Origin of the sequence: Pseudovibrio sp. Tun.PSC04-5.I4 (assembly GCF_900104145.1) — a bacterium.
GTDB lineage: Bacteria > Pseudomonadota > Alphaproteobacteria > Rhizobiales > Stappiaceae > Pseudovibrio.
The window spans coordinates 2723187-2838529 of the sequence record NZ_FNLB01000006.1; the positions used below are offsets into that span (position 1 = coordinate 2723187).

General features: G+C 50.0%; 108 protein-coding genes, 1 other RNA gene and 1 riboswitch (2 of these 110 cut by a window edge). Of the genes, 52 read left to right on the plus strand and 57 right to left on the minus strand.

Annotation, left to right across the window (positions count from 1 at the left end; genetic code table 11):
- Positions 1 to 595: the 3' end of an NTP transferase domain-containing protein gene (locus BLS62_RS17950; RefSeq protein WP_093183486.1), read on the plus strand. The gene continues 1034 nt to the left of window position 1, outside the view; only the last 595 of its 1629 coding nucleotides appear in the window; the start codon falls outside the window, past its left edge; its stop codon occupies positions 593 to 595.
- Positions 596 to 976: 381 nt separating this feature from the next.
- Positions 977 to 1192 carry a hypothetical protein gene (locus BLS62_RS17955; protein ID WP_093183488.1) on the plus strand — a complete coding sequence of 72 codons (216 nt, stop codon included), beginning with the start codon at positions 977 to 979 and terminating at the stop codon, positions 1190 to 1192.
- A gap of 132 nt (positions 1193 to 1324) precedes the next feature.
- On the opposite strand, the gene BLS62_RS17960 is transcribed toward BLS62_RS17955, so the two are convergent.
- The 6 genes from BLS62_RS17960 to BLS62_RS17985 form a co-directional block, all read right to left on the minus strand.
- Positions 1325 to 1732: a F0F1 ATP synthase subunit epsilon gene (locus tag BLS62_RS17960; protein ID WP_093183490.1), complete on the minus strand. Its 408-nt coding sequence runs from the start codon at positions 1730 to 1732 to the stop codon at positions 1325 to 1327.
- A gap of 79 nt (positions 1733 to 1811) precedes the next feature.
- Positions 1812 to 3236, minus strand: a complete 1425-nt coding sequence (gene atpD, locus BLS62_RS17965; protein WP_093183493.1) for a F0F1 ATP synthase subunit beta — start codon at positions 3234 to 3236, stop codon at positions 1812 to 1814.
- A gap of 25 nt (positions 3237 to 3261) precedes the next feature.
- Positions 3262 to 4149: a F0F1 ATP synthase subunit gamma gene (locus BLS62_RS17970; RefSeq protein WP_093183495.1), complete on the minus strand. Its 888-nt coding sequence runs from the start codon at positions 4147 to 4149 to the stop codon at positions 3262 to 3264.
- A 33-nt stretch (positions 4150 to 4182) separates the two neighbouring features.
- Positions 4183 to 5712: a F0F1 ATP synthase subunit alpha gene (gene atpA, locus BLS62_RS17975; protein ID WP_093183497.1), complete on the minus strand. Its 1530-nt coding sequence runs from the start codon at positions 5710 to 5712 to the stop codon at positions 4183 to 4185.
- Entirely contained in the window at positions 5712 to 6296 is a 585-nt protein-coding gene (locus tag BLS62_RS17980; protein WP_093183499.1) for a F0F1 ATP synthase subunit delta, read from the minus strand. The genes atpA and BLS62_RS17980 overlap by 1 nt, the downstream gene beginning before the upstream one ends.
- Before the next feature lie 189 nt (positions 6297 to 6485).
- Positions 6486 to 8699, minus strand: coding sequence for a primosomal protein N' (locus BLS62_RS17985; RefSeq protein WP_200798603.1), 2214 nt, complete (start codon positions 8697 to 8699; stop codon positions 6486 to 6488).
- 144 nt (positions 8700 to 8843) lie between these two features.
- Between BLS62_RS17985 and fsa the strand changes: the two genes are divergently transcribed.
- The 8 genes from fsa to BLS62_RS18025 all read left to right on the plus strand — a co-directional run bounded on the left by fsa (position 8844) and on the right by BLS62_RS18025 (position 15701).
- Entirely contained in the window at positions 8844 to 9497 is a 654-nt protein-coding gene (gene fsa, locus BLS62_RS17990; RefSeq protein WP_093183501.1) for a fructose-6-phosphate aldolase, read from the plus strand.
- Positions 9498 to 9729: 232 nt separating this feature from the next.
- Positions 9730 to 10464 carry an endonuclease gene (locus tag BLS62_RS17995; RefSeq protein WP_093183503.1) on the plus strand — a complete coding sequence of 245 codons (735 nt, stop codon included), beginning with the start codon at positions 9730 to 9732 and terminating at the stop codon, positions 10462 to 10464.
- 82 nt (positions 10465 to 10546) lie between these two features.
- On the plus strand, positions 10547 to 11632 hold the full coding sequence (locus tag BLS62_RS18000; RefSeq protein ID WP_093183505.1) for a phospholipase D-like domain-containing protein: 1086 nt from the start codon (positions 10547 to 10549) through the stop codon (positions 11630 to 11632).
- Between the two features lie 81 nt (positions 11633 to 11713).
- Positions 11714 to 12673 (plus strand): tyrosine recombinase XerC, encoded by a 960-nt coding sequence (locus BLS62_RS18005; RefSeq protein ID WP_093183507.1) that lies wholly within the window; start codon positions 11714 to 11716, stop codon positions 12671 to 12673.
- 59 nt (positions 12674 to 12732) lie between these two features.
- Positions 12733 to 12837: riboswitch (TPP riboswitch) on the plus strand.
- Between the two features lie 72 nt (positions 12838 to 12909).
- On the plus strand, positions 12910 to 13722 hold the full coding sequence (gene thiM, locus BLS62_RS18010) for a hydroxyethylthiazole kinase (RefSeq protein ID WP_093183509.1): 813 nt from the start codon (positions 12910 to 12912) through the stop codon (positions 13720 to 13722).
- Positions 13706 to 14347, plus strand: coding sequence for a thiamine phosphate synthase (thiE, locus tag BLS62_RS18015; RefSeq protein WP_093183511.1), 642 nt, complete (start codon positions 13706 to 13708; stop codon positions 14345 to 14347). Before thiM ends, thiE begins: the two co-directional genes overlap by 17 nt.
- A gap of 79 nt (positions 14348 to 14426) precedes the next feature.
- Positions 14427 to 14861 carry a hypothetical protein gene (locus BLS62_RS18020; RefSeq protein WP_208990940.1) on the plus strand — a complete coding sequence of 145 codons (435 nt, stop codon included), beginning with the start codon at positions 14427 to 14429 and terminating at the stop codon, positions 14859 to 14861.
- Positions 14862 to 14921: 60 nt separating this feature from the next.
- Positions 14922 to 15701: a glycosyltransferase family 25 protein gene (locus BLS62_RS18025; protein ID WP_093183515.1), complete on the plus strand. Its 780-nt coding sequence runs from the start codon at positions 14922 to 14924 to the stop codon at positions 15699 to 15701.
- Between the two features lie 54 nt (positions 15702 to 15755).
- Here BLS62_RS18025 and lpdA read toward each other — a convergent pair whose 3' ends face one another.
- The 9 genes from lpdA to BLS62_RS18070 all read right to left on the minus strand — a co-directional run bounded on the left by lpdA (position 15756) and on the right by BLS62_RS18070 (position 27931).
- Positions 15756 to 17159 (minus strand): dihydrolipoyl dehydrogenase, encoded by a 1404-nt coding sequence (gene lpdA, locus BLS62_RS18030; RefSeq protein ID WP_093183517.1) that lies wholly within the window; start codon positions 17157 to 17159, stop codon positions 15756 to 15758.
- A 103-nt stretch (positions 17160 to 17262) separates the two neighbouring features.
- Positions 17263 to 18771: a 2-oxoglutarate dehydrogenase complex dihydrolipoyllysine-residue succinyltransferase gene (gene odhB / locus BLS62_RS18035; RefSeq protein WP_093183519.1), complete on the minus strand. Its 1509-nt coding sequence runs from the start codon at positions 18769 to 18771 to the stop codon at positions 17263 to 17265.
- Between the two features lie 66 nt (positions 18772 to 18837).
- On the minus strand, positions 18838 to 21807 hold the full coding sequence (locus BLS62_RS18040; RefSeq protein ID WP_093183521.1) for a 2-oxoglutarate dehydrogenase E1 component: 2970 nt from the start codon (positions 21805 to 21807) through the stop codon (positions 18838 to 18840).
- Between the two features lie 181 nt (positions 21808 to 21988).
- Positions 21989 to 22912 carry a succinate--CoA ligase subunit alpha gene (sucD, locus tag BLS62_RS18045; protein ID WP_093183523.1) on the minus strand — a complete coding sequence of 308 codons (924 nt, stop codon included), beginning with the start codon at positions 22910 to 22912 and terminating at the stop codon, positions 21989 to 21991.
- Complete coding sequence (sucC, locus tag BLS62_RS18050) at positions 22912 to 24111, minus strand: ADP-forming succinate--CoA ligase subunit beta (RefSeq protein ID WP_093183525.1); 1200 nt, start codon at positions 24109 to 24111, stop codon at positions 22912 to 22914. Before sucC ends, sucD begins: the two co-directional genes overlap by 1 nt.
- Positions 24112 to 24204: 93 nt before the next feature.
- Positions 24205 to 25167: a malate dehydrogenase gene (mdh, locus tag BLS62_RS18055; RefSeq protein WP_093183527.1), complete on the minus strand. Its 963-nt coding sequence runs from the start codon at positions 25165 to 25167 to the stop codon at positions 24205 to 24207.
- A 194-nt stretch (positions 25168 to 25361) separates the two neighbouring features.
- Complete coding sequence (gene zapE / locus BLS62_RS18060; RefSeq protein ID WP_093183529.1) at positions 25362 to 26513, minus strand: cell division protein ZapE; 1152 nt, start codon at positions 26511 to 26513, stop codon at positions 25362 to 25364.
- Positions 26514 to 26747: 234 nt separating this feature from the next.
- On the minus strand, positions 26748 to 27287 hold the full coding sequence (locus tag BLS62_RS18065; protein ID WP_093183531.1) for an AprI/Inh family metalloprotease inhibitor: 540 nt from the start codon (positions 27285 to 27287) through the stop codon (positions 26748 to 26750).
- Between the two features lie 185 nt (positions 27288 to 27472).
- Positions 27473 to 27931 carry an arsenate-mycothiol transferase ArsC gene (locus BLS62_RS18070; RefSeq protein WP_093183533.1) on the minus strand — a complete coding sequence of 153 codons (459 nt, stop codon included), beginning with the start codon at positions 27929 to 27931 and terminating at the stop codon, positions 27473 to 27475.
- A gap of 265 nt (positions 27932 to 28196) precedes the next feature.
- Between BLS62_RS18070 and BLS62_RS18075 the strand changes: the two genes are divergently transcribed.
- Positions 28197 to 28574 (plus strand): MAPEG family protein, encoded by a 378-nt coding sequence (locus BLS62_RS18075; RefSeq protein ID WP_093183534.1) that lies wholly within the window; start codon positions 28197 to 28199, stop codon positions 28572 to 28574.
- 145 nt (positions 28575 to 28719) lie between these two features.
- Here BLS62_RS18075 and BLS62_RS18080 read toward each other — a convergent pair whose 3' ends face one another.
- Together BLS62_RS18080 and BLS62_RS18085 are read right to left on the minus strand one after the other, a co-directional pair.
- Complete coding sequence (locus tag BLS62_RS18080) at positions 28720 to 29544, minus strand: DNA polymerase beta superfamily protein (RefSeq protein ID WP_093183536.1); 825 nt, start codon at positions 29542 to 29544, stop codon at positions 28720 to 28722.
- A gap of 145 nt (positions 29545 to 29689) precedes the next feature.
- Entirely contained in the window at positions 29690 to 30040 is a 351-nt protein-coding gene (locus BLS62_RS18085; RefSeq protein WP_093183538.1) for a carboxymuconolactone decarboxylase family protein, read from the minus strand.
- A 207-nt stretch (positions 30041 to 30247) separates the two neighbouring features.
- Between BLS62_RS18085 and BLS62_RS18090 the strand changes: the two genes are divergently transcribed.
- Both BLS62_RS18090 and BLS62_RS18095 read left to right on the plus strand, forming a co-directional pair.
- A complete protein-coding gene (locus BLS62_RS18090) occupies positions 30248 to 30847 on the plus strand; it encodes a TetR/AcrR family transcriptional regulator (RefSeq protein ID WP_093183540.1) in 600 nt (199 codons plus the stop codon).
- A gap of 267 nt (positions 30848 to 31114) precedes the next feature.
- Positions 31115 to 31780 (plus strand): outer membrane protein, encoded by a 666-nt coding sequence (locus BLS62_RS18095; protein WP_208990941.1) that lies wholly within the window; start codon positions 31115 to 31117, stop codon positions 31778 to 31780.
- A gap of 79 nt (positions 31781 to 31859) precedes the next feature.
- Here the strand turns inward: BLS62_RS18095 and BLS62_RS18100 are convergent, their stop codons facing one another.
- From BLS62_RS18100 to nudC, 8 genes are all read right to left on the minus strand, one after another.
- The gene (locus BLS62_RS18100) at positions 31860 to 32642 is read right to left on the minus strand and encodes a succinate dehydrogenase iron-sulfur subunit (RefSeq protein ID WP_093183544.1); all 783 of its coding nucleotides are present in this window, start codon (positions 32640 to 32642) and stop codon (positions 31860 to 31862) included.
- A gap of 24 nt (positions 32643 to 32666) precedes the next feature.
- Positions 32667 to 34532, minus strand: a complete 1866-nt coding sequence (sdhA, locus tag BLS62_RS18105; RefSeq protein ID WP_093183546.1) for a succinate dehydrogenase flavoprotein subunit — start codon at positions 34530 to 34532, stop codon at positions 32667 to 32669.
- 5 nt (positions 34533 to 34537) lie between these two features.
- Entirely contained in the window at positions 34538 to 34921 is a 384-nt protein-coding gene (gene sdhD, locus BLS62_RS18110) for a succinate dehydrogenase, hydrophobic membrane anchor protein (RefSeq protein ID WP_093183549.1), read from the minus strand.
- A 10-nt stretch (positions 34922 to 34931) separates the two neighbouring features.
- The gene (sdhC, locus tag BLS62_RS18115; RefSeq protein WP_093183552.1) at positions 34932 to 35330 is read right to left on the minus strand and encodes a succinate dehydrogenase, cytochrome b556 subunit; all 399 of its coding nucleotides are present in this window, start codon (positions 35328 to 35330) and stop codon (positions 34932 to 34934) included.
- A gap of 603 nt (positions 35331 to 35933) precedes the next feature.
- On the minus strand, positions 35934 to 36413 hold the full coding sequence (locus BLS62_RS18120; protein ID WP_093183555.1) for a GNAT family N-acetyltransferase: 480 nt from the start codon (positions 36411 to 36413) through the stop codon (positions 35934 to 35936).
- A gap of 43 nt (positions 36414 to 36456) precedes the next feature.
- The gene (locus tag BLS62_RS18125; protein ID WP_093189156.1) at positions 36457 to 37131 is read right to left on the minus strand and encodes a sulfate transporter family protein; all 675 of its coding nucleotides are present in this window, start codon (positions 37129 to 37131) and stop codon (positions 36457 to 36459) included.
- A gap of 94 nt (positions 37132 to 37225) precedes the next feature.
- On the minus strand, positions 37226 to 37840 hold the full coding sequence (locus tag BLS62_RS18130; protein ID WP_093183557.1) for a histidine phosphatase family protein: 615 nt from the start codon (positions 37838 to 37840) through the stop codon (positions 37226 to 37228).
- 62 nt (positions 37841 to 37902) lie between these two features.
- A complete protein-coding gene (gene nudC, locus BLS62_RS18135) occupies positions 37903 to 38868 on the minus strand; it encodes an NAD(+) diphosphatase (protein WP_093183560.1) in 966 nt (321 codons plus the stop codon).
- A 192-nt stretch (positions 38869 to 39060) separates the two neighbouring features.
- On the opposite strand from nudC, the gene ffs reads away from it, so the two are divergent.
- The 7 genes from ffs (at position 39061) to BLS62_RS31755 (ending at position 44059) form a co-directional block, all read left to right on the plus strand.
- Positions 39061 to 39159, plus strand: an RNA gene (ffs, locus tag BLS62_RS18140) — signal recognition particle sRNA small type.
- A 102-nt stretch (positions 39160 to 39261) separates the two neighbouring features.
- Positions 39262 to 41133, plus strand: a complete 1872-nt coding sequence (locus BLS62_RS18145; protein WP_093183563.1) for a DNA polymerase III subunit gamma/tau — start codon at positions 39262 to 39264, stop codon at positions 41131 to 41133.
- Between the two features lie 78 nt (positions 41134 to 41211).
- Entirely contained in the window at positions 41212 to 41532 is a 321-nt protein-coding gene (locus tag BLS62_RS18150) for a YbaB/EbfC family nucleoid-associated protein (RefSeq protein ID WP_093183567.1), read from the plus strand.
- Positions 41533 to 41717: 185 nt separating this feature from the next.
- Positions 41718 to 42329 carry a recombination mediator RecR gene (gene recR / locus BLS62_RS18155; RefSeq protein WP_093183569.1) on the plus strand — a complete coding sequence of 204 codons (612 nt, stop codon included), beginning with the start codon at positions 41718 to 41720 and terminating at the stop codon, positions 42327 to 42329.
- A gap of 105 nt (positions 42330 to 42434) precedes the next feature.
- Entirely contained in the window at positions 42435 to 42956 is a 522-nt protein-coding gene (locus tag BLS62_RS18160; protein ID WP_093183572.1) for a GNAT family N-acetyltransferase, read from the plus strand.
- A 396-nt stretch (positions 42957 to 43352) separates the two neighbouring features.
- Positions 43353 to 43835, plus strand: coding sequence for a class I SAM-dependent DNA methyltransferase (locus BLS62_RS18170; protein WP_208990942.1), 483 nt, complete (start codon positions 43353 to 43355; stop codon positions 43833 to 43835).
- Positions 43832 to 44059, plus strand: a complete 228-nt coding sequence (locus BLS62_RS31755) for a hypothetical protein (RefSeq protein WP_208990943.1) — start codon at positions 43832 to 43834, stop codon at positions 44057 to 44059. Before BLS62_RS18170 ends, BLS62_RS31755 begins: the two co-directional genes overlap by 4 nt.
- A gap of 186 nt (positions 44060 to 44245) precedes the next feature.
- On the opposite strand, the gene BLS62_RS18175 is transcribed toward BLS62_RS31755, so the two are convergent.
- Entirely contained in the window at positions 44246 to 44713 is a 468-nt protein-coding gene (locus BLS62_RS18175; protein ID WP_093189159.1) for a DUF1499 domain-containing protein, read from the minus strand.
- Between the two features lie 280 nt (positions 44714 to 44993).
- Between BLS62_RS18175 and BLS62_RS18180 the strand changes: the two genes are divergently transcribed.
- Positions 44994 to 45632, plus strand: coding sequence for a septation protein A (locus tag BLS62_RS18180; RefSeq protein ID WP_093183578.1), 639 nt, complete (start codon positions 44994 to 44996; stop codon positions 45630 to 45632).
- Between the two features lie 88 nt (positions 45633 to 45720).
- Here BLS62_RS18180 and BLS62_RS18185 read toward each other — a convergent pair whose 3' ends face one another.
- Positions 45721 to 46266, minus strand: a complete 546-nt coding sequence (locus BLS62_RS18185; RefSeq protein WP_093183581.1) for an ActR/PrrA/RegA family redox response regulator transcription factor — start codon at positions 46264 to 46266, stop codon at positions 45721 to 45723.
- A gap of 130 nt (positions 46267 to 46396) precedes the next feature.
- On the minus strand, positions 46397 to 47758 hold the full coding sequence (locus BLS62_RS18190; protein WP_093183584.1) for an ActS/PrrB/RegB family redox-sensitive histidine kinase: 1362 nt from the start codon (positions 47756 to 47758) through the stop codon (positions 46397 to 46399).
- Between the two features lie 230 nt (positions 47759 to 47988).
- On the opposite strand from BLS62_RS18190, the gene secB reads away from it, so the two are divergent.
- The 5 genes from secB (at position 47989) to rsgA (ending at position 52044) form a co-directional block, all read left to right on the plus strand.
- The gene (secB, locus tag BLS62_RS18195; protein WP_093183587.1) at positions 47989 to 48495 is read left to right on the plus strand and encodes a protein-export chaperone SecB; all 507 of its coding nucleotides are present in this window, start codon (positions 47989 to 47991) and stop codon (positions 48493 to 48495) included.
- Between the two features lie 167 nt (positions 48496 to 48662).
- Positions 48663 to 49109, plus strand: a complete 447-nt coding sequence (locus tag BLS62_RS18200; protein WP_208990944.1) for a hypothetical protein — start codon at positions 48663 to 48665, stop codon at positions 49107 to 49109.
- A gap of 30 nt (positions 49110 to 49139) precedes the next feature.
- Positions 49140 to 49577 (plus strand): hypothetical protein, encoded by a 438-nt coding sequence (locus tag BLS62_RS18205; protein ID WP_093183590.1) that lies wholly within the window; start codon positions 49140 to 49142, stop codon positions 49575 to 49577.
- A gap of 334 nt (positions 49578 to 49911) precedes the next feature.
- On the plus strand, positions 49912 to 50712 hold the full coding sequence (locus tag BLS62_RS18210; RefSeq protein WP_093183593.1) for a protein-L-isoaspartate O-methyltransferase: 801 nt from the start codon (positions 49912 to 49914) through the stop codon (positions 50710 to 50712).
- Between the two features lie 291 nt (positions 50713 to 51003).
- Entirely contained in the window at positions 51004 to 52044 is a 1041-nt protein-coding gene (gene rsgA / locus BLS62_RS18215) for a ribosome small subunit-dependent GTPase A (RefSeq protein WP_093183597.1), read from the plus strand.
- A 501-nt stretch (positions 52045 to 52545) separates the two neighbouring features.
- Here rsgA and BLS62_RS32255 read toward each other — a convergent pair.
- Positions 52546 to 52818: a hypothetical protein gene (locus BLS62_RS32255; protein WP_093183603.1), complete on the minus strand. Its 273-nt coding sequence runs from the start codon at positions 52816 to 52818 to the stop codon at positions 52546 to 52548.
- Positions 52819 to 53342: 524 nt separating this feature from the next.
- On the opposite strand from BLS62_RS32255, the gene BLS62_RS18230 reads away from it, so the two are divergent.
- Positions 53343 to 54713: a hypothetical protein gene (locus BLS62_RS18230; protein ID WP_093183605.1), complete on the plus strand. Its 1371-nt coding sequence runs from the start codon at positions 53343 to 53345 to the stop codon at positions 54711 to 54713.
- Between the two features lie 1147 nt (positions 54714 to 55860).
- On the opposite strand, the gene BLS62_RS18235 is transcribed toward BLS62_RS18230, so the two are convergent.
- Complete coding sequence (locus BLS62_RS18235; protein ID WP_093183607.1) at positions 55861 to 57915, minus strand: methyl-accepting chemotaxis protein; 2055 nt, start codon at positions 57913 to 57915, stop codon at positions 55861 to 55863.
- Between the two features lie 843 nt (positions 57916 to 58758).
- Between BLS62_RS18235 and BLS62_RS18240 the strand changes: the two genes are divergently transcribed.
- Complete coding sequence (locus BLS62_RS18240) at positions 58759 to 59688, plus strand: alpha/beta hydrolase family protein (protein WP_093183609.1); 930 nt, start codon at positions 58759 to 58761, stop codon at positions 59686 to 59688.
- A gap of 93 nt (positions 59689 to 59781) precedes the next feature.
- Here BLS62_RS18240 and BLS62_RS18245 read toward each other — a convergent pair whose 3' ends face one another.
- Both BLS62_RS18245 and pyrF read right to left on the minus strand, forming a co-directional pair.
- Positions 59782 to 60279, minus strand: coding sequence for a type III secretion system chaperone family protein (locus BLS62_RS18245; RefSeq protein ID WP_093183611.1), 498 nt, complete (start codon positions 60277 to 60279; stop codon positions 59782 to 59784).
- Positions 60280 to 60776: 497 nt separating this feature from the next.
- A complete protein-coding gene (pyrF, locus tag BLS62_RS18250; protein ID WP_093183613.1) occupies positions 60777 to 61493 on the minus strand; it encodes an orotidine-5'-phosphate decarboxylase in 717 nt (238 codons plus the stop codon).
- 203 nt (positions 61494 to 61696) lie between these two features.
- Here pyrF and hisB point away from each other — a divergent pair, with 203 nt between their 5' ends.
- From hisB to BLS62_RS18305, 11 genes are all read left to right on the plus strand, one after another.
- Positions 61697 to 62290: an imidazoleglycerol-phosphate dehydratase HisB gene (gene hisB / locus BLS62_RS18255; RefSeq protein ID WP_093183615.1), complete on the plus strand. Its 594-nt coding sequence runs from the start codon at positions 61697 to 61699 to the stop codon at positions 62288 to 62290.
- Between the two features lie 35 nt (positions 62291 to 62325).
- Positions 62326 to 62799, plus strand: a complete 474-nt coding sequence (locus BLS62_RS18260; protein ID WP_093183618.1) for a DUF2628 domain-containing protein — start codon at positions 62326 to 62328, stop codon at positions 62797 to 62799.
- A gap of 13 nt (positions 62800 to 62812) precedes the next feature.
- Complete coding sequence (hisH, locus tag BLS62_RS18265) at positions 62813 to 63466, plus strand: imidazole glycerol phosphate synthase subunit HisH (RefSeq protein WP_093183620.1); 654 nt, start codon at positions 62813 to 62815, stop codon at positions 63464 to 63466.
- Between the two features lie 41 nt (positions 63467 to 63507).
- Positions 63508 to 64251 carry a 1-(5-phosphoribosyl)-5-[(5-phosphoribosylamino)methylideneamino]imidazole-4-carboxamide isomerase gene (gene hisA, locus BLS62_RS18270; protein ID WP_093183622.1) on the plus strand — a complete coding sequence of 248 codons (744 nt, stop codon included), beginning with the start codon at positions 63508 to 63510 and terminating at the stop codon, positions 64249 to 64251.
- Complete coding sequence (hisF, locus tag BLS62_RS18275; RefSeq protein WP_093183624.1) at positions 64248 to 65027, plus strand: imidazole glycerol phosphate synthase subunit HisF; 780 nt, start codon at positions 64248 to 64250, stop codon at positions 65025 to 65027. The genes hisA and hisF overlap by 4 nt, the downstream gene beginning before the upstream one ends.
- 53 nt (positions 65028 to 65080) lie before the next feature.
- Entirely contained in the window at positions 65081 to 65404 is a 324-nt protein-coding gene (locus BLS62_RS18280; protein ID WP_093183627.1) for a phosphoribosyl-ATP diphosphatase, read from the plus strand.
- Between the two features lie 54 nt (positions 65405 to 65458).
- Complete coding sequence (coaA, locus tag BLS62_RS18285) at positions 65459 to 66424, plus strand: type I pantothenate kinase (RefSeq protein WP_093183630.1); 966 nt, start codon at positions 65459 to 65461, stop codon at positions 66422 to 66424.
- 331 nt (positions 66425 to 66755) lie between these two features.
- The gene (locus BLS62_RS18290) at positions 66756 to 67721 is read left to right on the plus strand and encodes a hypothetical protein (protein ID WP_093183633.1); all 966 of its coding nucleotides are present in this window, start codon (positions 66756 to 66758) and stop codon (positions 67719 to 67721) included.
- A 94-nt stretch (positions 67722 to 67815) separates the two neighbouring features.
- On the plus strand, positions 67816 to 68595 hold the full coding sequence (locus BLS62_RS18295; protein ID WP_093183636.1) for a GNAT family N-acetyltransferase: 780 nt from the start codon (positions 67816 to 67818) through the stop codon (positions 68593 to 68595).
- Between the two features lie 150 nt (positions 68596 to 68745).
- Positions 68746 to 69558 (plus strand): class D beta-lactamase, encoded by an 813-nt coding sequence (gene blaOXA / locus BLS62_RS18300; protein ID WP_093183639.1) that lies wholly within the window; start codon positions 68746 to 68748, stop codon positions 69556 to 69558.
- A 414-nt stretch (positions 69559 to 69972) separates the two neighbouring features.
- Positions 69973 to 70275, plus strand: a complete 303-nt coding sequence (locus BLS62_RS18305) for a hypothetical protein (protein WP_093183641.1) — start codon at positions 69973 to 69975, stop codon at positions 70273 to 70275.
- 77 nt (positions 70276 to 70352) lie between these two features.
- On the opposite strand, the gene BLS62_RS18310 is transcribed toward BLS62_RS18305, so the two are convergent.
- Positions 70353 to 75161, minus strand: coding sequence for an NAD-glutamate dehydrogenase (locus tag BLS62_RS18310; protein ID WP_093183644.1), 4809 nt, complete (start codon positions 75159 to 75161; stop codon positions 70353 to 70355).
- Positions 75162 to 75516: 355 nt separating this feature from the next.
- Between BLS62_RS18310 and argC the strand changes: the two genes are divergently transcribed.
- Together argC and leuD are read left to right on the plus strand one after the other, a co-directional pair.
- Complete coding sequence (gene argC, locus BLS62_RS18315) at positions 75517 to 76464, plus strand: N-acetyl-gamma-glutamyl-phosphate reductase (protein WP_200798540.1); 948 nt, start codon at positions 75517 to 75519, stop codon at positions 76462 to 76464.
- A 44-nt stretch (positions 76465 to 76508) separates the two neighbouring features.
- On the plus strand, positions 76509 to 77114 hold the full coding sequence (gene leuD / locus BLS62_RS18320; protein ID WP_093183646.1) for a 3-isopropylmalate dehydratase small subunit: 606 nt from the start codon (positions 76509 to 76511) through the stop codon (positions 77112 to 77114).
- Between the two features lie 72 nt (positions 77115 to 77186).
- Here the strand turns inward: leuD and BLS62_RS18325 are convergent, their stop codons facing one another.
- Positions 77187 to 77810, minus strand: a complete 624-nt coding sequence (locus BLS62_RS18325) for a LysE family translocator (RefSeq protein WP_093183649.1) — start codon at positions 77808 to 77810, stop codon at positions 77187 to 77189.
- A 101-nt stretch (positions 77811 to 77911) separates the two neighbouring features.
- Here BLS62_RS18325 and BLS62_RS18330 point away from each other — a divergent pair, with 101 nt between their 5' ends.
- Positions 77912 to 78370 (plus strand): Lrp/AsnC family transcriptional regulator, encoded by a 459-nt coding sequence (locus BLS62_RS18330; RefSeq protein WP_093183651.1) that lies wholly within the window; start codon positions 77912 to 77914, stop codon positions 78368 to 78370.
- On the opposite strand, the gene BLS62_RS18335 is transcribed toward BLS62_RS18330, so the two are convergent.
- Together BLS62_RS18335 and BLS62_RS18340 are read right to left on the minus strand one after the other, a co-directional pair.
- Positions 78367 to 78774, minus strand: coding sequence for a cyclic nucleotide-binding domain-containing protein (locus BLS62_RS18335; protein ID WP_244283596.1), 408 nt, complete (start codon positions 78772 to 78774; stop codon positions 78367 to 78369). The genes BLS62_RS18330 and BLS62_RS18335 overlap by 4 nt on opposite strands.
- Before the next feature lie 124 nt (positions 78775 to 78898).
- Positions 78899 to 79582, minus strand: a complete 684-nt coding sequence (locus tag BLS62_RS18340; RefSeq protein ID WP_093183656.1) for a response regulator transcription factor — start codon at positions 79580 to 79582, stop codon at positions 78899 to 78901.
- 198 nt (positions 79583 to 79780) lie between these two features.
- Here BLS62_RS18340 and BLS62_RS18345 point away from each other — a divergent pair, with 198 nt between their 5' ends.
- The 7 genes from BLS62_RS18345 to BLS62_RS18375 all read left to right on the plus strand — a co-directional run bounded on the left by BLS62_RS18345 (position 79781) and on the right by BLS62_RS18375 (position 85938).
- A complete protein-coding gene (locus BLS62_RS18345; RefSeq protein ID WP_244283597.1) occupies positions 79781 to 80353 on the plus strand; it encodes a L,D-transpeptidase family protein in 573 nt (190 codons plus the stop codon).
- A 134-nt stretch (positions 80354 to 80487) separates the two neighbouring features.
- Entirely contained in the window at positions 80488 to 81411 is a 924-nt protein-coding gene (dapF, locus tag BLS62_RS18350; protein ID WP_244283598.1) for a diaminopimelate epimerase, read from the plus strand.
- On the plus strand, positions 81408 to 82676 hold the full coding sequence (gene mtaB / locus BLS62_RS18355; RefSeq protein WP_093183658.1) for a tRNA (N(6)-L-threonylcarbamoyladenosine(37)-C(2))-methylthiotransferase MtaB: 1269 nt from the start codon (positions 81408 to 81410) through the stop codon (positions 82674 to 82676). The genes dapF and mtaB overlap by 4 nt, the downstream gene beginning before the upstream one ends.
- A gap of 30 nt (positions 82677 to 82706) precedes the next feature.
- Entirely contained in the window at positions 82707 to 84242 is a 1536-nt protein-coding gene (gene ftsY, locus BLS62_RS18360; RefSeq protein ID WP_093183662.1) for a signal recognition particle-docking protein FtsY, read from the plus strand.
- 84 nt (positions 84243 to 84326) lie between these two features.
- Positions 84327 to 84938: a LysE family translocator gene (locus BLS62_RS18365; protein ID WP_093183665.1), complete on the plus strand. Its 612-nt coding sequence runs from the start codon at positions 84327 to 84329 to the stop codon at positions 84936 to 84938.
- Positions 84939 to 84985: 47 nt separating this feature from the next.
- Complete coding sequence (locus BLS62_RS18370; protein ID WP_093183667.1) at positions 84986 to 85447, plus strand: methyltransferase family protein; 462 nt, start codon at positions 84986 to 84988, stop codon at positions 85445 to 85447.
- 158 nt (positions 85448 to 85605) lie between these two features.
- Positions 85606 to 85938, plus strand: a complete 333-nt coding sequence (locus tag BLS62_RS18375; protein ID WP_093183670.1) for a protein kinase family protein — start codon at positions 85606 to 85608, stop codon at positions 85936 to 85938.
- A gap of 134 nt (positions 85939 to 86072) precedes the next feature.
- Here BLS62_RS18375 and BLS62_RS18380 read toward each other — a convergent pair whose 3' ends face one another.
- From BLS62_RS18380 to BLS62_RS18405, 6 genes are all read right to left on the minus strand, one after another.
- Positions 86073 to 87707: an ABC transporter ATP-binding protein gene (locus BLS62_RS18380; protein ID WP_093183672.1), complete on the minus strand. Its 1635-nt coding sequence runs from the start codon at positions 87705 to 87707 to the stop codon at positions 86073 to 86075.
- Between the two features lie 17 nt (positions 87708 to 87724).
- On the minus strand, positions 87725 to 88909 hold the full coding sequence (locus BLS62_RS18385) for an ABC transporter permease (RefSeq protein WP_093183675.1): 1185 nt from the start codon (positions 88907 to 88909) through the stop codon (positions 87725 to 87727).
- Positions 88910 to 88917: 8 nt separating this feature from the next.
- Positions 88918 to 90027 carry a microcin C ABC transporter permease YejB gene (locus BLS62_RS18390; protein ID WP_093183678.1) on the minus strand — a complete coding sequence of 370 codons (1110 nt, stop codon included), beginning with the start codon at positions 90025 to 90027 and terminating at the stop codon, positions 88918 to 88920.
- Positions 90028 to 90042: 15 nt separating this feature from the next.
- Positions 90043 to 91914, minus strand: a complete 1872-nt coding sequence (locus BLS62_RS18395; RefSeq protein WP_093183681.1) for an ABC transporter substrate-binding protein — start codon at positions 91912 to 91914, stop codon at positions 90043 to 90045.
- Complete coding sequence (locus BLS62_RS18400; protein ID WP_208990948.1) at positions 91914 to 93779, minus strand: extracellular solute-binding protein; 1866 nt, start codon at positions 93777 to 93779, stop codon at positions 91914 to 91916. Before BLS62_RS18400 ends, BLS62_RS18395 begins: the two co-directional genes overlap by 1 nt.
- Positions 93780 to 94057: 278 nt before the next feature.
- The gene (locus tag BLS62_RS18405) at positions 94058 to 94606 is read right to left on the minus strand and encodes a c-type cytochrome (RefSeq protein WP_093183683.1); all 549 of its coding nucleotides are present in this window, start codon (positions 94604 to 94606) and stop codon (positions 94058 to 94060) included.
- Positions 94607 to 95166: 560 nt separating this feature from the next.
- Between BLS62_RS18405 and BLS62_RS18410 the strand changes: the two genes are divergently transcribed.
- Positions 95167 to 96057, plus strand: a complete 891-nt coding sequence (locus tag BLS62_RS18410; RefSeq protein WP_093183686.1) for a prephenate dehydratase — start codon at positions 95167 to 95169, stop codon at positions 96055 to 96057.
- Positions 96058 to 96139: 82 nt separating this feature from the next.
- Complete coding sequence (locus BLS62_RS18415; protein ID WP_093183689.1) at positions 96140 to 97144, plus strand: adenosine kinase; 1005 nt, start codon at positions 96140 to 96142, stop codon at positions 97142 to 97144.
- Between the two features lie 222 nt (positions 97145 to 97366).
- On the opposite strand, the gene BLS62_RS18420 is transcribed toward BLS62_RS18415, so the two are convergent.
- The 5 genes from BLS62_RS18420 to dapB form a co-directional block, all read right to left on the minus strand.
- The gene (locus BLS62_RS18420) at positions 97367 to 97801 is read right to left on the minus strand and encodes a 2,3-bisphosphoglycerate-dependent phosphoglycerate mutase (RefSeq protein WP_208990949.1); all 435 of its coding nucleotides are present in this window, start codon (positions 97799 to 97801) and stop codon (positions 97367 to 97369) included.
- Between the two features lie 102 nt (positions 97802 to 97903).
- The gene (locus BLS62_RS18425; protein ID WP_093183692.1) at positions 97904 to 98455 is read right to left on the minus strand and encodes a pyridoxamine 5'-phosphate oxidase family protein; all 552 of its coding nucleotides are present in this window, start codon (positions 98453 to 98455) and stop codon (positions 97904 to 97906) included.
- A 31-nt stretch (positions 98456 to 98486) separates the two neighbouring features.
- The gene (locus tag BLS62_RS18430) at positions 98487 to 99215 is read right to left on the minus strand and encodes a hypothetical protein (protein ID WP_208990950.1); all 729 of its coding nucleotides are present in this window, start codon (positions 99213 to 99215) and stop codon (positions 98487 to 98489) included.
- Between the two features lie 493 nt (positions 99216 to 99708).
- Positions 99709 to 100332 (minus strand): 2,3-bisphosphoglycerate-dependent phosphoglycerate mutase, encoded by a 624-nt coding sequence (locus BLS62_RS18435; RefSeq protein ID WP_093183698.1) that lies wholly within the window; start codon positions 100330 to 100332, stop codon positions 99709 to 99711.
- 118 nt (positions 100333 to 100450) lie between these two features.
- Positions 100451 to 101266 (minus strand): 4-hydroxy-tetrahydrodipicolinate reductase, encoded by an 816-nt coding sequence (dapB, locus tag BLS62_RS18440; protein WP_093183700.1) that lies wholly within the window; start codon positions 101264 to 101266, stop codon positions 100451 to 100453.
- A gap of 276 nt (positions 101267 to 101542) precedes the next feature.
- Here dapB and BLS62_RS18445 point away from each other — a divergent pair, with 276 nt between their 5' ends.
- Positions 101543 to 102430: a DMT family transporter gene (locus BLS62_RS18445; RefSeq protein WP_093183702.1), complete on the plus strand. Its 888-nt coding sequence runs from the start codon at positions 101543 to 101545 to the stop codon at positions 102428 to 102430.
- A gap of 75 nt (positions 102431 to 102505) precedes the next feature.
- On the opposite strand, the gene pnp is transcribed toward BLS62_RS18445, so the two are convergent.
- From pnp to metK, 10 genes are all read right to left on the minus strand, one after another.
- Positions 102506 to 104644 carry a polyribonucleotide nucleotidyltransferase gene (gene pnp, locus BLS62_RS18450; protein WP_093183705.1) on the minus strand — a complete coding sequence of 713 codons (2139 nt, stop codon included), beginning with the start codon at positions 104642 to 104644 and terminating at the stop codon, positions 102506 to 102508.
- 321 nt (positions 104645 to 104965) lie between these two features.
- The gene (gene rpsO, locus BLS62_RS18455) at positions 104966 to 105235 is read right to left on the minus strand and encodes a 30S ribosomal protein S15 (protein ID WP_093183708.1); all 270 of its coding nucleotides are present in this window, start codon (positions 105233 to 105235) and stop codon (positions 104966 to 104968) included.
- A gap of 355 nt (positions 105236 to 105590) precedes the next feature.
- Positions 105591 to 106568: a tRNA pseudouridine(55) synthase TruB gene (gene truB, locus BLS62_RS18460; RefSeq protein ID WP_093183711.1), complete on the minus strand. Its 978-nt coding sequence runs from the start codon at positions 106566 to 106568 to the stop codon at positions 105591 to 105593.
- Positions 106569 to 106623: 55 nt separating this feature from the next.
- Complete coding sequence (gene rbfA, locus BLS62_RS18465; protein ID WP_093183713.1) at positions 106624 to 107061, minus strand: 30S ribosome-binding factor RbfA; 438 nt, start codon at positions 107059 to 107061, stop codon at positions 106624 to 106626.
- Between the two features lie 106 nt (positions 107062 to 107167).
- Entirely contained in the window at positions 107168 to 110185 is a 3018-nt protein-coding gene (gene infB / locus BLS62_RS18470) for a translation initiation factor IF-2 (RefSeq protein WP_093183717.1), read from the minus strand.
- A 7-nt stretch (positions 110186 to 110192) separates the two neighbouring features.
- Entirely contained in the window at positions 110193 to 110840 is a 648-nt protein-coding gene (locus BLS62_RS18475) for an RNA-binding protein (protein WP_093189174.1), read from the minus strand.
- A 130-nt stretch (positions 110841 to 110970) separates the two neighbouring features.
- Positions 110971 to 112689 carry a transcription termination factor NusA gene (nusA, locus tag BLS62_RS18480; protein ID WP_093183720.1) on the minus strand — a complete coding sequence of 573 codons (1719 nt, stop codon included), beginning with the start codon at positions 112687 to 112689 and terminating at the stop codon, positions 110971 to 110973.
- 117 nt (positions 112690 to 112806) lie between these two features.
- Positions 112807 to 113397, minus strand: a complete 591-nt coding sequence (gene rimP / locus BLS62_RS18485; RefSeq protein ID WP_093183723.1) for a ribosome maturation factor RimP — start codon at positions 113395 to 113397, stop codon at positions 112807 to 112809.
- A gap of 241 nt (positions 113398 to 113638) precedes the next feature.
- Positions 113639 to 114340: a tRNA (guanine(46)-N(7))-methyltransferase TrmB gene (locus tag BLS62_RS18490; protein ID WP_093183726.1), complete on the minus strand. Its 702-nt coding sequence runs from the start codon at positions 114338 to 114340 to the stop codon at positions 113639 to 113641.
- A 66-nt stretch (positions 114341 to 114406) separates the two neighbouring features.
- On the minus strand, positions 114407 to 115343 hold the 3' portion of the coding sequence (gene metK, locus BLS62_RS18495) for a methionine adenosyltransferase (RefSeq protein ID WP_093183729.1). Its footprint extends 248 nt past the window's final position; 937 of the gene's 1185 nt are visible here — the last part of the coding sequence; the start codon falls outside the window, past its right edge; its stop codon occupies positions 114407 to 114409.

Below are 115343 nucleotides of genomic sequence, written 5' to 3' on the forward strand. Positions count from 1 at the left end.
GTTGCTAGCGGCTGGAAACTCATCTCGCATGGGAGATCACAACAAGCTTCTGGCTTTGATTGATGGAAAGCCTGTGGTGCGGCATGTGGCAGAGAATGCGCTGGCGAGCAGGCTCACAGAGCTCATTGTTGTTACTGGCGCTATGGCTTCGCGTATCGAAGAAGTTCTATCCGGGCTGCCTATTCAGTTCTGCCACAACGTCTCTTTTAATGAAGGCATTTCATCTTCAGTAAAGACAGGCATTGAGGCTGTTTCACCGAATGCCAATGCAGCACTCGTTCTGCTGGGCGATATGCCCTTCGTAACCACTGAAGATATTAATCAACTCATTTCCTCTCACAGCACAGAGGACGAGCAGCTCATCGGCATTTCCACCAGCAACGGAAAACGTGGGAACCCTGTTCTCTGGGATCGCGCATTTTTTGAGGACCTGCTTGCGCTTCGAGGCGATATTGGTGGCAAACCTGTCATCCAGCAAAACCCTTCTGTTGTCTACACAGCAGAGCTTGGAGATTCGGCTCGACGTGATTTGGATGACCTAGAAGCACTGCAAATCGCTGGAGGCATATTAGGAAAACACTCCGAAAAGCCATAATTCGCCACAATTGATGAATCAATTTCGCCCTGAACTGTGACTTTTTCATCGAAATTCATATGGTGGTTAACATTGGCGCATACATATTTTTGTTTTTATCCTTTTGATTTTGCTGGTTATTTCAAAATCAGAAAAATATTCCATCCCCAGTTTCTTGCATAAGAATTTTTGCACAGCTAAAAATATCTAGCAATTTGGGAGGGGGAGAGATAATATTTTCCCGTCCGGTAAATTTGTTTGTTCTTTGTGTAACAAAAGAAAATTTCGGTGATCCCATAATCAAAAATGGTTCCAGTGATCAAACGGCGAGCATGATTCACACGCTCCTCCCGCGTGCATGAAAGTTTTGATCTGTTGGTTCCAAAGAACAAGGGTAGGTAGATGAAAGCACCAACTATGCCTAAGACAGGCCAATGTAAGTGGACTGAGGGCGACAGCGGAAGCTACACGTTCCCCTGTCCAAACCTCGCTGAAAATGGCTCCTACTGCGACCATCACCGCAGTATCGTTTATGAAACACCTGAGCAGCGTAAAGCGCGTGCTGAGGAAATGCGCGCTGCCAATGCAGCAGCTAATAAAAAGCGGCTTGCAGCCTAGCCCTTTAGGCTGCATTTCTTCCGGTGTTCGTCCTCCCTTATCGGTTTAGATGAGCCCGCTTTCTGCATCGGCAGAAACAAAAAAGCCTCGGCACTGCCGAGGCTTTTGTTATTCATTGGCATCGAAATGCAATCAGGAAGCTTTGATAGCTGCCTGCAGTTCCTGGAGCTGGGAAAGTACCAGCCGCGCAGCTTGTCGTGCATCTTCGTCCTTGGCATCAGCCACATCTTCACTCGCATCTTGAATCTGCTGTGCGATGTAACTGGCATCAAGATCGGCCATTTGGATCGCCTGTTCCGCCAGAACAGTCATGCCAGACGCGGAAACGTCAGCAAAACCACCCCGCACGAAATACTCGTGCTTGGAACCATCTTCGCTGAGCGCTTTAACAACACCCGGACGCATGGTTGACAAGAACGGCGAGTGACCAGCGCCAACACCAAATTCGCCATCAGTGCCTGGTACGATTACGTCTGTAACCATTGCCGAGATCAGAAGGCGCTCTGGTGAAACCAGCTCAAACTGAAATGCTTCAGCCATTTAGCTCATCCTCTATCCGTTTCCAAGAGTGACACCGGAAGCGTCACCCAAAGAAGTCACCGGTTCATAAGAACCAGGGTTAAGCAGCGTCCGCAGCCAGTTTAGCAGCTTTCTCGACAGCTTGGTCGATAGAACCAACCATATAGAAAGCAGCTTCCGGCAGGTGGTCGTATTCACCAGCAACAAGGCCTTTAAAGCCTTTGATAGTGTCTTCCAATGCTACAAGCTGTCCTGGAGCTCCGGTGAAGACTTCAGCAACAAAGAACGGCTGGGACATGAAGCGCTCGATTTTACGTGCGCGGGTCACGACCAACTTATCTTCTTCAGAAAGTTCATCCATGCCGAGAATGGCGATGATATCCTGAAGTGATTTGTAGCGCTGAAGTATTTCCTGAACAGATGTCGCGACTTCGTAGTGCTCTTCACCGATAATGCGCGGATCAAGAATACGAGAAGAGGAATCCAGCGGATCCACTGCAGGGTAGATGCCCTTTTCGGAGATCGCACGGTTAAGAACCGTGGTTGCATCCAGGTGGGCAAAGGTGGAGGCAGGTGCAGGATCGGTCAAATCATCGGCAGGAACGTAAACGGCCTGAACGGACGTAATGGAACCCTTGGATGTGGTCGTGATCCGCTCCTGCATGTCACCCATGTCGGTGGCAAGTGTAGGTTGGTAACCCACAGCAGAAGGAATACGGCCGAGAAGTGCGGACACTTCAGAACCAGCCTGTGTAAAGCGGAAGATGTTGTCCACGAAGAACAAAACGTCCTGCCCCTGATCACGGAACTGTTCTGCAACAGACAGACCAGTCAAAGCAACACGCAGGCGTGCTCCTGGAGGCTCGTTCATCTGACCAAACACGAGGGAACACTTGGAACCTTCGCCACCGCCTTTTTTGTTCACGCCGGACTCGATCATTTCCCAGTAAAGGTCGTTACCTTCACGAGTACGTTCACCAACACCAGCGAATACAGAGTAACCGCCGTGTGCTTTAGCAACGTTATTGATCAGTTCCTGAATGAGAACGGTTTTACCAACGCCAGCGCCACCGAACAAACCAATTTTACCGCCTTTTGCATAAGGAGCGATAAGGTCGACAACCTTAATACCTGTTACCAGGATTTCGGCTTCGGTTGATTGCTCTGTGAAGGCTGGTGCCAGCTGGTGAATTTCGCGCTTTTCTGTAAACTGGATCGGACCAGCTTCATCAATTGGCTCACCGATCACGTTCATGATGCGGCCCAGTGTGCCATCACCAACTGGAACGGAAATAGCGCCACCAGTATCACGTACATCCTGACCACGAACGAGACCTTCGGACGCGTCCATGCAGATTGTACGTACTGTATTTTCGCCCAGGTGCTGAGCAACTTCGAGAACCAGACGGTTACCGCCGTTGTCAGTTTCCAGAGCGTTCAGAATTGCAGGAAGTTCACCTGGAAAATGAACGTCGACGACAGCGCCGATTACCTGCGTGATCTGTCCGACTTTCGTGTCAGCCATCACTTAAATCCTCGTCTCAACTCGGTCAAAGCGCTTCCGCGCCCGCAATAATTTCAATCAGTTCCGTAGTGATCTGTGCCTGACGCTGACGGTTGTACGTCGTTGTCAGTTTGTCGATCATCTCGCCGGCATTGCGCGATGCGTTGTCCATAGCGGCCATACGCGCGCCCTGCTCGGAGGCACCGTTTTCAAGGATTGCGCTGTAAATCTGAATGCCGATGTTACGTGGCAGAAGAGTCTCAAGGATCTCCTGTTCACCTGGCTCGTATTCATAAAGCGCGTCCTCAGTGGAACCGTCCGCAGCTTTTTCAGCAACTTCAAACTGAGCTGGAATAAGCTGTTTTACAGTCGGAACCTGACTGATTATCGATTCGTACTGCGCGTAAAACAGTGTGCAAACATCGAATTTCTCATCATGGAACATTTCCAAAACAAGATCACCGATTCGCTTTGTGTCACTGAATTCAATAGACTTCAGGCCGCGTAGTTCGATATTCTCTACAATGTACTGACCGTAGCCACGCTTAAGGGCGTCATGCCCTTTCTTACCAACGGTGACGATCTTGATCGACTTACCTTCGGAAAGAAGTTTATCCGCGTGTGCACGTGCCAACCGTGCGATGGACGAGTTAAAACCACCACAGAGGCCACGCTCTGCAGTGCAGACGAGGAGCAGATGTGTCTGATCCCGTCCTGTACCCGTCATCAGCTTCGGCGCATCATCTCGACCTTCGAACCCAGCTGCCAAGTTACCGAGAACAATCCCCATGCGTTGAGCATAGGGACGCCCGGCTTCTGCAGCATCCTGGGCGCGACGCAGTTTCGCCGCGGCCACCATTTTCATGGCCTTGGTGATTTTCTGCGTCGCTTTGACCGAAGCGATGCGGTTTTTTAGGTCCTTGAGGCTCGCCATGGGCGCTCTCGTTCCTTATCCCGTTGCTTCGAATTAACCGAGGGTCTTGACGAAAGCGTTCAGTGCAGTTTTCAGCTTTTCAGTCAAATCGGCGTCGAGTGCTTTCTTCTCCCAGATCGTGGAGAGAAGGTCAGCATGCTCTGCACGCATAAAGCGCAGCAGGCCAGCTTCGAATGTGCGAACTTCACGAACTGGACGATCGTCCAGGTAGCCGTTAACACCAGCGAAGATGACAACAACCTGTTCTTCCGTTTTAAGCGGGGAGAACTGTGGCTGCTTCAGCAATTCAGTCAGGCGTGCACCACGGTTCAGAAGCTTCTGAGTGGTTGCGTCAAGATCAGAACCAAACTGCGCGAACGCAGCCATTTCACGGTACTGAGCCAGCTCACCCTTAACCGGGCCTGCAACCTGCTTCATCGCTTTAACCTGAGCTGAAGAGCCCACGCGAGAAACAGACAGACCAACGTTAACCGCTGGACGAATGCCCTGGAAGAACAGATCAGTTTCAAGGAAGATCTGACCATCGGTGATTGAAATCACGTTGGTCGGAATAAACGCTGAAACGTCGCCGCCCTGAGTTTCGATCACTGGCAGCGCGGTCAGAGAACCGAGGCCGTGATCTTCGTTCAACTTAGCTGAACGCTCGAGCAAACGGGAGTGCAGGTAGAAAACGTCACCTGGGTAAGCTTCACGTCCTGGTGGACGACGAAGGAGCAGAGACATCTGACGGTAAGCAACGGCCTGTTTGGACAGATCATCGTAACCGATCACTGCATGCATTGAGTTGTCACGGAAGAACTCGCCCATTGTGGTACCAGCAAATGGTGCAAGGTACTGCAAAGGAGCAGGATCAGAAGCCGTAGCAGCAACAACGATGGAGTATTCCAGAGCGCCTGCGTCTTCCAGAGCCTTCACGAACTGAGCAACTGTTGAGCGCTTCTGGCCAACTGCAACATAGATGCAGTACAGCTTGTCGTGCTCGTTGTCAGATGCGTGTAGTGACTTCTGGTTGAGGAAGGTGTCGAGGAGAATGGCGGTTTTACCGGTCTGACGGTCACCAATCACCAATTCGCGTTGACCACGTCCGATCGGAATCAAAGCATCGATAGCTTTAAGACCTGTGGACATTGGCTCGTGAACAGACTTACGAGGCAAAATGCCTGGAGCCTTCACGTCTACGCGGCGACGCTCAGTAGCTTCGATCGGACCTTTGCCGTCGATTGGGTTGCCAAGTGGATCGACAACGCGACCCAGCAAACCCTTACCTACTGGAACTTCCACGATGGCGCCGGTACGTTTAACCGTGTCGCCTTCTTTAATGTATCGATCGCTACCAAAGATAACGACACCAACATTGTCTGTTTCCAGGTTCAATGCCATTCCCTGGATACCACCAGGGAATTCAACCATTTCACCTGCCTGGACGTTGTCCAGGCCGTAAACGCGGGCAATGCCGTCGCCTACAGACAAAACTTGACCAACCTCAGAAACTTCGGCTTCTTGGCCGAAATTTTTGATTTGGTCCTTGAGGATAGCGGAAATTTCCGCGGCCCGAATATCCATCAGCCGACCTCTTTCATCGCGAACTTAAGAGAGTTGAGCTTCGTACGCAGTGACGTATCAATCATCCGGCTACCGATCTTTACGATCAGACCACCAAGAATGGATGTGTCCACATTCACTACGATTTTGACGCTCTTGCCCGTAGAGGCATTGAGTGCTTCTTGAAGAGCTGCAACATGTTCAGTAGACAATTCCGTTGCAGAGGTCACCTGAGCGGTAACTTCTCCACGTTTTGCAGCAAGCTGCGCCCGGAAAGCTCTGATCATGCCTGGAACGGCGAAGAGGCGCCGGTTCTTAGCAACCAACTTCACAAAATTTGCGGTAAGGCCAGAAATTCCGACCTTATCCAAAATAGCAGAGATCGCCTTTAATTGAGCGTCTGCACTAAAAACGGGGCTCTTGATAAGACGATCAAGATCAGCGCTCTCGCTTAAGAGCGCTTCAAACTGGTCGAGACCTCTCTCAACTTCTGACGTCGCACCCTGCTCTTCAGCAAGGTCAAGCAACGCAGAAGCATAACGTGAGGCTACACCTGAAATGAGAGATACGTTGTCAGTCACTGGATCCGTGCTCTCCCGCGCCATCAAGATTCTGGCGGCTGGCAAGCCGGGAATCCAAATCCTTGATAAGTCGCGTCTAATTCAATTTGATTGGCACAATCTTTGAAACTGCACCGATAAAGCCGCGCTTCGCATAGCACACGCGTGGCGGGCTTGCAACATAGCGTAGGTATTCCAACGCATACAATAAGACATCAAACTTATTCCGCTAGACTACATGAAACTTTGGGGGTCAACATCGACCTGTACTCGAATACCTCCAGTAGGCTTGGGGGCGATGGACAACCATTTTCTTAGAAAGCCTTGTAAATCAATAGTCCGGGGTGCAATTGCCAATAATCTGAAGCGATATCGGCCCCTCACCTGAGCCATTGCAGCCTCTGCTGGACCAAGCACCTGAACGCCTTCTGAACCAGGACTATTGATTGCCACAGATTTTGAATATTTTTCTGTCAGCACTCGGTCTGGCCCGGAAATAATGAGAGCTGCAAGCCTTCCAAATGGCGGCAAACCGGCATTCTCACGCGACTCGATTTCCGCCGCGTAAAACTCCTCGGGATTTCCAGAGAGCAAAGCCCTGATTACAGGTTGGTCCGGGTTGTAGGTTTGAAGCAAACCGCGGCCTTTTCCATGGATACGACCTGCACGACCTGTCACTTGAGCCAAGAGCTGGAAGGTGCGTTCTGCTGCCCTAGGATCGCCGTTTGCGAGACCCAAATCAGCATCAACCACCCCAACAAGGGTCATTAAGGGAAAGTTATGCCCTTTTGCGACCAGCTGTGTTCCGATAACGATATCAACTTCGCCAGTTTCGACGAGCTTCATCTCCCGATTGATGCGCTCAGTTCCGCCCGGTAAGTCGGAGGACAAAACGAGCACTTTCGCGTCCGGAAATAACGCTGAGGCATCTTCAGCAATTCGCTCCACGCCAGGACCACATGCGACAAGCGAATCCGGCTTGCTACATTCCGGGCATTTATCCGGTATAGGTTGTGAATAGCCGCAATGGTGACAGCATAATTTGCCTCGAAAGCGATGTTCAACAAGCCAAGCTGAGCAATTCTCACAATGGAACCTATGGCCGCATGTTCTGCACAGGGTGAGTGGGGCATAACCCCTACGATTCAAAAAGAGCAGCACTTGCTTGCCGTCAGAGAGTGTTTGCTGGATCTCGTTGACCATGGCTGGCGCGAGCCATTTGCCTCTCTCCGGGCCATCGCAACGCATATCAATGCCTTTAATTATTGGCATTTCTGCGCCGGTTGCCCGTTCTGGAAGGACAATTCGCTGGTATCTTCCCAGCTTTGCGTTGACCTGACTTTCCACAGATGGTGTTGCGCTTGCCAGCACGACCGGGAATCCGGAGATATGTCCTCGAACAACCGCCATATCCCTTGCATTATAAGGAACGCGGTCATCCTGTTTGTAGGCCGTATCGTGCTCTTCATCCACAACCAGCAAACCGAGCCTGTGAAAAGGAAGGAAAAGTGCGGAGCGCGCGCCCACAACGACCTTCACTTCACCATTTGCGACTCCGCGCCATGTTCGTGCACGCCGTTTTGGGGACACCTGTGAATGCCATTCAGCTGGCCGGACACCAAATCGCTGCTCAAACCGCTCCAAAAACTGGCTGGTGAGCGCGATTTCAGGAATGAGAACGAGCGCTTGCTCGTTGTTTTTGAGAGCTTCCGCAACGGCCTCAAAATACACTTCGGTCTTACCGGAGCCGGTTACACCGTCAATCAGGAAGGCTTTGAAGCCTTTGCCGATCCCCTCGCACAGCTGATTCGCGGCGCCTTGCTGAAGCTCAGTCAGCTTTCGGCCGGGCAGTGTCGGGTCAGGATGTGGCAGTGGAGGCGTCGAAGGCAGCATGACCTCTTCCAACACGCCCTGCTTTTTCAAGCCATCAATGACTGAGGAGGATACGCCTGCAACGCCAGCCAAACCGGGACGCGTCCAAGCCATGCCATTACGTACATGTTCCAGTACGCGTTCGCGGGCAGCCGTCATGCGATCAGGCTCTTTACCCTCTCTATAACGAACACCGGACAGCAGCGCTTCCGGTTCCAACCCCTCTTCTGAACGCAAGACCATGCGCAGCACCATCCCGGGCGCGCCAAGTGTCCATGCAGCAACCCAATCAATGTACTTTCTTAAATCATCGGCAATCGGCGGAGAATCGTAAACATGCAGAATGCTTTTAAGTTTTTTCGGATTAACGGCTGTATCTGGCTCGCCATCCCACACAGCACCAATCACTTCTCGTGAGCCTAAGGGGACACGAACAATCGAGCCGGGTCGGACATTCATGCCAGCCGGCACTTTGTATGAATAAGCACTTGCAACCGCTACAGGAACCAGCACAGGTACAATGACCTCAGGTTCGCTCAATCGGGCGTTTGCGAAAAACTCCTGCTGATGTGTCACGAAACTCCAATCCTTATTGAGCGTTACCGGGTTTTGCTCTTGTTGTTTCCATGCACTCTGGGCTAAACACATACCAGAATTCACCCCCCTAAAGCCTCCCAGTACCCAACGAGAGGCTGTTAGGAAATCAGGAGCCTTTTTGGCATGAAATTCTTCGTTGATACAGCTGACACCAACGAAATTAAAGAGCTGGCTGCAACCGGCCTTCTCGATGGTGTTACAACTAACCCATCCCTTATCATGAAATCTGGCCGTCCAATGAAAGAAGTCATCGCAGAAATCTGCGCGCTTGTGGATGGACCGGTTTCTGCTGAGGTTGTTGCAACCGACACCGCCGGTATGCTGAAAGAAGCTGAAGAGCTGGGCGCGATTGCAGACAACATCTGCATCAAACTGCCATTGACCCTTGAAGGTTTGAAAGCTTGTCGCGTTCTTTCCCAAAAAGGCATCCAGACCAATGTGACCCTTTGCTTCTCTGCAAACCAGGCACTTCTGGCTGCTAAAGCTGGCGCAACTTTCATCTCTCCCTTCATTGGCCGTCTGGATGACATCAATGTTGAAGGTATGGATCTCATCGCTGAAATCCGTCAGATCTACGACAACTATGGCTTCAGCACCGAAATTCTTGCTGCATCCATCCGTAGTGCAAACCACGTTAAAGATTGTGCACTTGTCGGTGCTGACGTTGCAACCATTCCACCAGCGACCCTTAAAGGCCTCGTGAAGCATCCATTGACCGAAAAAGGTCTGGAAGTGTTCATGAAGGACTGGGCTGCGACCGGTCAGAGCATCGTTTAAGCTCTTTTCAAATTCGCATTATGTGACGACATCAAGCGCGGACCTTCGGGTCTGCGCTTTTGTTTTACCTGCCTTTTCTCCCCCCAACCGAACCACAGTGCGCAAGGTTCACACCCATTCATTCAGGCAGACTTATCCGGCACAAACTTGTATCCACCGCGTCAAACAGTGTTGGCAGGGAATTATTAACCCTCTCCCGCCAGTTTCTGATGGTGACCTAGAAAGTATCTTCATGCGCAATCTTCTCTTGCTTCCCATTGCCCTTTTCATTGCTATCTGGGCGTCCGGCGTTTCAGCTCAAACGCCAACAAGTTTCTCGCAAGCCAAACGTCTTTTGGAAAAACACATCTATCCATCACAAGATTCCCGCGAGACGTTTTATTGCGGTTGCACTTACAACAGCAAAAAGCAGGTTGATGCTGAGAGCTGCGGATACACACCGCGCAAGAGTGCAAAACGCGGCAAACGCATTGAATGGGAACACATTGTACCAGCCTCCCGTTTTGGCAAGCCCAGAGCTTGTTGGACTGAGGGAAATGCGGCCTGTGTGACGAAGAAGGGCAAGAGCTACAAGGGCCGCCGGTGCTGCTCGAAAGTTGACCCGGACTATAAGCGCATGCAAGCGGACCTGCACAATCTGGTACCAGCTGTTGGTGAGTTAAACGGCGACCGCTCCAATTTCCGCATGGCAGTGATTGCCGGCGAAGAAAGAACCTACGGCGCTTGCGATTTCGAGATAGACCGCAAAAATAAAGTGGCCGAGCCAATGGTTACGACCCGCGGGGATATCGCCCGGATCTATTTTTACATGCAGTCCACTTACGACATGCCGTTGACTGATAATGAAGTAGAGATGTTTACCGATTGGATGAATGAAGATCCTGTCTCGGAAGAAGAGCAACTTCGTGATGCGCGTATTCTGGAGATACAGGGCAACTCAAATACACTGATCTCTGTCGGCTTCTAAACCCCTGCCCTTCCACCCTCATAAACCTGTACGGACAGAATGAATGCTGTGCGGTAACATTGCATGACAGTGGGAGGGTACAATGGCCGTTGAGACAGACAACTTGAAATTCCTCGTGGGACCGAGAGATGTTCTCGGTTCTGCTGCAGACAATCCCCTGGATGATCTTGAAGATGAGATCATCGCGTTTATTGATGCTGCGGAGGCCACTCTCAACATAGCCATTCAAGAAATTGACAATAAACGCATAACCAACGCAATTATCAACGCAAAGCGGCGCGGCGTGCGGGTGCGCGTGGTATCCGAGGCGGATTACTTAAGTGTGGATGAACCTGCTGATGATCCGCATACAAGTGACCCCCGTGTTGAAAACGAGATCAACCGGCAGCTTCATGCAGCTTTGCTGCGCTCTAAGGTTTGGGTTCGAACCGATTTTAACCCACGGATATTCCACCAGAAATTTATCATTCGCGATGGAACGGCTGTGCTTACAGGCTCCACGAACTTCACAGAAACCGGCACACATCGGAACCTGAACCACCTTCTGATTGTCAAAAACGAGGATGTCGCGAAGATCTTTGAGCGGGAATTTCGTGAGATAAAGAAGGGGAGATTTGGCCGTTACAGCGTTGATGAAGGCGAAACTGAGAATACACCCAAGGAAGTGATTGTTGACGACATCCGGGTGAAGGTTTGTTTTGCCCCAGACCATGCGCCGGAGATGGAAGTCACCAAACAGATGACGAAAGCTAAGGAACGCGTGGACTTCGCCATTTTCACCTTCTCCAAAAGCTCCGGCATTGATGATGCCATGTTGCTGTTGATGGAAGCAGGGCGGAAGGTGCGCGGAGCACTAGACGCGCGGCAAGGTGGACAGGATTGGGCGGCGACACGTCCGCTTGCTGATGCGGGTGCGGATCTCCATTTCGTGCGCGGGTCGAGCAAAATAGGCAAGCTGCATCATAAGCTTATGGTGATTGACGATAGTGTCATGATTGTCGGAAGCTTCAACTACACGGGACCTGCAAACCGATTTAACGATGAGAATATCGTGGTTCTGGGAGATTCCACAGTGCCAACAGAGAACCAAAAGCGGTTTGCGCTGGCGGCCCGGCAGGAGATTGACCGGATCATCAATGACCATGGTGAGCAGATCCGGGTTACGTAAATCCAGAATTGCGCTACGCAAATACGTGAATGGTTATTATTTGGTAACCATTCCGCTAGGATTCACCCCTACACTTTCCGCATGGCAAATTCCTTAGATAGCGGCGAAAACCTGCTGATCATCTGCAAACCAGATATCTCAGCAGCGATTGAAGACTGGATTGATCATCTCGGTTCCGAACGGCGATTGGCCGAACGAACACTGGAAGCCTATGAACGCGACATCCGCCAGTTCCTCAAATTCATGACGAGTTATGAAGGGGAACCGGTTGCCATAAAACACCTTGAGTCCTTGAAACCAAACGACTTTCGCGGTTTCCTCGCAACCCGGCGACGGGATGGAGCACAGACACGAACACTGGCGCGCGGACTGGCTGGCATCCGCTCCTTCCTCTCATTTCTAGAGGAGCGCGGCGAGGTAAATGCTGCTGGAGCAAGTGCTGTGCGTACTCCGCGTATTCCACGTAGCTTGCCAAAGCCTATTCCAGTTGAGGAAGCCAAGGCGATCGTCAGCAGTGACCTTTCCTTTGAGGACACGCCTTGGGTGGAAACCCGCAATGCAGCTGTGTTTACAATACTTTACGGGTGTGGATTACGTATTTCTGAGGCACTTTCACTTACTCCGGCATCCGCACCTAAAGGTGGCGATAAGTCCATTCGCATTCGTGGAAAGGGCAACAAAGAGCGGATCGTTCCGGTTCTGCCTATCGTCGTCGAGGCCATCGACGCCTACAAAGAGCAATGTCCCTTTGACCTTTCGGCAAACTCCTCATTATTCCGGGGGGTTAGAGGTGGTCCGTTGAATGCACGGATGATTCAGCTGGCCATGCAGAAGATCCGCGGCGCTCTTGGTTTGCCGGATACAGCAACACCTCATGCTCTGCGCCATTCCTTTGCGACGCATCTGCTTTCTGAGGGCGGAGATTTGCGAAGCATTCAGGAACTGCTGGGCCACGCTAGCCTTTCAACCACGCAAATCTATACGGAAGTGAACAGCGCTCGCCTGCTGGACGCCTACGACAAAGCACATCCTCGTCGTTGATAGTGTAGCTCACGCACGATCACCTGCTTGATCTCATGAGGGAGATCCCCTAGGGTTTGAGACGTGAAACGGGGTGCCTACAGCAGCTATGCTGGGGCTGAGATTATACTCGATGAACCTGATCTGGATAATGCCAGCGAAGGGAGCACTCACAATATGTTCTGGTTCGGTAATCCTAAAGCCGCACAAAGCCTTGGAACAATTGCTCTCTTTCGCCTAACAAGACCGAGGAAAATATGGGTCCTGTCGAAAGCGCTTGCGCAACTCTTTCTGCTATTCGTGAAAACAGTCCACTCGTTCACAATATGACGAATATTGTAGTCGCGAACACCACGGCCAATGCCCTACTTGCACTGGGCGCTTCCCCTGCCATGGTTGATGGACCTGAAGAAGCACCAGAGCTAGCGAGCGTGGCAGGCGCGCTTGTGGTGAATGTGGGAACTGTCACCCCTGCTCAAGCAGAAGCTATGAAGTTGGCAACAGCCGCCGCGCACAAAGCTGGCCGACCTTGGGTGCTGGATCCTGTAGCCGTTGGTGCCCTCACCTTCCGTACAAAACTGGCTATTGAGCTGCTTGAGAACAAGCCTAGTGTTATTCGCGGGAATGCTTCTGAAATCATGGCGTTAGCAGGACAAGGCAGTGGAGGCAAAGGCGTTGATAGCACCGATAGTTCCGATGCGGCACTTGCCAGCGCGAAGAGTTTAGCAAAACACACTGGTGCTGTTGTGGTTGTTTCCGGCCCTATTGATTTCATCACGGATGGCAAGCGGACTGCGCAGGTTGAAAACGGCGATGCCATGATGCCTTATGTCACCGGACTTGGTTGCACGGCTACGGCGCTCACAGGCGCGACTTTAGCAGTTTGCGACGACCCCTTTGATGCAGCTATTCACGCAATGGTTTACCTCGGTGTTGTTGGGGAAATTGCGGCGAAGGAAACGGCTGGTCCCGCAAGCTTGCAACTAGACATCATTAACGGCCTTTACCAATTGAACAACGACATTATTGAAACGACAGCGCGAGTGAAAATGCATGAAGCCGTTGCTTGATCTTTCAGTCTATCTGGTTCTGGGGCCACAAGACTGTCCCGGACAAGACCCCGTTGATGTGGCTGTTGCTTCTGCCAAAAGCGGGGCCACTGTTGTGCAGCTGCGCGATAAGACCGGCACCACGCGTGATCAAATCCAGCTGGCAGAACGGCTGATGGCGGCCCTGAAGCCGCTGAATGTGCCGCTGATCATCAATGATCGTGTTGACGTCGCTCTCGCAGTTGATGCGGATGGTGTACATGTTGGGCAAGACGACATGGATGCAACCAAGGTACGCGAGTTGATAGGCCCGGACAAGTTCCTCGGTTTATCTGTAAGCACTCAGGGTCAGTTAGATTCAGCAAACATTGAAGCCTGTGATTACCTTGGCATTGGCGCTTGCTACCCAACAAACAGCAAGGACGATGCTGCGGATGTTGGAATGCAGAACTTTTGCCACCTATCTGAACAAGCCAAACTCCCTGTTGTGGGCATTGGGGGAATCTCCCTTGCCAATGCAGGTGAAGTTATCGCGAGTGGCTCAGATGGTGTGGCAGTGATTTCAGCAATTTGTGGGGCTTCAGATGTTTCTGAGGCAACGAAAGAACTTAGATCTATCATTGCTTCAGCAAAAGACCTTAGGTGATAGGAAAAAACACGCATTTACTCCTCGCTGAGCCTATCTACATTGATATATGAGAGGACTAGGCGGGGAGCTTTTAGTCATGACACTGAGACAGATAACACTAGCTTGCATGTTACTTGGCGGTTTTGTGCCTTATGCTTCAGTAGCCGAAGCTCAGCAAGCCTGCGAAATTCGAAAATCGGAAATGCTTGAGCTGGGTAATTGGGAGAACCCCAAAGCCGCTCTCAATGAACTGACTTCAGTTGAAGTCGAAGGCTACTGCATTGACGATAAACTTGCAGTGAGAGCCCGAGTTTACACAAGTTGCTCTCCACGAGATTGCAAATGGGGTTGGGCCCCCGGACAATTGAGTTTCAGTGGTGTTTTGACGTTCAGATTTGGCGGTTTTTTCAAAGCACAACATGTTGAACTTCGACCTATGGGGCAGAGAATTCAAGCTTACGTTCGCACTGAAAGCCATGACCCGACAATCCAAACAAAGACACGCAGCTATATTTTAGTGCAGAGTGAATGATATTGTAACCACCGTCTAGTCAGGAAGAGTATTTTCTATTTATGCATGCGTAAATAGAAAATGCCAAACGGTAAGAAAATGCGATTTCGTTATTTTGCAGTAAATCTGGTAGATCACATTGAAAGACGTAATAATATTCTTTCTCAGTGTGAAAAATGGGCTATCCCAATCGAGGTGTTTGAAGCTGTTACTCCTCAAACACTTGATCGCTGCGATTACCAATACGATCCGGACCGTACAATTTCACAAATTGGACGAGGTTTATCCAAATCGGAAATTGCATGCGGAATGAGCCACATCTCACTTTGGCAACGACTCCTTGATGATAACAACTCTGATGCATATGTAATTTTTGAAGATGATATCAGCATCAAAAGCGACATCCCAAAACTGCTTGAGTCTATAGATTTTACCGAAATTGATATGCTCAGGCTTTATGGAGGTCGTGTTGGGAAGAGTATGACGGTACAAACGCTAAATGACCGGCTTTCGATTGTAAAATGTGCACAGGGCCTCACCGGAACTGTCGCATACGTAATCACCAAACGAGCCACAAATAAACTGATCCCCTACTGCAATACCTTTCAAGCGCCTATTGATACGATGTATGACAGATCTTACGATCATGGTGTTCCTATTTACGCAGCTCTCCCCTTTCCCGTTGCTATCGCACAATCCTCAACGCAGACCAACATTTTCAGTTCAACAATTTCTGCAAATATTTCTGAAAAAAAGAGGGAAGTAGAGCCTAGCGTACGACAGCTTATTACTCGCCTGCTTTACAGAACCAAATGGAGCCTGCAAAAGCGATACGCTGAATATAAACTTTTCAGAAACTGAAAAAAGCCGCTTCAGTTTCCTGACGCGGCTTTCTCGTTATACGGAATTTCCAGATTACATATGAATCGGCTTAGAAAATGTTGCCATAGCAGCTTCTTTTACTGCTTCGGACATTGTTGGGTGCGCATGACATGTACGACCCAGATCCTCGGAGGATCCGCCAAATTCCATCAGAACACATGCTTCGTGGATCATCTCCCCAGCGCCGTGGCCGACAATATGAACTCCGAGAACGCGATCTGTGTCCGCATCAGCCAGAACTTTTACGAAACCATCCGTGTGAAGCGTCGCCTTGGCGCGGCCATTCGCTGAGAATGGGAACTTGCCAGACTTGTACTTAACACCAGCAGCTTTCAGTTCTTCTTCAGTTTTGCCAACGCTTGCAACTTCAGGGGATGTGTAAACAACACCTGGGATGACATCGTAGTTGACGTGTCCAGCCTGCCCAGAAAGCATCTCAGCAAGGGCAACGCCTTCATCTTCAGCTTTATGCGCGAGCATAGGACCCACAATCACATCACCAATTGCGTAGACACCGTCTACGTTGGTTTTATAATGCCCATCCGTTTTCACACGGCCACGTTCGTCCAGCTCAACACCCGCTTCAGCAAGACCAAGGCCCTCTGTGTATGGGCGGCGACCAATGGCGACGAGAACAACATCTGCTTCCAGCGTAACAGCAGCAGCTTCACCTGCAGCTGGCTCAACAGTGACTTCAAGTGCACGGCCTTTTTTCTGAACGCCGGTTACTTTGGAAGACAGCTTGAAGGTCAGGCCCTGCTTCTTAAGCATACGCTGGAACTGCTTGGAAACGTCAGCATCCATTGGGCCAAGGATCTTGTCCATGAACTCAACAAAGGTAACCTGAGTACCTAAACGGGCGTAAACTGACCCCAGCTCAAGACCAATCACGCCTGCGCCGACAACAACCATGCGGTTTGGAACTTTTTCCAGCTCAAGCGCACCAGTTGAAGAGACAATTGTTTTTTCGTCGAGTTCTATGCCCGGTAGAGGCATGACATCAGAACCAGTTGCGATAACGATGTTTTTGGTCTCGACGATAGAAGTGGACCCATCTTCGGCCTTAACTTCAACCTTGCCAGCACCAAGAACGCGACCTGTTCCCATATGGGCGTCGATCTTGTTCTTTTTGAAGAGGTAATCGATGCCAGTTACATTGCCGTCGATCACTTTGTCTTTGTGCGCCAGCATTACCTTCCAGTCCACTTTTGGCTTGGAAGTTTTAATGCCGAGGGTTTCAAAGTTGTGATTTGCTTCCTCAAACATTTCTGAGGCGTGTAGCAAGGCTTTGGATGGGATACAGCCGATATTCAGGCAGGTGCCACCATGCGTCTTGCGCTTTTCAACAACAGCAACTTTCATGCCGAGTTGAGCCGCTTTGATCGCACAAACATAACCGCCAGGGCCTGTTCCAATAACAACGAGATCGTAGGACATTTGCAAATCCCTATTTGTAGAAGGGAGAAGGCTGCAACAACCGATTTGTGCGCCAATCTCCACCTAAAGCAAATGTGCCCGGACTGTGCCGGGCACGTTTATATTAAAGGTCCAAAATCAGACGTTGAGGATCTTCAAGGCTCTCTTTAACGCGAACAAGGAACGTCACCGCTTCCTTGCCGTCCACGATACGGTGATCGTAGGACAGGGCCAGATACATCATCGGACGGATTTCCACCTGACCGTTGATTGCAACTGGGCGCTCCTGAATTTTGTGCATGCCGAGGATACCGGACTGCGGTGCATTCAGGATTGGAGAAGACATCAGGGAACCGTAAACACCGCCATTAGAAACGGTAAATGTGCCACCCTGCATATCCGCCATGGAAAGTTTGCCGTCCCGACCCTTACGACCGAGATTGCCGATTTCTTTTTCGATCTCAGCAATAGACATCTGGTCTGCATCGCGAACCACAGGAACCACGAGACCCTTCGGTGTGCCAACAGCAACGCCGATGTGTGCGTAGTTTTTGTAGATAATGTCAGTGCCGTCAATCTCAGCGTTTAAAGTTGGAATTTCTTTAAGAGCATGGGTGATTGCTTTGGTGAAGAAGCCCATGAAGCCAAGCTTTACGCCGTGCTTCTTCTCAAAAATATCCTTGTACTGCTTGCGCAGGTCCATGATCGGCTTCATGTCCACTTCGTTGTAAGTGGTCAGCATAGCCGCTGCGTTCTGTGCATCTTTCAGGCGGCGCGCGATAGTCTGGCGCAGCCTGGTCATGCGAACACGCTCTTCGCGAACTTCGTCAGTTGGAGCCGATACTGCACGAACAGCGACCGGTGCAGCTGCAGGAGCTGGAGTAGCATTCGCGCCCGCAGCAAGTGCTGCAAGAACGTCGCCCTTCAGAACCTGACCGCGTTTGCCGAAGCCGGCAACCTGACCAGCAGACAAGCCTTTCTCAGCCATCATCTTTGCTGCAGACGGAGCTGCTGGCATGTTTGTGCTGGAAACGGCTGGCGCTGGAGCTGCCACTGCAGGCGCAGAAGCTGCAACAGCAGCGCCTTCACCCTTGGCGATTTTACAGAGCAAGTTGCCCGGTTCTACAGTCGCGCCAGTTGCCTGTGCAATTTCAACGACAGTACCGGATACAGGGCTTGGAACTTCCTGCGCAGCTTTATCTGTTTCCAGCTCAACGAGGATTTGGTCAGCTTTAACCGTATCGCCAACTTTAACAGACCATTCGCCAACTTCAGCTTCGGTCACGCTTTCACCAGCTTGCGGAACCAACACTTCAACAGTTTCAACGGCAGCTGCAGGAGCTGCCTTTGCTGTTGGTGCGGCTTTTGCAGCAGGAGCGGATACAGCACCAGCGGCACCTTCCAAGATTGAGCCCAAGAGAGCCCCAACTTCGACAGTTTCGCCTTCTTTAACATCAATGCTGTCCAGTCTGCCGGATACAGACGCAGGCACTTCAACTGTTACCTTATCTGTTTCAAGCTCAACCAGTGGCTCGTCTACATTCACCGCATCGCCCGGCTTCTTAAACCATTGAGCGATTGTTGCTTCGGTTACGGATTCACCCAGTACGGGCACTCGAATTTCCGTCGCCATGTCTCTATCTCTTTTCGTTTCAGGGCCCCTAAAAGGCCTGTCGGACTTCACCTGATTACGATGTATTTACTCGGCGAATGCATCGTCAAGAAATGCTTGTAACTGTGCCAAATGCTTTGACATCAAGCCAGTTGCAGTTGCTGCGGAAGGTGGACGGCCAACGTAACGTGGGCGATGCACTTTTGCATTCACATGCTCCAGAACCCATTCAATGTATTGTTGAATGAAGAACCAGGAGCCCATGTTCTTAGGCTCTTCCTGACACCAGACGACATCTGCATTTTTGAAGCGGCCCATTTCGACGCAAAGTGATTTGGTCGGGAATGGATACAACTGCTCTACACGCAGGATGTAAACATCATTGATGTTTCGTTTTTCACGCTCTTCCAGCAAGTCGTAGTAGACTTTACCGGTACACAGAACAACGCGGCGGATGTCTTCGTCCTTTTTAAGCTCAACAGTCGAACCTGGATTGGTCTGAGCGTCATCATGCAAAAGGCGGTGGAAGCTTTCTTCTGCACTAAAGTCTTCCAGTTTGGACACTGCACGCTTATGGCGCAGCAAAGACTTAGGTGTCATCAGAATGAGTGGCTTACGAATGTCACGTTTCAACTGACGGCGAAGAATATGGTAGTAGTTCGCTGGTGTCGTACAGTTCGCAACCTGCATGTTATCTTCTGCGCACATCTGCAAGAAGCGTTCAAGGCGAGCAGAAGAGTGTTCAGGGCCCTGACCTTCATAGCCATGTGGCAACAGACAAACCAAGCCGGACATGCGAAGCCATTTGCGCTCACCTGAGGAGATGAACTGGTCAAACAACACCTGTGCGCCGTTAGCGAAATCACCAAACTGTGCTTCCCAAACTGTCAACGCGTTTGGTTCTGTCAGCGAGTAACCGTATTCAAAGCCCAACACCGCTTCTTCTGAAAGCATGGAGTTGATGACTTCGTAACGGCCCTGCTTTTCACCAACGTGATTCAGTGGGATGTAGCGTGCTTCGTCTTCCTGATCGTACAGAACAGAATGACGCTGGGAGAACGTACCACGTTCACAATCCTGACCGGACAATCGAATGGCACGACCTTCTTTCAGAAGTGCGCCAAATGCCATGGCCTCACCCATTGCCCAATCGATACCTTCGCCGGTTTCGATCATTTTGGCACGGTTGTTCATGAAGCGTCGGATTGTACGGTGTGCGTTGAAGTCATCCGGCACATTGGTCAACCTTTGACCAAGTTCCTTCAGCTCATCCATAGGAAGACCAGTGGAACCACGGCGTGGCTCGTCGGTTTCCTTGGCGATCTTCATTTTAGCCCAACGACCATCAAGCCAATCAGCTTTGTTTGGCTTGTAAGTCTGGCCGGTCTCGAATTCGCGATCCAGATGCGCGCGCCAATCAGCTTTCGCCTTATCGACGTCCTCAACAGTCATCAAACCTTCTTTGACCAGCTTGTCAGCATAGATCTGAAGGGTTGTCGCATGTTTGCGGATCTTGCGGTACATGATCGGCTGCGTAAAGGCAGGCTCATCACCTTCGTTATGGCCAAAGCGGCGGTAACAGATGATGTCGATAACGACCGGACGTCCGAACTTCTGGCGGTATTCCGTTGCAATCTTAGCCGCGAAAGTAACAGCTTCCGGGTCATCACCATTGGCATGGAAGATCGGAGCTTCAATAACTTTAGCAGCATCAGATGGATACGGTGAAGACCGTGAGAAACGCGGGTTGGTTGTAAAGCCAATCTGGTTGTTGATGATCACATGGATCGAACCACCAGTGCGGTGACCGCGCAGAGCGGACAGACCGAAACATTCAGCAACAACACCCTGCCCCGCAAACGCAGCATCGCCATGGAGAAGCAGTGGCAGAACGTTGTCACGCTCTACTTCTGTTGTTTCTTTCCAAGCAGCGAACTGATCTTGCTTTGCGCGCGCCTTACCCAGAACAACCGGGTTTACGATCTCAAGGTGAGATGGGTTTGCAGTCAAAGACAGGTGAACGTTGTTGTTATCGAATGAACGATCAGAAGAAGCCCCAAGATGGTACTTCACATCACCCGAACCTTCTACATCATCAGGAGCGTAAGACCCGCCCTTGAATTCGTGGAAGATTGCACGGTGTGGTTTACCCATCACCTGAGACAGAACGTTCAGACGGCCACGGTGTGCCATGCCCAGAACGATGTCTTTAACGCCAAGAGCACCACCACGCTTAATGATCTGCTCAAGCGCCGGAATAAGGGCTTCACCACCATCAAGGCCGAAGCGCTTGGTGCCGGTGTACTTAACATCGAGGAACTTCTCAAAACCTTCGGCTTCGACAAGCTTGTTAAGGATGGCTTTTTTACCTTCTGGCGTAAAGGCAACCTGTTTGTCGGGACCTTCGATGCGTTCCTGAAGCCAAGACTTTGCAGCCGGGTCAGAGATATGCATAAATTCCACGCCAAGCGTAGAACAGTAGGTTCGCTTCAGAATTTCCAACATCTCGCGGATGTTGGCGAATTCCATGCCCAACACGTTGTCCAGGAAGATCTTCCGATCCCAGTCCTGCTCGGAGAAGCCATAGGTCGCGGGATGCAACTCTTCGTGGTCACCAGGAACGGCAAGGCGGAGCGGGTCAAGATCAGCGTGCAAATGGCCGCGCATACGGTACGCACGGATCATCATGATCGCGCGAACACTATCGCGGGTCGCTTGCATCACCTGATCTTCGGTCAGCTCAACACCATTTTTCAAGGCATTGGATTTAACTTTTTTGCTGACAACTTGCTCTAATGGCCAATCACCATCGAGTGCAGAAACAAGCTCACCACCTTCGGGAATAGGCCAGTCTGATCGTTTCCAGGATGCTCCACGAGCTTCCTTAATCACATCCTCTGGATTGTCTTGAAGTGATGAAAAGAATTCCCTCCACTCTTGGTCGAGTGAATTGGGATTTTCCTGATATTGAGCATACAGCTCTTCAATATAAGGAGCGTTGGCGCCGTATAGGAACGACGTCAGCGCGAATACTTTGTTCACGTCCTGCTGAGCCATCGTTTTTAAGCGGACTTTTGGTCCGCCCTACTTTCTTTGGGCGGGTGTCAAACACCACGTACCCCTGGGTCCCGCGACTGACAACAAGTCTGGGGACTTACTGCCTCCTAAAGACTGTCGATGAAACCGGTTCACCGACAGTCAAACTAATATGCCCCTAAATAGTGTATGGGGCGTTATCTTATGCGCCTTGCTTTAACTCTTCGAGAAGAGCAACAAGGGTTTTGCCAAGCTTAGCAGGAGATGGAGAAACGCGGATACCCGCAGCTTCCATAGCCAAAATCTTGTCTTCAGCTCCACCTTTACCACCAGAGATCACAGCACCTGCGTGACCCATGGTACGGCCTGGAGGCGCTGTACGTCCCGCAATGAAGCCAACCATTGGCTTTTTGCGGCCCTTAGCAGCCTGCTCCTGCAGCCATTCAGCAGCTTCTTCTTCAGCTGAACCACCGATTTCACCAATCATGATGATAGTTTCGGTTTCATCATCATCCAGGAACATGTCCAGCATATCGATGAATTCGGTGCCTTTTACAGGATCACCACCGATACCAACCGCAGTGGACTGGCCGAGGCCTTCCTGCGTGGTCTGGAAGACGGCTTCATAAGTAAGTGTACCTGAACGGGAAACAATACCTACGGAGCCCTTCTGGAAGATGGAGCCTGGCATGATGCCGATCTTGCACTGTTCAGGTGTCAGAACACCTGGGCAGTTTGGACCGAGAAGACGGCTGTCGGATGCATCGAGGCGAGCTTTAACCTTCACCATGTCTGCAACCGGGATACCCTCGGTGATACAAACGATGAGTGGAATGCCAGCTTCAATCGCTTCGATGATCGCTGCGCCCGCACCTGCCGGTGGGACGTAAACAACAGAAGCGTTTGCACCAGTTGCCGCTTTCGCTTCTTTTACAGATGCGAAGATTGGCAATTCAGCTGCGGATTCCATACCGGAAGACCAGGTCTCGCCACCCTTTTTAGGGTGAACACCAGCAACCATCTGTGTGCCGAAGTAAGCAAGAGCTTGTTCTGTGTGGAATGTACCGGTTTTACCAGTCAGACCCTGAACAATAACTTTGGTGTCTTTATCGACGAGGATAGACATTATCCAGCCTCCTTCACAGCAGCCACAATTTTTTGAGCTGCATCGTCGAGATCGTCAGCAGAAATTACGTTCATGCCGCTTTCTGTGATGATCTTTTTGCCAAGCTCAACGTTGGTGCCTTCTAGGCGAACAACGAGTGGAACCTGAAGACCAACTTCTTTCACAGCAGCCAGAACGCCTTCTGCGATCACATCACAGCGCATGATGCCGCCGAAGATGTTAACCAGAATGCCCTGTACGTTTGGATCGGACGTGATGATCTTAAACGCAGAGGTCACTTTTTCTTTGGTCGCGCCGCCGCCAACATCGAGGAAGTTTGCAGGCTCAGCACCGTACAGCTTGATGATGTCCATTGTGGCCATCGCAAGACCAGCGCCGTTCACCATGCAGCCGATGTTACCGTCAAGAGCAACGTAAGCGAGGTCGTGCTTGGAAGCTTCGATCTCTTTTTCGTCTTCTTCGGTTTTATCGCGCAGAGCAACAATGTCTTCATGGCGGAACAGTGCATTGCCGTCGAAGGATACTTTCGCATCCAGAACGCGCACACGACCATTTTCCATGACGATCAACGGGTTGATTTCGAGAAGCGCCATATCCTTTTCTACAAAAGCTTTGTAGAGGATCGGGAACAGCTTCATGCCATCTTCGCGTGCTGCGCCTTCAAGCTTCAACGTCTCGCAAAGAGTAGATGCTTTCTCGTCGGTCACGCCCTGAAGCGGATCGATTGGCACAGTAAGGATGAGATCAGGCATGTTGTGCGCAACGTCCTCAATATCCATGCCGCCTTCGGTGGATGCTACGAAAGCAACCTGACCACAGGTGCGGTCAACGAGCAGGGAGAGGTACAGTTCGCGGTCGATGTCAGCGCCATCTTCAATGTAAAGGCGGTTTACGACCTTACCAGCATCACTAGTCTGCGCAGTCACCAATGTGTTGCCGAGCATGTCAGCAGCATGGGACTTTACTTCATCCAAGCTGAATGCGAGGCGAACTCCGCCTTTGGCTTCGGGACCAAGTTCTTTGAACTTGCCTTTACCGCGGCCACCAGCGTGGATTTGAGACTTCACAACCCACAACGGGCCTGGAAGGCTTTTTGCAGCAGCTTCAGCTTCATCAGCGGAGAAAATCGCAACACCTTCAGAAACCGGTGCGCCATATTCTTTCAGGACCTGTTTGGCCTGGTATTCGTGTATGTTCATCTGCCCTTCCCATTCTAAGGGGCCCTGCCTGGGCAGGGAGCTAGACTGGCAACTGAAAATATTGCCAGTCTTTCAGACCAAAGCTTGCGTGGCTTACGCCAGTGCAGGCTGGATCTTTTTACAAGCGTCAACGAGGCCGATCACGGATGAAACGGATTTGTCGAACATCGCTTTTTCATCGCTCGTGAGATCGATTTCAATGATACGTTCGATGCCGTTTTCACCAATCACAGTTGGCACACCCAAGTACATGTCTTTTTGACCGTACTGGCCATCAAGGTATGCAGCGCATGGAAGAACGCGCTTTTTATCTTTGAGGTAGCTTTCTGCCATTGCGATAGCTGAGGCAGCTGGTGCGTAAAACGCAGAGCCAGTTTTAAGAAGACCAACGATCTCCGCCCCGCCATCACGTGTACGCTGAACGATCTCTTCAAGACGGTCAGCTGTGAGCCAACCCATTTTCACGAGATCGGTCAGAGGAACACCCGCTACAGTGGAGTAGCGTGTCAGCGGAACCATTGTGTCGCCGTGACCGCCAAGAACGAATGCGGTTACGTCTTCTACAGACACTTTGAATTCTTCTGCGAGGAAGTAGCGGAAACGAGAGCTATCCAGAACGCCTGCCATGCCAACAACTTTGTTTGCTGGAAGACCGGAGAATTTCTGCAGAGCCCAAACCATCGCGTCGAGCGGGTTGGTAATGCAGATCACGAATGCGTCTGGAGCGTGCTTCTTAATACCAGCGCCAACCTGCTCCATAACCTTCAGGTTAATTTCAAGCAGATCGTCACGGCTCATGCCAGGTTTACGAGGAACACCCGCAGTCACGATGACGACATCAGAACCAGCGATGCCTTCATATGTATTTGTGCCTGATAGAGCAGAGTCAAAACCGTCCACTGGTGAAGATTCTGCCAGGTCCAAAGCTTTGCCCTGCGGCATACCTTCAGCGATGTCGAACAGAACGATATCGCCTAGTTCTTTAAGACCAGCAAGGTGGGCAAGTGTGCCACCAATCTGACCAGATCCAATCAAAGCAATCTTGTTGCGCGCCATGAGGAGCTCCTCTTTACGTAACATAGAACCATGATATATGGTGCCTATTTGTCGCAGTGGGTAACGGTTTTGACGCATCTACGCAACCCAATTGAAGCACACAAGCGCGTTATTTTACCGAAAGTGACAATTTTTTAGCGGATTGGATAAGGTCTCAATACGTCATTTCTGAAAAAAACTAATTTTTTTCATTATCACGCATTAGCCCCGCTCATCAAATATTCTTCAGAACGCATTTCGATGAGACGTGACGCTGTACGATCGAACTCAAACGCCTCTGTTCCAGAGGACGCGATGTACAAGTTTTGAGGCTCGGCCTCTGCCTGGATCACCAGGCGAATTTGATTATCGTAGAGTGTATCGATTAGATTGATAAATCGCTTGGCTTCGTTTCTACGCGCCCTATCTAAGGCAGGGACACCCTCAAGGAAAACTGTGTTGAAAGCATGTGCAATGCGCAGATAATCAGAGGATCCAAGCGGAGTGCCGCACAACTCCTGAAATGTGAACCATGCAATATTGCTGCAAGTGCGACTTACAGGTATTTTGCGACCTTTATTTTCCAATTCAACCAGATGGCACTGGAGTCCGTAAGTCATGCCAGACCAGAGTTTTTCCATTCCCTCTAAACTCTTGGACCCAATTGGAGTGAGGTATGTATCTGACCCCGACAGCTTTTCGAGGCGATAATCTATTGGAGCATCGAGATGAAGAACATCAAGTCGTTCATTCAGAGAACGGAGAAATGGAAGAATATGGTTTCTATTCAGTCCGTCCTTATAGAGCTCATCCGGCACGACGTTTGAGGTACAAACAAGAACGACACCTGCATCAAATAATTTGATAAAGAGACGCCCTAACAGCATTGCATCCGCAATGTCGGTCACTGTGAATTCATCAAAGCAAAGCAGGCGGGTGTTTTTTGCTATTTCTTCTGCAATGGGAATGATCGGATCACGGTCTTTGATAACTCCCGCGCTGATTTGCTTGCGTACCACAAATACTCGATCATGGATCTCCTCCATAAACTCATGGAAATGCAAGCGCCGCTTTTGCGGTTCAGGGCTAAGGTCATAAAACAGATCCATAAGCATGGTCTTGCCACGGCCAACAGACCCCCAAACATACAGCCCCTTGATAAACTCCTGCTCCTCCTTGCCCTTCCCGAACAAGCGCCCCAAAAGCCCTTTTTTCTCTTCTGGCTTTTGTTCGGCTAATTTTGCAGTCAGAGTATCAAGGCGCTTTGCCACTTCTATCTGAACCGGATCAGCTTCTAGATCGCCCCGCGCGACCATTGAATTGTATTGAGCAAGGACAGTGGTTGGGGTTGATGCATTCTCAAGCACGGGGTTTTATTCCTCAAACTGGATTCCAACAAAGAAATCGCAAATTCCAATATGCCATATTCGCCCATGGCTTAAAGGAGAGCGCCACCCAGACGCAAGTACTATGAGGAATATAAGTGAAAGCACACCATCACATAAAAGCGAAAATTGCAGTTAGTCTGGTTACATATGCAAAAAGCGCTGCGCCTGTATCCAGCGCAACGCTTTTAATTCTTTTAACTGCCAAGCTGTCTGTTAGCGAGCGAACGAAATAGAGGATCCGCTTGCAGTTTGACCAGCAAAACTGGTTCCAGCGCCTGACAGGGTAGCAACATTGCCACCACCAGCATCTTTCAACACAACCTGATTTCCATTTAGATTCCAAGCAGAAATTTGGGAGAGGCTAGCGTCGTTACACCCGCGGGTGTTTGCACGGTAGCCACCGCTCCATTTCGTCAGCGTCATAAAGAGCTTACAGTTGTCGCCACCGGAAGATACGCTCCAACCGCCAAGCAAGTCAGTTCGGCCAAGCGAACCGCCAGTTGCATTTACGTTTGGAGCAGGCGGTGCGGAAACAACCTGCGAGTTGGCGTTAGCATCCTGCCCATCAACCAAAATTTGATTTTCATAACCAGGTTGACCCGGAATGATTGGCGACAAAGTTTGACCTTCAATAGGAGAAACAGGAGAAGCCGGCAGCGGCGATACATAGCTACGCGTATAAGTCGTTCGCTGGCACGCCATTGTGGAAATTGCAATTACAGAAACAAATGCAATCGTCAAACTACGATTCATAGTGGTGTCATCCCAGCCTTGTGAATTAAGGCGTATTAACCATAAAGATCTTAAGAAGATGCCTCTAAAATGAGGCCGGTGGAAGTTTAGAGCTAAAAAAAAGAAAGTTTCCCACCGAAACCCTCATTTCCTTGGGGTAACATGCCGAAAATCGCAATCATTAGAAAGCAAAGGGCGAAACAAAATCAACAAGCAGTTCGCCAATTTAGAGAATCACTAGAAAAAACTTTTGAAGAAATCGATAAATCTATAGCTTCTTTAATCCTGCTGAATGCATCTGTTGCCTCTTTTATATTTCGCGGCTCCTGTTCATCTGAGCGGGCACCCCAATTCATCCTTGTAGGCTGCCCAGGCCAAATCGGTTGCTTGTCAAGAAGCACACTAGTTTGAAGACTTATTACGAAATCAGGCTGCGGTGCATGCGGCAGCGAAAAAACATTCCAGGACTTGGGATGCAAGCCGCTTTCCTGCAGTGCATTGGCAAAAAGCACCTTCCGTGTGATCGGGCGCATTATCTCTCCCGGCAACGGACCAGCAGAAAATGCTCTCAGGCCTCCCATTGAAGCTTTATTCAAATAGGCCTCTGCTGCGAGGCTAAAAAACGAATTCTCTACGCAAACAAACAGTACATTCGCCATTGTCATAGGAACGCCTCCACTGCAGCGCCGGACGTTGTCCAATCATCGGTGTGCTTCTCATTCCCAGCACCTTTTAGTGCCCTTTTTATTCGGGAGGATGACACTCGAATGAAACGCTAGTGATAATCACAGATGGGTTGGGAATAATACGGGGCTACTGGCTAATCAGCGCAGTCTGGCCAGCTTCAATCTTAAGTGACCGCTGTTCACTTTCAGAATAAGCGCCTGTATAAGAAGCAATGTTTTTCTGCTTTTCTTGGGAGCTTGCACAATGTCTTTTCCTTTATGGACAATTCTGATTGCCGGTCTGATGCCATGGCTTTCAGTTCTTCCTGCCAAAATTTCTCGCAACTATAACAATTCCAAACCGAGGGATCCGGCCTACTGGAAAGAAGGTTTCCGTCTTCGCGCACGCTCAGCCGAAATCAACTCTCACGAGGCCTTCCCTCTTTATGCAGTGTCCGTTCTGATCGCTCTCGCTTATGGAGGGGACCCAGATTGGATCGAAAAATTGTGCGGCCTGTTCATCGCAATGCGCGTTCTGTACATTGCTTGTTACTGGCTTGACCGCGCTTCCCTGCGTTCAGTCGTTTGGTTTATTGGTCTGGTTAGTTCAGTTGCACTCTTCACGTCGCCGGCGTGGTCATAACAGCAACTCGGGACAGTCAATATCCCCGTGATTTCATGGTATTGTGAGACAGGCAAGGACTGGAGACGCACTAAAAATGGCGCAATTCTGCTGTTTCCGTAGTCGTTCGTTACTACGAAATTAACAGTAGCTCTTATAGCTTCCGTCAGTTTTTAGGGGCGACTGCCCATTTGAGGAAAAACCGGTCAGCCTGAGCTGCGGTATCTTGCGTAAATGACCGGCGAGTTCGGGCCATTAGCGCTGGCCCCGCTTCCAGTTCAGATAGAATGAGCTCATTCACGGCACCAGCAGGGCGGACAACATCTTTTATTTGCCCAGCCTCACTGCGCTCAACCAACTCTTCAATTTCGCCGCGCAAGACAGGACGAATAAAGGTTGCTTCTGTAAGGTCGGCAAGTCTTGAAGGTGGAATACCCTGATATCGGTTCTGATTATACCAACGCAGTACAAGTGACGACCGGATCAAATCGTATAATCTTTCCGGCACGATCTCGCCCAGAGCCATGCCGTCAAATCTATGCCGCTGCCTATTCAAACGCTGAAAGTGGTAGAGCGCAAAGCGAACCGGGTCACAATATTCGACCGCGAATGCCAGCATGGATTTGGGAAAGCCCTCATGCCCGGCGTAAGCATCTCTCAATTGAACCCAATCCAACGGCTCAGGATTACCTTTCAGAAGTGCTATCAGTGTTTTTTTGAGATCCCAACCACTAACGCTTGCAGGAACTTTAAAATCTACACCCATCGTATCTTCTGAAGGGAAGAGCGAGAGATAGTACTCGAGAGATTGCGTGTAGATGAACCTGCAATTGGGATAAGCAGCCTCTGATTTTTTAGTGAGGTACAGATGCGAAAGATCGCCCGCGTGCAATACACGCAGATTCTTTTCGTTCTCCAAGTCACGAAAACTCTTTTCAAGCTCAAAAAATGTAGAAGAGCTGTCTGAATTAACTTGCGAAGGCGCACTCACCGAAAATTGCCTAACCTGAAATCTAAGAGGCTTCTCCTCGTTGCACTTACCCTTGAACGCTTTTCAGGGCAAGTGCGGTCGAGCAGTTTGCTCTCTAAGTTTTCCAGAAACGGGAGACTCTGGCACGATGCGCCACACGCTAATATTAGGCTTCTTCGGAAAAAGCGTCGAATGCGCTGAGTGCTTCAGCGGCATACATGAGGGAAGGCCCGCCGCCCATGTAAACAGCCACGCCTAATGCCTCGATAAGTTCCTCGCGTGTTACACCGTACTTTATGCAAGCTTTTGCGTGGTAACCAAGGCAGGCGTCACAACGGGCAGCAACACCAATGGAGAGCGCGATAAGTTCTTTTGCTTTCGCTTCGAGCGCACCTGTACCGATTGCGCTTTTTGCGATTTCACCAAAGCCTTTCATGACACCGGGAATACCAGGGCGTAACTCTGCGATACGGCCATCGGTTTGTTTTAGGAATTCTTGCCAGTTTTCTACAGCCATGCTTCAGCTCCATTATATTAGATATAACTAATATTGACAGAACTTCACCGACAGACAATGACTAAAATCAAACAACCTAAGCTAAGTCCATTAATATCATTCGCGTTTTTACGTAAAACACCTCTTAATGTAACGCCCACGTCATTGTAATTTTCGCTCACCTATGCTTACTGAAGAAACTCTCCTTTTTTCATTCTGGTATTTACAATGTCCATCGCAGAAATTTTGACTGCTAGAGGCCGCGCTGCTGATTTGCTGAGCGCAGCCCGAGCAGCGTTCCTCACTCAAGGCTACAAGAAGACGTCCGTGAGCCAAATTGCTGAGGCCTCAGGCATCTCAATGGCACACATTTACAATTTCTATCCGAGCAAGATCAACCTGGCCTGTGCTGTCGTTGGTGCCGAAGTTGTTAAACTGGTGGCACGGCTGGAAACCGCAACTGACCCGAATGCCAGTGCGTCTGCGCGTCTCAGCAAGTTTATGCTGATGGAATTTGACGAGACCTATCGCCTGCTTGCACTGAACAAAGGCCTTGCAGACTGCTTGCAAGTGGTTGAGAGCAAACGGCCAGATGACTTTGAGGAGCTGTTCCGCCTTGTCCGGCAGCCTATGCATACGATCTTGCATTCCGGCAATCTTGCAGAAGAGTTTGACCTGCGAGAAGTCAATCAGGTTGCTCGCCACATCCATGCAGCAACCATGAAATTCCGTTTTCCGCAGCTTCACAGCCAAGAATCCTATGAACTGCAGCGCAAGGAATGCATTGGCGTAATCAAGCTGGTTTTAAGGGGCGTCGAGCGGCGGTAAAAGGTGGCTAATCAATGGTAAACACCCTGACATGACGTTGACAGTTTCGTAATTTTGCAAGTTCAGCTCCCTCATTATTCATATTTTCTCCTTTTTTTCTGCTATTTATGCCTAGAGCAAAGTCAAAATTTCCTCTGTTAAATCAAGTATTTATAAAGACCGTGGTTCTAGACTAATTTGTATCAAGTTACCTATCACGACCGCGTTTTGGGCCGTGTCATCCTCTTGCGTATTTTGGGGGAACCAATGAGTCGCTTAAGAGTAATAATGTTTTCGGTATTGGGATTGCTCGGCTTCAGCAGCCATTCCTTTGCTATTGAATATCCACCCGGTGTGGAGGCAACTGAACCCTATGAGGTTTATGAGGAGGAAGTTGTCGATGGCCTGATCTCGCCACCAGAGTACGACTGGAATGGTGCCTACCTCGGTGTCCAAGGTGGTTGGGCGCGCCTTCATGGCAGTGACCGCTTCAACAACAGTGGTACAGCCTATAATGGTGGAACCGTTGGATTGTACGGCGGTTACAACTACACCTACCAGAACATCATGATTGGTGTTGAAGGTGAAGGCGCATACTGGGCGTTTGGCGATGTCTCTCGCGATAATATGTCCTTGCGCTCCGATTACTTTGTGGCAGCTAAAGTCCGTGCAGGCCTGACCTACGACTGGTTTATGGCCTATGTGGCAGGTGGTGCCGCAGTTTCAACATTCCGTATTACCAATCCGAATTTTGGACCGGGCTCTGACAGCAACACCATGGTGGGCTATGTTGGAGGTGCGGGCATCGAGATGTTCGTAACGCATAACGTTATTGTGCGACTGGATTACGAACGGATTGTATTCCCCGGCCGCAGCTTCACTGTTGGCAACACACGCTTCAAGGAAGACATTGATAGCGACGCAATTCGGCTCGGCGTTTCCTACAAGTTCTAGGGACAACTCCCCTAAATGAAAAAATCCGCCTCAATTCACTGAGGCGGATTTTTTATTTTGATATCAGTATCTTCGCGCGTTAAACGCGGCGCTCAACCATCATCTTCTTGATCTCAGCAATCGCCTTCGCAGGGTTAAGACCCTTAGGACATGCCTGAGAACAGTTCATAATGGTGTGACAACGGTAGAGACGGAATGGATCTTCAAGATTATCCAGACGCTCACCAGTTGCCTCATCACGGCTGTCGATCAACCAGCGGTATGCCTGCAGAAGAACTGCAGGGCCGAGGTAACGATCACCATTCCACCAGTAACTTGGGCAAGAAGTGGAGCAGCATGCACACAAGATACACTCATAAAGACCATCCAGCTTCTGGCGATCCTCATAGGACTGCAGCCATTCTTTTTCAGGCTCAGGTGTTGTGGTTTTCAGCCAAGGCTCAATAGACCGGTGCTGAGCGTAGAAGCGTGTCAGATCCGGCACGAGATCCTTCACAACAGGCATATGCGGCAGAGGGTAGATCTTGACGATCTCGTGCGAACATTCGTCAGCACCCTTTGTACAAGCCAGTGTGTTGGTTCCGTCGATGTTCATCGCACAGGAACCACAGATGCCCTCACGACAAGAACGACGGAAGGTCAGTGTAGCATCGACCTTGTCCTTGATGTAGATGAGCGCATCCAAAACCATTGGACCACAATTGTCCGCATCAACATAATAAGTGTCGATGCGCGGATTACGACCATCATCGGGAGACCAGCGGTAAACGCGGTACTCACGAGTGTTGGTGGCGCCTTCCGGCTTTGGCCAGACCTTGCCTTCTCCCATCCGGGAGTTTTTTGGCAGTTTGAATTCAGCCATATCGGTTACTCCAGGTTTCGGCGCCTAGTAGACGCGGGCTTTCGGTGCGATTTTCTTCATGTCGATGCCGCCCTGCTCGAAGGTGGTCAACGGCTCAAGAACAACCGGACGGTAGCTCAGCGTCACTTTACCATCCTCAGAGAGGTGGGAAATGGTGTGCTTGCGCCACTCTTCATCATTACGACCGCCGAGAGGACCATCTTTGTAGTCTTCACGAGCGTGCGCACCACGGCTCTCTTTACGGGCTTCAGCGCCGTAAACTGTCGTGATCGCGTTTGCCATAAGGTTTTCAAGCTCAAGCGTTTCGACCAGATCAGAGTTCCAAATCATGGAACTATCCGACACACGGATGTCTTGCATTTCACCCCAGATTGCCGAGATGCGCTGACACCCTTGCTCCAAGCTCTCCTGCGTACGGAACACAGCAGCGTCTTCCTGCATGGTCTTCTGCATCTTCAAGCGCAGTTCTGCAGTTGGGCTTGAGCCCTTGGCAAAACGCAGCTTGTCAAAGCGAGCCATGATCTTCTGGCTGGAGGCGTCGTTTGGCTCTGGAATTTCAGCTTCCCGGTCAACAACCTCGCCAGCGCGGATTGCTGCGGCACGGCCAAACACAACCAAATCGATCAGGGAGTTGGATCCGAGGCGGTTTGCACCGTGAACGGACGCACACCCAGCTTCACCAACAGCCATCAGACCCGGCGCAATCGCATTTGGATCTTCTTTTGTTGGGTTCAGCACTTCACCCCAATAGTTGGTTGGAATACCACCCATATTGTAGTGAACGGTTGGCAGAACCGGAATTGGCTCCTTGGTCAGGTCCACACCTGCGAAGATGCGCGCGCTTTCAGAAATACCTGGAAGACGTTCAGCCAGCAAATCAGGATCGAGATGATCCAGATGCAGGAAGATGTGATCTTTGTTTTTGCCAACACCACGGCCTTCGCGAATTTCCATCGTCATACAACGGGAAACAACATCACGAGAGGCAAGGTCTTTTGCGGACGGTGCATAACGCTCCATGAAGCGCTCACCCTCGGAGTTTACAAGGTAACCACCTTCGCCGCGTGCACCCTCAGTGATCAGACAGCCTGAGCCGTAAATCCCGGTTGGGTGGAACTGAACGAATTCCATATCCTGCAATGGCAAACCTGCACGAGCAACCATGCCGCCGCCATCACCTGTACAGGTGTGCGCAGATGTTGCAGAGAAGAACGCGCGACCGTAACCACCTGTCGCCAGCACAACCATCTTCGCAGAGAAGCGGTGAATTGTGCCGTCATCAAGGTTCCATGCCATAACGCCTTCACACTTACCGTCTTCAGACATGATGAGATCAAGCGCGAAGTACTCAATGAAGAAGTCAGCGTTGTGGCGCAGGGCCTGGCCGTAAAGTGTGTGCAGAATAGCGTGGCCTGTACGGTCAGCTGCTGCACAAGTGCGCTGCACTGGAGGGCCTTCGCCGTAATTCTGCATGTGACCACCGAACGGACGCTGGTAGATTTTTCCTTCTTCCGTCCGAGAGAATGGCACACCGTAGTGCTCCAGCTCATAAACTGCTTTTGGTGCTTCACGAACGAGGTATTCCATCGCATCCGTGTCGCCCAGCCAGTCAGAGCCCTTCACAGTGTCATACATATGCCACTGCCAGCAGTCTGGCGTCATGTTTTTCAGGCTGGCTGCGATACCACCCTGTGCTGCCACTGTGTGCGAGCGGGTTGGAAACACCTTGGAGATACAAGCTGTTTTGAGACCCTGCTCTGCCATGCCGAGCGTTGCCCGAAGGCCAGCACCACCAGCACCAACGACCACAACGTCAAACTTGTGGTCTACAAACTCATAGGCCTTGCCGCTTTGGCTTGGCGCTGTCGAAACACCGGTCTGTTCAACCATCTAGATCAGCCTCCGAAGCTGATTTTAAGCACTGCAACAACGGAAGCGAGTGCGATAATAGAAGCGAAGAAAATGTTACCCATAAGAAGAAGGAACTTGAGGCCTTCTGTGTGGACGTAATCTTCGATGATGACTTGCATGCCCAGCTTCATGTGCAGGCAGCCGACCAGGATCACCAAAAGCATCAAGGTGGAGATGATCGGATTTTGAAGTGCTTCTGTGAAACTCGCATAATCAGCGCCCTGAAGCGCGATAACGAGAATGACAAAGAAGGAAATAAGAAACACATTCGCGACAGCGGTCAAACGCTGACGCCAGAAGTGAGTAGTTCCGTCCTTAGCAGAGCCAAGGCCGGTTACTTTTTTGAGCGGAGTGCGCATATCGGTCATTGCTCTCTCCTTAAGCTACGATGAAGCCGATGATCCAAAGGACCACCGTGAGGGCAACAGAAGCTATGATCGTCGCGCGAGCCATCCAGTTCGCAGCTGACAGGTCAAAGCCATGACCCATATCCCAGATGAAATGACGAAGACCGCCAATCATGTGGTGCACGAGTGCCCAGGTAAAGCCGAAGAGGACCAATCGACCCAGGAAGGAGCCGAACACGTCCATTGCAAATTGATAGGACTCTGGGCCTGCTGCTGCGCAGACGAGCCAGAACGCCATCAAAATCGTTCCAAAATAAAGCGCCGCGCCGGTGACGCGATGAAGAATGGACATCACCATCGTCATGATCGGCTTATAGATCTGAAGATGGGGCGATAATGGCCGATTGGCCTGGGGGTCAGCGTTCGCCATAAATCTCTCTCCCGTCCTTGGTTATAGTTACGTTTACGTAAACGTAACAAAACAAGGCGTTGTATCAGGTTCTAATACCTTCAGTTTAAGAGTGCGTCAAAGCATCCTATGCGACTAAATGCTTTTTCTACTAGGTTTGCCCTTAAAATTGGCCGAAATGATTAGATTTAATGGTGCGAACTTTGTTCATTCCTGCACAAAACAGTAGTCCGAATCCCATCAACAGATAACTTGACTTATATACTCATATTTTATTTACTGAATTTACTATCAATTTTTCAGAAAATCACTTTAAATCAAATTACGTTCACGTAAGTTCTATGTAGCATGTACCAGCTGACGTTACTCTCCCCAATAAGAGCAGAGCAGTTGTGGAGGATTTTCATCTCTCCAGCTACCAACAACGTTCCTAGTGCTTCTCAAAGTTGATCATAAATGAAGGCGGTCACTCTGCGGTGAGCGGCATAGCCGTGAGAGCATCGGTACAATTAGTACGCCGTCGGGCTTGGGACAAGTGACCATTAAAGAGCGTCCGTACCTCCACATATGGATCAGTTCCAGTAAATGTCCGTTTATCCTTCAAATTTTATAGATCAGCGCGGTTTAGAGTGCTTTTTCCATGTATCTGACAGTCTTACCCTTGCCTTCCAACATCGCCTCTCCGACGACTTCAAAGCCTAATGAAGCATGGAATGCGTCGGATACAGGATTGGGTGGATCTGAGTTAACCTCACATACAACACGCTCATAGCCTTGGGCTCTCGCGAACTGAAACAGATCATCGTACAGCTTACGAGCGATGCCTTGGCCTCTGGCTGCTTTGGAGATCACGACACGATCAACGTAGAGGAAGCTAGTGTAGTTGGCACAGAACCATTTGAAATTGATAGAAGAATAATCCCCGCCCTGGTCGTAAGTGACCAAAAGGCCAGCGCTGGTTCCAGCAACTTTCACATAAGTTGCTTTTCTAATGAGGTCAGCAAAACCATCCAGACTAAGAGACGACAATTCAAGTGCATGCTCTTCATTGAGCGCATGCGCCCAAGACAGATCTTCAGCAATAATGCTTCGCAAAGCAGTCACATCTATTTCCTAATGTTATTCCAGTTTGTTGCATTATTATCTTCTAGACGGATAAATTGCGTCGAGTACGGAGAGTTTTAAAGACATGGACCATGAAGATGGTGGCAAAGAGCGGAGTGATTAAGTTAACGATAGGAATTGCCAGAACGAACGCCACAATCAGACCAGCAGCAAACACCGTTCCGCTTTGAGACTTGCGGAAAGCCTTTGCTTCAGCGAGAGGCATAAATCGCATAGCGACGAACTCAAAGTATTCACGGCCCAAGAGGTAGCCATTGACCAGCAAGAAAGCTATCTGGCCAATGCCGGGAATAAAGAACAGCATCAATGCAAAGATATTGGCGATGATCACGATACCAACGAAGCGGAGGGCCGTAATAATGGACTCGCCGAGAGGCAATGATTTGCCTCGCCTCTCAGTCGGGTAGCTTTGCTCTTCCACCAGCTCTGAAATCTGGTCCTGATAGAACGCAACAACCATGGCGGAGACTGGCGCAAGGACAAAACCCAGTCCAATCAACGCACCAATACCAGTTACAATACTGACTGTCGTGTCCTGCCAATCCTGCGGGAGGTCGATGAAATATCCAACGACGCCTTGGATTGCGATCCAAACGACAAGAAGAAGAAGCAGAGTGAGCCCCAATCCCTTGAAAAGGATGCCTCGAAAACTGGGCTCAAAAACCTGAGAAAATGCTTTTATTGCTGTCGATAACATATCTTGTGCCGAATTAATGAAAACAGATGGCACTTAGATAAGCATTTCCCCCTGCTTCAACAAGGGCTGCCTCGTGTTGATACAGGCTCTTCGTTCAGCTCACGAGTGCAACCTCATCAATAAGCTGCCAGTTCAACTGGTCAATTTTCGCAGAGCATGCATCCAAATCCGCAGGATCAAACTGGAACCAGCATCCACCACCGACATTCGGCGGTTGATCAAATTGTCGTTGGATCGCCACGTTTGCCAGATGGCATTTGAGCAAGGTTCCAGCAGCGCCATGACCGGAAAACAACACCGGATCTTCTGCTGGCATGGAACTCAAAACCGCTTTAATCGCAGTGATTACGCGGCTTTGTGCATCGAGGGCACGCTCCCAGCCGCGAACACTGATTGCGGGACGTGAGAAGAAATCGTCCGCGACAAGTTCAAACTCGTCTGGCGGCAAAAAGCCGGTTGAGCTGCGGTCATTTTCATGCAGGTTTGGTGCTGTGGTCAGCTCAACTCCCAAATGGTTTGCAATGATCTGGCCGGTTTCAATCGCCTTCTTCTCTTTACTAGAGATAACGTGCTCAATTTCCAGCAACCAAGGTTGGCGCAGACCTTGTTCCAGCCGAGCCCGTCCTTTATCCGACAAGTCCCAGTGCGGAACTGGTGTTGCCGGATCAATATCGACATTCGGATGGCTCAAATAAATGCAGTAACTCATGACACCTCCCCCGGTGCCATTTGACACCCGTTAGATAACCACTGGCTCTACGCAACCATGGGTCATTTTCCCTCAGTAAATATCTTGATCAAATGATGCGCGATTGAGATGTCAGGGGGACAAATTAATCCTGACTCAGCTTCGCCTTGGAGCATCCTCAGTGTCTCCTCTTTGGTAAACCACTGACAATCCTCCATTTCTTCATAGTCGATATTCAAGTCCGTGGTGAGCGCTTCCCCGTGAAATCCGGCCATAATGTTTGAAGGAAATGGCCATGGTTGGCTGGCGATGTAGGTCACCTTGCCTACCTTTACGCCTGCTTCTTCAAAGACTTCACGACGCACCGCGTCTTCCAACGTCTCACCCGGTTCAACAAATCCAGCCAGCGTTGTGTAGACATTTTCCGCCAAATGGTAGGGACGCCCCATCAGGCATTTATCCCCGTGAGTGATCAACATTATCACCGCTGGATCCGTTCTTGGGAAATGCTGCGCTGAACAGGAGGGACAATCCCGGCGATAACCAGCCTCAGCAAGCTCCGTTGGCTTTCCACATTGAGAGCACATTTTGTGCGACAGATGCCATCTGCCGACTGCAGCAGCTTGAGCCATCATACCGAATACTTTGGAACTCGCTGCGCGCTTCATTGCAATTCCACGCAAACCGTAAGCAGCAAATGGGCCCCGTTTTTCCAGCTCTTCTTCCAGTGTTTCCGCGTCAGTTGAATAGCGCACACCGAAATATGGACGGTCGCTATCTTCTTCATCTAATCCGAGAAAGATGGTTGTTGCGTCCTTGATCCCTAATGTTCCCAAGACCTCAGCTGTATGTTGGACTGGATCGATTTCCTGTTCAATATTGAAAATAAAACTGTCGTTCGCCTGTATCAGAAATCGTGTCTCGGACGCTGCTTTTAAAGACTTAACCCATTCTGTATCCTTACGTTTTTCTCCGCAGCGATTGAGGGTATTTGCAGAGTAACAAAGGGCAGAAGAAGCATCAAATGCCTCAGTGGTTTCGGCCTGCATTTCGAATTCCTTAAACTATAAAATTAATGAGAGTGAAGCCGAGATACCATTGAAATGCAATGACTGGGCGACACTTTCTTCGCTAGAGCTCATGTGAGAAGAGGACTGTTTCACACTCTCGTCCACAGAGACGAGCGGTAGGCGTCAATGAACACTTGCAAAATTTAAACAAACCGCCCATACACCTTTTCGGGAGGTTGGTGGTGGACGAGCCACTCGCCAACTGGGTCAGATCCGGAAGGAAGCAGCCCTAACGAGTCCATGGCACGGGTCATCGTGCCAGCCTCCCACCTATTTTCTCCGCGCCCACACTCGACAAGCGGCCGGTCTTCGTCTTGAATGGCCGGGAATTAGTTTTACCTTGCCTTTGAGTTGGCAGAGGATTTGGGCGATATGGACGGAACAGACCTTCAAAACGAACATCAAGCAGCAAACAGCGCCGAAGCACCCGCTTCTGGCGGCAGTGACGGTGCTTACCGCGTTCTCGCCCGAAAATACCGACCAAGCTCCTTTGATGACCTTTATGGTCAGGAGCCGATGGTCCAGACCCTTCAAAACGCATTCGAGACTGGCCGTATCGCTCATGCATGGATGCTGACGGGTGTTCGCGGTGTTGGTAAAACGACAACAGCGCGTATTCTTGCGCGCGGGTTGAACTACGAAATCCCCGGCGAAATTGATAAGGCTACCATACACTTAGACAAACTCGGCGTTCACTGTAAGGCGATCATGGAAGGTCGTCATGTTGATGTGATCGAGATGGATGCGGCCTCTCATACCGGGATTGACGACATTCGCGAAATTACCGAGGCAGCTCGGTACCGGCCTGCGAGTGCGCGTTATAAAGTGTACATCATTGATGAGGTGCATATGCTCTCCAAATCGGCGTTCAACGGCCTGTTGAAGACGCTGGAGGAGCCGCCTGAGCATGTGAAATTCATCTTCGCGACCACAGAAATCCGCAAGGTTCCCGTAACTGTCCTCTCCCGTTGCCAGCGGTTTGACCTGCGCCGTATTGAGAGCTCTACGCTTGTTTCTCTGCTGCGCGCTATCTCTGGCAAAGAGGGAATAGAAATTTCCGATGAAGCTCTGGCGCTGATTGCCCGCGCGGGTGAAGGCTCTGCACGTGATTGTTTAAGCCTGCTGGATCAAGCTATTGCGCATGGTGCTGGCCGCATTGAAGCGGACGAAGTGCGCCAGATGCTTGGCCTTGCTGACCGCAGCCGTGTGATAGATTTGTTTGAGCATGTGATGCGCGGCGATATTGCCAGCGCACTGGATGAGCTTAAAGCCCAGTATGAAGTGGGTGCCGATCCGGCAGTTGTCCTCTCTGACCTTGCAGACTTTACCCATTTGGTGACGCGCCTAAAGGCTGTGCCTAAATCCGGTGATGAAGCCTCCGTGACTGAGAGTGAGCGATTGAGAGGCCGCGAGTTTGCTGAGAAGCTTTCTATGCGTATTCTTTCTCGCACATGGCAGATATTGCTGAAGGGAATTAATGAGGTGCAGACTGCACCTAAACCCCTAGCCGCTGCTGATATGGTGCTGGTACGGCTCTGTTATGCCTCTGACCTTCCCGACCCTGAGGAAGCATTGAAGCTTTTGAAGTCCGGTAAGTTCTCACCCGCTGGTGGGGGCGCCCCAGCAGGCAACGCCCCGCAAGGTGGTGGCGGGTCACGCGCAAGCGCCGTTTCTGGTGGCGGCGGATCAGTTCCCCAACTGCGTACAGTCGCTGGCGGGCAACCAATGGTCCAAGCGGTTGGTACTCCAGCTCAATCTGCTCCGCAAATGCGCCGCGCTGAAGAAGCACAAGAAAAAATTGCGATCCGATCCTGGCATGAGGTTGCGCAGCTCGCAGCCAAAATGAAGGACATTCCGGTTAAGGTTTCCGTTGAGCGTGCGCTCCGGCTCGTTAACTTTCAGCCTGGCCGCATTGAGGTGCAACCTACCGAGATTGCCACTTCTGATGCCGCAGGTGAGCTTGGCCGAAAACTGACTGAATGGACCGGTCGACGCTGGATTGTTGCGGTTAGCCGAGAGCAAGGTCGACCGACTTTGCATGAAGAAAAAGAAGCCAATCAACGACAGTTGGTTTCTGATGCGCATTCTGATCCGGAAATCGTCAAACTGATCGCTGCTTTTCCTGGCGCGAAGGTTGTTGATGTTCGCATTTTGAAGCAGGAGGAAGATATTCCCCTTGAGATTGCTTCTGATGTCACGGACCTAGATCCCGCAGAATCTATGGATTTCACCGAGGATTTCTAAGGTTTTCATGCTATGAAACCTTAGAGGAATAATGACAGAGCGCTTAATCACGCTCACCTAAGCTAAAGGAGCCAGTCGATGGACTTTCTCAAAATGATGAAGCAAGCCAAGCAGATGCAGGAAAAGATGGGCGACCTTCAGAGTGCAGTCAGCGAGCTTTCAGTTGAAGGTGTTTCAGGCGCAGGCATGATCACCGTTACCTTAAATGGTAAGGGCGAGATGACTGGTTTGAAGATCGATCCATCCCTGATCAAAGCTGATGAATCCGGGGTCCTTGAGGATCTTATCCTCGCTGCGCATAATGATGCGAAAGCCAAAGGCGAAGCACTGGTGCAGGAACGCACTCAAGAGCTGATGTCCGGCATGGGCCTGCCCGCAGGTATGAAACTCCCCATGTGATTTGAGTTGAGGGCCAGCCCACCTGTTGCTTTTAGAGCGCAAACAACTGGTGTTTTGGTCTACCTCCTCCGGAATACTTATTCCCTCTTGCCCGCCGAATTCGGCGGGCATAGTTTATCTGGCATTGCCTGCAAAGCTGATTTGCACAAAGCCCCTTTCCTTCTCGCAGTGAGCATACAAGTCCGATGAGTACACGCAGGGTCGCTGGTCCCGAAATTGAACGCCTCATTCAGTTACTCTCCAAGTTGCCCGGCCTTGGCCCGCGCTCTGCCAGACGTGCTGCCTTGCATCTCATTCAAAAGAAAGATCAATTGTTGATCCCACTTGCTGAGGCGATGGGCGTGGCGGTGGAGCATGTGGGCATTTGTTCCCAGTGTGGTACCGTTGATACCAGTGATCCTTGCACCATCTGCTCTGATCCGCGCAGGGATAGCACCACCATTGTGGTTGTGGAAGATGTCTCTGACTTGTGGGCGCTGGAGCGGGCATCGGCTGTGAGAGCACATTATCATGTCCTCGGCGGAACCCTGTCTCCACTGGATGGAATTGGCCCTGATGACTTGCAAATTTCCAAGCTTGTGGAACGGGTCGAAGGCGGTAACGTGGTTGAGGTTATCCTCGCAGTGAATGCGACCGTTGAAGGGCAAACAACAGCGCACTTCATTACGGACCAGCTGACGCGCTTTGAAAATGTGCAGGTAACACGCCTCGCACACGGTGTGCCGGTTGGAGGGGAACTTGACTACCTTGACGAAGGCACTCTGGCGCTGGCTTTGCGAGCGAGAACAAAGTTTTAGCTGGGTTTAGCCTCGCACATTCTGCGGGCATTACTCCTGATGGCCGCAGAATGTGCGTTGGTTTGAAAGGAACGCATTTTTTCTGCGTTGAACTGGGTATTTGATATGAACAAATCAGCCGCTTCTGAAATTGCCGATTTTTCCGTTCGCAAAACGCAGCGAAACGATGTGAATGAGCTACTGGCACTCCTCAATCAGATTATCGAGATGGGGGGAACAACTGCCATGGAGAAGAAGCTGAACAAGGCTGAGTTCCTTTCCTCGTTTCTTGAGGCAGACATTCTGGAGAGCAGCGTTTGCGCGATTGACCGCGAGACAGGCGAACCGCTTGGCTTTCAGATCGCCAGCCATTACGGAGATATCCCCGCAGACTGGGTTGACATAGGCACCTTTGTAAAGCCCGGCATTCAAACCCGAGGCATTGGCAGCGCACTCTTCAAAGCAACCCTTGCAGCACTTGAGGGTAAGGAGCTGATGGCGATCAACGCAACCATCCGAGCAGACAACACAGGTGGCCTTGCCTACTACAACTCTCGTGGGTTTAAAGACTACAAAGTGTTGACGGATGCCCCATTAGCGGACGGGACGCCGGTAGACCGGATTTGTAAGCGGTATGATTTGGGGTGAGTGCTGATCATCGGCTCTGGCTGGAGCTGGTTTGTGGGTGGACTCGATGAGGCTGGAGCGCTTGGCTCTGGATCCCGGATCAAGTCCGGGAAGACGGCAGTGTTGGTTATCAAGAGCGTTACATCGGCTGATGTCATCCCGCACTTGATGCGGGACCTAGAGCGGAGGGTTCGGCGTTGGTGTGATTTTGGACACTGGCCAACATCTGGAAGGTAATCGCGTAATAATTGGGAATGTTCGCTGCCATTGTTAGTCCAGTCGTCTCATCTCGCAATTGTTGAAGATTTGACTTGAGCCAGCCATAATCGGGACACAGATTTTTCGCGATAGACTTGTAGAAGGCCTTTCTGGCAGCATTGCTGGATGGAAAAGCAGTTTTAAACGCGGAGTGCCTGAATGTCGTCTCGACTGTATGGCGAATTTGCCGAGCAATATGATGAGGCGATCCAGGAGAACATTTACAATGCTCTTTTGGAACGCCCGACCCTGCTGGGTATGCTGCCTCCGCTGCAAGGGCTGAAGGTTCTGGACCTCGGTTGTGGGCCGGGCGTGTACGCGCAGTTTCTCCATGAGCATGGGGCTGATGTAACCTGCATTGATGCCTCTGAGCAGATGCTTGGGTTGGTGAAGGCCAAGTTGGGCGGACATGTGAAGTGCTATACCTCTGACCTCTCCCACGGATTGCCGAAGGATGCGCAGGGGCCGTATGATCTGGTGATCTGCCCGCTCATGATCCATTACATAGAAGATTTGGATACTCTGTTTTCCGACATCGGCAAGGTGTTGAAGCCGGATGGGTTCTTTATTTTTCAACCCATCATCCACTTGTTGATGCGCAGTGCTCGCCCAGTGGTGCCTATTTGCGGCAGGAGTATGTGAGCGAGGATTGGAACACGATTGGGCAGCCAGTGGAGGTGAGTTTCTATCGCCGTCCGCTCTCCATGCTGTTTGGCTGGCTCGCCAATGCCGGGCTGTGCGTTGTGGACCTGCATGAGGGGACGCCTGCCGCTGAGATGAAAGAAAAGTCGCCTGTGCATTACGAAAAACTGACGCGAAATCCGAACTTTATCTTCTTCAAATGCGCGAGACATAGCACCAAGTAGGTTACCTCTTGGATATCTGACAGATACTCGACTCAGTTAGTTGCTAACATTTATGTTAGTCGCAAATTATTACAAGAAATAAGGCGTGTTTTTCGCAGAACCATGCGGTTCCCCGCAATTTCATGTGGGGAATAGCTGAATCATTTCAATCAGGTAATGACTCTGCGACACTCACATTCCTGTTAGCTACCTCGGAGTCAATTTTTTAGTTAAATAGGCGCGTTGAAAGCTATCATAACGCGCTCGGTTGGCACCCCCATCGCTGTAACCTACGCGGGATTGAGAACGGTAGTGAACGAACCCGGCATCCTGATCTATCCAGAATACAACATCATCATTGTAACTCATTTGCGCGCTGGTGAAGACCACATGCAGGTAGGGGCCCTCTGATTTGACCAGCTTGTTTTTGCCCATCTCGTCCAGAGTCTGCTCGATGGCCGCTTTGGTTTCCTCCTGAGTGGCCCGTGCTGGTAAAGGCTCAACATGGCGAGCTGCATCATCGGTTTGTGAGGAAACCGCATTGGGTGAGCTTGGAAGAGGCGTGAATTTGCCGTCCTGAACTCCGACATATGCGGGCACTCGGGCGTTCTGCCAGATCATCTTGGCAGTTACGCCAACAACCAGTGCGACCAGAAGAATTGCAATAACAGCCATTTTGGAAATACCTTTAAATATCATCGTTAATCGCGATCTTGTGTTACTGTAAACAAAAGCTCGTTCTCAGGACAGACCACTCAAACCCTACGGTTTTTCTGAGGCTTAGATCATGAGGTTTGCTGTGATCATATTGTTTCAGGTTACCTCAGAACCCGAGCTTGATCAGGTATAAAACTTGACCAATTCGTAATTTCACTCTTAATTGCCCTTTTAATAGCAAAATTGCTGCTTAAATCTCTCAGGTCGGGAGAAAAGCAACAACAGGAAGCCCTTGCAGATGAATTCAGAACGCTCCACCCAAACAACCGAGCGCCCAACTCCTTCACCGTTTTTGAAGCTGGCCCTCGAGCTTGGTCCATTGGGCGTTTTCTTCATTGCCAATTCCAGAGGCGCACAGCTGGCAGAAATGTTCCCGGCACTTGGTGCCTTGGGACAGCCTATTTTCATCGCCACAGCCGCGTTTATGGTGGCTATAGCGATCTCCCTGACTGTCTCCTACGCCCTCACCCGCCATTTGCCGATTATGCCGATGGTGTCCGGCGTGGTGGTGCTCGTGTTTGGCGCGTTGACCCTGTACTTGCAGGATGAGCTTTTCATCAAGCTGAAGCCAACAATCGTGAATACGTTGTTTGGCTCAATTTTGCTGGGCGGGCTGTTCTTCGGTAAGTCGCTGCTGGGTTATGTGTTTGACGGCGCGTTTAAGCTGGATGCAGAAGGCTGGCGCAAACTGACTATTCGCTGGGGCGTGTTCTTCTTTGTTCTGGCTGTGATCAATGAGATTGTCTGGCGCAATTTCTCAACGGATTTCTGGGTGGACTTTAAGGTGTTTGGCTTTATGCCGATCACCATGATTTTCACGATGTTCCAGTTGCCGTTGATCCAGAAGCACAGCATTGAAGTTAAAGAGAAGAGCTAACAGCTCCTCCGACTACCATCATCCAGACAAAAGTAAAGCGCGGTTTGCAGACCGCGCTTTTGTGTTTTTGCAGGATTGTTTGCAGTGTTTAGCGAGGCGCGCGCTTTGCCAGAATGCGCTGCAGTGTTCTGCGGTGCATGTTAAGGCGACGGGCAGTCTCGGAAACATTGCGGTCACACAGCTCGTAAACGCGCTGAATATGTTCCCAGCGCACCCGATCCGCGGACATTGGGTTTTCTGGGGGCGGCGCTTTCTCGTTCAAACGGCGTGTCAGCGCGGCGAAGATGTCATCTGCATCAGCTGGTTTGGACAGATAATCGATCGCGCCCAGCTTAACGGCTGTGACTGCGGTTGCGATATTGCCGTATCCAGTGAGGATGATTGCGCGGGCATCTGGCTTTTTCATGCGGATGGCTTCAACCACATCCAAACCACTGCCATCTTCCAAACGCATATCGACGACGGCGTAATCCGGAGCCTGAATAGCAACTTTGCTCAGCGCTTCCCTTACACCATCAGCCGTCTCGGTATGAAAACCACGTTTCTGCATCGCTCGTTCCAAGCGCTGCTGAAAGGCGCGGTCATCATCAACGATAAGAAGGCGGCCGAGGGGGGCACTTTCTGTTTCTGTCATTTTTCAGGTCCGGCTATTCTAAGGTATTTTTTGTTACTCTATAATATTTTTCAATTAAGGGAAGTTCCCAAGGACCTTTATAGCCAGATTTCGCTAAAGTATTTTTACTAGGATACCTAGAGATTTACTCTCAAGACTCAGGTATTTGGCTTGCTTGGTCCATCGCGGCACGTGGCCAGCGAATATGCACTAAAGCCCCATGGTCCGGTGTATTCCGATTGTGGAAGTGTACGCGCCCACCTGAGCGTTCCAGCAAAGTTTTAGCGATAAAGAAGCCCAGACCAAGCCCTCCGCCAGATTGAATTGCAGCAGCCTCATCAGAGGAGTAGCCCACCTCTTCAGGGTCTGTAACAATAGGCGCAGAGCGTTTGCTGACATAGGGTTCGCCCATTCTGGCGAATACATCCGGGGCAAAGCCCGGCCCATCGTCAACGATGAAAATTTCTACTGTATTCTCGTCCCACTTGGCTTCAAACAAAACAGTCGACTCAGCAAAATCAACCGCATTCTCCAAAAGATTGCCAAGCCCGTAGCTGATTGCAGGATCACGAACACCAACAGGTTCTGGTCCTTTACCCTGTGAATCGATCTTGATTTGAATGCCCAAACCACGATGCGGCTCGGATACATCTGCCAGAAGCAGCATAATTGGCATGCGCTGGAAAACCTGATCGGTATCACTGGAGAGACTGGTTAGCTTCTTCAGGATATCGCGGCAGCGGGCTGCCTGAGCATACACCAGCTCAGCATCGTCACGCAGTGGGTCGCCCTTCTCGAACTCCGTCGAGAGCTCTTTAGCGGTCAGATAGATTGTGCCCAGCGGCGTGCCAAGTTCATGCGCAGCAGCTGTTGCAAGGCCATCCAGAGCCGACAGGTGTTTCTGGTGAGCCAGAACCATATCACTCGCTGCCAGAGCGTTGGAGAGCTGACGGGCTTCCTCTGCAACGCGCAGAGAATAGGTTGCCATGAAGAACATAGAACACACAAGAGAGAACCAAACACCAGCAAGGTAGAGTGGGGGAAGGTCGATCTGGGTGCCGTCGTACCACGGCAACGGTAGGTGGAAGGTGGTGAGCAAGGTGACGATTGCACCAGCTAACGCGCCTAAAATGATGGTGTTGCGCGCAGAAAGTGCCGTAGCAGACACCACCACTGGTGCAAGAATGAGGAAACAGAACGGATTTCCCAAGCCACCAGTGAGGTAGAACAGACCACCAAGCTGGATAATATCGTAACTCAGTTGGAGCGCCGCTGCATTTTTGGAGACACGCGTGCTGGACGGCCAACGAATTTTGAGGATGACATTGAGCCATGCAGACACAGCCACAAGCACGTAACAGTAGCCAATTGGAAGCGGGAAATTGAGCAGATAGTGCACGACAAGCAGCGAGACAGTTTGCCCAACCACCGCCAACCAGCGCAGGCGCACAAGCGTATCCAGCTTGATCTGCGGGTCCAACAGTCGGGACTGTCCATCCGATGTGCTTATCATTTATTCTCGCTCCAATATATAACAGCGCCCTTCTTAAATCACAGGTGATCCACTTGCCAATGGGTTATATGGCAGAACTATGCTGTTTTGCCGCTGAAATGTTAGCATAGCCTTGAATCCCCTTCTGCGGCATGTTAGCCACCACTTAGTTGCGCAGGTACGACAAACAAACGCTTAAAAGCGCGTATATGTTGTACCAGTGATTTTTATTGCGACACGGGAAAAACGATATGAGTGAAGCCAATACTGCTGGTGAACAGGGCGAAGCAGCTGCCCCAGGCATGAACATCCTTGCCCAGTACATCAAGGATCTGTCTTTCGAAAACCCTAATTCTCCGAAATCTCTTCAGCCTGGCGAACAGCCTAAGTTGGACATCAATGTAAACGTTGGCGCTAACCCAATTGGCGAAGACCAGTTCGAAGTTATTATTACCCTGAACGCAAAAGCTAACACTCCTGAGCAGGTTTTGTTTGCTGTTGAACTCGTTTACGGCGGCGTTTTCCAGATCTCCGGTGTTCCTCAGGAGCATATGCACCCGTTCATTCTTATCGAGTGCCCACGCATGTTGTTCCCGTTTGCACGTAATATCCTTGCAGATACCACACGCAATGGCGGCTTCCCTCCGTTGTTGCTGGATCCAATCGATTTTGCTGCGCTTTACCGCCAGAATCTGGCACAAGCCGCTGCTGCTCAGCAGGCTACTGCTGACGAAAACGGCGAAACAAAGCCAAACTAAGACATCTCAAATTTCCGATTTTAGTCGGTAATTTGCACAAGCCGCGCTGGTCCTCCAGCGCGGTTTTTTGTTTTGCATGCAATTCGATGTTTCGATCTAGGGAGATGTTTATGTTCCCCGCCTAGGATTTCGCCCGAACAGCGACCCTGAACCTTATGAGTTTGAAAATGCGGAACATCATAGCGCCAGCCCTTACTAGCCTTCCTGTCATTTTTGCACTGGCAATGGCACCTTCCAGCGCACTTTCAGAAACCCCTGAGATTGCTGGTCCTCAAGATTGGCACGCTTACAGCTATTCTGCTGAGCAAATCACTGGCAACATTATCCTGGCCCCAGGAACGATAGAAATGGGAGACGCTGGCATTTTACAGATTGAAGGTGTGGAAGGGTATACGCCCAATCTATTCAGCTTTTCCGGAGCTAAATCCCTCAATCTGGCGCAGGGCAAATACTTTTGTGGGGAAGGCGTCAACACTGGTTTTCTTATCATCGACCACTCACAGCCAGACTTTCTCGCGATTGACGTCTTTGGGGGCGACAAGCCACCTGTGGCCGGCAAAAGCGTTGACCTACAAGCAGGGTTCTGTGGTTCCTTTACCTACAACAAGTCCTAGGGCAACCCGTGTACTAGGAGGAATTTGCAGATGAGAGTCTTTGTCTTAGCAAACCTTCTTAGCCTTGCCCTCTTCTCCATCTATGGTTTTTCAGCCCATTCCGGCCCAACGCAAAAAGAAGGTTCGGAAACGTGGGTGGCCTTCAGCAAGACAGCGGAAAGCATCACCGGAAATATCACGATTACTCCGAGTACCATTGAAATGAGTAACGGGAAAACACTGCACATTGAAGCTGTGAAAGGAGATATGCCAAATCTCTATCGCTTCAACGGTGCTGACAAACTGAAGCTCCTCAACAACAACACTCTGTGCGGTGATGGGGTTGATAGCGGTTTCCTTATCCTAGATGACGCTCAACCAGGTTCATTCGAGATTGAGGTCTTTTCCGGCAACACTCCCCCAGAGGCTGGCAAGAGTGCAGAGGACCACCCCGGTTTCTGCGCATCCTATTATTACAGCAAGTCTTAGAGAGATTAGCATCTTCATAAGGGTAATAATTATCGCGGACTTTCCGGATTTCTCGTTCTTATGCCGTTTGTATTCCTGCTGGACCCAGAAAAACTGATTGCATTTTTTCAATCCTTCCCTTGGATAGCTTATGCAATCTACCTCCCGCTCCTAGCGGTATGTTGCCTATCAAATTTGGAAGGCTCTTTCTGCGAAGGAACTTCGGAGTTAGAACCCAACTCGACGTAATGATGTTCCATTAAACTTTGCGTCCTCATTTCAACCGGCCTTCAAGTGCTCTCGAGAGAAGCTAGATTGTCTTATCTCTCCTCCTGAGACGGCTGGTTTTGCTTCAATGTCTGAGAGTGCCTACGCACAAAAAGTTTGCTTTGGTCTGCGCGGTGGCAACAGAGCGCTGCTTATGGATGCCTTCGCCTACGTGCGAAAGGAGGAGTTTCTGTTTCCTCCACCTTGGAACGTGGCCATTACAACACCCGGATATGGACGCAGGGCAGTGCTGCGGGAGGTGAAAGACCTTTATCAGGATATGCTGGTAGAGCTTGTTCGCGAGGACAACATCAACACCGGGCAGCCCTCGCTTTGGGCGTCGGTCTTCAACTGGTCCGGGTTGGACCGTGGCATGAACGTGTTTGAGTCTGGCTCTGGGCTTGGTTACTTTACCGCCATCCTCTCCCATGTGGTGGGAGAGACGGGCCGTGTGTTTTACGAGGAGCCACACCAAAAGCTTCAAACGCAATGTCATGCAAACTTAAAGACGGTTACCAATACCTTTGGGGCCTATCAAGGCGAAGCTCTGGATCGGGTTTACCTGTGTTATGGCACGACAACAGTTCCGACGCGGTTATACCTCAACACCAGGGTTGGCGGACGGATCGTTTTTCCCTTCACCAACGATTGGGGGCATGGTTATTTTCTCGCCCTTGAGAAAACCAAGCATGGCTGCGAATTGCATGTTGGTTTCCCCTGTAGTTTTGTTATCAGTCGCGATTACAAAATTAATGCCTACACGGATAGGCTTGGCGAGCTGCATAACATGATCATCGATAGCGAGATTATTAAGCACACACTTGATGCGAAGGTGCTGGATGTGGCGCGGATGCTCCATCTGACTTTGCGGCCCCAATCGCTGCAGTGAAACAACGGCAAGTGTTGCGCATTTTCTTCACCTCCCTCAAATCTTCCAGTTGCTGAGTTGTCGCAGTGGTTACGCCTTGCCAAACCTTAAAACGCCCTATACGCTCTTAGATGTTGCACAAGAGTGTAACGCCCCGAAACGTAACTGAAGGAGGTGTTTAATGATTGAAATAAAGGTGCCTCAGGCAGGTTCGTTTAACTAGGCTTTTTGCCTTGCCTGCCTGACCCACTTTGGGGTCCGTATGCGTTTGCTACGGAAATCCCTTTGTGATGTTCCATTTTTGGCAGATAAATGTCCTATAAATTAGCTGAGCTGGGTTGGTCCGCTCATTTTATGATGCAGCTTCATTATGATGAACTGCAAACCCTTCGCGTTGCCCGCATTTCTCAGGTTCACCGAACGCAGGTGATCGGGCTTAGCGCTCAAGGCGAAATCTCCCTTCACACACCGAACCACGCTTCCACTGGCGACTACGCTATTGGTGACTGGGTTCTCTATGACGAGCACCTCTTCATCACACGGCTCTTGGATCGACTCACGTTGATTGAACGCCGTGCAGCTGGAGAAGAAGCACGAACGCAGTTGATTGCTGCGAATCTTGATGTTCTGTTTATCGCCACCTCCTGCAACAGCGATTTTAACATCGCACGGTTGGAGCGATATCTCGTGCTGGCTCAGCAAGCGGGTATTCAGCCGGTTATTGTGCTGACGAAGGCTGATCTGGTGGAAGACACCTCCGATTTCGAGCGCGATGTGCAGAAAATTGATGCTCTGTTGCCGGTAATTTCGCTAGATGCGCGTAATCCTGATCAGATCGACCAGATGTTTGACTGGTGGCGCACTGGCCAGACTGCCGCGCTGGTTGGATCTTCCGGTGTTGGCAAATCCACCTTGCTCAACACCCTCACGGGATTTGAGGCCAAAACCTCAGGTATTCGTGAGGATGACGCCAAGGGTCGGCATACGACAACCTCTCGTGCGCTCTACCATGTTGGCAACGGGCGTTGGTTGATGGACACGCCGGGCATGCGAGCGTTACGGCTGTTTGATGTGGCAGATGGTGTTGAAGCTGTGTTTCAGGATCTTGTTGACCTTGCAGAGCAATGTCGTTTTTCTGACTGCAGTCATGACACGGAACCGGGGTGCGCCCTTCAGGCGGCGATCCGAAGCGGTGAACTGGATGCAGACCGTTTGAAACGATGGAAAAAACTGGAACGAGAGGAGCTGTACAACACGGAAAGTGTTGCGCAATCCCGCTCTCGGAATAAGAGCTTTACCAAGATGATCAAACAGGTACAGAGCGGTCACCGACATATGAAGGGCGACTACTAAAAACAGAGGGCTGACCTGCGGGTTATGGCACAGTCCGCAGGTCAGCTTTATGCCCTTGAAGTTTGTTATGTTGAGGCATCTCCAAGGGCCTTGGGAGGTCGCTGTTTAGTCCCGGTGGAGTTGCTACCTGTCCGGGACTTTGACACTTATAATTTTTCCGCAATGCACCGTGCTGCAACCTGTTGTTTGATAGTGCAGCTTGACGTTATTGCTGCTTTTTCTGAGTTTTAACCAAATCCATGAAAAGCGCTGTTCTAAACAAGACAGCGCGCAAAGATTTTTTGGGGTATGGCGATGCAGCCTGCAGCCCTCAATTGGCGTGGCACTTCCATCAATTTTAGCTCGCCCGTTAGCTTTGGGTTTTGTCCAGGGCAAATAAGCCGTACGGGAGTTTAAAAACTGGCCTGCGGATTTTGCGGCCTCCGCAGACCAGCAGAGCACCCACTGAGAGTTGTATCATGGGTTGTTAGAGGCCCACCCTCGGATGCCGATCCCTAAGGATCAATCGAGAGACACAACATTGGTGTTTATCGACAACGGGAGGGCGACCCGCTCGAGTATCCCGCAGGTCTTTTTCAGTGCCTCTAGGCGGTCACATAAAGCGTAGTGCAGAGTGAGCAAAGCGTCCCGATCGCTGCTGTGCTTCATTCTCTCGCTCAGCACAAGTTGCTGAATATATGCGAGATTTTGAAGATCAGAGACAACGACGTTTACTTCGTCAATTTCATTTTGGAGAGTATTTGTGGCGCCACAGGCGCATGCGGAGTCGACCATTTTCAAAGCCTTTCTGACTTGGCTGTTGAAGATCCACTGGACACACGAGCTTTCTAGGGCTCGCTGGCGAGCGGGAGGCTAGAAACCTGAGCCAGACAGGCGAGTTTATTCCCCCCGAAGGAGGTGTTATATTCACCGCCCTCCCGCTCATAGCAAAGGGTTTGCGCCCTTTTGGAAAAAGGCACAAAAAATCCGCTAGCGACGGGAGCGGTTACCGCTGACACAGAGGTTTCTAGGCCTCACCGTGGAGCATGCTGCGTAATGCATGTGGTGTCAATGGGGAGTTGTTGCAAGCACTGCGTGTGTGGTGTGGGGGCACTGTTGGGGAGGACTTTTCTTGCAAAACTCATTTAGTAAGCATTTTACACTAGGAATTTAATGATTCCACTGATTAGGTTAATATATCTCAGTTATATCTGTAAATAGATTAATTAATTCAATCGATTAGATCAATAAAGCGTTTGCAGCGAACTGTATCAATTACTTACTATTAAATTTAAATTTTCTTATAGCATGAGGGCAAGATGTTTAATCCCGCCGATATTTTAGACCCCGAAAAAAAAAGAGCTCGTCTCTTTCCTGTTCTTTCTGAAAACTCCAAGGAAGGAAGAGCTTTATCTATTCTCCTCTCATGCCTCCAAAATATACCTGAGTTCGGGCATGCATTGCTCAACGATATCGGCGTTCGAATTGGTACACGGACAAAGATTGAGACCTACACTGAGGTGGTTTTCCCAACTGCTAAAGGAGAAAGTAAACTAAGGCCAGATGGGCTGATTGTTGTCAAATCTAGCGCCAAGGTTTGGACTGCTCTGGTAGAAGCAAAAATTGGGAATGCAGATTTAGATGTTGCCCAAATTGAAAGCTACATGGACATAGCCAAGGTCAACAAAATTGATGCGGTTATAACCATCTCCAATCAATTCGCCCCGCTTCCTTCTCACCACCCTTTAACAGTTTCAGCTGCGACAAGGAAAAAGGCTGATCTTTACCATTGGTCATGGATGTATGTTCTGACTGAGGCCTCGCTGCTACTCCAAGGTGACCTGATTGATGATCTGGAGCGGAGAATAATCGTCAATGAATTTGTTCGCTTTCTGACACACCCCAGTGCCGGGATAAAAAGCTTCACCCAAATGCCCGCTGCATGGACGACTGTTGTTTCCGCCGTTCAAGCAGGGGGTGCAATTTCTCAAAATTCTGGGGATGCAAAAGAAGTTATTGGAGCATGGCATCAAGAAGCGAGAGACCTAAGCTTGATCTTGAGCCGGCAGCTTGGCCGTGATGTAAACATCAAAACCACAAGAGCTCATGCATTAGACCATCAAGCACGCGTCAAATCAGATCTTCAAACTCTATCAGTTGAAACTCGCTTAGAAACGACGCTCTCAGTTCCTAATGCAGCTGGGCCAGTTAAGATTTGTGCCGACTTGCAAACAAAATCCATCAGCGTCTATATGCGTTTAAAGGCTCCAGAAGACAGACGATCTACGAAGGCGCGTACCAATTGGGTCTTAAGACAATTGCAAGCTGCCGAGCCTGCAAACATACATGTCCGCCATTTTTGGCCGGGCCCTGGAGCTTTTTCTCAATACTCTCTTGCCGATCTTAGGCAAGATCCAAACCTAGCCTTTGAAGAAAAGCCCAACGCTATAGTTTCAAGTTTTGAAGTAGTTATGGTTTGCGATCTGAGTAATAAATTTACGCAACGCAAGAATTTCATCAGTGAGCTAGAAAGAATAGTTCCTGAGTTTTATGAGCAGGTGGGACAAAACCTCAAAGCATGGCAACCACCAGCACCACGCTTGAGAGAAAACAAGACAGAAGCAGATGATGTTAGTCCACAAGCACTTGCTGAGGCGGCTGACAGCGCGGAATTTGAAACTACGGAATGAGGTGATGAACTTCAGTTCGTTTGGAAGAACCTGTTGCAACTCTCTTCTGGGTCTCGGATCTGCGCTTTGCTTGTCCGGGATGACATCAGAAGGAGTGCGGAGGGATGACATTTGGGCGTGTGGTGGTGCTTCAGAGTGTGCGGAGGAGTGTTGAGCTTGATCCATGGCGTCATCCCGCACGTGATGCGGGACCTAGAGTTACAAGTGATTGTCTCTGTGATTTAAGCCAGTATCAGACATGAGGGTTGCTGGGTTGCGTTGAGCTTTTCAAGCAGGTCCAATAATTTGAAATAGCGGTGGTGTTACTATTGAATTCGTAGGTGCCTTTGGCTCTGGGTCCCGGATCTGCGCCTTGCTTGTCCGGGATGACACCGAGGGGGTGCTTCATGTCAGTCCAGAAGTTTTTCGACTGGAATAATGCTTTAGCAAGAATCTCAAAAGTCGTCGTGGTTGCAGCTATCCCGGATCTGCGCTTTGCTTGTCTGGGATGACGTCAGGAGGAGGTGCGGGAGATGGCATTTGGGCGTGTGGCGGTGCTTCAGAGTATGCAGCGACCTGAAACTTTATTCCCCTTGTTTGTACCTGCCTTAATCTTAGGGTGTGCTCACGAATACGGGCAGTGACGGGCCGTCCGTCACTCGTTGTGGGCTGGATGGGGCTGTTGGGAAGAGGTAACGCATCTTTTCAATTGGTCCGGTGAAGCGAACCTTGGGCGAGACCGCATGGCCTGAGGGGTGGGGACCAACCTGTTTGGCGTCTAGCGGTGACAGTTAACCTCTCTTTGCGGTTCGCTGTCATTTCAGGAAACTGAAGAGGCAAGGAAGCCTGTCATGACAAGGAGACTTGTTTTGACACGGGGACTTGTCGTTCGCGTCTTACAGGATAAGGTCGAGTGCTTCATACAAAAGTATCTGGGTGAGGCGTTCAGACGCTGCCGAAGACTCTATTTATAATCAATGCGCAGGCACCGCCTGCTCGCCTTGCCACACCCGTTCCTCGGGTTTTATGCGCAACACTGCCGGGAATGCCCGGCGGTGCTGCTGGTGTTTGAGACATTGAAAGAAGACGGGCTGCGCTCAACCGCCAGAGCTCAGCGGAATCGCCTCATCAGCGAGTTGGAATGGAAAGGGGCCGGAGCCCCTTCCTGTTATGCCGCTTTGATGTCACCTAGGAATTGATCGATTTCTTCGCGGAGACGATCAGCTCCTGAGCGGAGTTCTTCTGAGGCGGTGAGGACTTGTTTTGAGGTTTCACCTGTCTGGTAGGCGGCCTCATTGACCTTGGAGATATTTTCCGTCACCTCTGCCGTACCGTTGGCAACTTCGCTGACATTGGTCGCAATTTCCTGCGTGGCGTATTTCTGCTCGCTGATGGCGGCAGAGACCGCGCTGGCGCGTTCGTCAATCTCACGAATGATCTTGTCGATGTCTTCAATTGCAGCAACAGATCCTTTTGTTGCGCGCTGAATATCACTGATCTCATTTCGGATCTGCTCTGTCGCCTGCGAGGTCTGCTCTGCCAACGACTTCACTTCACTGGCAACAACCGCGAAGCCTTTACCAGCTTCCCCTGCTCTGGCCGCTTCAATGGTCGCATTAAGTGCAAGGAGGTTGGTTTGCTCTGCAATAGCAGTGATGATGCCCACCACATCGCCAACACTTTGGGCTGCCTTTGTTAATTCCGCAGATTCAGAATTTGCGCTCAGGACCTGCTGAACTGCCTCAGAGGCGGCTTTTCTACAATAATCCATCTGATTACCGATTTCCGCAACTGAGCTGTCTAGCTCCTCTGTCGCGGACGCCACTGATTGCACATTCCGGGAGGCTTCTTCTGCGGCAGAGGCAACAACTTTGGACTGACCGCTTGTTCGCTCAGAGATCGCTGACATTTCCCTCGAGGAAACCTGCATGGCCTGCGAGTTTCTCGACATCATTTCTAATGCGTTGGCTGTGGTGTTTTCAAAATCAGAAATGCGTTTTTCGAGGAACTCTGCCCGCTCCCGCTGGGATGTATGTTGCTGGCTTTGTTCATTTTGAAGATCCCGCGCCAAAATCATATTGTCCTGGAACACTGAAACAGCCTTGATCATCTGCCCAACTTCGTTGTTCGCCGGATGCGGCAGTTTAATGCCCAGATTGCCACCTGTCAGCTGTTCCATTGCTTCGATGATTACGTTGAAGGAACGCTGAATTCCTTTAAACAACACAAATGACAGGAGGAACACCAGCAGGAAGGCAACAGCTGCAGTGCCAGCATCAACCATCAGTCGGCTACGTGCTTCGGACTGCAAGTCAGATGTTTGTTTGATCAGGTTGCTCGCGATGGAGTCTTCAATTGTCTTGAGTTGATTGATCTTACGGGTTGCCGTCGCGAACCATTGCGGCGCGGTGACAGCTGCCAGTTCGACTGAACCATCGGTATTAAAGGCAATTTCACGAAATTTGTTCAGCTCTATATTGGCTGGGCCATTTTCAACATCAGTGAATTGTCTAAAGTTTTCCGGTGTGGCGTAGGTTCGGAAAATATTGATGAAGGCACTTTGTTCAACGATCAATTTCTGGAATTTTTGCGTTGCGGCTGGAGAGAAGTTGTTACTGGCAAAACCTGCTGAGCCAACAGCTCGCTCAATCCCTGCGCGCTCTTTTGCTAGTAGGAAAGCCTGATAGCTGACAATACGCTCCACAATACGAGCATTAGGACTCAACATGCTCATGGAACCGATAATGTCGAGCTTCATGGTGTTGAGGTTCGTGTAGTACCGCACCGCCTCATTTACAGACATATTGAGAGCATTAACCTCCGTCCGCACACTTGTAATTTTGCGAAGCTGCTGGTTAATCGCACGTACATTTGACGCAAATTCAGCGCTGTAGGCTGCTGTATCGATTGTATCAACCAGCCTAATGTATTCGGTTCGCGCCTTATCAGTCAGTTTTCGCTGCGCATTCAGGTCGCTGGCGAACTTCGTTCCCTTGCTGGCAAGGAACAGTGCGGTCGCGCCACGCTCTTTTTGCTGCTCATGGACAAGGTTGCCAATTTTGACCGAAAGGTGTGTCAGTTGAGAAAGCGACTCGAGCTGCCGCACCTGCTCAGTATGACCCGCTATAAGCTGCGCAAGGAACACCAGAGCTGCAATACACGGAATGGCAGAGAGCAACAGGATGGAATATACAATTTTTAGTTTAGTCAAATATGAAAACATAGGAATACTTCGTCCGCTATACAATTAACTAGACAATTAGTGATTGTTATTTACGTATAGTTAATTGTGAATCTTTGAATTCAGGTATACCGCGCGCATATTTGACAAAATCAGAGTTATACCTAATCAGAGACTTGAAAACGCGGTGTTAATTCGGAAATCTACTTCATTTTTTTCGCATTGAATTTTTTTGCTTCTTTCATCTAATCTTCGTCATATTTTCAACATTCATTGGTTTTCTCAATGAGATATAGAATATATGCTCCATATTTATTTCTAAATTGAAAAATTTATTAAAATCTCATCACATCTTTTTGCACTGGTAGTTTCACCCAAATAACCTTCGATTTTTTACGTAATCATACCCATTAAATTTGCTTAATCTGTAAGCATCATGCGGATATTTACTAGGGTGCCATGTTTTAAATTGTCTTGGGCGACCATCTAACTGCGACTTTGCTTCGACTCACTGGAGTGATAACAGCAAGGAGGAGGACAGGCAGAATGAAAAACAATCACAGCGCAGTTGATATGCGCGCAGGCCAATCCATTGCTCAGAAGGTACTTCGTAGCTAGAACAAGCCAACTTCTGCTCTGTTTTGATTGGTGAGAAGAAATGTTTCAGCAAGACACGGAGTTGGCGGCACTTGATACGCTAGCCACATTAGAAATTTTGGTGACCAACGTTTAACGAGTTTGCTCTCTAGGCACCTATGAAAGCCCGTCTCATTATCGCCTTATGATTGCAGCAAATTACACCACACCAAATCAACTACTTCCCATTGTAATTTACGGATGGGAGAAAATAGCTGATTATATGCGCAAATTATCATTGGAAGTTTCATGCAGACATATTTGCTTAAGTTCTTTTTAGGTTGCTCTCTTCTTTTCAGTTCTCAGTCCGCTTTTGCTTCGAGCCTTGCTCTGGCTCGAGAGGATGGAAGTGAGATTACTGCCTATCTCACATCGCAAAGTCCTGAGGATGCGACAGACCTGCTGGTTTTAATGCAGGGTTCTGATTGCAATAGCGTGGCGCACAACACGCTCATCAACGAGCAGTTCTCTCAGGTGCTGCCGAAAGCCGATGTCTTGACTGTCGAGAAGTACGGCATCACCTCCGCACTCTCATGGGATCGCACCAATGAGCGGACGGACTGTCCTATTACTTATATTGAGAATGATTCACCCGAGCAACGCGCCTCAGATTATCTCAGGGTGATTGGGCAACTCAAAGAACATGGCACTTATGAGCGAGTGATTTTGCTTGGAGGCAGTGAGGGCGCGGTGGTCGCCAATATGGTCGCGGCGAAGACTGATTTTGTAACAGCCAGCGTTGCCCTAAATGGTGGAGGGCGTAAGTTCCTTGATGATATTTTGCATGACATGAAGTCAAGCGGGATGCCGGAAGAGGCTTACAAAGAAGCTTCTGAAGGAATTAAAGGCTTTGCGCAGCAGGTGGCAACCAGTGAGCCGTTTGAGCTGAACATGAGCGGACACGGTTACAAGTGGTGGAACGCTATGCTGATGTCAGATCAGGTCGAGATACTGGCACAAGTCGAGACGCCTGTTCTTATTGTGCAGGGCGGCATGGACCAGAGTGTTTCGCCTCAAGCCGTTGAAGAGCAGATCGCCAAACTGAAAGGTCTCGGAAAGACGAACATAATGTACCGGTCTTATCCGCAGATGAATCATTCCTTCGAAACACCGAATGGGGACAGCATGGCGAGGGAAGTCATCTTTGACATTCAAAAATGGCTGGCGCAGCTGAAATGATCCGGCAAAGGGCAGTTTTCTGCCCTTTCAATTATTGGGAATGCGACAGGTTCGTTCAATTTAAAGAGAACCCTGATTGTATATCTGAGCGCTTTAATGAAGCGCTAGTTTTGGGAGAGAGGTCTCAGCCGTATTGGTAACACCTTCGCGCTTCATTTTTTTCTCACATTGGCGCAAAGAGGCAGGGGCGAACTTTGGTTTCCAGCACAGAACGATTTCACGGAATTCCTCAATAAACTTTTTGAGCGCAATCCCGTCCAGATCATCAAGCTCAATGCAGGTCACGACAGCTGGGAAGCCAAGAGCAACGCGGATGAATGTGTAGCGGTTTTTTGCAATGTGGTTCTCGTGCAGCATTTGAACCATCAGATGCTGCGGCACTTCATCTTCTTCAGAGAGGTAAGCCATCATCTTGAGACGATCTTCGCACACTCTCAAACGAATTTCGAAGCCTTCAACACAGAGCGTGCATTCACCGTGCCTATCGAAATTCAAAGGCTCCATACCTGTTTCTAACGCAAGTTCATTCAAACGCATATTTACTGGCATATTTTGCAAGACAGACAATCCCACCTGTTCGACTGGTTTCATGAGACATGCTGATGCATGCCGCCTGCGCACCTTTGCTTCCTAAAAGAGCTTAGAACGCTTGTGCTAAGATAAAGTAGGCTAGGCGCGAAAACTGTCTTGAATGAGACACATATGAGCAGATTGTGGGATCTCTGCTGCTAAAACCCGATGGTACTGACCAGCGATAACATATGGTTGAACCTTATTTACCATGGGTCTTCAGCGGGGTAATCGCGGAGATTGTTTAAATGTGACACCTACAACCCGGAGCGATCACGTCCCATGACAACACCGTCATCTCAGGCGGGACAGGTGTTGATAACAGAGGCCCCAATATAGCCGCCTCTTAAAACAGTTTGTCATTATAATGGGTTGCTCAAGTTTCTTTGTCGTTTTGGTTTCATGCGTATTCCCGAAAACCGGAGCCACTTTTCGGGAATACGCTCCTAGCTGAAATCTTGGCTCAAACGAGAGTGTAGGACGTTTGGCAGACCTCAAAATTCAAAGAGTGAACCAACTTAAAGTGCGCTTTCGATTTCAGCGACAATTGCCTCTGCTGCCGCGCGGCGATTTTCTGCAGCATAGATTGGGCGGCCAACAACCAGATAGTCAGATCCTGCCTTAATGGCATCGTATGGTGTCATGACACGGCGCTGGTCTCCTGCTGCGGATCCCTTTGGGCGAACGCCCGGAGTCACAATGCAGAGCTGATCTCCAACTTTTGCCCGCATTGCTTTGGCTTCCAGTGGGGAACATACAATCCCGCCTACGCCAGCCGCCGCTGCATCAACTGCGCGTTGTTCAACCAGATCAGCCGTTGGGCCAACATATCCGGCGTCTTTCAGATCTTGTTCGTCCATAGACGTCAGCACCGTTACGCCCAGCAAACACAGGTCTTTGTTGCCGACTTCTTCCAGAGCGCGAACCGCAGCCCGCATATTTTTTGGGTAGGCATGTAGGGTCATGAATTTCATGCCCATTTTAGCAACGTTTTTCACAGCACTGGTGATGGTGTTGTCGATGTCCAGCAGCTTCACATCTAAAAAGATGGAGTGACCTTCTTTGGCCATCTCTTCAGCAAGCTGGAGGCCACCAGCAAACTGGAGCTGCATGCCAATTTTGTAGGTGCCAACTAGCCCTTGAGTTTCTTTAACAAGCACTCGCGCCTCCTCCACTGTTGGTACATCGAGAGGGAGGATCAGGCGATCAATTGCATTTGCTGGACGGTAAGACATGCGGTGCTCCAAATATCCGGTAGATAAACGGATCAGTTCCTACCAGTTTGTGCCGAGAAATACCAGAGAGAGTGGCAGATCCTAGCTTTTTCATCTTTGGGTATTTGCAGCGATCCCTTAGCCTGTTAAAACGGCGCGTCTATTCCTACCGGCACTGTTGATTTGTGCGGGATCTGGGCTGTTGATTTTTTAAGGGACATACGATGCGTCAGGCCACCATTGCCCGCGGCACAAAAGAAACAACGATCTCTGTTTCCATCAATCTGGATGGCACAGGCAAGTATGACATCAAGACCGGTGTTGGTTTCTTTGACCATATGTTGGAACAACTTTCCCGACATTCGCTCGTGGACATGACCATCCGCGCAGACGGTGATACCCATATTGACGACCACCACACCACCGAGGATGTGGGCATCGCTCTCGGGCAAGCGTTTAAAGAAGCGCTTGGCGATATGAGCGGCATTACACGGTATGCAGACACTCATCTTGCAATGGATGAAGCTTTGACCCGTGTAGCGCTGGATGTTTCCGGTCGTCCTTTCCTTGTTTGGCACGTGGATTTTCCGCGGGACAAGGTTGGCACGTTTGATGTTGAACTGTTTGAAGAGTTTTTCCGTGCGTTTGCTATGAATGCAGGTTTTACTCTGCACATCGCAACGCTTTATGGCACTAATTGTCATCATATTGCGGAGACATGCTTTAAAGCAGTTGCGCGTACAGTACGCACAGCTATCGAACCAGATCCGCGTCAGAGCGGACGTGTGCCGACCACAAAAGGTCAGCTTGGCGGCTAACCTTTTCGGCCCGCAGCTCTGCCAACCCAGGGAGAATGCAATTGGCTGTCTTTTATGTCATGACTGAACCGGGGGTTTCTCTTGACCACCTGAGTGAAGACGACGCACGCAAAATCACCTTTGTAAAAGATGGTTTTTCGTGGTGGGCAATGCTGTTTCCTCTCCTCTGGACTCTATACAACCGCATGTGGCTGGTTTTTCTCGGGTACCTGGCAGCTGTGATTGTTCTGATTTTCGTGGCTGGGGTTTTCGGTTCTACAGCAGGCGGCTTCATTACCGTTCTGGCGACCTTGTTTTTTGCTCTGGAAGCGGGTTTTTTGAAAAGCTGGAGCTTGCGCCGTAAGAACTGGCAGACAGTCAGCTTTATTGCTGCTGCCAATCAGGAAGAAGCCGAAATACGTTTTTTCGACCAGTGGGCGAACAAAAAAAGTACGCCACGGTCTCCACAGGGGCCAATGGCTCCCCAAACCAGCGACACGAGTGTCGTTGGAATGACACTCAAACGATAACAGGAGTTCCTTCATGAGTGTGGCAATTATTGATTATGGTTCCGGCAACTTGCGCTCCGCTGCGAAAGCGTTTGAGCATGCAGCCCATAACCATCATCATACTCATGATGTGCAGGTAACGTCTGACCCTGATGTTGTGGCTAAGGCTGACCGTATTGTACTGCCTGGCGTTGGCGCGTTTGCCGATTGTCGTCGTGGGCTACAGGCGGTTGACGGCATGGAAGAAGCGTTGACGGAAGCCGTGATTTCCAAAGGCAAACCGTTTTTCGGGATCTGTGTTGGTATGCAGCTGCTGGCAACACGCGGGCTTGAGTTTCAGACATCCGAGGGTCTGGACTGGATCTCTGGAGATGTGACGGCCATGAAGCCAACGGATCCAAGCCTCAAAATTCCGCATATGGGCTGGAACACGATCAACGTGCGCCCCGACAGCCATACTGTTCTGGAGGGGATCACCACCGGTTCTGATGGTCTGCACGCGTACTTCGTTCATTCCTACCACTTTGCTGTTGCAAACCCTGAGCACCGTATCGCCAGCTTTGATTATGCCGGCGAGTTCACAGCAATTGTGGGGCGAGACAACATCATCGGCACGCAGTTTCATCCTGAAAAGAGCCAGAAGCTGGGCCTGAAGCTTATTTCCAATTTCCTCAGCTGGGCGCCGTAAGGGCTGCCCGCTGAACCACTGACAAGTCCAAGGACAGAACTATGATTATTTTTCCTGCGATTGACCTTAAAGACGGCCAATGTGTGCGTTTAAAACTGGGCGACATGGAACAGGCAACTGTTTTCAACGATGACCCCGGCGCACAAGCAAAAGCGTTTCAGGATCAAGGTTTTGAGTGGCTGCACGTTGTTGATCTGGATGGTGCGTTTGCCGGGATGAGCAAAAACGGTGAGGCCGTTGATGCAATCCTTGCCAGCACCTCCAATCCCGTTCAGCTGGGCGGCGGTATCCGCACGATGGAACACATCGACAACTGGCTGGCGAAAGGCGTTGCACGCGTCATTCTTGGCACAGTTGCACTGCGTGACCCAGATCTGGTGAAGGCAGCCTGCAAGAAATATCCTGACCGCATTGCTGTTGGCATTGACGCAAAGGGCGGCAAGGTTGCGGTTGAAGGCTGGGCGGAAACCTCTGAACTCACCGTGATTGATCTGGCGAAACAGTTTGAAGACGCTGGCGTTGCTGCTGTCATTTACACCGATATTGACCGCGATGGTGTGTTGAAGGGCCTTAACATCCCGAGCACGCTGGAACTGGCAAACGCGGTTGCTATTCCTGTGATTGCCTCTGGCGGCCTTGCAGACATCAAAGACATTGAGCGGTTGATTGAACCTGACTGCGATATTCTCGAGGGCGCGATTTCCGGTCGTGCGCTTTACGATGGTCGTCTTGACCCGGATGAAGCTTTAGCGCTGATCAAGAAAAGCCGGGAGGGCCTTTCATGACTTTAAAGGCTCGTATTATTCCATGCCTTGATGTGAAGGATGGCCGCGTCGTAAAGGGCGTCAACTTTGTTGATCTGATCGATGCGGGTGACCCGGTTGAAGCCGCGAAAGCCTATGATGCAGCTGGTGCAGATGAACTGACGTTCCTCGACATCACAGCATCCAGTGACAATCGAGACACGATCTATGACGTTGTGAAGCGCACTGCGGAAGCCTGCTTTATGCCGGTGACTGTTGGTGGTGGAGTTCGCTCCGTTGAAGACATTCGCAAACTGCTGATTGCTGGGGCTGATAAAGTTTCAATCAACACCGCTGCGGTGAAGAATCCTGAGTTTATTCGCGAAGCTGCACAGAAATTTGGAAGCCAATGTATTGTTGTCAGCATTGATGCCAAGCGCGTTTCCGCTGAAGGTGAAGCAGAGCGCTTTGAAATCTTCACCCATGGTGGACGCACTCCAACCGGAATTGATGCAGTCGAGTTTGCCAAAAAGGCCGTTGACCTTGGTGCTGGCGAGCTTCTGGTGACTTCAATGGATCGGGATGGCACGCAAGAGGGCTACAATTTGCCGCTTACACGTGCAATTGCGGATGCTGTACATGTGCCTGTTATTGCCTCTGGTGGGGTTGGAACTCTGGATCACCTTGTAGAGGGTGTTCGTGATGGACACGCAACTGCAGTGCTTGCCGCTTCAATCTTCCATTTTGGAACTTATAGTATTGAAGAAGCCAAGCAACACATGGCGGACGCTGGAATTCCAATGCGCCTGGATAAGTAAATTTCGCTCAGGAATTGACGCAGTTCCTAAAGCGGCCGCAAAAGGCTAGTCAAATGACCAATTTTACCCTTACGGACCTTGAGGCTATCATAGCTGAACGTGCGAACAGTGAAGATGAGCTGTCTTACACACGGAAGCTGATTTCCAAGGGTATTTCCAAGTGCGCGCAAAAGCTTGGAGAAGAAGCCGTTGAAACAGCGATTGCCGCTGTAGAGCGTGATAGAGAAGAGGTGGCCTCGGAGGCTGCTGACCTACTTTATCATCTACTTGTTGTACTAAGGGTTTCCGATGTGCCGCTGGACGAGGTTATGACCAAGTTGGCAGCACGCACCGGACAGACCGGACTGGAAGAAAAAGCCTCCCGTAAGGACGGCTGATTCTTTCCAGCAAACGCGAAGTGGGAGGCACGTCGAGCCTTGAGCGCTAACGCCATGCAAAAAGTCATTGCTCCAGTACAAGAACTGGACCTTTCTCCCTACTCTGTGTTTACAGAGAGCGAATGGGCGTCGTTGCGAGCAGACACTCCGATGACATTGCGGTTGCAGGAAATTGAAGACCTGCAATCGCTCAATGATTACGCCTCTATTGAGCAGGTGCAGAATATTTATCTGCCTCTGTCGCGTTTGCTTACCTACTACGTAGAAGCTGCGCAAAGCCTTCAGTTTGCAACGAAGCGCTTTTTGGGCATGAAGCTGGACCGTACGCCGTTCATTATCGGCATTGCTGGTTCCGTTTCTGTCGGCAAATCCACCACTGCGCGTCTGTTGCAGGCATTGCTTTCTCGCTGGCCTGCCAGCCCGAAGGTGGACCTGATCACCACGGACGGATTTTTGTATCCAAACTCTGTTCTGGAATCTGAAGGTTTGATGCGCCGGAAGGGCTTTCCAGAGAGTTATGACCGCTCCGCGCTGCTCCGATTTCTCACCGATATAAAAGGTGGCGAAAAGGATGTTCGTGCCCCAATTTACTCTCATTTCTTCTACGATGTGATGCCGGGACAGCATGTCACAGTCGATCAGCCAAATATTTTGATCGTCGAAGGACTGAACGTTTTGCAGACATCTCATCAACCGAAAGCGGCAAAAGCAGTGCCCTTTGTCTCTGATTTCTTTGACTTTTCCATCTACATTGATGCTGAAGAGCAAGTGCTGCAACGCTGGTATCTTGAGCGTTTCATGCGACTGCGTGAAACTGCATTCCGCGATCCCGGTTCATATTTCCATAAATTTTCCACAATTACCGACGATAAGGCGCAAGAGATCGCGAAGGACCTTTGGCAGAACATCAATCTGGAGAACCTTCGTCAGAACATCTTGCCAACACGACCACGTGCTGACCTGATCCTGACCAAGGGTACAGATCACAGCATTGAAGCGGTCGCGCTACGCAAGATCTAAAAGGGCAGATGCGCTCATAAATGACAAAATTACTAAGTAGGCATTTTTTTTGCGAAACGCTTGCATAGAGTTTTTTGTTTAAGCGCGACAGGCCTGCATGTCTCCCATTTGGGTTGCTGCGAGCCATCTGCGCCTGTCGGCGTGCGAAATGCACACCTAGCAGGTGACTTGCGACAGTAAAACGACAGCTGCGCACCATCAACACTCTGGCATGAACCGCGGAGCGTGCAAACTCGCCGACTGTTTCCTATTGCCAAAATTTGCAATCTCGCGATGCACTGCGCGCGGGAACTGGTGCTGCTGTGCTTAAAATACGCTTTTCGGAGGGATTATGCTACAGCTTGCCAAGGTTTCCGCATTTGCCGGACTTAGTTTGTTGCTGATTACAACAGCCGTTGCGGCTGAGCCAAATGCTTCGTATGGTGCGTTTTCTTCGCCAGAAGACACCGCTTTGATCCTCACAGGGTCCGCAGATCTACCTCAAAACAAGCTTACGACTTCCGGTAGTTACAGCGTTTCCAGACCCATTCTAGCTGAGGGCTGGGCAACTGATGAAGACGGTGAGGCTGGCAGTTCAGTTCAACAAATCCTCTCTGTTGGCGCAATGCTGAGCGTTCTGGCTTGGGTAACCGATGAGCATAAAGGTGAGTTGGTTCGCCTTGGTATTGATCCGGATGCTGAAGCAGTTGTTGCAGATGGCAGCACCTCGGATCTTTACGTCACTAAAGCTGATTTCGCGAAATATGCTCTGGCGGAAGAAAAAACTCTCAGCCAAGAGGATGCCAACAAAATTGCAGGCAGCGACGAAGACAGTTATCTCGGATATGCATCTGCAATTGTTGCTGCAAGTTCGGGTGCAAGACGAACTGTTCGCCGTCGCCGCGGTATGACTTACTGTTACCGCTATGTGAAAAAACACCTTATGGCTGAAGGCATGGTAGACACCTACATTCCCGGTGGCTCTGCTTATATGGCGATCAAATCACTCCCAAAATACGGTTTCAAACGACTTCGTGTTAGCAGTCCTGACCGTGCACCGGTTGGCTCTATCTGTGTTTATGACCGCGACAAACGCAACCGTCATGGCCACATCGAAGTGAAGAAGAGCGACACTTGTTATTGGTTCGGCTATGGCTGTAACAAGAACTCTATGTACGGACGTCGTGATTTCTACGACTGCTTTGCAAAGGGCGATATTAAACGCAGTTTCTGGGCCTTCACCGCGTCTAAGAGCGACAAAGACAGTAAAGAAACCAAAACACTGACCAGAAAAAACGACCCTTCTGAGCGCTTGTAATCTTGCTGGACGATAATGCCTCGGCTTCTGGTCAGGATTTTATCATTTTGGTACTGCAATTTTTCTTAAACTGGACATTCCTAGGAGACCAAAAATGCTCGCATATCTAGCTGCAATGAAATCTTCAGAGAAGTCCGAGATGAAAACACTTGATAATCAGAATGACTTTGGTCAGGCCGTAGGCGATGACTTGCCTAACTGGACTGCTGCTCAGTTTCCACCCGATACGACACTGGAAGGGCGCTATTGCCGAATAGAGCGCCTCAATCCATCAAAACACGCCGTAGAGCTGTTTGAAGCATTCAGCGTTGATCGTGAAGGCCGCAACTGGACCTACCTCGCGTATGGCCCGTTTTCCGAATACTCCGAGTTTTTGCTCCACATAAATGGGCTTGCTAAGGGCAATGACCCATTGGCATTCGTCATCATTGACACTGAAAGCGGCAAAGCCGTTGGCGTTGCGACTTACATCAGAATCTCTCCTGAGATCGGCAGCATTGAAGTCGGGCACATTCATTTTTCTCCTCTGCTACAGCGCAAGCCGGGCGGAACAGAAGCCATGTATCTGATGATGAAAAATGTTTTCGAAACGCTCGGTTACAGACGGTATGAGTGGAAGTGCCATTCTCTCAATACAGTTTCTCGTAAGGCCGCAGTTCGCCTTGGCTTCAGCTATGAAGGCACGTTCCGACAGGCCACAGTTATGAAGGGTAAGAACCGGGATACTTCATGGTTCTCTATCATTGATAGTGAATGGCCTGTTTTGAAAGCGGCCTTTGAAAAGTGGTTGGCACCAGATAACTTCAAAGAAAATGGTGACCGCATCACCTCATTGCCTGAATTGATTGCCAGACAAGAAACTAAGGTTTTTTAAAGTGCAGCTCCCTTGGTCAATAATCGAGGGGGCTTTTCCACCTCACTCAACAACCTTAGCGGTTAATAATTATACGTAACACTGAGTGGCCCTATTTCAAATTCATTGTCGGCTCTACCGTCCAGCTTTGGTTCGCAGAGGCAAATATTAATGAAAACGCCCAACACTTTTTTGCTCGCGCTTTCCGCAATTGGTTTTCTCATTTCAACAAGCACCTCAAGCAGCATGGAGATCGTCGAGCGGGAGGATCTTAATGAGGTATTTTTGCAATCCGGTTCTGAGGGAACGTTTGTCTTATACGATATTGCAAAAGACCGGATGGTCCTTGTGAACAGGTCTCGTGCAGCGGCACGAAAAATACCTGCTTCCACCTTCAAAATTCCAAATAGCTTAATTGCGCTGGAGCTCGGCATTGTTGCTGGCGTGGATGAGGTTGTCCCGACGGGCAACAGAAAACTCGCTTTAGAGAGCTGGCGTAAGCCAATGGGCCTTCGTGAGGCGATTATGGTATCCAATGTGCCGGTTTATCAGGAAATTGCCCAACGTGTCGGACCGAAAGCCTACACGGAGTGGCTAGCAAAATTGCAGTACGGTAACGCTACGATTGGTGAGAATGTTGAACGGTTCTGGTTAAATGGGCCACTTGAAATTAGCGCTAAAGAACAAGCGGTATTTTTATCCAAACTCGCGACCAGAGATTTGCCATTCAGCGAGCGAACGCTCGATGACGTCCATGAGATTACCTTGCTAGAAGATACAAGCGGCTATGAACTACATGCCAAAACGGGTTGGAGTATCAGCACAAAACCGGGTATCGGCTGGTGGGTTGGCTGGGTTGAGCAGAACGACAGCGTTTATACGTTTGCTCTGAACATGGACATTCACTCTCGATCTGACCTCCCCAAACGCATAGATCTAGCAAGGAATTTTCTGATGCGACTGGGGCTACTCGACCCTCAGTGACCTATCCAATGCCCTTAGAATTATCTCGAGGCTGACTGTATTCGTAATGGCAGTCTCCTAGGGTCCCATAGCAACATTCCCGAACACCACCCACTCGCTGCAAATCTTCTGGTGTTGAGCACTGTTATGGCGCGGTTTGTCCGTGGTGTAATGCCATCGGCACATCCAATAATTGTCGTTAGTATAATTTATTTCGTCATAGTAGAGTAAATGTAATTTCTTCGCTGACTTATCAATAGAAATGACGTTAATTCAAACAACTCTTATCTTGAAAACATGAAACTAATTTAAATATATAAAATGTCAGTTCATTAGTCGATGAGTTAGCAAATTTTTGTTGACCCAATAGACAGAGATGCAGGTTTAAACTCATATCTACTTTAAGGGTATCCAGACACTCAAAAAGGAACCAGCATGTTCGACCTAAACAAAAACAACAAGAGCGCCGCCGCCCAGCAAGAACTTAAAGAGCAGTTGGAAGCACTGCGTTCAAAAACAGGGTCGAAGGTCGAAAACCAGCGCGTTGATAATCTTGATAAAAGCATGCTTGATCAGGCAGCAATGCCACACCAAGTACAGTTGATGCATGACCTTTCCAAAGCGCGTGAGCAATATCGTGCAGCCACCGGCGAAGAGAACAAGAAGGCTGCGATGATGCGCATTTCAGACCTTGAAACGCGATTGGCTATGGAAAAAGAAAAACACGCCAAGGGCTGACCGATCTGACCTTTAGGTAAGAGTAGGCCCGGAGCAGAAGACTGTGCCGGGCCTTTTGTTTTTTCACGGGTAAATAGTTAGTGAGCCAGCTCTGCTAGCATTCCTGCAGCAACCGAGAATTTGGAAACTGAAAGGTTGTGTTCCAAAATTTCATTGGTTGCTTTCAGCGTTCTGTCTGCTCGTGCACCATGGCGTTCCAGCCATCCCTCAAAGCCATTCTCACTTTCCAGTGCCTGAGCCGTCAGGTTACGCAGCGCCTCCGCCAGAACAGAGCGGGAGCGATCCAACGCGAGGCCATCGTAGTAATCACGAATGACAAATTCACGCGCCAGTTCTTCGATGTCGGTGAAGCGGAAGTGATCAGAAACGCGGAAGTAGGAAGCTGCAACCTCATCCACATCACGTGCTGATTTTTCCGAGACAAGCACGATATCCGGGATCACCATCTCACCGCTGAGACGAGCGATACGAGCGCCAATCATGATTGGTACGCCAGCTTCTACCAGACGATGGGTTTCAGCTTTCAGTGCTTCGCACTGCTCTTCGGAGAGGAATGTTTCCAGACGTGGAGAGAGACGTTGCACGTTGCCCCGGAAGCGGTTGATCGCGGTTTCCAGACCTTCTTCGAAGGAGACATTGCGCAGGAACCATATGACCTGGCCAAGCACAAGGTCTTGGATCTCTTCATATAGCTCTAACTGTAGTTCACCAGAAATGGTGTTGTCGAGACGATCAATCTCTTCGTTCAGTTGTGTCAGGCCAAACGCATCCCGGACTACAGCAAAGGCTCGTGCAACATCTGCTGCGGCTGCGCCAGTCTGGTCAATGATGCGGGTCAAGAAGGCAGGGCCACCCCGGTTGATGATGGAGTTTGCCAGCATTGTCGCGATGATTTCGCGGCGTAGACGGTGACCTTCAATTTCCTTCGAGTAGGTCTCGGCCATCTTCTTAGGGAAGTAACGGTAAAGCTCTTTCGCCAGATAAGCATCATCTGGAACCGAGCTATTGAGCAGCGTATCGTGCAGGGTGAGTTTTGCGTAAGCCAGCAGCACGCCAAGTTCTGGACGAGACAGGTGCTGACCTGCTTTTTCGCGCTCTTCAATCACACTGTCATCTGGCAAGTCTTCAACAACACGATCCAGCAGATCGACGCTTTCCAACTGACGCATCATGCGCACCTGATAGCCAAGATCTTCCAGACCGCGACGATCACACAAGGAGATTGCCAATGTCTGCAGGTAGTTGTTGCGCAAAACCAGCTGAGCCACTTCATTGGTCATCTCTGCAAGCAGAACGTTCCTGTCTGGCGTGTTCAAGCTGCCCTTTTTCACCGCAGTGCCCAGCGCAATCTTGATGTTCACTTCCATATCGGAGGAGTTCACACCAGCCGAGTTATCGATGGCATCCGAGTTACAATGCCCACCAGCACGGCTGAATTCGATACGTGCTTTTTGGGTAATGCCGAGGTTTGCCCCCTCGCCGATGACCTTCGAACCAACTTCACAGGCTGTGATACGAATTGCATCATTGGCACGGTCGCCAACGTCATTGTTATTTTCATCAGATGCACGGATATACGTCCCGATACCGCCAAACCACAACAGATCTGCCTTCATCTTCAGGATCGCAGTCATCACTTCCTGAGGAGATGCTTTGGGTTTGTTGAAGCCGAGCAGCTTCTGGACCTGAACAGTCAAAGGAATTGACTTTGCAGAACGAGAGTAGATGCCACCACCTTCTGAAATCAGCTCTTTGTTGTAATCCTGCCAAGAAGACCGGCCCAGATCGAACATGCGTTTGCGCTCGTCCCATGTCGCGGCTGGATCCGGATTAGGATCAAGGAAGATATCGCGATGATCAAATGCAGCTAATAGCTTGGTTGCTTTGGAAAGCAGCATACCATTGCCGAACACATCACCAGACATGTCGCCAACACCACAGGCGGTGAATGGCTCTTTCTGGATGTTCCGATCCATCTCGCGGAAGTGGCGCTTTACAGCTTCCCACGCTCCGCGCGCTGTGATGCCCATCTTCTTGTGGTCGTAACCAGCAGAACCACCGGACGCGAATGCATCGCCAAGCCAGAAGCCTTTGTCCTCAGAGATCGCGTTTGCGGTATCTGAGAAAGTGGCTGTGCCCTTATCCGCTGCAACGACAAGGTATGGGTCGTCTTGGTCGTGGCGAACAACCAGTTCCGGCGGCAGAATTAGGTCTGCATCCAAGTTGTCTGTCAGCTCCAGCAATGATGCAATAAAGATCTTGTAGGCTGCTGTTCCTTCCGCAATCCACTCATCACGGCCGCCAGTTGTTGGCAATTGCTTTGGCAGGAAGCCACCTTTCGCTCCAACAGGAACGATCACAGCGTTTTTGACCTGCTGAGCTTTTACAAGGCCGAGCACTTCTGTGCGGTAATCCTGCGCCCGATCAGACCAGCGCAAGCCACCACGAGCAGCTGGACCGAAGCGCATGTGAACGCCTTCGACCCGCGGGCTATATACGAATATTTCGCGGTATGGCAGAGGCTTGGGCAGACCCTCAACCTTATGCGGGTTAAGTTTGAATGAGAATGTCTGTTTTGGCTGACCTGCATCATCCAACTGGAAGAAGTTTGAGCGCAATGTTGCGAGGATCAAATTTTGGAAACGACGCAGAATTCGGTCATCATCCAAGCTTGTCACATCATCCAGGCTTGCGGAAATCTCATCAATAAGACGCGTCTCCTTGCCCGAACGTTCGAACGTCCCAAGTGTCGGATCGAAGCGTGTATGGAACAAGTGAACGAGTTGCTGAGCGATCTGTGGATAGCGGTTAAGAGTTCCCCACATATAATCCTCAGAATAGAGGATTCCCGCCTGACGTAAGTACCGGGAGAACGCTCTGATCATTGCGATATCGCGCCAAGCCAGCCCAGCGGTCAAAGCCAGTGCGTTGTAACCATCGTTTTCGGCCTGCTTATTCCACACTGCAAGGAACAAAGCTCCCAGACGCTCGATGTCCGCTTCGGTGAAATTGCGGAACCGGTCTTCATCCAAATGAAGCGTTGTATCGTGCAAGTAACTTAAGTCGCGATCTAACGGCGTGATCCGGTAAGTTCTCTCGTTGATCACCCGGAAGCCGAGATTTTCCAACATTGGAACACGAGCTGATAAAGGGATTGGCTTATTGATGTGATACGCGCGAAGCGAGATCTGGCCCTTGCCTTCACGCTCCCGCTTATAGAAGCTGATAACAAGCGGGCGCTTCTCACTGAGCTGCTCAATGCGGCGGATATCTTTGGTTGCTGTCGCTGCAGGTGTACCAGAGGTGTATTCACCATCAAACGCAGAGCCATACCGCTTGAGAAGGGCACCGGAAATCGCATTCCCATAAACAGAGCGCAGGGCTTCTCTCAGGCTATCTGTCCAGGTCCGAACAATCTCCTGAATGGACGCTTCCAGCTCTGCCTGAGATGGGATTGGTGTATCACCGGCATATCGACCGATAATGTAGTGCACGCGGACGAGCGGTCCTTCCGGGAAGGTTGCGTACCATGCGGACAGGCGACCTTCATAAACATTGGCAAGGTATTTTCCAACACGCTCACGAATGCTCGTGGTGAAGTGATCTCTTGGAATATACGTGATGATGGATACGAAGCGGTCGAACTTATCTGTTCTGGAGAGCACACGAATACGCGGTCGCTCATTCAGTTGCAAAATCGCATCAGCAAAATTGGAAAGCGTGTCAGCATCAATCTGGAAGAGGTCATCACGCGGATAGCCTTCCAGAATATTGCGAAGCGCACGACCGCTGTGGCTTTCAGGATCGAAGCCATGCTTCTTCATCACCTTCGCTGTTTTATGGCGAATATAAGGAATTGAGCTGGTGGAACGGGTGTAGGCCGTTGAAGTGAAGAGACCGACAACACGCAATTCTCCGCGAAGTTTGCCTTCTTTGTCGAAGAGCTTAACACCGACGTAATCCATATGCACATGGCGATGCACGCGGCTGCGGATGTTTGCCTTACCGATGATCAGCGGTTCGGGCTTTAGCAAGAACTCACGAATTTCCGGTGTCATCACCACGAATTCGGAGCCTTTACGCAACACTCTGACCTTTGGATCGGACAGGATGCCGAGGCCAGAGCCTTCAATGAGAGAAAGCTCGCCGTTTTCGGTGGTATCTTCGAAAATGAACTCACGTATGCCCAAAAGCGTGAAATTATCTGCTGCCATCCACTCAAGGAAAGCGATCGCTTCATCAAACTGCTTGCTGCTCGCTCTCTTCCGGACTTGCTGATATTCGTCTACAGCGCGTTGGATTCTGTCGCGCATAGGGCGCCAGTCCGTCACAGCTTTGCGAACATCACTCAAAACAAGATTAAGCGTTTCTTCAAGCTTCTTGTTGTCATCCTCTGAATTGAGGCGTGTCAGATGGATATGGATGAGGCTTTCGCGGCGAACAGATGGGCCTCCTTGCCCAACAGTGCCGTGGAACCGCTGCAATCCACCCTTCTCATCACGCTCAACAATAAAGAGCGGGTGAAGCACCAGCCGCACTTCGTAGCTTGCTGTTTGTATAGCACCCATAACGGAAGAAACAAGGAAGGCCATGTTATCGTTGACGATTTCAACGATTGTAATGTCTTCTAGTTGTTTACCATCAGCGTTTGGTTGCGGATTAAAGACCCTAACCCTGTGCGTCCCAAGGGGATGATTGATAAAATCACCCCAAGCTTCTTTAGAGATAACAGCAAGTTCAGAAGCTGTATAATTCTGGAGATCTTCCGCATCTGCGTGGCCGAAGAGGTCTTCTGCAAACCTTGCTTCCTCTTCATTTCCATCAATCAGCAGAGCACAGGTATCGGCAATAAGCCCAGCTTTAGCCTCGGTTGTCGTTCCGGACATTCAGGCGTTCCTCATCCAATATTATACCAACATAAACTGCGCTCACATGCCACATGGACGTGCAGCCAATGTCTTTGAAACCTATTAAGGTGCATTTGTTCAATTTTTCAATCCGAAACGCTACGAGAAACCGGCAAAAACGTCGTTTTCAGTAGAATGTGTTTGGATGTGAGCGACATCCCCCAATTTTTGTAATTTTCAAAAAACCTTCTTGAAGAACCTCTGGTTGCTTGAGCCACCCTCAACTGCCTATTGAGGACAGAGGTCTAAAAAACGCTGCCTATTCTGTGACAAGGGGTGATGGACGTTGTACAACCCATGAACCAATTCTAATACAAGCTCCAAGGAGTCAGTAATGTCGGTGCGCGTGTTCATTGATGGAGAAGCCGGAACGACGGGTCTACAGATCCGAGAACGTTTGGCTGAACGCCGTGACATTGAGATCCTAAGCATCGCCGCAGAGCGCCGTAAGGATCTGGATGCGCGGGCAGAGCTTTTGAATAGTGCTGATGTAGCGATCCTGTGTTTGCCAGATGCGGCCGCGCTGGAAGGTGTGTCTCTGATCAAAAACGAGACCACCCGCGTTATTGATGCCTCTTCTGCACACCGGGTTGATCCTGACTGGGCCTATGGTTTCCCGGAAATGACTAGGGACCAGTCCGAGATCATTTCCAAGGCACGTTTTGTGTCTAACCCTGGATGTTATCCGCAAGGCGTTATCGCAACCGTGCGTCCTTTGTTGGAAGCCGGTCTTGTGCCATCCACTCATGCGCTGACCGTAAACGCTATTTCTGGCTATTCCGGTGGCGGACGTCAGATGATTGAAAGCTATGAGAGCAGTGAGAAGCCATCCTCTTTCTGGCCTTATGCTCTGCAGTTTGGTCACAAGCATTTACCGGAGATGCAGCACTACGCAGACCTTGCACATGCACCGCTGTTCCAGCCTTCCGTTGGCAACTATGCGCAGGGCATGATGACGTTTGTTCCGCTGCAACTTGGCCAACTTCGCACTGTACCTAAGGGCAAAGACCTTCACGCCGCGCTCGCGGATCACTTCGCAAGCGTTAATGGCGATGTGGAAGTGGCTCCGTTTGAAAGTGTCAATGCGATTGAAGATCTGAGTCCCGAAATGTTCAACGGTACAAACCACATGCGCTTGCACGTGTTTGCCAATGACGACATGGCGCAGGCAATGCTGGTTGCTATCTATGACAATCTTGGAAAAGGCGCATCCGGCGCCGCAGTCCAAAACCTGAATATTATGATGGGCCTGAGTGAGAACGTAGATCTCTGCGTGGCCTAAAAACAAAATCAAAGAGAATTCCAGAGATCCGAGGAGAGTAATCCATGGAAAAGTTTGAGACACTGACAGGCGTTGCTGCACCGCTACCGTTGATCAATATCGATACAGATATGATCATCCCGAAGCAGTTTCTGAAGACCATTAAGCGCACGGGCCTCGGCACAGCACTTTTCCATGAAATGCGCACCAACGATGATGGTTCCAAAAACGAAGAGTTTGTTCTGAACAAACCAGGATATGGCAATGCCCAGATCCTGGTTGCCGGTGACAATTTCGGCTGCGGCTCCTCTCGTGAGCATGCGCCTTGGGCTCTGCTTGATTACGGTATCCGCTGTGTGATCTCCACCAGCTTTGCTGACATCTTCTACAACAATTGCTTCAAGAACGGCATTCTGCCAATTGTTGTGAGCCAGGATGATCTCGATAAGCTTATGGATGATGCATCTCGCGGTGCAAACGCTACCCTGACAATCGATCTGGAAGCTCAGGAAGTTCGCGGTCCTGACGGTGGCACCATCAAGTTTGATGTTGATCCACACCGCAAGCATTGCCTCATCAACGGCCTTGATGACATTGGTCAGACTTTTCAAAAGACTGCTCACATCGACACCTACGAAGACCTGCTGGAAAAGAGCCACCCTTGGCACTAAGTCCTACTAACATTTTGAAATAATTAAGGGCGCTGTGAGCGCCCTTTTTGTTGTCTGCTTACAATCCGTGTTTCACGCTATGTCCGCGATAACCATAGAGATCGCAACGGCGAAAACACTCATGCTGGCCAGCATGGAGACGCGTTTGCCGTTGCCGCTGTTTGCAAGCCAAACTCTTGCTGGTCCAGATACCAGCGATCCAACACCATAATACACTATGAAGCACAGCAGGCTGGCAATCGCGCCAAATATCGATGCATAGAGCCAGAAGGGCATGACTTCTGGCATATAAAATTGCGGAAGAAGGGAAAAGTAAAACAGCATTCCCTTTGGGTTCAGCAAGCTTGTCAGAAAGCCAAATTTGAAATCACTGCTTCCTGACGGTGCGGCTTGCTCCTCACCGGTCGTCCACATGCCTTCCGCAAAAAACAGGCGGTACGCAAGGAACATAAGGTAGGCGAGGCCTACCCAGCGAATTGCCTGAAACAATTCTGGCTCTGCCATAAAAACAGATTGGAAGCCGGCAGCAACAAGAATCGTGAAGATCATATATCCGGCGGAAATTCCGACAGAGGCTTTAAATGCTGCTGATTTTCCGTTCGCCAAAGCACGGCTGGTGACATAGAGCATGTCTGGTCCCGGGACAATAATCAGGCTTAGTGTGGTGACTAGAAAGAGGAAGATGTTCGCTGCCATAACAAAGATATTCTCATCGGAGTTTCATTTTTATATTTCTCCGAATATACTCCGGCATTAACCTTCCAAACACCGAATTGATTACTGAAATTGAGTTTAAAATGAACCTTGACCGGACAGACTACGAAATTCTTGAGATTTTACAGGATAATGCCCTGTGTCCGAACAAACAGATCGCAACTGAAGTCAACCTGAGTCCATCAGCCTGCCATGAACGCGTTAAGCGTTTGAAAGATAATGGTGTTCTTACGTCGAGTCATGCTGTCATCAACCCCAAATCCTTTGGTATCGGCGCGGAAGCGATGTTTTTCATTCAGTTGGATAAGCATGAAGAATTATTAGTTGAAGAGTTCATTGAGGAAGTGATCGCATTGCCCGAAGTGAAGTCCGTTGCCCTAATCAGCGGGGCGTACGACATCATCGCCCACTTGCGCGTGCGCGACATTAATCATCTCAAAAGCCTCGCCTTTGATAACTTCACAAAGCGGGCGTACATCACGAAGATCGAAAGCTCGATTGTCTATGAATTTAAGGAGAGCCGTGTGCAGAAGCCGCTTTAAAGGCGCTTACCTGCTACATCTTTTTTATGTTGCTCGTTCAGAGCTTCGACTTCGTCCAATCGACGGCCAACTTGCGCCAATGCTGCAACAGTCGTGGTAAACTGGTTTGATTTGTCGAGGTAAAGTTTTCGAGCTGTTTCTGGGAATTCTTGAAGCATTCGCGAAAACAGTGCGCGGCGGATGCGGATCAATTGGCAGTCTTCAACAGCGACTGCACGGGCTGGGCGTTTGCCCTCGGCCATCAACGCATTTTCACCAAACAAGGTACCGGGATCGTAGGTCCCTCTGAGCCGCGTATCGCGACCCATACCTGTTTCCAGCTGCACCTTGCCGACTGTTAGCACGATGCCGCCGTCTGCCCGCTCACCTTCATTAAAAACGGTCCCACCCTTAGACACCTGCATTGCCTCCGCACTGAAGGCAAGCAAGCGTAACTGGTCCTCTGTAAATTGAGAGAGGAGTGGGACACGTCTTAAAATGTCTATGTCGCGGGCTAAACTCATAGCATTTGAATTAGCCGCTTATGCCTCAAGGCACAAGCTTATATCCACCAGCTTCTGTCACCAAAAGCTCTGCATTGGACGGGTCACGCTCAATTTTCTGGCGCAGACGGTAAATATGCGTTTCCAAAGTGTGCGTTGTGACGCCGGAGTTGTAACCCCAAACTTCATGCAGCAGCACGTCGCGGGTCACGGGTTTTTCACCTGCGCGGTAAAGGAACTTCAGAATTGAGGTTTCTTTTTCTGTCAGGCGAACCTTGGAGCCACTGTCATCCTGCATAGACTTTGCAGCAGGCTGGAAGGAGTAGCGACCAATGGTGAACACAGCATCTTCGCTCTGCTCATGCTGACGCAGATGAGCACGAACACGAGCCAGAAGAACAGCAAACTTGAACGGCTTGGTAACGTAATCGTTCGCACCAGCTTCCAGACCAAGAATGGTGTCGCTGTCTGTGTCATGACCGGTTAGCATGATTACAGGTGCGCCAAAGCCGGCTTTGCGCAACATCTTCACAGCCTCACGGCCATCAATGTCCGGCAAACCAACATCCATCAAAACAAGATCAAAATGATCTTCTTTTGCTTTTTTGATGCCAGTTGCAGCATTCTCTGCTTGAGTGGTTTCAAATTCATCATAGAGCGACAGTTGCTCTACGAGAGCTTCGCGCAGATCGTTATCGTCATCTACAAGAAGAATTTTACGTGCGGTCATATTCTCACCCAATCACCGGTAGCGGTGCATTGCCTAAAACTTATCTCACATAAATACATGAAGGGTTGCCGAAAAAAAGGCGAGCGAAAACATGGTAAATCTCCGAGTTTTTCGTAAAATCTAGTTCACGCGCAAGTGACCCCCACTTTATTTGGGAGTGTTTCTTCCAGTATTTTTCTCAGGATATCAGGTTTCGTAATGCTTCCACTCGCTATGCCCACCCCGCCTACAAAACTGCGTAAAAAGACGCAAAAAACGCTATTTGTGCGCCATACAGGTGAGGAACCACACTCCGGAACACTTAGTCTTGGAGCGGTAACATTTGCGTGTGCGCTGGGAAGAACTGGTTTAACGCACACAAAGAAGGAAGGCGATGGAACGACGCCAATTGGACGCTTTGAACTGCTGAATGTGTATTATCGCGCAGATCGTGGGTCCTGTCCGGTAACTTATTTGCCGGTTTCACCACTTTCTCCTGATGACGGCTGGTGCGATTCTTCTGAGGAGACGCTCTACAACCGACCTGTTGATTTGCCATATGAACCCAGTCACGAAAAAATGTGGCGGGATGATCGGCTCTACGACATTGTTGTTGTGCTGGACTGCAACATGTATCCGGCCGTTAAGAACGAAGGCAGCGCCGTCTTCTTTCACGTCGCCCGTGAAGGCTTTTTACCGACAGAGGGCTGTATTGCTGTTTACCCAGAAGTGATGCGTGAGATCCTGAAGGAAATGGCTCCTGGTGACGTGCTAGAAGTGTGTGTTGATTAACGCAAAACTCGTTCAATGCATAAGGGCTGCTTTAAAGCGGCTCGTTCAGTTGTTCTAACCGAGGGTTTCTCCTGTATTTTCCCTAGTAATCTACGGTATTTTCCTTCATATAGTGCGTTCTTGACGGGTTAAATATGGATGGTAGCGAGCTGATGACGGATATGTTGGTTCCCTTTTTAAAAATGAACGGCCTTGGCAATGATTTCGTGGTGTTTGATGCCCGCGAAAACGAAATTGCCTTAACTCCCGAGCAGATAGCTGCAATCGGGAGCCGTACTAAGGGAATTGGCTTTGATCAGATGATCACCGTTGAGCCCACCAATTCCGGCGCTTATGCATTTATGCGAATTCACAACCGTGATGGCAGTGAAGTAGGTGCTTGCGGAAACGCAACACGGTGTATTGGCCGCCTGTTAATGGACGAGGCGAAAACCTCAAACGTTGCTATTCTCACGAATGCAGGATTGTTGATTGCTCATGCCTCTGACAGCGAAACACTTGTGAGCGTAGACATGGGCGTTCCGCGTCTTGAGTGGAAGCAAATCCCGCTTGCGGAAGAGTTTGTTGATACACGCGCTATTGAGCTTCAGATCGGGCCAATTGATGCGCCAGTTCTGCACTCGCCAAGTGTTGTTAACGTTGGTAATCCGCATGCTATTTTCTGGGTGGATGATATTGAAACCCATGACCTTGAGCGGTTTGGACCATTGCTTGAGTGTCACCCGATGTTCCCTGAAAAGGCGAATATCTCTCTGGCTCAAATCATCGGCGAAAACGAGATCCGCCTGAAGGTTTGGGAACGTGGTGTTGGCTTGACGCGAGCCTGTGGCACCGCAGCCTGCGCAACGGGAGTTGCTGCAGCACGGACAGGACGAACAGCACGTAAGTGCACCGTTCATCTACCGGGAGGGCCGCTGGGTATTGAGTGGCGTGAGGACAATGACCACATCATAATGACCGGCGAAACAGAAATTGAATTCGAGGGTGAGCTTAATCTTAACACCCTGACCTACACAAAGACCGCTTCGGGGGATGCGGCAATGGAGCCTACGCAGTGAGCATTGATGTTGTAACATTCGGCTGTCGCCTGAACGCTTATGAGTCGGAAGTGATGAAGCGCGAAGCCGAGGCCGCTGGCCTGAAAGACGCCGTGCTGATCAACACCTGTGCCGTGACCAACGAAGCAGTCCGCCAAGCACGACAAGCCATTCGTAAAACACGTCGCGAAAACCCTGATGCACGCATCATCGTAACCGGATGTGCCGCACAAACTGAGTCTAAAACCTTTGCCGAGATGGGTGAAGTGGATCTGGTTCTTGGCAACTCTGAAAAGCTTGAGCGCGCCTCTTATGGCCGTGTCGCTCAGTTTGGCATTGAGGATACCGAGAAGGTTCGCGTTAACGATATTATGAGCGTGCGCGAAACTGCAGGTCATCTGATTGACGGGCTTGAAGGACGTTCCCGCGCCTTTGTTCAAGTCCAAAACGGATGTGACCACCGCTGCACGTTCTGCATTATCCCCTATGGCCGTGGAAACTCTCGCTCAGTACCGATGGGCGTTGTGATTGATCAGATCAAACGGCTGGTTGATAATGGCTACGGCGAAATCGTACTGACTGGTGTCGATATCACCTCTTTTGGTGCCGATCTGCCGGGCACACCAAAGCTGGGAACGCTCTGTGCCAAGATACTGAAGATGGTTCCTGATCTGAAGCGACTGCGCCTCTCCTCCATCGACAGTATTGAAGCTGATGATGAGTTGATGGAAGTCATCGCCCATGATCAACGTCTGATGTCGCACTTGCACCTGTCTTTGCAGGCTGGCGACAACATGATTCTGAAACGCATGAAGCGTCGGCACTCTCGCGAGGATACCATCCAATTTTGCGAGGACGTTCGCAAGATGCGTCCCGATGTTGTGTTTGGCGCTGATATCATCGCCGGCTTCCCAACAGAAACCGATGAGATGTTTGAGAACACCATGCGCATTGTTGATGAGTGCGGCCTGACACACTTACACGTGTTCCCGTTCTCTCCTCGCCCAGGTACACCAGCAGCTCGCATGCCGCAGCTTGATCGCAGGATTATTAAAGAGCGCGCAGCCCGTCTTCGTATTAAGGGTCAGGAAGCTTTGCTTGCTCACCTTCGTGCGGAAGTTGGTAAGGAGCGTGAGATCCTCATTGAGCGTGAGGGACTTGGTCGCACCGAGCAGTTTACGCAGGTTGAACTGGATGCGGGCACAGCAGGAAGTCTTGTTTCTGCACGCATTACAGGGCATACCGAAAGACATCTGATTGCAGAGCCGGTTGGCAAAGTTGCATAAGCTTTTACACTTCAAGGGTACCTTTCCAGTATGAGCGAAAAAAAGCGCGGTTTTTTCAGTCGCCTGTTTGGTGGCACCTCAGAAGAAACACAGAGCGAGCAGGAGCAGACCGCTCCTGATAGCGCAGAGCTGCGTGAGTCTCTTGAAGGCGTTCAAGCTGTGCCGTTGGACTCAGTAAATGGCCTTGAAGAAACGGCAGAAGCAATTGCAAATGAAACGCTTGATCTCGAAAATCCAGAGATCACAGCGGAACCTGCGCCCATTGCCGAACCGGAACCAACTGAGAAACCTCCAGTTTTTGGCAGAGCGGAAATCAAAGCGCTGGAAGATACAGCGTATCTGGCCGACGACCTTCCGGATGAAAACGTTTCAGCAGACGCTCCTCCGGAGGCAGATATACTAGGGATAGAAGACAGCGATAAAGCTGTTGCTACCTCTGAGGATATTGCCGATGGAAACCCCATTCTCGCATCTGAGATCTCTGAAACATCTGGAGAAACTCAAGGACCAGAAGAAGCTGGAAGCGCTAAAGATCTTCGCGGAGACGGAAAATCTGGAGCAGCTGACGAAGCTCAAGAAATTGAAGAGGCTGGACAAACTCAGCGAACTGAAAAAGCTGGGCAAATTGTTCCAGTAAAGAAAAGCTGGTACCAACGCCTTAAGGCCGGGCTTTCCCGGTCGTCCAGTGCCCTTACTGAGGGCATCAGCTCAATCTTCACCAAGCGCAAGCTGGATGCAGATACACTTGAAGAGCTGGAAGATATTCTCATTCAGGCTGACCTTGGCATCGACACGGCAATAGCGATCACAGATCGTGTTTCCGATGGCCGATACGACAAGGAAATTTCTGGCGAGGAAGTGCGCGCAATTCTTGCTGAAGAAATTGAGAGCGTACTTGAACCAGTCGCCAAACCACTGGATCTCGACCACGGACACAAACCGCACGTCGTTTTGATGGTGGGTGTAAACGGGACTGGTAAGACCACCACAATCGGCAAGCTGTCCTCCCTGCTTCATGAGCAAGGCAAAAAAGTTATGCTCGCAGCGGGAGATACATTCCGCGCAGCAGCAGTTGAGCAGTTGAAAGTATGGGGTGACCGCACCGGCGCTGAAGTGGTTGCTCGCGATACCGGGGCGGATGCTGCCGGACTTGCCTATGATGCTATTGACGCGGCTCTTAATAAAGACGTTGATGTCTTGCTGATTGATACAGCTGGCCGTTTGCAGAACAAAGCCGAGCTGATGGATGAGCTTGAGAAGATCATCCGCGTAATCAAAAAGCAGATCCCAGATGCGCCGCACACCGTTCTCCTGACACTCGATGCGACGACCGGGCAGAACGCACTTTCTCAGGTTGAAATTTTCGGCAAAGTTGCGGGTGTGACCGGGCTTGTGATGACCAAGCTGGATGGCACAGCCCGTGGCGGTATTCTGGTAGCCATTGCCCGCAAATATGGCCTTCCTGTTCACTTCATCGGCGTTGGTGAAGGCGTTGAGGATCTTGAACCATTCTCCGCCAAGGACTTTGCTGAGGCAATTGCAGGCAAAGACGAAGCCTTCGATTGAACTAGCGTAAGTTCATTGGACCCTCGCAGGTGATAGGCTAATGTAGGTTCTGTTACTTACTCGCTTATTGCCCGAGGATTTCCCATGAGCTTGGAATATATTCTCACATCCATCGTTGTTATTTTATTGCCGGGTACAGGTGTCCTTTACACCGTCGCAGTTGGGCTTGGTAAGGGCTTTCAGCCCAGTATTGCCGCCGCTTTTGGTTGCACGCTTGGTATTGTGCCTGCTGCACTAGCCAGCATTATTGGTGTTGCTGCTATTTTTCACAGCAGCACGCTTGCTTTTCAACTCCTCAAGTATCTCGGGGTTGTTTACCTATTTTATGTGTCCTGGAGCATTCTTCGAAGCGGTGGTGCATTAGAAGTAAATGATGAGCGTAAGGAGCGAACTCTGCCTCATACTGTACTCGATGGCATTTTGCTCAACGTTTTAAACCCTAAGCTCTCACTTTTCTTCCTTGCGTTTTTGCCTCAATTTGTTTCTCCGAATAGCGCACAAGCGACATCAGCTTTGCTTCTCCACGCCCTTGTTTTTATGCTACTGACATTTCTGATTTTTGTAGCTTACGGCGCAACTGCTTCACTTGCTCGAGATTACGTGATCACTCGCCCAAAAGTTATGGCTTGGCTAAAGCGTGGCTTTGCCGCTACCTTTGGCGCTCTTGGAGTAAAGCTCGCCTTTGCCGAGAGCTAAGTGCACAGAACAAATAGGCTCACATCAGAGCAAGCTATTGGAACAATATGGAAAACTTAAAGCTGAGGTTCCCTCCCATCCTCGTCTTTCTTGCTGTTGCTGCACTCGTTTGGGTGTCGGCATTCCTGCTACCTGGTGACGTAAACCTACACGGTGCTGGCAATGCCTTTCTCGTAATCGGCATTGGTGCCGGTGCATATTTCGGCATCACAGGCATCTCTGAATTTCGGAGAGCACGAACAACGACAAGCCCAACAAAACTCGAAAATGTGAGCGCTATCGTTTCTGCCGGGATATATTCCAAAACCCGAAACCCAATGTATCTGGGGCTGCAGTTTATGTTGCTTGGCTGGGCAATTTATCAGGGAAATTTGTTTTCAATTGCAATTGCCTTGGGCTTTGCTGGTTACATCACCCTGTTCCAAATCATACCTGAGGAAGCTACTTTAGAAGAAAACTTCGGCGAAGAGTACATGGAATACAAGGCCCGTGTACGCCGCTGGATGTGAGTTTTGCAAAAGCGAGCTTCAGGCTAAAACAAGCCAATCTCCGTGTTGCTTCAACCTACACCCTCAATTGTTACCCTATAGTAAGGATGCGCAATTACTGTTCCTCAGCGTAATACTGGCCGTTGGCCCAAGAATAGTAAAAAAGAGGAAATACAAAAATGGCCGTGCTTATGAAGTTCAAAGGGATTGAGCAGGTTTATAAGGAAACTGGCAAGATAGAGGCGGCTTTAACGAAGGCCAAAGTAGACGATGAAAAGCAAAAGGCATTTATCAAAGAACTGCTGCAAAAACGAAAACGCGTTGAAGATAAATTTCTGGATGAAGTCAATAACGACCCAAAGCTAAAGAACTTTAAGGCTCAGACAATCAAAGGTGATGGCGGTTACACCAAAGCACTTAAAGACGCAGCAGATCGCTTGCCTGTTGAATTAAAGGAAGCAAGCGGGAAGGTAACTTTGGTCGTTGGCAAAAACAATGCCGTCGGCACATAGCCAGTTGCCAGCCCCTACGCGCTGTACTGTGAGATCATGGCCGAAACCTCGGCCATGATGACAATTTGTGTCAGCTGTATGAGCCGCCCTGCATATTCGAAAGTGGCATTTTGCTCGCCTATTCATTGGCTGTATCAGATGCCAGTTTCGCCGCCTTCAATTGCTTCCATCCGGAAAGCTGCGGCCATAAGCGCCTTTGTGTAATCCGTTTTGGGATTATCAAAAACCTCATCAGACGTCCCTGCTTCCATGACCTTACCGTGCTTCATGACGACAACATCATTGGCGAGTGCCCGCACAACCTTGAGATCATGGGAGATGAATAAATACGCCAGCCCATGCGCTTTTTGCAGATCACGAAGCAGATCCACCACTTGTGCCTGAACACTCATATCCAGCGCTGAAGTTGGCTCATCCAGCATAACGAATTTAGGCTCCAGCACCATCGCCCGAGCGATAGAGATGCGCTGACGTTGTCCGCCCGAAAATTCATGCGGATAACGGAACCTAGTTGAAGCATCCAATCCCACTTCTTCCAGAGCAGCAGCAACTTTTGCTTCGCGCTCTGCAGCTGTCAATGTTGGCATATGGATCGTTAAGCCCTCACCCACAATTTCCGCCACTGACATCCGTGGAGATAGAGATCCGAAAGGGTCCTGAAAGACGATCTGCATATCTTTTCGCAACGGACGCATCTGCTTCCACGATTGCTCTTGAATTTCGGAGCCGTTGAAACTGATTTTCCCTGTCGAAGAGATCATGCGTAAGATCGCAAGGCCCAGCGTTGTTTTTCCTGAACCACTCTCGCCCACTATCCCAAGCGTTTGACCAACTCTGACTTTTACATCGATGCCATCAACTGCTTTGATATGACTAACAGTTTTGCGCATGAAGCCGCGTTTAACCGGAAACCAGACCTTGAGGTCCGTCGCTTCCATAATAATTGGCTGGCTATTATCGCCTGCGGGTGGGTGACCTTTCGGTTCTGCAGCGAGCAGGTGTTGGGTATATTCGTGTTGAGGACGCTCAAAAATGTCTTCAACATTCCCCTGCTCGACGATTTCACCCTGTGTCATGACACAGACACGGTCAGAGATCCTGCGTACGATACCCAAGTCATGCGTGATGAAGAGCATGGCCATGCCGGTGCTCTTTTGCAAATCTTTCAGCAATTGCAGAATTTGCGCCTGAACAGTCACATCTAGCGCTGTTGTTGGTTCGTCCGCTATCAGAAGATCTGGCTCATTTGCCAGCGCCATAGCGATCATGACACGCTGTCTTTGGCCGCCAGAAAGCTGGTGCGGATAGGAGTTTAACCGCTCCTCCGCATCGGGAATGCCAACCTGAGCCAGCAGTTCCAATACCCGTTTTCGGGCGTTGGTTTCCCCCAAGCCACGGTGAATTCTTAGGATTTCAGAGACCTGCTGCTCAATGGTATGCAGCGGATTCAAAGAGCTCATTGGCTCCTGAAAAATCATCGAAACCTTGTTGCCACGTACTTTCCGCATGTCGCTTTCAGTAGCCGCTATAAGGTCTTCGCCCTGATAAACGATCTTGCCGGTTGGATGACTGGCGGCGGGATACGGCAACAGCTTTAGTACTGACAAAGCGGTGACGGATTTACCAGAGCCGCTTTCTCCGACCAGCGCAAGGGTTTCCCCTTTGTCGATGCTGAAAGAGATTTTATCGACAGCAAGATTATTATTCTCACCCTGACTGAAGGCGACAGATAGTTCCTCAACAGAGAGGAGCGTGTTTTTATTGGTCATGTGCGTTCCTCCCTTCATTAACTCATTGTTTTTCTTGGGTCGAATGCATCACGCACTGCCTCACCGATGAAGATCAACAGGCTGAGCATGATGGAGAGCACGAAGAAGCCAGTCATTCCAAGCCATGGCGCTTGAAGGTTGTTTTTACCTTGCTTGAGCAATTCACCCAGTGACGCAGAGCCAGGAGGTAAACCGAAACCGAGGAAATCCAGCGCAGTGAGCGTTGAGATTGATCCATTCAGGATAAACGGCATGAACGTGAGCGTTGCGACCATAGCGTTTGGCAGAAGGTGGCGCCGCATGATGGTGCCATTTGACACGCCAAGTGCGCGCGCAGCCGAGATGTACTCAAAGTTTCGGCCTCGGAGGAACTCCGCTCGGATGACGCCAACCAATGCAACCCAAGAGAACGCAAGGAGAATAGAAAAGAGTATCCAGAACCCTGGCGTTAGCACAGATGAGACGATCAAAATGAGATAGAGCGTTGGTATCGCTGTCCATATTTCAATGAACCGCTGTAGGCCAAGATCAATCCAACCGCCGTAGTAGCCTTGAACTGCGCCCGCTGCGATGCCAATCACTGACGAAGCGGCTGTTAGCGCTAAACCGAACAAAACAGAAATACGGAAACCATAGATCAACCTCGCAAGAACATCTCGGCCTTGATCGTCTGTCCCTAACCAGTTCCAATTCCCCACATTACAGTTGGGATCATTTACGCCCTCAGCGTACCGCTCACAGCGTAGTTCTTTATCCATAGTCCAGCTTGGCGGTGCTGGTGCCGGAACGGGTATCTCGTTGTTGACAGTCTGATAAGAATAGCGAATTGCAGGCCACAGGATCCAGCCATCAGCATTAATTTGCTCTTGCACGAACGGATCTCGATAATCAGTTACAGGCAGGAATCCGTTAAACTTCTCTTCCGGGTAATTTACAAAAATTGGGGCTAGAACCTCCCCTTTGTAATAGACCAGCAACGGACGATCGTTCGCAATAAACTCAGCGAGCAAAGTGGTTATGAAAAGGAACAGGAAAATCCAGAGAGCCCAATACCCGCGTTTATTGGCGCAAAAGTTTTGCCATCTGCGTTTGTTTAGTGGTGACATACGCTGACGGCGTTCTGGTGGCTGAGTTTGCTCTGGCAGCGGATTGATTGTTGTGTAGCCTTGCTCTTGAAGGCGTTTTTCGAGTTGTGTGTCCATTGTTCCCGTCACACCTCTCGACTTTCGAAATCAATACGTGGATCAATCCAAGTGTACGTGAGATCAGAAATCAAATTCACAAACAGTCCCATGAGCGAGAATATGTAAAGCGTTGCAAAAACAACTGCATAATCGCGATTGATGATTGATTCAAAGCCAAGCAGGCCCAGACCGTCCAACGAAAAAATCGTTTCGATCAGCAATGACCCAGCAAAGAATGCGGAGATAAACGCCCCCGGAAAACCGGCGACGACAATTAGCATGGCATTGCGGAAGACATGGCCGTAAAGAACCTGATGCTCTGTGAGGCCCTTCGCGCGGGCCGTTTGAACGTATTGTTTTCGGATTTCATCCAGAAAAGAGTTCTTCGTCAAAAGCGTAGTGGTTGCAAATGCCGATAGAGCCATGGCTGTGAGCGGCAAAACAAGGTGCCAGAAATAGTCGAGAATTCTTTCAGGCCAGGACATGTCGCTCCAGCCTTCAGAGGTAAGCCCTCGAAGCGGGAAGAAATCCCAGAAGGAACCACCAGCGAACAAAACAATCAGCATGATCGCGAACAGAAAACCCGGAATGGCGTATCCCACGATGATGATGGAAGACGTCCAGACATCAAAGGATGTCCCATCCTTAACCGCCTTACGAATACCAAGCGGGATTGAAATCCCGTAGGAAATCAACGTCATCCAAAGGCCGAGGGATATGGAAACCGGGAGTTTTTCGACGATGAGATCGACAACTGCAACATCTCGGAAGTAACTTTCTCCGAAGTTGAAGGTCGCGTAATCTACGATCATACGACCGAAGCGTTCCAAGGGGGGCTTATCAAAGCCAAACTGGGCTTCCAACTCCTTGATGAACTCAGGATCGAGCCCTTGCGCGCCTCGGTACTTAGACCCGGCACTGTCTCCACCACCTTGATTAGCGGCGCCCGTACTTCCAAAGTCGCTTCCACCACCCGATATCCGACTGGTAGCTGATACGCTATCCCCTTGCAATTGTGCAATAACTTGCTCGACCGGGCCGCCCGGTGCAAATTGAATAATGGCAAAGTTTATCGCCATGATGCCGATCAGGGTCGGGATCATCAAAAGCAATCTTCGCAGAATATAGGCGCCCATGGGCTTCTTTTGTCCCTAATCTACCTTGCCGATACGCACGGCTTTTTCCAAATCTACCCACCACGTTGTTTCAACGGGGAATGCGAATGCGGGCATGTCATCGGGAATACCGAACATGTCCCAAACTGCAACTGTGTGGAATGCCTTAAACCATTGAGGGACCCAATAATATCCGGCACGCAGTACTCTATCCAATGCTCTGGCAGCAGTTATCATTTCCTCACGAGAGGACGCGCCAAGAGCTTTTTCCACCAAATCATCGACAGCCGGAACCTTAATACCAGCCAGATTGTACGAGCCGTTAGATTCTGCCGAGTTCGTCGTCCAGAAATTCCGAATGCCCGAGCCAAGTGTAGGTGTCAGAGAAAAACGGTGCCCTACAATGTCATAGTCGAAATCATCGACCCGTTTTTGGAATTGAGCCGGGTCTACAACCCGGAAGGTCGCTTCAATCCCTAACAGCCTGAGATTTTTGACATATGGCAGCACAATGCGTTCAAAACCAGGAGAATTGGAAAGGAACTCCATTTTCAACTGCTTATCATCAGGCCCAACAAGCTGCTCTCCGCGCCTGTGATAACCGGCTTCCTTCAGAAGCAATGATGCTTCACGAAGGAGCTTTCGGTCCTGTCCTGACCCATTGGAAATTGGCTGAATGATCGCTTCACCAAAAACGGCGTCCGGCAGGTCTTTTTTATATGGCTCTAAGAGTGCCAGCTCAGCTGAACTTGGCAAACCAACCGCCTTCATCTCCGAATTCTCGAAAAATGACTGTGTGCGGGTGTAGAGATCATAAAACAGCGCTGTATTTGACCATTCAAAATCGAAAGCATAACCCAATGCCTGACGAACTCGTGGATCGGAGAATTTCTCTTTGCGTGTGTTCAGGAACCAGCCTTGAGCACCGGACGGCAATCGAATGGCAAACTCTTTTTTGACAACGCGGCCTTCTGTGAACGCCGGGAAGTTATATTCCGTCGACCATGTTTTGGAGGAAAATTCCTCATGGAACGTAAGGCGCCCTTTCTTGAAAGCTTCAAAGGTCGTCTGTCGGTCGCGGAAGAAATCTAGTCGAATGATCCGAAAGTTGTTGTGCCCCTGCATTACCGGAAGATCTTTTGCCCAGTAATTCTCGGCTTTTTTGTACTCGATGTACCTGCCGATTTCATAACGGCCAACCATATAAGGGCCGGACGAAAGCGGCGGCGTAAGTGTCGAGGCTTCAAAGTTGTAGCGAGTATAATAACTCTTTGAAAAGATAGGTAAAGTCGCAACAAACAGAGGCAATTGCCTGCTGTGTTTTCCCGAGAAACTGACAGTGACAGTGAGTTCATCTGGCGCAGTTGCCCCCACCATCTCCTGAATTGCCTGACGGATAGTGGGGTGCCCTTTTTCCTTCAGGATATTCAAGCTGAAGGCCACATCTTCCGCGTCGAGTGTTGATCCATCGTGGAACCGAGCTTCGGGGCGGATTTTGAACGTTACAAAATTGCCATCGGTTGAAACTTCTGCACTTTCCGCGACCAAACCATAAACCGCATCCGGTTCATCGTAGGCCCGCACCATCAGGGTATCAAAACAATTCTCCATACGTGGAGGGGCATCTCCCTTCAGGATGAAGGTGTTAAACGTGTTGAATGTCTGCGGGTTTTGATTGTACCCCCAGCTCGGCGCCGTCATTACGATCTTCCCGCCCTTGGGAGCTGCGGGATTCACGTAGTCAAATGCTGTAAAATCTGCTGGGTATTTCAGGTCTCCAAACACGGAGAGACCATGGCGCATTGTTCCTGCCTGCACCGGCAGAGCGCCGCCGGGGACAAGAAATGCGGCCATTGTTGCTGCACTGAAATGAAGAAAACTTCGTCTATTTATATTGGTCGGCTGCATCAATTGGCCTCCCTAACTTTTTGGGCTTTCGCCTCATCCCACCACCAGACAGTAGGGAACCCGATTGCAAATTCTGGCAATTGTTTTGCATGCGAGAAACGATCCCAACGGGCAATCCGGCTGAAAGGAGAGGTCCAACTTGGAACCACGTACTGCTCCCACATCAGGATACGATCCATCGCTTTTGTGGCAGCAATCAGTTCTTCTCGGTCATCTGAATTGATAATGATGTTGATTAACTCATCAATCACAGGGTCTTTGACGCCCGCGTAGTTTTGTGAAGCTTCATTATCTGCAGACTCAGACCCCCAATATCCCCGCTGCTCATTACCCGGAGACAACGATTGAGCCCAGCCAGTGTACATCATATCAAAGTCACGGCTGCGCACGCGATTTACGAACTGGGAGCTATCAACAACGCGGAGTTGAAGGTCGATACCGATTTTTCTCAGGGATGCCTGATAACGAAGGGCAACGCGCTCAAAACGCCCGCCGTTCATTAAGTATTCAATAGTCAGAGGTTTCCCGGTTTCTTCATTGACCAGCTTGCCCTGCTTCTGCACGTATCCAGCCTCCTTAAGAAGACCAAGTGCTTCTCTTAGATTGGATCGTTCCTGCCGCGAATCTTCTGAGGCCGGGTTCTCGTAGGGCTCTGTAAAAATTTCTTCCGGCACTGGCGCTTTCAGGGACTTCAGGATCTCTAGTTCCCGCCCCTCTGGCAAGCCTGAAGAAGCTAGCTTTGTTCCATCGAAGTAGCTGGTAAACCGGCTGTATTGACCGAAGAAAATCGTCCGATTCATTTCTTCGAAATTCAGTGCATAGTTCAATGCCTTTCGGACACGGCGATCCTGAAACATTTCTTTGCGCGTATTCAGAATGAAGCCCAGCATCAAGCCGCTGCCACGGTATGTCTGCGGGAATTTCTCTAGTATGATTTGTTGGTTTTCCACCTGCGGAATATCGTAGGCCGTTGCCCAATTTTTTGCCGTCGTTTCTGTGCGCCAATCAAAACTGTCTGCTTTAAAAGCTTCCAGTTGCACAGTCTCGTCCCGGTAATAATCGTAGGCGATCTTATCGAAATTATTAGAGCCCACGTTTACGTTCAGGTCTTTAGCCCAGTAATCTTCGACGCGATCGTATGAAATCGACCGACCTGCAACGACTTTGCCAACGCGATACGCACCAGATGAGAGCGGGGCCTCTAAAGTGCTCCTGGAGATGTCACGTGGGTCTCCGTCCTTATCACTCGCAGTCCACCAATGCTTGGGCAAAATCATAAGAGAACCCAAAATTTGCGGCGCTTCTCGGTTGCCTGGTTCAGCAAAATTGAACCGTATTTCTGTCGGACTTAAAATCTCATAGCCAGTGACATGGCGATAATAATACTTTTCTCTTGGTGCTAGTTTTGTCCATTGATCAAAGGACCATCCCACATCCTCCGCGGTAATTTGCTTACCATCATGCCAGCGTGCTTCTGGCCTTAGCCGATAAGTCACCCATGAGAAATCATCGGGATACTTCAATGCATCTGCAATCAAGCCATACTCAGTTGATGACTCGCTCATGGATGGGGTCATCAGAGTATCGTAAACAAGACCTAGCCCGATAGCTGTGACACCTTTAGATGCGACAGGATTGAGACTATCAAACGTCCCTGTCCACGAAAGGCGAACAGTCCCGCCCTTCGGCGCATCCGGATTTACATAAGGAAAATGCTTAAAGTCCCTAGGCATTTGAGGCGCGCTGATTAGAGAGTCAGCATACCGCCATTCAGGTTCATTCGTTTCAGCAATTGCGGAAGGAGACGCGAGGCTTGCAACAGCAAGCGCCAAACCGGTTAAAGGGCCATATAGTTTGGTACGCACGACATTCCTCCATAAATACAATCAGTAGTTTTGACGTAAAAAACCGTCCGCCAATGAGAGTTGAACTGTTCTCTCAGTTTAAGCCTAACTTTAAACTAAGCTTACGGCTGAAAACACTTCCACGACAACGATTTTTGCCAAGATGACAAAAATTTAACTGGAAGAAACGAGGAAAACATTGGCATTCACCCAAAAGTAGACAATAAAAAAGCCGGGATCAAATCCCGACTCTTTGATAATTCTACCCCAATATTTGTCAGGGCGAAAAATGATCAAGTTTAGTTGATCGGTACTGGGTTATCAGAGAGAGACCGCAAGTAGGCAATAAGATCAGCGCGTGGCTTATCTTTTTTCAAGCCTGCGTACCCCATAGACGTACCAGCGACATGCTTCTTCGGCGCTCTAACGAATTCGTTCAGCTGCTCGAAAGTCCATGCGGGGGTATTTGCACCGAACTCCTGCATTGCAGAGGAGTAGGAGAAGCCTTCATGTGTCGCAGGTGTGCGACCGACAACACCCCACAGAGCTGGGCCAACTTTGTTTTTGCCGCCCTGTTCGAAGGAGTGACAAGCTGCGCATTTTTTGGCTTGCTTTGCGCCAGATTCGGCAGAAGCGGTTACGAGCAATTCTTCAATTGAAGCTACCTTGACTTCTTCCGCAGCTTCATCGCCTGCACCGTCGTCAGCGCCGGCAACTTCAATTTCAAAACCGCGTTTTTCTTCTTCATGAGGCGCAAAGATGACATCTGTCAAAACATTCAGGCCCATGAATGCAACCAAAGCGAACAAAATTGCGCCCACAATTTTATTCAGTTCAAACGAATTCATAGCTCACACGCTCCAAAAATTGGTTAGGCTGGCTTAGTCTGAAAGGGATATGCCACCTAACACGATCTATGTATTTTGCTGGGAAACTACAGTTAAGTTCGAGCGTTTGTCCATAATTTTATTAGTGTTTTTCCTTGGACTTTTGCAGTGGTACGGACCAGAGCTCGATCTTTCCGGACCAAAAAAACTGCGCAAGATTGCCACACCCGAATATGAATAGTTTAAAACGACTATAAACTACTGATTTTCTCAGTAATATCCCAACACCGTTTAATAAGGTTGCAAATTAGTGGTACCACACTTAGTTAACCTGAACTCAAGTTAGTGCGACAATATATCACATTAAATGACCTGGAGATCTGAGGGTTTTGCATCCCAACGAGACCTCAATATGCATATCTGCGCACTCTTGAGGTCTTTTCACCTAATGTTTCGTCGCAGCAAGCCGTTTTAGTTTTGCTTTCCCTCGCATCTAGGGCAATTTGTAGAAGAATTCGCTTCGCTAACTATAGCGACGCCTTTAAACATAACCCATTTCCAAAATACCTGTGAGTATAGTGATGTCTGAACAGCGCAAAGTCGTGTTTCAAGGAGAGGTGGGAGCCAACTCCCATATGGCATGTAACAGTGTCTACCCAGAGTACCAAGCTATCCCTTGCCCGACTTTTGAAGACTGCTTCCACGCTATCGAAAATGGAGATGCGGAGCTCGGGATGATCCCGATTGAAAACTCCGTTGCGGGCCGTGTTGCAGATATTCACCACCTTCTACCACGCAGCAACCTGCATATTATTGGCGAGTACTTCATGCCAATCCGTTTTCAGCTGATGGGTATTCCCGGCACAAAGCTTGAAGATTTAAAGAGCGTTCAAAGCCACATTATGGGCCTTGGACAATGTCGAAACTTCATTCGCAAGCATGGCCTCAGCCCAATTATCGGCGCAGATACAGCAGGTTCTGCCCGGCAGGTCATTGAAGGTGGTGACAAATCAATCGCGGCTTTCGCCCCAGAACTGGCGGCTGATGTTTACGGCCTTGATATTCTGGCGCGTGATTGTGAAGACGAAGCTCACAACACCACCCGCTTTGTAATTTTGTCGCGCGAGAAAAAGCAGGCTGCAAATACCGGCCAGCCTATTATCTCCACTTTCGTGTTCCGGGTCCGTAACGTCTCCGCTGCTTTGTACAAAGGGTTGGGCGGTTTTGCGACGAACAACGTGAACATGACCAAACTGGAATCCTACCAGTTGGAAGGGCAATTTTTCGCTTCAATGTTCTATGCAGACGTCGAAGGCCACCCAGAAGAAGCAAATGTAGCCCTTGCACTTGAAGAGCTGGCGTTTTATTCGACGGAACTGAATATTCTTGGGGTATACAATGCCAGCCCGTTCCGCGAAAAAATACGGGAGCCTGAGGCTAACCGAGCTTTGCGGCCGACACCTGGGAAATAATCTTTGATAGGCCTTACTCAAGCGGTGAGCCACCTATGTATCGTTCCGGGCTTTGGGTCCGGGCTAGTTACAAGGACTTTACATGTCTGAATTCAAGTTTGATGCATTGTGCATCGGCAATGCAATCACTGATGTCTTCTCTCATGTGGAAGATAACTTTCTCGTTGAACAGTCTCTTGTTAAAGGGTCTATGCGGTTGGTCGACACAGACGAGGCCTTGCGTCTTTATGATCTGATGGGCCAGACCACCCGCATTTCCGGCGGGAGCGCTGGTAATACTGCTGCGGGCATAGCCTCGTTGGGCGGCGTACCAGCTTTTATTGGTAAGGTCGCTGATGATGAAATTGGCGAGGTATACCGCCATGACATGAACAGCATTGGGTCGCATTTCAACACCGGCCCTCTACGTGATGATCTTGCGTCAGGTCGGTCCATGATTTTGATTACGCCGGATGGCGAGCGGACCATGAACACCTATCTAGGTGCAGCGACTAAGCTAACTGCCTTTGACATTGATAAGGCCATTGTCGCTCAATCCGCAATCACCTATATGGAAGGCTACCTTTGGGATGAGGAAGCGGCAAAGAGCGCATTCCTTGAAGCCTCCAAGATTGCACATGCCTCAGAGAGACTGGTGTCCCTCTCCCTTTCTGACAGTTTTTGCGTAGACCGCTTCCGCGATGAGTTTCTTGAGCTCATTCAGGAAGACAAGGTCGATATCCTATTTGCCAACGAACATGAGCTGAAAGCTCTGTATCAGACGGCAGACATTGAAACAGCAATTGCGCAGGTTCGTGAAGATTGCACACTCACCGCTCTTACAATGGGCTCAGAAGGTGCTATGGCGATCTCTCGCGAGGAGACTGTGCATGTGCCTGCCTCTGCCATCATCGGCGGTGTGCGTGACCTGACAGGTGCTGGTGACCTATTTGCCTCAGGCTTCCTCTTCGGACTGGCCCGCGACTTTGATTTGAGCACTTGTGCTGAGCTTGGCTGCCTTTGTGCTGGCGAAGTGATCAGCCATGTTGGTGCGCGTCCTGAAAAGCCACTCGACCAGATTGCTGAGCAGAGCGGCTTTACGCTGTAATCTCTCATCTATTGTCATTAATAGGCGGCTCCCGGGCCGCCTTTTTATTTACAAGATCACCTGTTCAATCTGGCGGGTACTTTGAACTTGAAAAAATAAGGGCTCTGCGGTCCTGATATTCAGGCGCTCAATTTCATCAGGCTTAAGGGTATTGATCACAGAGACCAGCGCACGCAGTGAATTTCTATGTGCAGCGATGATGATATTTTTCCCGTTTAACAATTAGGGCAAGACACAACTGTTAAACGCATTGCTGGTCCGTTTTGCCGTCATTTCGAGGCTCTCGCCACCGGGAGGAACTTCATCGAAGGATTGGCGCCAGCGATGGACTTGCTCAACTCCGTAGTTTTGGCTTGCGGCCTCGACGGTAAGCCCTGTCAGTTCACCATAATCCCGCTCATTAAAGCGCTTGTCTTCAATAACGTGGAGCTGGGACTGTTCCATTTCCGTCAAAATTAGACCCAGCGTATTCCGGGCCCGAGCAAGACAGGAGGAATAGGCCATGTCAAATTTCAATGATTTGGATTTGAGGAGCTGTCCGGTTCGCTTAGCTTCTTCGACGCCTTGTGCAGTTAGCTTAGGATTGCTCTGCCCTGAAAAAATTCTCTTGGAGTTCCATTCACTTTGCCCATGGCGCACTAACACCAACAATCCCATAAGATACGCCCCACATGTTTCAATAGACCGTTTTATACTGAGATTGGCGCGCATCTAAACCAAACTTTCGTGCAATATGTCATGTGGAGACATTGAATATCTTCAAGCTTCCTCCAAAATTCTAGTTGGCAATCCATCTAGGCTTACAGAGTTATATTTGCGCCAATAATTTTCGAGTTCCACCTGATCCATAGTTTCATAGTAAGGCAGGAACTCTTTATCTACGCGCGTCGTCACTAGGTCCATTTGCGGTACGGTTGAACCACAAGAGGTTTGAATCAGCTCGATATCCAAATCAAAGATTTGCCGACTACCGGGAATATCTGGGAACAGACCCGCCAGCTCATTCCAGTTATCATCTCGCGGATGAACAACTTTTGCCTGACCAAACACTCTCAGCGTCAGCCTCTGCTCTCCAAAAGAGCAGAACATCAGCGTCATGCGGCTAAGTTCCTGGATATGGGTCGCGGTTTCGTTGCCAATTCCCGTCAGGTTGAGCCAGACAAGCCTTTCATCGCTCAATACGCGAAGAGTATCCATTCCTTTAGGCGAGATATTAATGCGCCCGGTAGCCCCAGCTGTCGCGACGAAGAAGATCTGTTGCTCTTCAATGTGTTGGCGGAACCTGCGATTTAATCGTTCAGCTATGATCATCGGTTTCCCTTGGCCCCCAGCTCACCAGCTGCTATTCGGAATCTGCGTACTCGACATTTTTTCGACGTTGCTCACCGGCATAACTTCCAGATCGCCCCTCATTCCTTTTTTCATAACCACGAGCCCAAGCCTGCCAGAACTCAGGGGATGCATCTTTCATTTCACCAATTTCAGGCGGAGACAGAACAGTTTTAGGGAGGATGGAATTTGGAAGCTGAACAACCTGCAATAATGGCCGATGCCGAGGGAAGCTTATCGGCACATCTTGTTTGCGGAGCTTCACATTTATGAAGAGTGGCGAACAGAACCAGCTTGAATCAATCATTGCTTCAAAACAATCGTAGGCTGCGTTGCTGGGTAGATTGATGGGCCCACGCACCCAGTGACACTGACCTTCATCACCAATCAGGCTGTACCCTGTGCCAATCTGCACAATATCGCCTTCAGGGAAGACATCCAGAAATGGCGGATAGTTGTCTTCTAATTCAGGTGGGCAGGTATCTCTGTAATCCTGAACGAAATCCGTTAGGTACAGTCGGTCCAGAAGTGTCCATTCACCCTCCGCACCCAATCGGTATAAAACCTCTGAGCCTGTCCATAGAAGGTAAAAATCAACCGGCGGGTACAAATACCACCCCTGGCGAGATGCAGTGACAAGTGGCTCGCAATACTTCATAGCGCGCGCTGGCATCATACCGAGGTTTGTTCCATCCGCCTTAACAACATCAGGCGCGGATTTGACCATTCTTACAAATTTCACGTGCTTTTCCTCGCAGATGAAATGATCTGCAAATCAGAGTGGAGCCAATGATGGGCCCCACTCTTTAAAGTATTATTTTGGCTTCTTATCTGTCTCTTTTGGAGCCATGCCGCCATTCAATTTTGCTGGCTTAGCTTGAGCGGATGAAGGGCGACCATCGGTAGCTACTGAAAACTTCATAGACTGTCCTTTCAATCAATTTTTAAAATTGCGCGTGTAGGGATTACCTCGCAAATGAAGGCTGTCATCGAATTTTCGGCAAAGCAACACTAATAATAATTGATTTACATTATCTATTATTGATAATTTACGGTGCGTTATTTATCATAAGCTTAGTATTATTATTTGATCTACTTATGTGAATAACTACTACTTGAGACGCCACAGAGATCTTACCCTTTGACATGTAAAACCTCTAAATTGAAATTGGCCAACAAAAAAGCGGCCCTTTGAAAGGCCGCTTTTGTGATTCAATTTCTAACGTAGATGAAGACTAAACTTCAGCCAAATCTTCTACAGAGAGAACCTTACCTTCTTCATCAAGACGGTAAACGATAGGCTTACCAGTGCCCAGTTCACGCTTGAGGATCTCCTCTGGAGTCAGGTCTTCCAGTTCCATGATAAGGGACCGCAGGGAGTTGCCGTGTGCAGCAACAATAGTCCGATTACCTTCGAGAACTTTTGGAAGAATGTCACTGCGGTAGTATGGCAGTGTACGTTCTGCAGTCATCTTCAGGCTTTCACCGCCTGGAGGAGGAACGTCGAAAGAACGACGCCAAATATGGACCTGCTCTTCACCGAATTTCACACGAGCTTCGTCTTTGTTCATGCCGGTGATGTCACCGTAATCACGCTCATTCAGAGCTTGATCTTTGGCGGTTGGCAAGTCTTCCTGCCCGAGTTCAGCAAGGATCAGCTTCAGAGTATTCTGAGCGCGCTGCAGGTCGGAAGTGAATGCAAGGTCAAACGTAAGGTTCATTTCCTTAAGTTTTTTCCCAGCAGTCTTTGCTTCTTCAACACCTTGTTCTGTCAAGTCTGGATCTTTCCAGCCGGTGAACAAGTTTTTCAAATTCCATTCGCTTTGTCCGTGGCGGACGAGAACCAAAAGGCGTTCCATCAAGTTCTCCTAAGGAGGTTATGTTTGCTTGAAAGCAGTTGTCTTGGAAGGACTGCAGTCAAGTTTCATTTCGCATATCTCGCACTTCACTTCTCAGCGCGCGAAACTGCGGTGTGTATTACTCATCATTCAGGCCGAGAACATCAGCCATCGAGTATAGGCCCGGTTGCTGTTTTAGCGCCCAAAGAGCTGCCTTAACTGCACCGCGAGCAAAAATATGCCTATCAGTTGCGATGTGCGAAAGATCTATACGCTCTCCTTCGCCTGCAAACATCACAGTATGTTCACCTACTACCGAACCGCCTCGTAATGTAGCGAAACCTATATCACCTCGATTGCGTGCACCTGTAATGCCATCACGCGTGCGAACACTATTTGTTTCGAGGTCAATTCCGCGGCCTTCAGCAGCAGCCTCACCCAACAGCAATGCTGTACCGGAGGGCGCATCTACCTTGTGTTTATGGTGCATCTCAAGAACTTCGATATCAAAGTCCTCATCCAATGCTGCAGCAGCCTTTTTTACAAGACCTGCGAGCAGGTTAACACCTAGGCTCATATTACCTGATTTGACAATGCGGGCCGATGTCGCGGAGGACACCAATTCCGCAGATTGCGCGGAGGTCATACCGGTTGTGCCGATTACATGCACGATTGAATGACGTGCTGCGGCTGTGGCAAAGCCAACGGTTGCTTCTGGAATTGTAAAATCCAGCACACCCTCAGCTTGTTCAAATGCAGCATCCAGATTAGCAGTTACTGGCACACTTAGTTTACCGCACCCTGCTAATTCCCCAGCGTCTTTGCCCAGGAACTCAGAGCCCGTACGCTCTACAGCGCCTGAAACTACAACGCCGTCCATCTCGGTTACCGTGCGTATCAGTGCGCGGCCCATTCGGCCACCCGCACCAACAACAACCAGTCGCATATCGCCCATCGTATTCCCCCGGGCTTCTGTAAAGCCCCTCCAACCATAAGGTGTGTGTGGGTATAGCAGGCAGCTTGCCTCTATTCAAACCGAATAGGCCAAAGGATCAAAAGAGGTTTTAAATCTGCAAGTTGCAACTGCATTGAGTTTTAGTTCATAGACTTATTCGCATTATTGCTTAGTCTATCCGAGCACAACAAACAAACCAAGCAACTGACCTTAGTTTCAAATTTCATTCTTAGAATGTGAAATTTCGCGTCGGCTTGACGAGACCTAGGCACAGCAATGGATAATATACGTGGGAGCGCCTGGATGGTGCTCGCAATGCTGGGATTTGCAATAGAAGACGCATTGCTTAAGTCCGCGACGACAATTGTCCCAGTGGGACAGACCTTAATGCTTTTTGGCATCGGCGGAACACTAGGGTTTCTCATCCTCACCTGGAGGAGAGGAGAAAAAGCTCTGGTCCGCGCCGCCCTAACACCTACACTCTTAACTCGTGCTGTATTTGAAATCACAGGCCGCCTGTTCTTCCTGCTTTCCCTTGCCTTAAGTACGCTGTCCAGCACATCTGCCATTCTACAAGCCACGCCGCTAGCTGTGACTTTGGGTGCAGCTCTCTTCCTTGGCGAACGGGTACGTTGGCAACGCTGGCTTGCTATCTTTGTCGGGTTTGTAGGTGTTCTTTTGGTGATCAAACCCAGTCCAGCGTCATTTGAACTGACATCAATGCTAGCGGTTATTGGTATGCTCGGTTTTGCTGGGCGCGATCTGGCAACACGAGCAGCACCTCCAGCGCTTTCCAATATGCAGCTGGGTGTCTACGGGTTCGCGGTATTGATCCCAACGGGTGGGGCTTATGCGCTTTGGAATGGTGGTTTCATTATGCCTGACCTTGCAAGCGGCACTGCAATCTTCATCGCAACATTCGTTGGCGTCGGAGCCTATTACTCACTTACTGTTGCGATGAGGGCTGGTGAGGTTTCGGTGATTACCCCGTTCCGTTATTCCCGCCTCTTATTCGGATTGTTTCTAGGTGCTGTGATATTTGGTGAACGACCAGACATGATGACCCTAGTAGGCTCTGCAGTTATTGTTGTGAGTGGGGTTTATATTTTAACTCAGCGGCAACCTGCCAGCAGCGACAAAGACACATTAACCTCTCAAAACTAAAGAGCTTTTTGATCCGCCAATAAAAAAAGGCCACTTCAATCTGAAGCGGCCTTTTTAAATTTACTCGACTAAATATTAGTCTTTTGCTGGCGCAGGAGCGGCCTCTTCGCGAGGAGCTTCCTTACCAGTTTCCTGGTCGACAACCTTCATGGAGAGGCGAACTTTACCGCGCTCATCGAAGCCCATGAGTTTAACGAAGACTTTTTCGCCTTCTTTCACAACGTCAGTCACTTTGCCAACCTTGCGAGGAGCAAGCTGGGAAATGTGTACCAGACCATCGCGAGCGCCGAAGAAGTTTACGAATGCGCCGAAGTCTACAGTCTTAACAACAGTACCTTCGTAGATTACGCCAACTTCTGGCTCAGCAGCGATGGAGTTGATCCAGTTGAGAGCAGCTTTAATCGCTTTACCGTCAGAAGAAGCCACCTTAACGGTGCCATCGTCTTCGATGTTCACTTTAGCGCCGGTCTTTTCAACGATCTCACGGATAACTTTACCGCCAGAACCGATAACTTCACGGATCTTGTCTACTGGGATCTTGATGACTTCAATGCGTGGGGCATGTTCACCAAGCTCAGAACGAGCCGTTGTGATTGCTTTAGACATTTCGTCGAGGATATGAACGCGGCCGCCTTTAGCCTGTTCCAGAGCAGCCGTCATGATCTCTTCGGTAATACCGTCGATCTTGATGTCCATCTGAAGAGCAGTGATACCGTCTGCAGTACCAGCAACTTTAAAGTCCATATCGCCGAGGTGATCTTCATCGCCAAGGATATCGGAGAGAACTGCGTAGCGCTCGCCTTCCTTGATGAGACCCATTGCGATGCCAGCTACAGGCGCTTTAAGCGGAACACCAGCGTCCATCAGGGACAGGGATGCGCCACAAACAGATGCCATGGAAGAGGAACCGTTGGACTCAGTGATTTCGGAAACAACACGCAGTGTGTATGGGAAATCGTGGTGAGCAGGCAACATTGGGCGTACTGCACGCCATGCCAGTTTACCGTGACCGATTTCACGACGTCCTGGGGAGCCCATGCGACCAGCTTCACCTACAGAGTAAGGAGGGAAGTTGTAGTGCAGCATGAATGCAGATTTAGTTGTGCCTTCGAGCTTATCAACGAACTGCTCGTCTTCACCTGTGCCCAGAGTTGCAACAACCATTGCCTGAGTTTCACCGCGTGTGAACAGGGAAGAACCATGCGCACGTGGCAGCATGCCAACTTCAGAAACGATTGAGCGAACTGTAGACAGATTGCGGCCATCGATACGGCTGCCGGTATCCAGGATACGGCCACGTACGATAGAAGCTTCTGCTTTTTTGAACAGATCGGAGATAACGGTCGCGTCAGGAGCACCTTCTTCGCCGTTTACGAGAGCTGCAACAACTTTGGCCTTCACAGCATCAACAGCAACTTTACGCTCTGTCTTTGCAGTGATGGAATATGCAGCGCCGAGTTCTTCAGCAGCAAGGCCTTGAACTTTAGCGAACAGAACAGAATGATCTGGCAGGTTCAGTTCGCGAGGAGCCTTTGCAGCTTTTTCTGCGAGCTGAATGATCGCATCAATTACTGGCTGGAATTCGCGGTGACCGAACATTACAGCGCCGAGCATGACTTCTTCAGTCAGTTCCTGCGCTTCAGATTCAACCATCAACACTGCGTCGTTGGTACCTGCAACAATCAGGTCCAGATCGGTTTCTTCCATCTGGTCAACTGTTGGGTTGAGAACGTATTCGCCGTTGATGAGACCAACACGCGCACCACCAATTGGGCCCATGAATGGCACGCCGGAGATGGTGAGAGCAGCAGATGCGCCAACCATTGCCAGAATGTCTGGTGCGTTCTCAAGATCGTGAGACAAAACAGTCAGAACAACCTGAGTTTCGTTTTTGTAACCCTCTACAAAGAGAGGACGGATCGGACGGTCGATCAGACGGGAAGTCAGGGTCTCGTGCTCAGACGGACGGCCTTCGCGCTTAAAGAAACCACCTGGGATGCGGCCAGCAGCGTATGCCTTTTCCTGATAATTAACGGTGAGTGGGAAGAAATCCTGACCTGACTTTGCAGTTTTCGCGGACACAACGGTCGCAAGAACTTTGGTCTCGCCGTATGTGGCCAGAACAGCGCCGTCAGCCTGACGGGCTACTTTGCCGGTTTCAAGGATGAGCGGACGGCCGCCCCATTCAACTTCCACGCGATGTATATCAAACATATCTCTATCCTAACGTTCGCCTCACCGGTTTGATGGTCGTCATCAAGTGTGAGGCTGTCATTTACCGACAACGCGCGCATATTTATGAACCCTGAAAACCGGGGTGCGCGGTGCCTTTTCAGGCGGAACGATTGCGGGCAAGACAACAAGAAACTCAAATGCACTTAAGTTTCTGGCAATCCTGCCAGGTCCCCATTCGCCTGTCTTCATTCTGGAAAAGAACTGCCTTCTCCAAAACAACCTCACATAACTTCAACAGATATATGAGTAATTTAAGCAAAACGCGGCAAGCTTGCGCTGCCGCGTTTTAAAAACTTCGTCTTAGCGACGAATGCCGAGACGCTCGATAAGGGTCTGGTAGCGAGCAACGTCTTTGCCCTTGACGTAGTCAAGAAGCTTACGACGAAGTGCAACCATTTTAAGAAGACCACGACGTGAGTGGTTGTCTTTCTTGTGGCCCTTGAAGTGCTCAGTCAGAACTGTAATGCGGTGTGTAAGGATAGCAACCTGTACTTCCGGGGAACCAGTGTCGCCTTCTTTGATCGCAAATTCTTTGATCAGTTCAGTCTTTTTTTCTAGCGTAATCGACATCGAGTTTTCCTTGTATTTTCATAGCAGTTTTCACTGCACATATAATTCACACCATCGAAATGGAGCGGTGCTCTTTCACAGAGCAATGTACTGATCTCGGGCAATGCCAAGATGTCGTCTAGCGAAGTCAGGCCAGCACATATTGACCGAAGAAGCATACACTTCCCGGCGGCGGGACTATGACTGAAAACCCCTCAAAAAACCAGAGGAATCTTAGTGTAACAAATTTCAATTTTCCAACCTACTTTGAAACCATAGGTATCAAGTTGGATCCGAATATTTGTGCCCCAATGAAGCACCTCTTTCCAATCATTTAGTAGGTCGGAGCATCGTATTCAATTCATGCTTTTTTGCATCAGTGATTAAACACGCGTTTGGGTTGGAACTCTCCTTTGGAGACCTCGCCGAATGCAATCAGCTTTCCGCCAGAAACCACATAGATTTCCTCAGGACCGATCGGAGCATCCGCGCCCCTTAACAAAATCGAGTTTCCCCGTCTCACACGCGCTGCGGCGTCCGAGGTGATTCTGAGCTCAGTCAACTGGTAGAGTGCTGTTTCGACTGGCTTGATCGTTTCCATCAGAGCTGCGTTTTCGAGCGGATTTTCGAAAGGAGATTCCTCACCTTCTTCGCAGTCCACCTTCATCGCTTCTTTTGCGGCACGCAGCTCGTCAAGAGTTACCATTTGCTCTTCACCAAATGGGCCAACAAGCAATCTACGGAGTTCCGTTACGCAGCCGCATGTTCCGAGACGCTCACCCAGATCTCGCGCAAGGGCACGAACATAGGTCCCTTTCCCACACTCAGCTTCAAAGATCGCACGATTTTCATCAGGGCATTCAATAAGATCAAGGCGGTGGACTTCAATAGTACGCGGCTCAAGCTTTACGTCCTCGCCACTACGTGCCAGATCGTACGCTCTATTACCATCCACTTTGATTGCCGAGAAAATCGGAGGCGTCTGCTCGATGGATCCGCAGAACTCAGATAGAACCGCAGTGATCTCGTCAACCGACGGACGAACGTCGGAAGTTTTAACCGGCTCGCCTTCAGCATCATCAGTCGTGGTCTGCGTGCCCCAAGTTACCTCAAAACGATAAACCTTGCGCCCATCCATGACATAAGGAACTGTTTTAGTTGCTTCTCCGAAAGCAATAGGCAGACACCCTGTTGCGAGGGGATCAAGCGTTCCTGCGTGTCCAACCTTCTCAGGATGGAATATTCTCTTCAACTGACTCAACGCATCGTTAGAGGTCAGGTTCAGAGGTTTGTCCAGAACGAGCCAACCGTTTACCGAAAAACGGGGCCTGCGTCGCTGTTGCTTCCGCGCCATACTGCTATGCTCTTATTCGTAAAATCTTTGAGTGATCTAAAACTAATGACCGGATTTAATCGCGGTCATTACCCTCTTGATCTTCGTCCTCGATGCCACCGTCAGCCCAGTCCTTGCGGATGACAGGCTCGAGCAAAAGGCGGGAGATCAGGTCATCGTCATCAAACCGTGTATCGGCCACAAAGCGCAGATCGCATGTGTATTTCGTGGTGACACGTCGTGCGACTTGACCGCGAAGATATCTTGCGTTGCGTTTAAGCGCCTCGATCACCACGGCAACATCTTGTCCGCCCATTGGCATAACCAAGACATCGGCCCACCGAAGGTCAGGTGACATGCGAACTTCCGGCACAGTTACTATAACGCCTTCCAGATCCGGATCAGTAATTTGCCCACGGGTTAGGATGTCAGACAGTTCTTTTCGAACAAGCTCGCCCACACGCAATTGGCGCTGAGACGGCTGACCTGCAAATTCATCGCGTGTTTTCGCCATTTTTGTCTCTCAATTTGCTTTGAGTTTGGAACAACAGAGCGCCGACGAGGATAAATCCACGCCGGCGCTGCTGAATGTTTATATCACTCGTTTGCTCTGCACTCTGTTAGAGGGAGCGAGCGATCTCTTCTACACGGAAGCACTCGATAACGTCACCGGCGCGCATATCCTTGTAGTTCGTGAAGTTCATGCCGCATTCAACACCGGATTCAACCTCTTTGACTTCATCTTTGAAGCGCTTGAGTGTACCCAGCTCACCTTCGTGGATGACGACATTGTCACGCAGCAAGCGAACTTGTGCGCCACGCTGAACGACACCTTCGGTGACGAGACAACCAGCAACACGACCGATTTTGGTGATGTTGAAGATTTCTCTGATGTCAGCGTTACCGAGGAAGGTTTCGCGACGCTCTGGTGCAAGCATACCAGACATAGTGGACTTCACATCGTCGATGAGGTCGTAAATCACGCTGTAGTAGCGGATCTCGACGCCTTCGCGGCGCGCAGCTTCCTGAGCCTGTTTGTTGGCACGTACGTTGAACGCCATGATTGGTGCTTTGGATGCAATCGCCAGAGTAATGTCGCTCTCGGTGATACCGCCAACGGAAGCTGCCACAACACGTGCGCCGACTTCGTCGTTGCCAAGTTCTTCGAGTGCACCCTGGATTGCTTCGGCAGAACCCTGCACATCTGATTTGACGATGAGCGGGAATTCTTTTTTGCCTTCTTCCTGCAAGCCCTTCATCATCGCTTCCAAAGAACCACGAGAGCCAGCAATACGTGCTGCCATCTTGTCGCGCTTCTGACGATGACGATATTCAGAAATCTCGCGAGCACGGCCTTCGTTTTCTACGACTGCAACCATGTCGCCAGCAGATGGTGTTGCTTGGAAGCCAAGAACTTCAACAGGTTTGGAAGGATCAGCTTCCTTAACCGGTTTACCGTTCTCGTCGAGCATTGCACGAACACGACCCCATTCGGAACCAGCGATGACAACATCACCAACCCGAAGTGTACCCTTCTGAACCAGAACGGTAGCAACCGGACCGCGACCGACATCGAGCTTAGCTTCGATAACAGTACCTTCAGCGGCACGGTCAGGGTTCGCTTTCAGCTCAAGAACTTCAGCCTGCAGCAGGATCATTTCGATCAGCTTATCAAGGTTGGTGCCTTCTTTAGCAGAGACCTCAACATCGATAACATCACCACCCATTGTTTCAACAACAAGGTCTTCACGAAGAAGATCGTTGCGAACACGGGAAGGATCTGCGCCTGGTTTATCCATTTTGTTGATCGCGATGATGAGCGGGACACCAGCAGCTTTTGCGTGAACAATAGCTTCTTTTGTCTGTGGCATCACACCATCATCAGCAGCAACCACAAGGATCACAATATCTGTAGATTTAGCACCACGAGCACGCATCTGAGTAAAGGCCGCGTGACCAGGAGTATCGATGAAGGTGACCTTCTGGCCATTCTGCTCGACTTGGTATGCACCAATATGCTGCGTAATGCCGCCGGCTTCACCGGAAGCAACGTTTTCCTTACGGAGCGCATCGAGAAGAGATGTCTTACCGTGATCAACGTGACCCATGATTGTAACAACCGGTGGACGGCTGGACAGATCAGTGTCGATGTCTTCAACGGTGAAGAGACCTTCTTCCACGTCAGATTCGGATACACGTTTAACGGTGTGACCCATTTCTGCAGCGATCAGTTCGGCGGAGTCAGCATCAATCACGTCGTTGATTTTCATCATCTGACCCTGCTTCATCAGCAGTTTGATGACGTCAACAGCACGTTCAGACATACGCTGAGCAAGATCTTGAATCGTGATCACTTCCGGGAGGATAACTTCACGCGCAACCTTCTCACGAACAACCTTCTGACCCTTACGCTTTTCTTTCTCACGACGACGGCGCATGGATGCCAATGAACGGTTACGACCTTCATCACCACCAGTTGCACGTGTAATCGTCAGTTTTGACTTACGACGATCATCGTTGCCTTTTGGCGTTGGCTTAGCAGCAACGATTGGCTTTTTAGGACGCAATGCCGGCTTAAGTGCCTTTTTGCTAACTTCCTTGCCAGTTTCCATGCTTTCGGCCGGAGCTGCAGTAACACCACCTGGACGACCACCGGCACCTGTTCGAGCACCTGGACGCGGAGCATCCAAACGTGGTGGCTTACCATCGCGCATTGGCGGACGGCCAGTGCGATCACCTGCCGGACGAGGACTACGATCACCTGCCGGACGAGGACCACGATCACCTGCTGGACGAGGACCACGATCACCTGCTGGACGAGGACCACGATCACCTGCTGGACGAGGACGATCACCTACTGGACGAGGACCACGATCACCTGCTGGACGAGGACGATCACCTGTACGAGCAGGGCGTTCTTCACGCGGTGCAGATTTAGGCGCTGCAGCGGCTTTCGCTGCTGCTTCCGCATCAGCTTTTGCTTTTGCTTCAGCTTCAGCCTTTGCACGAACGGCAGCTTCTGCAGCTTCAATTTTTGCGCGAGCTTCGTCTTCTACGCGTTGTTTTTCTGCTTCGACAGCACGCTGCGCAGCGAGAATTTCCTGACGTTTCGCTTCTTCTGCGCGACGCTTAGCATCCTCAACATCGCGAATCTTAGCCATTTTCAGTGCTGCGAGACGAGCGTCTGCTTCACCTTTGGTCAAGGTTTTCAGAACAGCACCACCGTTCTGACCGCCATTACCACTGCGGCGAGGACCGCTACGTTGACTGTTACTGTTGTTGTTGCGGGTGCCACCACGGGCGCCGCCTTCATTACGCTTCTGAGCATCACCCGCACCACGGCGAGCTTGCTGAGGACCGCGTTCCTGCGGCTGTCCCGGGCGCTTTTCTGTGCGTGCCGGAGAAGCTGCAGGAGCAGAAGGGGAAGCAGCAGCAGGCGCAGGTGCAGGTGTCGCGGTGCCTTCTTGGCCCGGCACAACTACACGGCGCTTCTTCTTTTCCACGACGACTGCCTTTGAGCGGCCGTGGGAAAAGCTCTGCTTTACAGTGCCCTTCTCAACGCTGCCTCCAAGTTTGAGGCCCAGCGTCTTTTTTTCCCCGCCGGTAGGATTGTCGTGGTTATCTTTGGTATCGCTCATATTGCCTTCAGTCCTGCGCCACTGCACCCTTTGTACCGTCGTCATCAGCTTCGACAGGAATTTCTCGGTACTGCGCAAGCCGTTGCGCATGCTTCGAAAAATTCCTACCTGCCTCGCCGGCCAGCAGTACAGCATGTATAACGTTTGCTCGACCCAAATGCGTACTCATTTGATCCGAGGTAAACAGGCGGATCACGCTGAGACGATCCACCTTGCCAAATCTTGAAGCGGCAACGGCCGCCAACTTACGCACGCCATCTTCCGAGGCTTCAATCACGTGCACCAGAGCAAGAACTCTCTCTTTTTTGAGAGCTGCCTCAACTTTCGAAAAGCCGACAATTAAGTCACCCGCTTTCCGGCTCATGGACAATGCGCCCAGAGCTGCCTGCTCTAGCAGTTCGTCAGTGTGGTCGGCCAAACCGTCTTCAGCGTTAACCTGCTCCTTAAAGCCTCTCGAAAAAGCGCGCCTTTTTATCGCTTCTTGCAAAACAGACTTCTTTGCCGTCACCCATACCCCACGTCCTGGGAGGGTGCTTTTGAGATCTATAACAACAGTTTTGTCAGGAGCCATAACGAATCTGAGAAGATCTTTCACCGGTAGAACTTCACGCGTAACTGCGCAGGTCCGTTCTGTCGGTTCATTTTTTCTCGGCACTTCGTTATCCCAATCCAACTATTGTTGTTATTTTTCATTAAGTTACAGGGGTGTAGAGTCTCGCAGCACCTTGCTACAAATTCAACACACCCCCGCATAAAACCTTTTTTCTGCAGTTTAACACTACAGATTACTCAGAGGACTGATCGCTTTTTTCGTCTTCTGCAACGCTCTCTTGCGCCAATTCCTCATCAACGTCAACCGCAGTCTCGTCGAATGTTTCGGCTTCGATGGTTTCTTCGTCGCCTTCATATTCGCCGTCTTCACTGCTCAGCTCTTCTTCAGAAACCTCAATGAGGTCCTCTGCAGAGATCCAACCAGCTGCTACACGAGCTGACATTACGATGCTTTCAGCATCTGCGCGAGCCATATCGAAGCCGCTCAGAGTTCCCTCAACGCGAATAGTTTCTTTATCCTTACGTTCCGTCCAGCCTACGAGATCGTCAGCTGCACAACCAGCAAGGTCTTCCATGGTTTTGATTTCATCTTTACCCAACGCCACGAGCATAGCAGAGGTAAGACCAGGGACCTGAACAAGCTCGTCAGAAACACCTAGTTTGCGACACTCTTCTACAAGTTTCGCTTCCTGCTCTTCCAGATACTCACGTGCGCGAGCTTGAATTTCGTCGGCGGTTTCTTCGTCGAAGCCTTCAATGGAGGAGATTTCTTCGATGTCAACGTACGCGACTTCCTCGACAGAAGTAAAGCCTTCAGATGCGAGAAGTTGAGAAACCAGCTCGTCAACATTAAGCGTGTTTTGGAATAGATCGGAGCGAACCTGGAATTCCTTCTGACGCCGCTCGGATTCTTCCGCTTCCGTCATAATGTCAATACCCCAACCTGTCAGCTGAGAGCCGAGGCGGACGTTCTGACCACGACGACCGATTGCCAGAGACAACTGATCGTTAGGAACAACAACTTCAATCCGTTCTGAATCTTCGTCAATAACAACTTTTGATACTTCAGCTGGCTGAAGCGCATTAACAATGAAGGTTGCGGCATCATCATTCCAAGGAATAATGTCGATCTTTTCGCCCTGAAGCTCACCTACTACGGCTTGCACACGGGAACCGCGCATACCAACACAAGCGCCAACCGGATCAATTGAACTATCATTGGATAGAACAGCTATCTTAGCGCGAGAACCCGGATCACGAGCGACAGCTCTAATCTCGATCACGCCATCATAAATTTCTGGCACTTCCTGAGCGAAGAGCTTCGCCAGGAACTGCGGGTGTGTACGGGACAGGAATACCTGCGGCCCGCGCTGTTCGCGACGCACATCAAAAATGAGTGCACGAATACGATCACCGTTGCGGAAGATTTCGCGAGGGATCAATTCATCGCGGCGAACGACTGCTTCGCCCTTACCGGTATCAACAACAACGTTGCCGTATTCAACACGCTTAACGACGGCATTAAGAACTTCACCGATACGATCTTTGAATTCATCGTACTGCTGATCGCGTTCTGCTTCGCGAACCTTTTGAACGATAACCTGCTTTGCAGACTGCGCGGCAATACGGCCGAAATCCAAAGGAGGCAATGGATCTGCCATAAAATCGCCAACGGTTGCATCTGGGTTACGCTCTTGCGCATCAACCAGAGCAATCTCAGTGGAGATATTTTCGACAATATCGACGACCTGCAGCAAGCGCTGGAGACGGATCTCGCCAGTTTTAGGGTTGATCTCTGCCCGAACTTCAGTTTCAGAGCCATAGCGAGAGCGAGCGGCCTTTTGAATTGCATCTTCAAGAGCGCCAATCACGATACTACGGTCAATCGATTTTTCACGGGCGACCGCCTCAGCGATCTGCAGCAGTTCTAAACGGTTTGCGCTGATAGCCATTTCTCGTCAACTCCTTCACGCCCTGCTTACTTTCACACTAGCAGGAACATCAAAACAAAAGGGAGGCTCTCTAGCAGCAGAACCGCCCATATCCCATTGCGCAACAAAAACAGTTAATCAGTGTTCTTGATAACTATCATCATCCGTAGACTCTCCACGGGCTGCTTTTGCGGCTTTATCGGCCTTTAGGGCCGCATCAATCAGTTCATCCGTCAAAACCAGCGTTGCTGATCCAACTTCGTCGAGCGGCAGTCGCGCGGTGTCATCCTGACCTTCTGGAACGTCCGTCATTTTCAAAACGGCACATCCATCTTCAACAGCGATAATTTTCCCACGATACCGCTTGCGTCCTGCTTGCGGAACCGACATTTCAATCTTCACAACATGTCCGGCCCAGCCAACAAAGTCGCCAGCACGAACGAGTGGGCGATCGATGCCCGGGGAAGAAACTTCGAGGTGATATGCCTCGCTAATCGGGTCGTCCACATCCAGCGCCGGAGAAACTGCGTGGCTGATTTCTTCGCAATCTTCAACAGCCATTGTCCCATCCGGACGCTCAGCCATAATTTGAAGGGTGCAGCCGTTGTTTCCGTTCACACGGATGCGCACCAGCCGGTAGCCCAGATCTTCTACAACTGGTTCGACAATTTCAGCTACGCGGGCTTCTAAACCCTTTTCTTTTACAATCCGGGGATCGTTTTCGTCCACTTGGTACCTATCGACTTTATGCAAAGACACCCTTGGTGCTTTGTCAGTTATTTTCGGATACCTGAAAATCCATAATCAGGTATCAATACCGACTTAGCTAATAAAAAAGAGCGGGCCCTTTTGGGGCCCACTCCTCAATGCTCTTAACTGAGCCGATAGAGAATTCGTACCAGCAATATAGTCATTTGACCGCTGTATGCAACAGAAAAACAAAGTGGCAGGAAACAAAAGCGAGTTGATTTTAGGTTTCCGTCTCTGAAACACGTAAAAACGTCAAGTAACGACCAACTCTTCCTTCTCTATGTGCCTTACGTTCGTAACGCGTGCCGGGCCAGTTTTCCCAAGGAGTACGCCAATCTGTGGCACACTCGGCCCCCCACTCAAATGCAGGGTGCTTTCGGCAATGGGATAGGGTCCAGTCAACATATGTATCGATATCACTGGCGAAGCGGTATTCACATTCAGGCTTAAGTGCGCGGCCAATTCGAGACAGGTTAATCTGGTTTACAAACCGTCGCTTCCAGTGTTTCTTTTTGGGCCAAGGATCCGGGTAAAGCTGGTAAGCCATATCAAGGGATGCCTTCGGCAACCAATCCAGTAACTTACCTGCATCATCATCATACAAACGAATGTTTTTAATGCCGTATTCTTCGATACTGGAAACAGCTTTGACGATGCCGGAACTGAATGGCTCACACCCGATAAACCCAATTTCCGGATTTTCACGTGCGCGGTGAATGAGATGCTCAGATCCCCCAAATCCAATTTCAAGGCAAACGCTTTTCACTGGGACGGGGAATAACTCTGCCAGGTTTTCTGGAGGAGACTGTTTCAGGTCCAATGCCATATGGGGCAGAATGTCCTGAAGAAGCTGCGATTGTCGCGGGCTTGCTGGCTTTCCGGCGCGGCGGCCGAAAAAGGAGCCTTTGTAGTGATCTACCATGGTTCTCATAAATACAAACTGGCCGGATATTACTCCGGCCAATTGTTAATTCTCTAGCGTTAGAGTTTAAGCGTAGGCTCTCTCTACAGCATCACGTAGGCTATGGACAAGGTCGATTTTCTCCCACGAGAAACCACCATCGCCTTCAGCATCACGGCCAAAATGTCCATAGGCTGCAGTCCGAGCATAAATTGGCTTATTCAAACCGAGGTGCTCACGAATCCCGCGAGGCGTCAGTCTCATAACTTCGCGAATTGCCACTTCGACACGTTCTGCTTCAACACGGCCCGTACCATGCAAGTTCACGAATACAGACTGCGGCTCTGCAATTCCAATCGCGTATGCCAGCTGAATCGTGCACTGATCTGCAAGATCAGCAGCGACTACGTTTTTCGCCAGATAGCGCGCAGCGTATGCGGCGGAGCGGTCAACCTTGGTCGGATCTTTACCAGAGAATGCGCCACCACCGTGCGGGGCTGCACCACCGTAAGTGTCCACGATGATCTTGCGGCCCGTCAGACCACAATCTCCATCAGGACCACCAATTACGAACTTACCAGTTGGGTTGATGTGCCAAATGGTATTGTTGGTTACCCAATCACGGGGAAGAGCGGCACAAATGTACGGCTCAACAACAGCACGAACATCGTCAGATGTCATGCTCTCGTCCAGATGCTGGGTTGAAAGAACAATGGATGTCGCTTCTACCGGCTTGCCGTCTTCATAGCGAATGGACACCTGACTTTTCGCATCCGGGCCGAGCGTTGGCTCGTTACCAGATTTGCGTGCATCGGCAAGCAGGCGCAAAATCTTGTGTGCGTAAAGGATTGGCGCAGGCATCAACTCTTCGGTTTCGCGACATGCGTAACCGAACATAATACCCTGATCGCCAGCGCCTTCATCTTTGTTGTTAGCCGCATCAACGCCTTGCGCAATATCCGCGGACTGACCGTGAAGAAGAATCTGAACTTCAAGATCTTTCCAGTTAAATCCAGCTTGCTCA

Bases quoted from the DNA above. Each gene is read 5' to 3' on its own strand.
- hisB (WP_093183615.1), top strand. From the start codon at position 61,697: ATGCGTCAGGCCACCATTGCCCGCGGCACAAAAGAAACAACGATCTCT.
- atpD (WP_093183493.1), bottom strand. From the start codon at position 3,236: ATGGCTGACACGAAAGTCGGACAGATCACGCAGGTAATCGGCGCTGTC.
- BLS62_RS18405 (WP_093183683.1), bottom strand. From the start codon at position 94,606: ATGAATTCGTTTGAACTGAATAAAATTGTGGGCGCAATTTTGTTCGCT.
- BLS62_RS18290 (WP_093183633.1), top strand. From the start codon at position 66,756: ATGCTACAGCTTGCCAAGGTTTCCGCATTTGCCGGACTTAGTTTGTTG.
- BLS62_RS18340 (WP_093183656.1), bottom strand. From the start codon at position 79,582: ATGACCGCACGTAAAATTCTTCTTGTAGATGACGATAACGATCTGCGC.
- BLS62_RS18185 (WP_093183581.1), bottom strand. From the start codon at position 46,266: ATGACAGAAACAGAAAGTGCCCCCCTCGGCCGCCTTCTTATCGTTGAT.
- sdhC (WP_093183552.1), bottom strand. From the start codon at position 35,330: ATGGCGAACGCTGACCCCCAGGCCAATCGGCCATTATCGCCCCATCTT.
- blaOXA (WP_093183639.1), top strand. From the start codon at position 68,746: ATGAAAACGCCCAACACTTTTTTGCTCGCGCTTTCCGCAATTGGTTTT.
- pnp (WP_093183705.1), bottom strand. From the start codon at position 104,644: ATGTTTGATATACATCGCGTGGAAGTTGAATGGGGCGGCCGTCCGCTC.
- atpA (WP_093183497.1), bottom strand. From the start codon at position 5,712: ATGGATATTCGGGCCGCGGAAATTTCCGCTATCCTCAAGGACCAAATC.
- nusA (WP_093183720.1), bottom strand. From the start codon at position 112,689: ATGGCTATCAGCGCAAACCGTTTAGAACTGCTGCAGATCGCTGAGGCG.
- BLS62_RS18000 (WP_093183505.1), top strand. From the start codon at position 10,547: ATGGCCGTTGAGACAGACAACTTGAAATTCCTCGTGGGACCGAGAGAT.
- BLS62_RS18075 (WP_093183534.1), top strand. From the start codon at position 28,197: ATGTCTTTTCCTTTATGGACAATTCTGATTGCCGGTCTGATGCCATGG.
- BLS62_RS18175 (WP_093189159.1), bottom strand. From the start codon at position 44,713: ATGGCTGTTATTGCAATTCTTCTGGTCGCACTGGTTGTTGGCGTAACT.
- BLS62_RS18095 (WP_208990941.1), top strand. From the start codon at position 31,115: ATGTTTTCGGTATTGGGATTGCTCGGCTTCAGCAGCCATTCCTTTGCT.
- infB (WP_093183717.1), bottom strand. From the start codon at position 110,185: ATGAGCGATACCAAAGATAACCACGACAATCCTACCGGCGGGGAAAAA.
- BLS62_RS18100 (WP_093183544.1), bottom strand. From the start codon at position 32,642: ATGGCTGAATTCAAACTGCCAAAAAACTCCCGGATGGGAGAAGGCAAG.
- BLS62_RS18005 (WP_093183507.1), top strand. From the start codon at position 11,714: ATGGCAAATTCCTTAGATAGCGGCGAAAACCTGCTGATCATCTGCAAA.
- BLS62_RS18395 (WP_093183681.1), bottom strand. From the start codon at position 91,914: ATGCAGCCGACCAATATAAATAGACGAAGTTTTCTTCATTTCAGTGCA.
- BLS62_RS18295 (WP_093183636.1), top strand. From the start codon at position 67,816: ATGCTCGCATATCTAGCTGCAATGAAATCTTCAGAGAAGTCCGAGATG.
- thiE (WP_093183511.1), top strand. From the start codon at position 13,706: ATGAAGCCGTTGCTTGATCTTTCAGTCTATCTGGTTCTGGGGCCACAA.
- BLS62_RS18280 (WP_093183627.1), top strand. From the start codon at position 65,081: ATGACCAATTTTACCCTTACGGACCTTGAGGCTATCATAGCTGAACGT.
- BLS62_RS18375 (WP_093183670.1), top strand. From the start codon at position 85,606: ATGGCCGTGCTTATGAAGTTCAAAGGGATTGAGCAGGTTTATAAGGAA.
- leuD (WP_093183646.1), top strand. From the start codon at position 76,509: ATGGAAAAGTTTGAGACACTGACAGGCGTTGCTGCACCGCTACCGTTG.
- BLS62_RS18490 (WP_093183726.1), bottom strand. From the start codon at position 114,340: ATGGTAGATCACTACAAAGGCTCCTTTTTCGGCCGCCGCGCCGGAAAG.
- lpdA (WP_093183517.1), bottom strand. From the start codon at position 17,159: ATGTCCTACGATCTCGTTGTTATTGGAACAGGCCCTGGCGGTTATGTT.
- hisF (WP_093183624.1), top strand. From the start codon at position 64,248: ATGACTTTAAAGGCTCGTATTATTCCATGCCTTGATGTGAAGGATGGC.
- sucD (WP_093183523.1), bottom strand. From the start codon at position 22,912: ATGTCTATCCTCGTCGATAAAGACACCAAAGTTATTGTTCAGGGTCTG.
- ftsY (WP_093183662.1), top strand. From the start codon at position 82,707: ATGAGCGAAAAAAAGCGCGGTTTTTTCAGTCGCCTGTTTGGTGGCACC.
- BLS62_RS18305 (WP_093183641.1), top strand. From the start codon at position 69,973: ATGTTCGACCTAAACAAAAACAACAAGAGCGCCGCCGCCCAGCAAGAA.
- BLS62_RS18415 (WP_093183689.1), top strand. From the start codon at position 96,140: ATGTCTGAATTCAAGTTTGATGCATTGTGCATCGGCAATGCAATCACT.
- BLS62_RS18130 (WP_093183557.1), bottom strand. From the start codon at position 37,840: ATGAGTTACTGCATTTATTTGAGCCATCCGAATGTCGATATTGATCCG.
- BLS62_RS18205 (WP_093183590.1), top strand. From the start codon at position 49,140: ATGAGAGTCTTTGTCTTAGCAAACCTTCTTAGCCTTGCCCTCTTCTCC.
- BLS62_RS18410 (WP_093183686.1), top strand. From the start codon at position 95,167: ATGTCTGAACAGCGCAAAGTCGTGTTTCAAGGAGAGGTGGGAGCCAAC.
- BLS62_RS18425 (WP_093183692.1), bottom strand. From the start codon at position 98,455: ATGATCATAGCTGAACGATTAAATCGCAGGTTCCGCCAACACATTGAA.
- hisA (WP_093183622.1), top strand. From the start codon at position 63,508: ATGATTATTTTTCCTGCGATTGACCTTAAAGACGGCCAATGTGTGCGT.
- BLS62_RS18345 (WP_244283597.1), top strand. From the start codon at position 79,781: ATGCTTCCACTCGCTATGCCCACCCCGCCTACAAAACTGCGTAAAAAG.
- BLS62_RS32255 (WP_093183603.1), bottom strand. From the start codon at position 52,818: ATGGTCGACTCCGCATGCGCCTGTGGCGCCACAAATACTCTCCAAAAT.
- BLS62_RS18025 (WP_093183515.1), top strand. From the start codon at position 14,922: ATGCCAAACGGTAAGAAAATGCGATTTCGTTATTTTGCAGTAAATCTG.
- BLS62_RS18240 (WP_093183609.1), top strand. From the start codon at position 58,759: ATGCAGACATATTTGCTTAAGTTCTTTTTAGGTTGCTCTCTTCTTTTC.
- sdhD (WP_093183549.1), bottom strand. From the start codon at position 34,921: ATGACCGATATGCGCACTCCGCTCAAAAAAGTAACCGGCCTTGGCTCT.
- BLS62_RS18190 (WP_093183584.1), bottom strand. From the start codon at position 47,758: ATGATAAGCACATCGGATGGACAGTCCCGACTGTTGGACCCGCAGATC.
- BLS62_RS18380 (WP_093183672.1), bottom strand. From the start codon at position 87,707: ATGACCAATAAAAACACGCTCCTCTCTGTTGAGGAACTATCTGTCGCC.
- BLS62_RS18365 (WP_093183665.1), top strand. From the start codon at position 84,327: ATGAGCTTGGAATATATTCTCACATCCATCGTTGTTATTTTATTGCCG.
- nudC (WP_093183560.1), bottom strand. From the start codon at position 38,868: ATGCAGGCCGAAACCACTGAGGCATTTGATGCTTCTTCTGCCCTTTGT.
- secB (WP_093183587.1), top strand. From the start codon at position 47,989: ATGAGTGAAGCCAATACTGCTGGTGAACAGGGCGAAGCAGCTGCCCCA.
- fsa (WP_093183501.1), top strand. From the start codon at position 8,844: ATGAAATTCTTCGTTGATACAGCTGACACCAACGAAATTAAAGAGCTG.
- BLS62_RS18420 (WP_208990949.1), bottom strand. From the start codon at position 97,801: ATGGGATTGTTGGTGTTAGTGCGCCATGGGCAAAGTGAATGGAACTCC.
- BLS62_RS18145 (WP_093183563.1), top strand. From the start codon at position 39,262: ATGGACGGAACAGACCTTCAAAACGAACATCAAGCAGCAAACAGCGCC.
- rbfA (WP_093183713.1), bottom strand. From the start codon at position 107,061: ATGGCGAAAACACGCGATGAATTTGCAGGTCAGCCGTCTCAGCGCCAA.
- BLS62_RS18085 (WP_093183538.1), bottom strand. From the start codon at position 30,040: ATGGCTGTAGAAAACTGGCAAGAATTCCTAAAACAAACCGATGGCCGT.
- dapF (WP_244283598.1), top strand. From the start codon at position 80,488: ATGGATGGTAGCGAGCTGATGACGGATATGTTGGTTCCCTTTTTAAAA.
- BLS62_RS18310 (WP_093183644.1), bottom strand. From the start codon at position 75,161: ATGTCCGGAACGACAACCGAGGCTAAAGCTGGGCTTATTGCCGATACC.
- sdhA (WP_093183546.1), bottom strand. From the start codon at position 34,532: ATGGTTGAACAGACCGGTGTTTCGACAGCGCCAAGCCAAAGCGGCAAG.
- BLS62_RS18260 (WP_093183618.1), top strand. From the start codon at position 62,326: ATGCAATTGGCTGTCTTTTATGTCATGACTGAACCGGGGGTTTCTCTT.
- BLS62_RS18160 (WP_093183572.1), top strand. From the start codon at position 42,435: ATGAACAAATCAGCCGCTTCTGAAATTGCCGATTTTTCCGTTCGCAAA.
- mdh (WP_093183527.1), bottom strand. From the start codon at position 25,167: ATGGCGCGCAACAAGATTGCTTTGATTGGATCTGGTCAGATTGGTGGC.
- rsgA (WP_093183597.1), top strand. From the start codon at position 51,004: ATGTCCTATAAATTAGCTGAGCTGGGTTGGTCCGCTCATTTTATGATG.
- BLS62_RS18065 (WP_093183531.1), bottom strand. From the start codon at position 27,287: ATGAATCGTAGTTTGACGATTGCATTTGTTTCTGTAATTGCAATTTCC.
- BLS62_RS18230 (WP_093183605.1), top strand. From the start codon at position 53,343: ATGTTTAATCCCGCCGATATTTTAGACCCCGAAAAAAAAAGAGCTCGT.
- BLS62_RS18200 (WP_208990944.1), top strand. From the start codon at position 48,663: ATGCGGAACATCATAGCGCCAGCCCTTACTAGCCTTCCTGTCATTTTT.
- BLS62_RS18385 (WP_093183675.1), bottom strand. From the start codon at position 88,909: ATGGACACACAACTCGAAAAACGCCTTCAAGAGCAAGGCTACACAACA.
- rpsO (WP_093183708.1), bottom strand. From the start codon at position 105,235: ATGTCGATTACGCTAGAAAAAAAGACTGAACTGATCAAAGAATTTGCG.
- pyrF (WP_093183613.1), bottom strand. From the start codon at position 61,493: ATGTCTTACCGTCCAGCAAATGCAATTGATCGCCTGATCCTCCCTCTC.
- BLS62_RS17970 (WP_093183495.1), bottom strand. From the start codon at position 4,149: ATGGCGAGCCTCAAGGACCTAAAAAACCGCATCGCTTCGGTCAAAGCG.
- BLS62_RS17960 (WP_093183490.1), bottom strand. From the start codon at position 1,732: ATGGCTGAAGCATTTCAGTTTGAGCTGGTTTCACCAGAGCGCCTTCTG.
- BLS62_RS18040 (WP_093183521.1), bottom strand. From the start codon at position 21,807: ATGGCTCAGCAGGACGTGAACAAAGTATTCGCGCTGACGTCGTTCCTA.
- BLS62_RS17955 (WP_093183488.1), top strand. From the start codon at position 977: ATGAAAGCACCAACTATGCCTAAGACAGGCCAATGTAAGTGGACTGAG.
- BLS62_RS18150 (WP_093183567.1), top strand. From the start codon at position 41,212: ATGGACTTTCTCAAAATGATGAAGCAAGCCAAGCAGATGCAGGAAAAG.
- BLS62_RS18070 (WP_093183533.1), bottom strand. From the start codon at position 27,931: ATGACAATGGCGAATGTACTGTTTGTTTGCGTAGAGAATTCGTTTTTT.
- BLS62_RS18170 (WP_208990942.1), top strand. From the start codon at position 43,353: ATGTCGTCTCGACTGTATGGCGAATTTGCCGAGCAATATGATGAGGCG.
- BLS62_RS18370 (WP_093183667.1), top strand. From the start codon at position 84,986: ATGGAAAACTTAAAGCTGAGGTTCCCTCCCATCCTCGTCTTTCTTGCT.
- hisH (WP_093183620.1), top strand. From the start codon at position 62,813: ATGAGTGTGGCAATTATTGATTATGGTTCCGGCAACTTGCGCTCCGCT.
- truB (WP_093183711.1), bottom strand. From the start codon at position 106,568: ATGGCGCGGAAGCAACAGCGACGCAGGCCCCGTTTTTCGGTAAACGGT.
- BLS62_RS18330 (WP_093183651.1), top strand. From the start codon at position 77,912: ATGAACCTTGACCGGACAGACTACGAAATTCTTGAGATTTTACAGGAT.
- BLS62_RS18245 (WP_093183611.1), bottom strand. From the start codon at position 60,279: ATGAAACCAGTCGAACAGGTGGGATTGTCTGTCTTGCAAAATATGCCA.
- BLS62_RS18435 (WP_093183698.1), bottom strand. From the start codon at position 100,332: ATGGAACGCCTTTTGGTTCTCGTCCGCCACGGACAAAGCGAATGGAAT.
- argC (WP_200798540.1), top strand. From the start codon at position 75,517: ATGTCGGTGCGCGTGTTCATTGATGGAGAAGCCGGAACGACGGGTCTA.
- BLS62_RS17995 (WP_093183503.1), top strand. From the start codon at position 9,730: ATGCGCAATCTTCTCTTGCTTCCCATTGCCCTTTTCATTGCTATCTGG.
- dapB (WP_093183700.1), bottom strand. From the start codon at position 101,266: ATGGGCGATATGCGACTGGTTGTTGTTGGTGCGGGTGGCCGAATGGGC.
- BLS62_RS18090 (WP_093183540.1), top strand. From the start codon at position 30,248: ATGTCCATCGCAGAAATTTTGACTGCTAGAGGCCGCGCTGCTGATTTG.
- sucC (WP_093183525.1), bottom strand. From the start codon at position 24,111: ATGAACATACACGAATACCAGGCCAAACAGGTCCTGAAAGAATATGGC.
- BLS62_RS18325 (WP_093183649.1), bottom strand. From the start codon at position 77,810: ATGGCAGCGAACATCTTCCTCTTTCTAGTCACCACACTAAGCCTGATT.
- thiM (WP_093183509.1), top strand. From the start codon at position 12,910: ATGGGTCCTGTCGAAAGCGCTTGCGCAACTCTTTCTGCTATTCGTGAA.
- BLS62_RS18445 (WP_093183702.1), top strand. From the start codon at position 101,543: ATGGATAATATACGTGGGAGCGCCTGGATGGTGCTCGCAATGCTGGGA.
- recR (WP_093183569.1), top strand. From the start codon at position 41,718: ATGAGTACACGCAGGGTCGCTGGTCCCGAAATTGAACGCCTCATTCAG.
- BLS62_RS18125 (WP_093189156.1), bottom strand. From the start codon at position 37,131: ATGTTATCGACAGCAATAAAAGCATTTTCTCAGGTTTTTGAGCCCAGT.
- BLS62_RS18180 (WP_093183578.1), top strand. From the start codon at position 44,994: ATGAATTCAGAACGCTCCACCCAAACAACCGAGCGCCCAACTCCTTCA.
- BLS62_RS17980 (WP_093183499.1), bottom strand. From the start codon at position 6,296: ATGGCGCGGGAGAGCACGGATCCAGTGACTGACAACGTATCTCTCATT.
- BLS62_RS18390 (WP_093183678.1), bottom strand. From the start codon at position 90,027: ATGGGCGCCTATATTCTGCGAAGATTGCTTTTGATGATCCCGACCCTG.
- BLS62_RS18210 (WP_093183593.1), top strand. From the start codon at position 49,912: ATGTCTGAGAGTGCCTACGCACAAAAAGTTTGCTTTGGTCTGCGCGGT.
- coaA (WP_093183630.1), top strand. From the start codon at position 65,459: ATGCAAAAAGTCATTGCTCCAGTACAAGAACTGGACCTTTCTCCCTAC.
- odhB (WP_093183519.1), bottom strand. From the start codon at position 18,771: ATGGCGACGGAAATTCGAGTGCCCGTACTGGGTGAATCCGTAACCGAA.
- BLS62_RS18235 (WP_093183607.1), bottom strand. From the start codon at position 57,915: ATGTTTTCATATTTGACTAAACTAAAAATTGTATATTCCATCCTGTTG.
- BLS62_RS18335 (WP_244283596.1), bottom strand. From the start codon at position 78,774: ATGCAGGTGTCTAAGGGTGGGACCGTTTTTAATGAAGGTGAGCGGGCA.
- BLS62_RS18020 (WP_208990940.1), top strand. From the start codon at position 14,427: ATGACACTGAGACAGATAACACTAGCTTGCATGTTACTTGGCGGTTTT.